This is a genomic window from Streptomyces sp. NPDC006326 (assembly GCF_040612915.1).
In the GTDB taxonomy this organism is placed as follows: domain Bacteria; phylum Actinomycetota; class Actinomycetes; order Streptomycetales; family Streptomycetaceae; genus Streptomyces.
This window is the reverse complement of the sequence record NZ_JBEXRC010000035.1, coordinates 1-82,372: the sequence shown is the minus strand read 5'-3', so window position 1 is coordinate 82,372 and position 82,372 is coordinate 1. Positions and strand designations below refer to the sequence as shown.

At 72.7% G+C, this 82,372-nt stretch carries 81 protein-coding genes; 43 read left to right on the top strand and 38 right to left on the bottom strand.

Going from position 1 to position 82,372, the window contains the following annotated elements:
- Positions 1 to 126 precede the first annotated feature (126 nt).
- The gene (locus ABZ128_RS24965; RefSeq protein WP_356851033.1) at positions 127 to 495 is read right to left on the bottom strand and encodes a hypothetical protein; all 369 of its coding nucleotides are present in this window, start codon (positions 493 to 495) and stop codon (positions 127 to 129) included.
- Positions 496 to 695: 200 nt separating this feature from the next.
- Between ABZ128_RS24965 and ABZ128_RS24960 the strand changes: the two genes are divergently transcribed.
- Positions 696 to 2,534: a glycoside hydrolase family 15 protein gene (locus ABZ128_RS24960; protein ID WP_356851032.1), complete on the top strand. Its 1,839-nt coding sequence runs from the start codon at positions 696 to 698 to the stop codon at positions 2,532 to 2,534.
- Positions 2,535 to 2,590: 56 nt separating this feature from the next.
- Here ABZ128_RS24960 and ABZ128_RS24955 read toward each other — a convergent pair whose 3' ends face one another.
- A complete protein-coding gene (locus ABZ128_RS24955) occupies positions 2,591 to 2,971 on the bottom strand; it encodes a hypothetical protein (RefSeq protein ID WP_356851031.1) in 381 nt (126 codons plus the stop codon).
- 40 nt (positions 2,972 to 3,011) lie between these two features.
- A complete protein-coding gene (locus tag ABZ128_RS24950) occupies positions 3,012 to 3,404 on the bottom strand; it encodes a hypothetical protein (RefSeq protein ID WP_356851030.1) in 393 nt (130 codons plus the stop codon).
- Between the two features lie 230 nt (positions 3,405 to 3,634).
- Between ABZ128_RS24950 and ABZ128_RS24945 the strand changes: the two genes are divergently transcribed.
- Positions 3,635 to 5,254, top strand: a complete 1,620-nt coding sequence (locus ABZ128_RS24945) for a serine/threonine-protein kinase (protein WP_356851029.1) — start codon at positions 3,635 to 3,637, stop codon at positions 5,252 to 5,254.
- 45 nt (positions 5,255 to 5,299) lie between these two features.
- Here the strand turns inward: ABZ128_RS24945 and ABZ128_RS24940 are convergent, their stop codons facing one another.
- On the bottom strand, positions 5,300 to 6,232 hold the full coding sequence (locus ABZ128_RS24940) for an aminoglycoside phosphotransferase family protein (protein ID WP_356851028.1): 933 nt from the start codon (positions 6,230 to 6,232) through the stop codon (positions 5,300 to 5,302).
- 178 nt (positions 6,233 to 6,410) lie between these two features.
- Between ABZ128_RS24940 and ABZ128_RS24935 the strand changes: the two genes are divergently transcribed.
- Positions 6,411 to 6,857 carry a 2'-5' RNA ligase family protein gene (locus ABZ128_RS24935; protein ID WP_356851027.1) on the top strand — a complete coding sequence of 149 codons (447 nt, stop codon included), beginning with the start codon at positions 6,411 to 6,413 and terminating at the stop codon, positions 6,855 to 6,857.
- A 47-nt stretch (positions 6,858 to 6,904) separates the two neighbouring features.
- Here ABZ128_RS24935 and ABZ128_RS24930 read toward each other — a convergent pair whose 3' ends face one another.
- Positions 6,905 to 7,801 (bottom strand): phenylalanine 4-monooxygenase, encoded by an 897-nt coding sequence (locus ABZ128_RS24930; RefSeq protein WP_356851026.1) that lies wholly within the window; start codon positions 7,799 to 7,801, stop codon positions 6,905 to 6,907.
- Between the two features lie 273 nt (positions 7,802 to 8,074).
- Between ABZ128_RS24930 and ABZ128_RS24925 the strand changes: the two genes are divergently transcribed.
- A complete protein-coding gene (locus ABZ128_RS24925; RefSeq protein WP_356851025.1) occupies positions 8,075 to 8,932 on the top strand; it encodes a helix-turn-helix domain-containing protein in 858 nt (285 codons plus the stop codon).
- 145 nt (positions 8,933 to 9,077) lie between these two features.
- A complete protein-coding gene (locus ABZ128_RS24920; RefSeq protein ID WP_356851024.1) occupies positions 9,078 to 9,455 on the top strand; it encodes a peptidoglycan-binding domain-containing protein in 378 nt (125 codons plus the stop codon).
- 411 nt (positions 9,456 to 9,866) lie between these two features.
- Here the strand turns inward: ABZ128_RS24920 and ABZ128_RS24915 are convergent, their stop codons facing one another.
- The gene (locus tag ABZ128_RS24915) at positions 9,867 to 10,052 is read right to left on the bottom strand and encodes a DUF1918 domain-containing protein (protein ID WP_356851023.1); all 186 of its coding nucleotides are present in this window, start codon (positions 10,050 to 10,052) and stop codon (positions 9,867 to 9,869) included.
- A 349-nt stretch (positions 10,053 to 10,401) separates the two neighbouring features.
- Between ABZ128_RS24915 and ABZ128_RS24910 the strand changes: the two genes are divergently transcribed.
- The 5 genes from ABZ128_RS24910 (at position 10,402) to ABZ128_RS24890 (ending at position 15,970) form a co-directional block, all read left to right on the top strand.
- On the top strand, positions 10,402 to 11,007 hold the full coding sequence (locus ABZ128_RS24910) for a DUF2867 domain-containing protein (RefSeq protein WP_356851022.1): 606 nt from the start codon (positions 10,402 to 10,404) through the stop codon (positions 11,005 to 11,007).
- Between the two features lie 118 nt (positions 11,008 to 11,125).
- The gene (locus ABZ128_RS24905) at positions 11,126 to 12,490 is read left to right on the top strand and encodes a ricin-type beta-trefoil lectin domain protein (protein WP_356851021.1); all 1,365 of its coding nucleotides are present in this window, start codon (positions 11,126 to 11,128) and stop codon (positions 12,488 to 12,490) included.
- Positions 12,491 to 12,699: 209 nt separating this feature from the next.
- Positions 12,700 to 12,903, top strand: a complete 204-nt coding sequence (locus ABZ128_RS24900; RefSeq protein WP_356851020.1) for a hypothetical protein — start codon at positions 12,700 to 12,702, stop codon at positions 12,901 to 12,903.
- Between the two features lie 72 nt (positions 12,904 to 12,975).
- A complete protein-coding gene (locus ABZ128_RS24895) occupies positions 12,976 to 14,568 on the top strand; it encodes a N,N-dimethylformamidase beta subunit family domain-containing protein (RefSeq protein ID WP_356851019.1) in 1,593 nt (530 codons plus the stop codon).
- A gap of 106 nt (positions 14,569 to 14,674) precedes the next feature.
- A complete protein-coding gene (locus ABZ128_RS24890) occupies positions 14,675 to 15,970 on the top strand; it encodes an LCP family protein (protein ID WP_356851018.1) in 1,296 nt (431 codons plus the stop codon).
- Here the strand turns inward: ABZ128_RS24890 and ABZ128_RS24885 are convergent.
- On the bottom strand, positions 15,860 to 16,807 hold the full coding sequence (locus ABZ128_RS24885; protein ID WP_356851017.1) for a DUF72 domain-containing protein: 948 nt from the start codon (positions 16,805 to 16,807) through the stop codon (positions 15,860 to 15,862). The two genes, ABZ128_RS24890 and ABZ128_RS24885, sit on opposite strands and share 111 nt — an antisense overlap.
- Before the next feature lie 126 nt (positions 16,808 to 16,933).
- Between ABZ128_RS24885 and ABZ128_RS24880 the strand changes: the two genes are divergently transcribed.
- On the top strand, positions 16,934 to 17,731 hold the full coding sequence (locus ABZ128_RS24880; RefSeq protein WP_356851016.1) for an N-formylglutamate amidohydrolase: 798 nt from the start codon (positions 16,934 to 16,936) through the stop codon (positions 17,729 to 17,731).
- 73 nt (positions 17,732 to 17,804) lie between these two features.
- On the opposite strand, the gene ABZ128_RS24875 is transcribed toward ABZ128_RS24880, so the two are convergent.
- Together ABZ128_RS24875 and ABZ128_RS24870 are read right to left on the bottom strand one after the other, a co-directional pair.
- A complete protein-coding gene (locus ABZ128_RS24875) occupies positions 17,805 to 19,526 on the bottom strand; it encodes an acyl-CoA dehydrogenase family protein (protein ID WP_356851015.1) in 1,722 nt (573 codons plus the stop codon).
- Between the two features lie 60 nt (positions 19,527 to 19,586).
- Positions 19,587 to 20,153: a PadR family transcriptional regulator gene (locus tag ABZ128_RS24870; protein WP_356851014.1), complete on the bottom strand. Its 567-nt coding sequence runs from the start codon at positions 20,151 to 20,153 to the stop codon at positions 19,587 to 19,589.
- Between the two features lie 210 nt (positions 20,154 to 20,363).
- Between ABZ128_RS24870 and ABZ128_RS24865 the strand changes: the two genes are divergently transcribed.
- Positions 20,364 to 21,020 (top strand): sortase, encoded by a 657-nt coding sequence (locus ABZ128_RS24865; RefSeq protein WP_356851013.1) that lies wholly within the window; start codon positions 20,364 to 20,366, stop codon positions 21,018 to 21,020.
- 268 nt (positions 21,021 to 21,288) lie between these two features.
- Entirely contained in the window at positions 21,289 to 23,148 is a 1,860-nt protein-coding gene (locus ABZ128_RS24860) for a M1 family aminopeptidase (protein ID WP_356851012.1), read from the top strand.
- Positions 23,149 to 23,316: 168 nt separating this feature from the next.
- Here the strand turns inward: ABZ128_RS24860 and ABZ128_RS24855 are convergent, their stop codons facing one another.
- Positions 23,317 to 23,736 (bottom strand): ATP-binding protein, encoded by a 420-nt coding sequence (locus ABZ128_RS24855; RefSeq protein ID WP_356851011.1) that lies wholly within the window; start codon positions 23,734 to 23,736, stop codon positions 23,317 to 23,319.
- A gap of 178 nt (positions 23,737 to 23,914) precedes the next feature.
- Between ABZ128_RS24855 and ABZ128_RS24850 the strand changes: the two genes are divergently transcribed.
- Positions 23,915 to 24,409, top strand: a complete 495-nt coding sequence (locus tag ABZ128_RS24850) for a hypothetical protein (RefSeq protein ID WP_356851010.1) — start codon at positions 23,915 to 23,917, stop codon at positions 24,407 to 24,409.
- A 17-nt stretch (positions 24,410 to 24,426) separates the two neighbouring features.
- Here ABZ128_RS24850 and ABZ128_RS24845 read toward each other — a convergent pair whose 3' ends face one another.
- Both ABZ128_RS24845 and ABZ128_RS24840 read right to left on the bottom strand, forming a co-directional pair.
- Complete coding sequence (locus ABZ128_RS24845; protein WP_356851009.1) at positions 24,427 to 24,696, bottom strand: DUF4190 domain-containing protein; 270 nt, start codon at positions 24,694 to 24,696, stop codon at positions 24,427 to 24,429.
- Positions 24,693 to 24,875, bottom strand: coding sequence for a hypothetical protein (locus ABZ128_RS24840; protein ID WP_356851008.1), 183 nt, complete (start codon positions 24,873 to 24,875; stop codon positions 24,693 to 24,695). The genes ABZ128_RS24845 and ABZ128_RS24840 overlap by 4 nt, the downstream gene beginning before the upstream one ends.
- 95 nt (positions 24,876 to 24,970) lie before the next feature.
- On the opposite strand from ABZ128_RS24840, the gene ABZ128_RS24835 reads away from it, so the two are divergent.
- Both ABZ128_RS24835 and ABZ128_RS24830 read left to right on the top strand, forming a co-directional pair.
- Positions 24,971 to 25,606 (top strand): TetR family transcriptional regulator, encoded by a 636-nt coding sequence (locus ABZ128_RS24835; protein ID WP_356851007.1) that lies wholly within the window; start codon positions 24,971 to 24,973, stop codon positions 25,604 to 25,606.
- A 76-nt stretch (positions 25,607 to 25,682) separates the two neighbouring features.
- A complete protein-coding gene (locus tag ABZ128_RS24830) occupies positions 25,683 to 25,901 on the top strand; it encodes a hypothetical protein (RefSeq protein ID WP_356851006.1) in 219 nt (72 codons plus the stop codon).
- An 87-nt stretch (positions 25,902 to 25,988) separates the two neighbouring features.
- Here ABZ128_RS24830 and ABZ128_RS24825 read toward each other — a convergent pair whose 3' ends face one another.
- Positions 25,989 to 27,482 (bottom strand): cellulose binding domain-containing protein, encoded by a 1,494-nt coding sequence (locus ABZ128_RS24825; RefSeq protein ID WP_356851005.1) that lies wholly within the window; start codon positions 27,480 to 27,482, stop codon positions 25,989 to 25,991.
- A gap of 591 nt (positions 27,483 to 28,073) precedes the next feature.
- Here ABZ128_RS24825 and ABZ128_RS24820 point away from each other — a divergent pair.
- The 10 genes from ABZ128_RS24820 to ABZ128_RS24775 all read left to right on the top strand — a co-directional run bounded on the left by ABZ128_RS24820 (position 28,074) and on the right by ABZ128_RS24775 (position 38,590).
- Entirely contained in the window at positions 28,074 to 28,871 is a 798-nt protein-coding gene (locus ABZ128_RS24820) for an alpha/beta hydrolase (protein ID WP_356851004.1), read from the top strand.
- A 140-nt stretch (positions 28,872 to 29,011) separates the two neighbouring features.
- A complete protein-coding gene (locus ABZ128_RS24815) occupies positions 29,012 to 29,611 on the top strand; it encodes an acyltransferase (protein WP_356851003.1) in 600 nt (199 codons plus the stop codon).
- 401 nt (positions 29,612 to 30,012) lie between these two features.
- A complete protein-coding gene (locus tag ABZ128_RS24810) occupies positions 30,013 to 31,191 on the top strand; it encodes a hypothetical protein (protein WP_356851002.1) in 1,179 nt (392 codons plus the stop codon).
- Entirely contained in the window at positions 31,188 to 31,979 is a 792-nt protein-coding gene (locus ABZ128_RS24805) for a WecB/TagA/CpsF family glycosyltransferase (protein ID WP_356851001.1), read from the top strand. The genes ABZ128_RS24810 and ABZ128_RS24805 overlap by 4 nt, the downstream gene beginning before the upstream one ends.
- Positions 31,979 to 33,235: a nucleotide sugar dehydrogenase gene (locus ABZ128_RS24800; protein WP_356851000.1), complete on the top strand. Its 1,257-nt coding sequence runs from the start codon at positions 31,979 to 31,981 to the stop codon at positions 33,233 to 33,235. Before ABZ128_RS24805 ends, ABZ128_RS24800 begins: the two co-directional genes overlap by 1 nt.
- A gap of 4 nt (positions 33,236 to 33,239) precedes the next feature.
- On the top strand, positions 33,240 to 34,379 hold the full coding sequence (wecB, locus tag ABZ128_RS24795; protein ID WP_356850999.1) for a UDP-N-acetylglucosamine 2-epimerase (non-hydrolyzing): 1,140 nt from the start codon (positions 33,240 to 33,242) through the stop codon (positions 34,377 to 34,379).
- 60 nt (positions 34,380 to 34,439) lie between these two features.
- Entirely contained in the window at positions 34,440 to 35,171 is a 732-nt protein-coding gene (locus ABZ128_RS24790) for a chain length determinant protein (protein ID WP_356850998.1), read from the top strand.
- On the top strand, positions 35,168 to 36,655 hold the full coding sequence (locus ABZ128_RS24785) for an oligosaccharide flippase family protein (protein ID WP_356850997.1): 1,488 nt from the start codon (positions 35,168 to 35,170) through the stop codon (positions 36,653 to 36,655). Before ABZ128_RS24790 ends, ABZ128_RS24785 begins: the two co-directional genes overlap by 4 nt.
- A 6-nt stretch (positions 36,656 to 36,661) precedes the next feature.
- Positions 36,662 to 37,753, top strand: a complete 1,092-nt coding sequence (locus ABZ128_RS24780; protein ID WP_356850996.1) for a hypothetical protein — start codon at positions 36,662 to 36,664, stop codon at positions 37,751 to 37,753.
- Between the two features lie 27 nt (positions 37,754 to 37,780).
- Positions 37,781 to 38,590: a glycosyltransferase family A protein gene (locus tag ABZ128_RS24775; protein WP_356850995.1), complete on the top strand. Its 810-nt coding sequence runs from the start codon at positions 37,781 to 37,783 to the stop codon at positions 38,588 to 38,590.
- Positions 38,591 to 38,627: 37 nt separating this feature from the next.
- On the opposite strand, the gene ABZ128_RS24770 is transcribed toward ABZ128_RS24775, so the two are convergent.
- A complete protein-coding gene (locus ABZ128_RS24770; protein WP_356850994.1) occupies positions 38,628 to 39,581 on the bottom strand; it encodes a glycosyltransferase family 2 protein in 954 nt (317 codons plus the stop codon).
- Positions 39,542 to 41,548, bottom strand: coding sequence for an O-antigen ligase family protein (locus tag ABZ128_RS24765; RefSeq protein WP_356850993.1), 2,007 nt, complete (start codon positions 41,546 to 41,548; stop codon positions 39,542 to 39,544). The genes ABZ128_RS24770 and ABZ128_RS24765 overlap by 40 nt, the downstream gene beginning before the upstream one ends.
- An 80-nt stretch (positions 41,549 to 41,628) precedes the next feature.
- Between ABZ128_RS24765 and ABZ128_RS24760 the strand changes: the two genes are divergently transcribed.
- Positions 41,629 to 42,318: a hypothetical protein gene (locus ABZ128_RS24760; protein WP_356850992.1), complete on the top strand. Its 690-nt coding sequence runs from the start codon at positions 41,629 to 41,631 to the stop codon at positions 42,316 to 42,318.
- A 17-nt stretch (positions 42,319 to 42,335) separates the two neighbouring features.
- Here the strand turns inward: ABZ128_RS24760 and ABZ128_RS24755 are convergent, their stop codons facing one another.
- Genes ABZ128_RS24755 through ABZ128_RS24725 form a run of 7 tightly spaced genes read right to left on the bottom strand, consistent with a single transcriptional unit; the run spans position 42,336 to position 51,890 of the window.
- Positions 42,336 to 43,382, bottom strand: a complete 1,047-nt coding sequence (locus ABZ128_RS24755; protein ID WP_356850991.1) for a glycosyltransferase — start codon at positions 43,380 to 43,382, stop codon at positions 42,336 to 42,338.
- Positions 43,379 to 46,687: a DUF4082 domain-containing protein gene (locus ABZ128_RS24750; protein WP_356850990.1), complete on the bottom strand. Its 3,309-nt coding sequence runs from the start codon at positions 46,685 to 46,687 to the stop codon at positions 43,379 to 43,381. Before ABZ128_RS24750 ends, ABZ128_RS24755 begins: the two co-directional genes overlap by 4 nt.
- Positions 46,688 to 46,718: 31 nt before the next feature.
- Positions 46,719 to 47,834: a DegT/DnrJ/EryC1/StrS family aminotransferase gene (locus ABZ128_RS24745; RefSeq protein ID WP_356850989.1), complete on the bottom strand. Its 1,116-nt coding sequence runs from the start codon at positions 47,832 to 47,834 to the stop codon at positions 46,719 to 46,721.
- Positions 47,831 to 48,598, bottom strand: a complete 768-nt coding sequence (locus ABZ128_RS24740; RefSeq protein WP_356850988.1) for a NeuD/PglB/VioB family sugar acetyltransferase — start codon at positions 48,596 to 48,598, stop codon at positions 47,831 to 47,833. Before ABZ128_RS24740 ends, ABZ128_RS24745 begins: the two co-directional genes overlap by 4 nt.
- Entirely contained in the window at positions 48,595 to 49,749 is a 1,155-nt protein-coding gene (locus ABZ128_RS24735; RefSeq protein ID WP_356850987.1) for a DegT/DnrJ/EryC1/StrS family aminotransferase, read from the bottom strand. The genes ABZ128_RS24740 and ABZ128_RS24735 overlap by 4 nt, the downstream gene beginning before the upstream one ends.
- Positions 49,746 to 50,801 carry an NAD-dependent epimerase/dehydratase family protein gene (locus tag ABZ128_RS24730; RefSeq protein ID WP_356850986.1) on the bottom strand — a complete coding sequence of 352 codons (1,056 nt, stop codon included), beginning with the start codon at positions 50,799 to 50,801 and terminating at the stop codon, positions 49,746 to 49,748. The genes ABZ128_RS24735 and ABZ128_RS24730 overlap by 4 nt, the downstream gene beginning before the upstream one ends.
- 45 nt (positions 50,802 to 50,846) lie before the next feature.
- The gene (locus tag ABZ128_RS24725) at positions 50,847 to 51,890 is read right to left on the bottom strand and encodes a Gfo/Idh/MocA family oxidoreductase (RefSeq protein ID WP_356850985.1); all 1,044 of its coding nucleotides are present in this window, start codon (positions 51,888 to 51,890) and stop codon (positions 50,847 to 50,849) included.
- Between the two features lie 494 nt (positions 51,891 to 52,384).
- Here ABZ128_RS24725 and ABZ128_RS24720 point away from each other — a divergent pair, with 494 nt between their 5' ends.
- From ABZ128_RS24720 to ABZ128_RS24700, 5 genes are all read left to right on the top strand, one after another.
- Positions 52,385 to 53,248, top strand: coding sequence for a glycosyltransferase family 2 protein (locus tag ABZ128_RS24720; RefSeq protein WP_356850984.1), 864 nt, complete (start codon positions 52,385 to 52,387; stop codon positions 53,246 to 53,248).
- A 124-nt stretch (positions 53,249 to 53,372) separates the two neighbouring features.
- The gene (locus tag ABZ128_RS24715; protein ID WP_356850983.1) at positions 53,373 to 54,665 is read left to right on the top strand and encodes an MFS transporter; all 1,293 of its coding nucleotides are present in this window, start codon (positions 53,373 to 53,375) and stop codon (positions 54,663 to 54,665) included.
- An 89-nt stretch (positions 54,666 to 54,754) separates the two neighbouring features.
- Positions 54,755 to 55,768 (top strand): TolB-like translocation protein, encoded by a 1,014-nt coding sequence (locus tag ABZ128_RS24710; protein ID WP_356850982.1) that lies wholly within the window; start codon positions 54,755 to 54,757, stop codon positions 55,766 to 55,768.
- A gap of 143 nt (positions 55,769 to 55,911) precedes the next feature.
- The gene (locus ABZ128_RS24705) at positions 55,912 to 56,073 is read left to right on the top strand and encodes a DUF6126 family protein (protein WP_356850981.1); all 162 of its coding nucleotides are present in this window, start codon (positions 55,912 to 55,914) and stop codon (positions 56,071 to 56,073) included.
- 149 nt (positions 56,074 to 56,222) lie between these two features.
- Positions 56,223 to 56,768, top strand: a complete 546-nt coding sequence (locus ABZ128_RS24700; protein ID WP_356850980.1) for a DoxX family membrane protein — start codon at positions 56,223 to 56,225, stop codon at positions 56,766 to 56,768.
- A gap of 12 nt (positions 56,769 to 56,780) precedes the next feature.
- Here ABZ128_RS24700 and ABZ128_RS24695 read toward each other — a convergent pair whose 3' ends face one another.
- Complete coding sequence (locus ABZ128_RS24695; RefSeq protein ID WP_356850979.1) at positions 56,781 to 57,284, bottom strand: HPP family protein; 504 nt, start codon at positions 57,282 to 57,284, stop codon at positions 56,781 to 56,783.
- A 271-nt stretch (positions 57,285 to 57,555) separates the two neighbouring features.
- Here ABZ128_RS24695 and ABZ128_RS24690 point away from each other — a divergent pair, with 271 nt between their 5' ends.
- Positions 57,556 to 58,047, top strand: coding sequence for a hypothetical protein (locus ABZ128_RS24690; protein ID WP_356850978.1), 492 nt, complete (start codon positions 57,556 to 57,558; stop codon positions 58,045 to 58,047).
- Positions 58,048 to 58,116: 69 nt separating this feature from the next.
- On the opposite strand, the gene ABZ128_RS24685 is transcribed toward ABZ128_RS24690, so the two are convergent.
- The 6 genes from ABZ128_RS24685 to ABZ128_RS24660 all read right to left on the bottom strand — a co-directional run bounded on the left by ABZ128_RS24685 (position 58,117) and on the right by ABZ128_RS24660 (position 62,135).
- Positions 58,117 to 58,734, bottom strand: coding sequence for a hypothetical protein (locus tag ABZ128_RS24685; RefSeq protein WP_356850977.1), 618 nt, complete (start codon positions 58,732 to 58,734; stop codon positions 58,117 to 58,119).
- Between the two features lie 103 nt (positions 58,735 to 58,837).
- Positions 58,838 to 59,686 carry a helix-turn-helix transcriptional regulator gene (locus tag ABZ128_RS24680; RefSeq protein WP_356850976.1) on the bottom strand — a complete coding sequence of 283 codons (849 nt, stop codon included), beginning with the start codon at positions 59,684 to 59,686 and terminating at the stop codon, positions 58,838 to 58,840.
- Positions 59,687 to 60,018: 332 nt separating this feature from the next.
- Complete coding sequence (locus ABZ128_RS24675; protein WP_356850975.1) at positions 60,019 to 60,312, bottom strand: hypothetical protein; 294 nt, start codon at positions 60,310 to 60,312, stop codon at positions 60,019 to 60,021.
- Positions 60,309 to 60,569, bottom strand: a complete 261-nt coding sequence (locus ABZ128_RS24670) for a hypothetical protein (RefSeq protein WP_356850974.1) — start codon at positions 60,567 to 60,569, stop codon at positions 60,309 to 60,311. Before ABZ128_RS24670 ends, ABZ128_RS24675 begins: the two co-directional genes overlap by 4 nt.
- Positions 60,570 to 60,988: 419 nt before the next feature.
- On the bottom strand, positions 60,989 to 61,915 hold the full coding sequence (locus ABZ128_RS24665) for a DUF2637 domain-containing protein (RefSeq protein WP_356850973.1): 927 nt from the start codon (positions 61,913 to 61,915) through the stop codon (positions 60,989 to 60,991).
- The gene (locus ABZ128_RS24660) at positions 61,908 to 62,135 is read right to left on the bottom strand and encodes a hypothetical protein (protein ID WP_356850972.1); all 228 of its coding nucleotides are present in this window, start codon (positions 62,133 to 62,135) and stop codon (positions 61,908 to 61,910) included. Before ABZ128_RS24660 ends, ABZ128_RS24665 begins: the two co-directional genes overlap by 8 nt.
- 989 nt (positions 62,136 to 63,124) lie before the next feature.
- Here ABZ128_RS24660 and ABZ128_RS24655 point away from each other — a divergent pair.
- The gene (locus ABZ128_RS24655) at positions 63,125 to 63,646 is read left to right on the top strand and encodes a metallophosphoesterase (protein ID WP_356850971.1); all 522 of its coding nucleotides are present in this window, start codon (positions 63,125 to 63,127) and stop codon (positions 63,644 to 63,646) included.
- Here the strand turns inward: ABZ128_RS24655 and ABZ128_RS24650 are convergent.
- On the bottom strand, positions 63,643 to 63,771 hold the full coding sequence (locus ABZ128_RS24650; RefSeq protein WP_356850970.1) for a hypothetical protein: 129 nt from the start codon (positions 63,769 to 63,771) through the stop codon (positions 63,643 to 63,645). The two genes, ABZ128_RS24655 and ABZ128_RS24650, sit on opposite strands and share 4 nt — an antisense overlap.
- Positions 63,772 to 63,886: 115 nt before the next feature.
- Here ABZ128_RS24650 and ABZ128_RS24645 point away from each other — a divergent pair, with 115 nt between their 5' ends.
- Together ABZ128_RS24645 and ABZ128_RS24640 are read left to right on the top strand one after the other, a co-directional pair.
- Positions 63,887 to 64,309, top strand: a complete 423-nt coding sequence (locus ABZ128_RS24645; RefSeq protein WP_356850969.1) for a YjbQ family protein — start codon at positions 63,887 to 63,889, stop codon at positions 64,307 to 64,309.
- Positions 64,310 to 64,408: 99 nt separating this feature from the next.
- Positions 64,409 to 65,884: an MFS transporter gene (locus ABZ128_RS24640; RefSeq protein WP_356850968.1), complete on the top strand. Its 1,476-nt coding sequence runs from the start codon at positions 64,409 to 64,411 to the stop codon at positions 65,882 to 65,884.
- A 16-nt stretch (positions 65,885 to 65,900) separates the two neighbouring features.
- Here ABZ128_RS24640 and ABZ128_RS24635 read toward each other — a convergent pair whose 3' ends face one another.
- The 3 genes from ABZ128_RS24635 to ABZ128_RS24625 form a co-directional block, all read right to left on the bottom strand.
- The gene (locus ABZ128_RS24635) at positions 65,901 to 68,252 is read right to left on the bottom strand and encodes a SpoIIE family protein phosphatase (RefSeq protein WP_356851034.1); all 2,352 of its coding nucleotides are present in this window, start codon (positions 68,250 to 68,252) and stop codon (positions 65,901 to 65,903) included.
- Positions 68,253 to 68,317: 65 nt separating this feature from the next.
- Positions 68,318 to 72,379 (bottom strand): HAMP domain-containing protein, encoded by a 4,062-nt coding sequence (locus ABZ128_RS24630; protein ID WP_356850967.1) that lies wholly within the window; start codon positions 72,377 to 72,379, stop codon positions 68,318 to 68,320.
- A gap of 67 nt (positions 72,380 to 72,446) precedes the next feature.
- Positions 72,447 to 72,791 (bottom strand): STAS domain-containing protein, encoded by a 345-nt coding sequence (locus tag ABZ128_RS24625; protein ID WP_356850966.1) that lies wholly within the window; start codon positions 72,789 to 72,791, stop codon positions 72,447 to 72,449.
- 191 nt (positions 72,792 to 72,982) lie between these two features.
- On the opposite strand from ABZ128_RS24625, the gene ABZ128_RS24620 reads away from it, so the two are divergent.
- The 4 genes from ABZ128_RS24620 (at position 72,983) to ABZ128_RS24605 (ending at position 75,815) form a co-directional block, all read left to right on the top strand.
- Entirely contained in the window at positions 72,983 to 73,906 is a 924-nt protein-coding gene (locus tag ABZ128_RS24620) for a SigB/SigF/SigG family RNA polymerase sigma factor (RefSeq protein ID WP_356850965.1), read from the top strand.
- A 5-nt stretch (positions 73,907 to 73,911) separates the two neighbouring features.
- Entirely contained in the window at positions 73,912 to 74,223 is a 312-nt protein-coding gene (locus tag ABZ128_RS24615) for an STAS domain-containing protein (protein ID WP_356850964.1), read from the top strand.
- A complete protein-coding gene (locus ABZ128_RS24610; RefSeq protein ID WP_356850963.1) occupies positions 74,220 to 75,170 on the top strand; it encodes a sensor histidine kinase in 951 nt (316 codons plus the stop codon). The genes ABZ128_RS24615 and ABZ128_RS24610 overlap by 4 nt, the downstream gene beginning before the upstream one ends.
- A gap of 180 nt (positions 75,171 to 75,350) precedes the next feature.
- Positions 75,351 to 75,815 carry an ATP-binding protein gene (locus tag ABZ128_RS24605; protein ID WP_356850962.1) on the top strand — a complete coding sequence of 155 codons (465 nt, stop codon included), beginning with the start codon at positions 75,351 to 75,353 and terminating at the stop codon, positions 75,813 to 75,815.
- A gap of 33 nt (positions 75,816 to 75,848) precedes the next feature.
- On the opposite strand, the gene ABZ128_RS24600 is transcribed toward ABZ128_RS24605, so the two are convergent.
- The 4 genes from ABZ128_RS24600 to ABZ128_RS24585 all read right to left on the bottom strand — a co-directional run bounded on the left by ABZ128_RS24600 (position 75,849) and on the right by ABZ128_RS24585 (position 78,975).
- Positions 75,849 to 77,579: a PP2C family protein-serine/threonine phosphatase gene (locus ABZ128_RS24600; RefSeq protein WP_356850961.1), complete on the bottom strand. Its 1,731-nt coding sequence runs from the start codon at positions 77,577 to 77,579 to the stop codon at positions 75,849 to 75,851.
- Positions 77,580 to 77,875: 296 nt separating this feature from the next.
- Positions 77,876 to 78,283 (bottom strand): VOC family protein, encoded by a 408-nt coding sequence (locus ABZ128_RS24595; protein WP_356850960.1) that lies wholly within the window; start codon positions 78,281 to 78,283, stop codon positions 77,876 to 77,878.
- 109 nt (positions 78,284 to 78,392) lie between these two features.
- Positions 78,393 to 78,584, bottom strand: a complete 192-nt coding sequence (locus ABZ128_RS24590; protein WP_356850959.1) for a hypothetical protein — start codon at positions 78,582 to 78,584, stop codon at positions 78,393 to 78,395.
- Between the two features lie 22 nt (positions 78,585 to 78,606).
- Positions 78,607 to 78,975: a PRC-barrel domain-containing protein gene (locus ABZ128_RS24585; RefSeq protein ID WP_356850958.1), complete on the bottom strand. Its 369-nt coding sequence runs from the start codon at positions 78,973 to 78,975 to the stop codon at positions 78,607 to 78,609.
- 177 nt (positions 78,976 to 79,152) lie between these two features.
- On the opposite strand from ABZ128_RS24585, the gene ABZ128_RS24580 reads away from it, so the two are divergent.
- Positions 79,153 to 79,620 carry a hypothetical protein gene (locus ABZ128_RS24580; RefSeq protein ID WP_356850957.1) on the top strand — a complete coding sequence of 156 codons (468 nt, stop codon included), beginning with the start codon at positions 79,153 to 79,155 and terminating at the stop codon, positions 79,618 to 79,620.
- Here ABZ128_RS24580 and ABZ128_RS24575 read toward each other — a convergent pair.
- The gene (locus ABZ128_RS24575) at positions 79,581 to 80,558 is read right to left on the bottom strand and encodes a helix-turn-helix domain-containing protein (RefSeq protein WP_356850956.1); all 978 of its coding nucleotides are present in this window, start codon (positions 80,556 to 80,558) and stop codon (positions 79,581 to 79,583) included. The genes ABZ128_RS24580 and ABZ128_RS24575 overlap by 40 nt on opposite strands.
- Positions 80,559 to 80,647: 89 nt before the next feature.
- Between ABZ128_RS24575 and ABZ128_RS24570 the strand changes: the two genes are divergently transcribed.
- On the top strand, positions 80,648 to 81,628 hold the full coding sequence (locus tag ABZ128_RS24570; protein WP_356850955.1) for a YhjD/YihY/BrkB family envelope integrity protein: 981 nt from the start codon (positions 80,648 to 80,650) through the stop codon (positions 81,626 to 81,628).
- Between the two features lie 32 nt (positions 81,629 to 81,660).
- Complete coding sequence (locus ABZ128_RS24565) at positions 81,661 to 82,326, top strand: NAD(P)H-dependent oxidoreductase (protein WP_356850954.1); 666 nt, start codon at positions 81,661 to 81,663, stop codon at positions 82,324 to 82,326.
- The last annotated feature ends 46 nt before the right edge of the window (positions 82,327 to 82,372 follow it).

The window sequence follows — 82,372 nt, the reverse complement described above, 5'->3', positions numbered from 1 at the left end:
ACCGAACGCGTCGGCCCCGCCCCCGCGGGGGCCGGGCAAGACGGCATGTGCGGCGGGGACCACTGCCCTCGCCGGGAGGCCGGCCTCCGGCGCTGTCCAGGCGGGGCCGGGCGCGGTCGGGCGGGGTCAGGCGCCTTCGTCGAAGAATCCCGCCTCCACCTGGAGGGCCAGGGTCTGGAGGACTTCGATCGAGGAGACGTCCGTCTGGCCGGCGTCGTGCGCCATGGCGAGACTGGTGAAGGCCAGGCTGAATCCGGCGGCCATGGTCTGCAGAGCGGGGCCGAGCGCGGCCGCGACCAGGCGGGCCACCTCCTGCGGGGCGGCATCGGCCGGCACGCTGATCGAGGGGAGCATCTCGTTCAGCAGCTGCGTCACCACCCGCGATTCCAGTTCGGGATGGTCCTCGTCCTCCTCCCCGGCTTCCACCGCTCGACGGATCTCCTGGGCCTCCGTGAGGATGCCGATGACTCGCTTCAGGATCTCAGCGCGTTCCATCCCGGGAGCGTAGCCCCCGCTCCGGTCCTCCTCCGAACGCCGGGAAAGCCGTCCCGCGGCATGCCGCTTGACCCGGACGGCGCAGCCCTGATGGACCTCTCCCCCGCCGTGGCCAAAGGTGAAGGAGGCCAGAGGAGAAGGAGAGGGGCCGTCCTCGCCGCTGCCCGGCCGGGCAGCCCCTGCACCGTCGTGGAGAAAGCATGCGCCGCTACCCGCCGATCGCCGAGCACGGCCTGATCGGGGATCTGCAGACCTGTGCGCTCGTTTCCTCCGAGGGCGTGCTCAACTGGTTCTGTTCACCGCGCTTCGACTCGCCCAGCGTCTTCGCGGGCCTGCTCGACCACGACCGGGGCGGATACTTCGCGATCACCGCCGATGCTCCCGGCCTGACCACCCGCCAGCTCTACCTGGCCGACACCGCCGTCCTGGTCACCCGTTTCCTCACCACCGAGGGCGTCGGCGAGGTCGTCGACTTCATGCCCGTCGACGACCCGCACACCGCCACCGACCGCCACCAGGTGGTGCGGATCCTGCGGGTGGTCCGCGGGACCGTGCGTTTCACCCTGGAGTGCCGCCCCCGCTTCGACTACGGCCGGGCGGGGCACGGCCTGGCGCTGGACGGGGCCACCGCCCGCTTCGACGGCCCTGGCCTCACCGCGTACCTGCAGTCCACCGGGGCCGTGCCGCTGGAGGCGGAGGGGACGGACGTACGCGCCGCCGTGGTCCTCGACGCCGGCGAGTACGCGGCCGTCGCGCTGACGGTCTGCGACAGCGCGAGCGGGCCCCCGCCGCCCGTGACCGCGGCGTACATGGCGGAGAAGTTCACCGCCGTGCGCCGCTTCTGGCACTCCTGGATCGGCCGCTGCACCTATCGCGGACGCTGGCAGCAGACGGTCAACCGCTCGGCCATCACGCTCAAGCTCCTGACCTACGCCCCCACCGGCGGCCCGATCGCCGCCGCCACCATGGGCCTGCCCGAGCAGGAGGGCGGCGAGCGCAACTGGGACTACCGCTACACCTGGATCCGCGACGCCTCGCTCTCCGTCCGCGCCATGCGCGACCTCGGCTTCACGGAGGAGGCGACCGCCTTCCGCAACTGGATCGGCAAGCGCCTCGCGGACGGCGGTGCCCCGGACCGTGAGCCCCTGCAGATCATGTACCGCATCGACGGCGACCCCCACCTGGACGAGGAGGTCCTCCCCCATCTGGAGGGCTGGCGCGCCTCGGCCCCGGTCCGTGCGGGCAACGGCGCCGCGGCGCAGCTCCAGCTGGACATCTACGGCGAGGCCGTCTACGCCCTCGCACAGGCCGGCCAGACCGGCGATGTCGTCGGCTACGACGCCTGGATGCGCTCCGCAGCCGTGCTGGACTGGCTCTGCGACCACTGGGACCGCCCCGACGAGGGCATCTGGGAGACCCGCGGCGGCCGGCAGGACTTCACGTACAGCCGCGTGATGTGCTGGGTCGCCGTCGACCGCGGGATCCGCCAGGCCACGGCCAACGCCCGGCCCGGCGACCTGACCCGCTGGACCGCCACGCGCGACGCCATCCTGCACCAGGTCATGACCCGCGGCTGGAGCGAGGAGCGCCGGGCCTTCGTCCAGCACTACGGCAGTACCGTCCTGGACGCCTCCCTGCTACTGATGCCCCTCGTCGGCTTCGTCCCTCCGAAGGACCCGCGCTGGCTCTCCACCCTGGACGCCCTCGACGCCGAGCTCGTCTCCGACAGCCTCGTCTACCGCTACGACCCCGCTGCCTCGCCCGACGGCCTCCGGGGCTCGGAGGGCACCTTCTCCTTCTGCAGCTTCCTGTACGTGTACGCCCTCGCCCGGGCGGGCCGGCTGGAGCAGGCGCGTTACGCCTTCGACAAGATGCTCACCTACGCCAACCACGTCGGCCTGTTCGCGGAGGAGATCGGCCCCACCGGCGAGCAGCTCGGCAACTTCCCCCAGGCCTTCACCCACCTCGCCCTCATAACGGCCGCCCTCGCCCTCGACGCCGAACTCGACGCCGAGCTCGACCGTGCCGGGAACCGCTGAGGCGCGTCCGGCGGCTCGGCACCGGTGGCGGGAACGACAGGCGCGGGCCGGACCGCCTACGTGTGGGGCTTGCAGACTTCGGTGACCCGTCCGCCGTGGTGGTGTTCGTAGTCGTTGTAGGTGATGCTCTTGCCGTCCCGGTTGAAGGTGAGCGTTCCGTCCTGCGCGTCGTCGACCGTCTGACCGCGCCGGAGGACCGCGTTGATGAAGTTGCCGCTGCCCGCGACCAGCACGGCCTGGTCGCGGTCGATGACCACGAAGCCGTAGCCGACGGGGCAGTACGGCATCCCGTCGATGCTGCCGGCGAGGACCGTCCCGACCTTGTACTCCGGGGAAGGCCTCGGGGTGGGGTCCGCGGCCGCGGTGACGGCCGATACGGCAGCCAGGACGGTGCCCAACAGGGCGGCGGCCGCCAGGCGCGGGGGCGATGTACGCATGACGATGACCCTCTTTTCGCAGTGACTGCTGTCCGCGCGGTCAGGAGTTCAGCTGGAATTCCTCGCTCCGGTCGTTCTGGTTGACGCAGGCGATGTACGGATTGGGGGAGCCTTCGCGGGTTTCGCACCGCCACGGCACGTCGTCGACGCGTACGGTCACGGGCTCCTCGGCCCTGCGGGGCGCCTGCTGCGACGCCCCGTGGAACGCCTGCGCCACCTGCAGGGCGGTGGGGCACAGGCGCCTGACCTGCGTATGGACCGCCAGGCCCCCGTACCACCCCGTACCGCAGTACTCCCACGGGCCGTCCGAGGAAGCGGCCCTGGCCCGGTGGGCGGGCGCCGGATCCCCGGTGTCGGCCCCCGCGGGGGCGGTCAGCGCCGCCAGAGCTGCGGCTGCGGCCACGGCTACGGCGGTCGTCCTGGTGAAGCCCATACCGTCCTCCCTCGTACAGGGGCCGCGCGGGCGCGCCACGGCACACGTCACACGTCCTTTCGACGGTAGGGCCACCCGGAAGGCCGAGCCTCCTCACGTAGGCCGAACGGGTGACAGCGGGCGGGGCGGGGGTCCGGGGGTGCGTCCCGGGGCTCGTCCTCTAAGGTGGCTCACCGGATGGACCCCCGCACCGTGTGGGTGGGCAACGGCCGTGAGGACCGGTGGAGTTCGTGGAGTCTCTGCAGCCCGTTGATCCGCGGGAGATCGGCGGGTACCGCCTGCTGGCGCGGCTCGGCGCGGGAGGCATGGGTGAGGTGTTCCTCGCCCGGACGGCCTCCGGCCGCCCGCTGGCCCTCAAGACCGTCCACCGGGAGCTGAGCCTGGAGCCGGACTTCGCCGCACGGTTCGCCCGGGAGATACGCACCAACGACCGCGTGCGCTCCCCGTGGACGGTCTCGGTGGTGGACTTCAGCCCGCCGGACGCGTCGCCGCAGTGGCTGGCGACGGAGTACGTCGCCGCGCCCTCGCTGGCCGACTGGGTGCGCGGGCAGGGGCCCCTGGCGGAGCCGGCCGTCCAGTGCCTGGCCCGGGAGCTGTCGGCCGCGCTCGTCGCCGTGCGGGCGGCAGGGGTGGTCCACCGCGACATCAAGCCGGCGAACGTGCTGCTGGGCAGGGAGCGGCCCTACCTCATCGATTTCGGGATCGCCCGCGCCGTACGGGACCCGCGCCGCACCCGGACGGGCGCCGTCATCGGTACGCCCGGCTATCTCGCGCCGGAGCAGGCGACCGGCTCCCTGGCCGAGGCGCCGGCCGACGTGTTCTCCCTCGCCGCCGTCCTCGTGTACGCGGCCACCGGCCGCAGCCCCTTCCTGGCGGGCGGTGAGGAGCTGAGTCTGCCGGCCCTCCTGTACCGGATCGTCCACGACGAGCCCGTGCTCGACGGCGTCCCGGAATCGCTCGTGCCGCTGGTGAAGGAGTGCCTCGCCAAGGATCCGGACCGGCGCCCGACCGCCGAGGAGGTGCGGGCGCGGCTCGGGGCCGCCGAGGAGGAGGGCTGGGGCGGGGTGGTGCCGGCGGCCCTGCTGGCGGAGGTCGGCCGCCGGGAGGCCGGGCTCGGGCGGCTCCTGGAGCCCTCACAACCGCCCGTATCCGCTGCTCCGGTGGGGGAGATCCCGGCCGCTTCCCGGCCGCCGGTGCCGGCGACGGCTCCGGCGTACCCGGCCACGGCTCCCGGCACTCCGCTCCCCCTCCCCGCCTCCTCCGGGCGCCCCGGTGGGCGGGTGTCCCGCCGTGCCCGGGCGATCGGGGCGGCGGCCGGCGCCGCGGTCCTTGCTGCGGTGGTCACGCTCCTGGTCCTGCTGCCCGACGGGGGCGAAGGCGACGGCGGCAAGGCCGCGTCCCCCAAGCCGTCACCGTCACCGTCACCGTCCGAACGGTCTTCCTCCTCGTCGTCGCTGCCCGCGGCGTGGGTCGGTACGTGGTCCGGCGTCGGGCCCGGCACACCGGACGCGGACGGCATCACACGGGCGAGGACGGGCGAGTTCTCCGTCACGGTCACCCTGCGCGCCGGGGCCGTGGGCGAACTCGTGGGCCGGCAGGTCAGCGAGGTCAAGGAGCTCTCCACCGGGCGGAACCTGGGATGCACCGAGGCGCTTGAGCTGCGGCAGGTCAGCGGGGCCGGCGTGGTCCTCGCGGCCGTGACCAGTCACCCCACCGACGGCGCGGCCACCTTCGACTGCCCCCGGAACAACCTCTACGTGGTGACGATGGCGGAGCCGGACCGCTTGACGCTGGAGTCCGAGGGAGCACAGTCGGCCGGTGCCCCTGCGGCCCTGACCCGCCACCGCTGACCCCGCAGGGCTTCGGAGCACGGCGAACCGCCCTGCCGGCCCCGCTCAGATGCGCTCCGTGAGCAGCCTCGCCAGGGCGTCTGCGTACGCGGTGAACCGGTCCCGTTGCGGCCCGCTGCGGGCGATGCGGTACCCGTGCCGACGGCCCCGGAACGCGGTCTGGACGGCGTGCAGTTGGGCCCAGCGCCCGACCCGTTCGCGATCGAGTCCGGCGGCCTCGGCGAAGACGTCGAGCGTGCGGTGCACCAGCGTGCGCGGGTCACCCCCTGCCAGGAACCGCAGCGCGTGGGACTTCAGCAGGGTGCCGCCGTCGTAGGCGGGGTCCCCCGCGTACCCCTTGGGGTCCACGGCCAGCCACGGCTCACGGTCGGCGCGCAGGATGTTCCCGGCATGGAGGTCGCCGTGGACGAGCGTGTCCGGCTGGACGCCGGCCAGCTCGCGGACGGTCGCCAGCGCGGCGTCCACCACGTACGGCGACAAGGTGTGCGTCAGCTCCCGGGCATCCTTGCGCAGCTCCGCTTCCCAGGCGCCGGCCCGGTCCCGCAGCCGGGGCAGACCGTCCGGCGCGGGTACGGCCAGTCGGCGGCTGATCCGCCCGGCGACCGTCGCGACCCGGTCGCCGTCCTCGACCTCCGCCAGGGTCGACGTCCGGGCCCGCTCCAGCAGCATCGCGAAGCAGGCGTCGTCGCGCTCGTGCATGCGCACCGCCCCGCGGCCGCCCCATGCCGCGAAGGCGTCCGGTTCGTGGACGTTCCCGGGGTGGGGGAAGGACACCTTCAGCACCGCGGGCCCGTGGCCCTCCCGGCGCACCGGGACGATGACGCCGACGCCACCGTGCAGCACCTCACCGTCCGGCGCGCACGTCCAGCGTCCCAGCAGTTCCTCCACGATCCCGGGCAGTTCGCCGAGCCACGCCGCTCCGGCCTCCCCCTCGCGCTCGATGGTGCTCCGCGAGAAGGCCTCTGGTGTCGCGATCATCCAGGCACCCTACGCACCACCTCGACGCTGCCGCCACGTTCCCGCCGATGCCGCGCCAACTGCCGGGAGGTGGCAGGATGCCGTGTCATGACGGTCGACGGCAGCACCACCTTTCGGGCGGGCCAGACGGGGCTCGTCATCAGGATTCCGGAGGCCGAGCCCGCTGTCCGAGCATGGCGTGAGCGGCGCGATCCCTCGGCCCGCGCGGGGGTGCCGGCGCACGTCCGTGCTGTTCCCGTTCCTCGACGACAGCCGGATGGATGGATCCGTCCAGGCGGACCTCGCGGACCTGATCGGCGGCCATCGTGCCTTTAACCTGCGATTCGCGAGATTCGGACGGTTTCCAGAGGTGCTGTATGCCGTTCCGGAACCGGACACGCAGGTGCGTCGGCTCACCGAGGCGATCGTCGAACGCTGGCCGGAGGCCCCTCCCTACGGCGGCAAATTCGCCGACGTACTGCCCCACCTGACCATCGCTCAAGGAGTCGACGAAGATGTGCTGGGCGAGATCGAGGCCGCTCTGCTCGGCTCGCTCCCCTTCACGTCTCGGGTCTCGTCGGTCGACCTCATGGTGTTCGACGGCACGAAGTGGCAAGAGGGAGCGTCGTTCAGGCTCCGGCCCTGAACGTCCCCGCGCGTTGAGAACGGCCGTCGCCCGGCGCCCGCCGGGCGTCATCTGTGGGGGCGGGCCATGAAGCCGCGTTCGTGCAGGGGCGGCAGGCCGATGCGGTCGCGGGTGGTCTCGTCGAACTCGTCGAGGAAGGTGTGAAGGATGTCGGCGAGGTGGGGCAGGGAGTCGGCGGCGAAGAGGATCGGCTGGTAGCCGGCCACCTGGTAGGGCAGGCGGACCATCTCGGCGAGGTCGAACGGGTGGATCCGGGCCCGGGCGAAGCGTCCCAGTTCTCCGTAGGAGGACAGCAGCGCCGCCCCGTACGCTCGCGGTTCCCCGGCCCGGAGGGTGACGCCGTATTCGAGGGTGAACCAGTAGACGCGGCTGACCAGGTCCAGGGCGTCGGCCGAGTGCACGCGGGCGGCGGCGCGGCCCACGGTGCGGTAGAGGTCGGCGAAGAAGGGGTCGGCGAGGTGGATGCCGTGCCCGAACACGTCGTGCAGGACGTCCGGTTCCGGGGTGTACAGGGGCATGGCGGGGTGCCGTACGTACTGCACGGCGTGGAAGTAGCCGTCGGCCATCGCTCCGAGGAAGCGCGCGTTGGGCACGATGCCGCCCGCGAGGGTGAAGCGGAAGCCGGTCAGGGCCTCCAGGGCGTCGGACACCTCCTGGTGCTGGGGCACGCCGTCGGCGGGGATCGGCGCGGTCGCCCGGGCCCGGAGGACCTCCGGGCAGGCCCAGGTGTCCTGGGCCTGCCACAGTGCGGCATGCACGCTGCGCCAGGTGGCGTGCTCGGCTTCGGTGTAGGCCACGGGTGGGGAGGGCTCGCCCACCCGGTGGCCTTCCGCCCGCGCCGCGATCGCGTTCCTGCGCTGCACGTAGGCCCCGTCCGCGAAACCGGGATGGTCGTCGGCCCTCCCGAGGTTCTCGCCGTAAGGGTCCAGCGGGGTCTGACCCATCCAATCGATCATGTACAGCATCCTGGACCGTGCCCCGCCCGCCCGGGCCGACCCTTGCCGGTGTGGCGGCGGACGGTCCCACGAGCGCACGCCCCTTCCGTGTCCCCGTCCGACCGATCGCAACGGTGACAGCTACCGCTCAGGAGCAGTTGGTGTCACCCGCCACGGCTTCCGTGCCCGGGTCGGCCGCGTGAAGACTTCCGGTGTCGCCGACGCGACCGACCGGTCCCGGCTCCCCCCTCTCCGTACGCCTCCCACCATCGAGGTTCCGGCATGCCCGCAGACCCAGCCGTTCTGTCCCCCCGCCCCCGCGCCCGCCCGGACGCGCCGGTGTACGGCAGCCCGTGCTCCGCACTGCGCGGGGCGGTGGTCGGATACCGGGGCTTCGCGTCCGCTCCGGACCGGTCCGTCCGGCGGATGCACATGCCGACGGGCCTCGTCTCCCTCGTCATCGGCTTCGGTTCGCCGCTCGTGGTGTACGACGCCGTCGCGCCGTCGCCGCCCGCGCTGCCGGTGTCGCTGGTCGCGGGGGTCCGTACGCGGACGGCCGTCACCGAGTGCGCCGGACGGACCGCCGGGATCGTGGTGGCGCTGACCCCGATGGCGGCGTACTCCCTCTTCGACGTGCCGATGCACGAACTCGCCGACCGGTACGCAGAACTGCCCGGCCCCGCCCTGCCCGGCGCGGCGCAGCTGGTCGGCATGCTGCGCCGACTCCCCTGTCACGAGGCGAGGTTCGCGGCGCTGGACCGGTTCTTGGCGGGGCGGATCGCGGCCGGACCGCAGGCCGCGCCCGGAGTTGCCCTGGCGGTCCGGGCCGTCCGGCGCAGTGCCGGCCGCCGCACCGTGGCCGAGATCGCCGCCGAGACCCGGCAGAGCCGCCGCCATCTGGAGCGGCTGTTCAAGGAGCAGGTGGGGGTGACGCCCAAGGCGTACGCCCAGATCGTCCGGTTCCGCCACGCCCTGCGCCTGCTGGACGCCGGTGTGCCGCCCGCCGGTGTCGCAGCCCGGGCCGGCTTCCACGACCAGGCCCATTTGAACCGGGACTTCAAGTCGATGACGGGCCGTACGCCGCGCCGATTCCTCGACTCGCACACGCGCGAATCGCGAGCAATCGACGCCGTCCGATAATCCGGGTCGCATTCTTACAATCCCCCGAATCGCATGGCCGACAGCATTGATTCCCGAGGGGCCGGACATCATCACCACCCCTCCACAGCATCCGTTTCCGGGGAATCGACACGGATTCGCCGGGGGAATCCGGAAGAGGAATCTCATGAACTTCAGCCAGAAGCTCGCCACCTCGGCGGCCGTCGCCGCCATCGCCACGGCACTCGCCGGCGGGGTGCTCGCCGCCCCGGCCAGTGCGGCCCCCGGGGTCTCCAACATCTCGGTCGGTTCCGGCAACACGCACGGCGTGTGGTGCGTCCAGCTGGCCGTGAACAACTGGGCCGAGCGCACCGGCCAGGGACGCCCGCTCGTCCAGGACGGCAAGTTCGGCACCAATACCAAGACCTGGGTGGTGAAGTTCCAGAAGGCTTCGGGCCTCGGGGCGGACGGAATCGTCGGGCCGAGCACCGGAAACAGCATTCTCGACAATGACGGCGGCTACCGCGCCTACTGCTACGACTACGTGCCCAGCACCCGCCACTGAGCCCGTCGCCTTCAACCCATCGGGCCCCCGCACCTGCGCGGGGGCCCTCGGCCCGTTTGAATGCGCAGGCTCGATCCGGTGTACATGGCCGGCGACGGCGGACGGCGCGTACGGGCCGTGCGAGGCCTGGTGCGCCCTGTTCGCCGGCTGGACCTGGCGCAAGGGCGGCGTGCACGTCAGCACCGCCTTCAGCGGCGCGTTCCCTGCCCGACGGGCGGGTGGTGAGCATCGAGGGCAACCACCGCGACCAGGTGGAGCGGGTCGGCCCCTATTCGCCCGCGGTCAGGGGGCGTACGCGATCGTCTCGCCCTGACCCGGGCCAGACACCTCGGCGCCGGGACAGGGACTGCCGGAGTCCGGGCGGACGGCGTACTCGCGCCGTGGCCGTCGGCGCAGGCGGCGCCCGGTCCTCTACTGGAAGTGCCGCACCACGGTGTCCGGGCCGGGGCTCATGAGGGTCTCGTGGCCGTCCTCGAAACGGACCCGGTAGGGCGGGCTGCCGTTCTCTCCGAGGACTTCGATGACCTCCGCGATCCGCTCGCGCTGTCCCACGATCCGCCCGTGCACCACGATCCGGTCGCCCACGCTCGCCTGCATGCCGCATCTCCGTTCCCCAGAGGTGGCGGCCCTCACCGCCGCACCCGGTCCGACCCTCCACCGCGTCCGGGCACGGACCCGGCCGCTGGGCCGTCTCCTCGCCCCCTGGCGACGTGACGGCTCAAGGGCGAGGAGACGGCCTGCCGGGACCACCGTCCAGCGGTCGCGACCCCGGGCACCCCATTCCACCCCGGCTCCCGCGCCGTTGGCCGCCTTCACACGGCTCGGCCGGGCATGTGCCACCCGATCGGCCCAGGCACGGGATCCGCGGCGGGCCCTTGATCACGCCACATGTGTACGCTACCGTACACATCGCATGTACGGTGCCGTATAGACGAGGGGTCGAACCGTGTCACGACTCGCAGAGACCGCACACACCGAGCAGCCATGGCGCATCCACGCGCTCACGCCCGACTTCACCGTCGAGGACGTGTGGTCGTTCCGCACTCCCGGGGCCGGCCCCGACGACTTCCCGGCGATGCTCGCGGCGATGCAGGCCGCCGGCGGACCGGCGAAGCAACCCTGGCCGGTGAGGGCCTTGTTCGCCATCCGGTGGAAGCTCGGGGCGCTCCTCGGCTGGGACAAGGCGTCGGCGGGCGTCGGCGAGCGGGTCGTCTCGCTCCGCGACCGCCTGCCCGCCGACCTGCGCGAGGCCCCGCGCGGCCCGGACAACGACGCCATGCCCCTGAAAGCGGTCTACGAACTCGACCGGGAGTCCGCGCGCGAGCTCGCGAACAAGACCGTGCACACCGTGATGCACCTCGGGTGGGTCCAGGGGGCCGACGGCGACCACGAGCTGCGGATGGCCGTCCTCGTCAAGCCCAACGGGCGGTTCGGGCGGCTCTACATGGCCGCCATCGCGCCCTTCCGGTACCTGATCGTCTACCCCTCCCTGACCCGTCAATGGGAACAGGCCTGGCGCGAGCGCGACCAGATGAGGGCGCAGGGACACTAACTGGCCTGCGTGCATGGGCTTTTGGCCACTGTCCTATCATCAGTTCGATTCCCCATCCGCCCGTGCCACCACCGCAGGGCCGGCGGGAAGTGATTCTTGACGAGAGGGCAACGAGCACGTGCGATTGACTGGCAAGCACCGGATATCCATCGTTGCCGCGGCGGCCGCCGCGGCCGTCGTGGGAAGTCTGCAGCTCTCCTGGAGCGCCTTCGGCACCGAGGACACCGGGAGCCCCGCACCGGAAGCAGCCCAGACGGCGCCGGCGACCGCGCAGGCACCGGAGTCCCACGCCGAGGACTCGGCCGTCTACGGCAGCGACGGCACGACCTTCAAGGGCGGCGTCCTGTCACTCGGCGCGGAAGCACCCCGGAGCGCGCCCCGGTCGGCCGTGGCTGCCGCCCCCGCAGCCACGCCCACGCCCACACCCACCTCCACTCCCACACCGCCGCAGGGCGAGGGGTGGAAGCTGAGCGGTGCGACGAAGTGGCTGCAGACCGGCTACACCATCAAGTTCTACGACCAGAAGTCCGCGGACTGGCTGGCCCCGTACGTGCAGGCCTCCGCCGCCGACCTGCGACGCATCACGAATCTGCCGGTCACCGTCGACACGAAGCCCGTCGGCTGGGACTACGTCAGGCCCAGGGGCGAGGTCGTCGTGGGCGTCCTGCACCGCCCGTGCGTTCCGCCGGCCGAGGGCGGCACCATGGGCAACACCGGCTGGAAGGTGGTCCGCGACGGGTCGGGCACCGCGAACCTCAGCTGCGGTTTCACCTCCTCCTCCCTGCCCGAGACGGTGACCAGCGGACACGCCTACATCGACGACTCGTTCTTCACCCCGGACGGCAAGCCCACCGCCGCCATGGGCGAGACGTACATGCGCAACCACATCAGCCACGAGCTCGGCCACACGCTGGGCCTGACGCACGCCAACCGCAGCATGAACAAGAGCGACTGCGTCAAGGGGAGCGACTCCGGCGAGTTCCCGGTGATGTGCTCGCCGGCGTACGCGTACCAGGACAAGCGCGCGGGCACCTACGTCCAGCAGTTCGACGTCCAGGGCCTGCGCCGTCTTGCCGCAGGTGCCGGGGCCGCGCTGTCCCCGCAGGGCAAGGTGAGCGGACTCGGCGGCAAGTGCCTGGACGTCAAGGGCGGCAAGGCGGCCAACGGCACGCAGATCCAGCTCTACGCCTGCAACGGCACCGCGGCGCAGTCGTGGATCCTGGGCAAGGACGGTACGTTCCGCGCGCTCGGCAAGTGCCTGGACAACGCGCACAACGCGAGCACCGACGGCAACAAGATCAGCCTCTACGACTGCAACGGCACCGCGGCGCAGCGCTGGTCCGTCAACGCCAAGGGGCAGATCGTCCACGTGGCCTCGGGCAAGGTCCTCGACGTGACCGGCGGCTCGACCGCCAACGGCACGGTGGTCCAGCTCCACACGGCGAACACGAACAAGCGCCAGGTCTGGGTGGCTCCGAAGTAGGAGCCCGGGCACCCGCCACCGGCAGCCCCTGCCCCCGCTCCTGCGCCGGAGCGGGGGCAGGGGCTGCTGCCGTCCGTGGGCGGCGGTCTGGGCCGGGAAGGCCATCCCGGTCACGCGTGCGAGTGGTCCGGCTGCACGCCGCCTTGTCCTGCCCGCCGCGGCGTGGCAGCGTCACACGCCCTTGATCCACCACAGAGGAGACGCGTCCCATGTCCGAGGACCTGGCGAACGACATCATCCGGAAGCTGGAAGACGTCGTGGCGTCGAAGGCGCTGCCCGACCACACCGTCGAGCTGCTCCGCGTGTCGCTCAGCCAGGCACAGACGGCAAAGGCGACGGGCCACGACCAGGAGGCGATCACCATCGCCAACCAGGCTCTCCAGACGGCGGAGAACGCCACCGGAGACCGGTGACACGTCGCGGCCGCCGATCGGTGCCGTTCGGGTGCCGTGCGGTGCGCCGCGGTACGAGGCGAGGAGGTGCCCATGGGAGCCGGTTCCGGAGCGGGTCCGGCGCGCAGGCAGGTGCTCGGGCTCGCCGCGGCCTTCGCGCTCCCCGCGCCGGGGTCCGCTGCCGCCTCCCCGCTCGCGCCGGCGGCGGTCGGCGAGGCGGCGCTCGGCCAGGCCCCTCTCGACGTCCGCGCCGAGAACCGCCGGCCCGGGGACCGGGACTGGCGGATCACCCGTGCCGGCCCGGCCCGGGCGATCGAGGGCTTCGCCGACCGCACCTCCGTACTGCCGGGTGAGGCCCTCGGGCTGCGGGTTTCGACGACGGCCGAGTGCTACACCGTGTCCGCGTACCGCATGGGCTGGTACGGCGGCAGGAGGGCCCGGCTGGTGTGGCGTTCGTGCCCGCTGCCCGGCGGGCTCCAGCCCGCGGCCCGGGTGGAGCCCGCCACCAGGCAGGTCGGCGCCCCGTGGCGGCGGACCTGCACCGTCGACACCACCGGCTGGCCCGAGGGCAGTTATCTGCTGCGGCTGGACACCGTAGGGGCGGCCGAGCGGGCGCAGCGGTACGTCCCGGTCACCGTGCGGTCCGCCTCCGCCGCCGGGCGGATGCTGTTCCTCAACGCGGTCGGGACCTGGCAGGCGTACAACCGCTGGGGCGGCGCGGACTTGTACAAGGGCACGACCGGCAAGAAGGGCTCGCGGTCGCTCGCGGTCACCTTCGACCGGCCGTACGCGAACGCGCACGGGGCGGGGCTGTTCCTGACCTACGAGGCTCCGCTGCTCGCGCTCGCGGAGCGGGCGGGCCTGCCCCTGGCCTACGCCACGGGGATCGACGTGGCCCGCGACCGGGAGCTGCTGTGCGGGGCCGTGGCCCTGGTCTCTCCCGGGCACGACGAGTACTGGAGTCCGGAGCAGCGCCGCCACGTCACCGAGGCCCGGGACGAGGGGATGAACCTGGCCGTGTTCGGGGCGAACTGCTGCTACCGGCGCGTCCGGTTCGAGGACTCCCCCATCGGCGCCGACCGGGTCGTCGTCTGCTACAAGGAGGACTACGCGCAGGATCCCGGCTTCCGGCGCGGACTGCCGCCCACCCACGATTTCCGGCGCCGGCCGGCCCAGGAGCCCGAGAGCGCCCTGCTGGGCGTCATCTACGACGGCTACCCGGTCGACGCACCGTACGTGGTGACCCACCCCGGCCACTGGCTGCTGGCGGGCACGGGGGCGGTCGCCGGGGAGTCCTTCGCCCATCTCGTGGGCGTGGAGTACGACCGGATCGACCTGAGGTACCCCACGCCGCGGCCGATCGAGGTCCTGGCGCACTCACCGGTGGTGTGCAAGAAGCGGCACACGTACGCGGACACGGCCTACGCCTCGCTGCCGTCGGGTGCCGGGATCTTCGCCGCGGGCACGATGCGCCGGGTGGAGGCCCTGGACGCCGGCGGCCCGGGCGGGGGCCGGGCGAACCACGGACTGGACGGTCGGGCCGGGGCGTTCACGCGCACGGTCACCGGGAACGTCCTGCGGGCCTTCGCCGCCGGTCCCGCCGGCCGGGCGCGGCCCGCCGTCGACAACGTGTCGCTCCATTACGGTGCCGGCGGTGCCCCGACAGGCCCAGCCTCCGGCGTGTAGCCGGGGCGCGGCCGGCCGGAGTCGCTAGCGTCGGCCTCCGATCCGCCGGCCGGCGACACGCGACGCGTCGGTCCGCCCGGCTTCACCGGCTTCCTTGGAGTAGGCGTTGATCCGTCTTGCCACAGCCCTGACCCTCCTCACCACGCTGGTCTCCGGGGTGGCGTGGGCGGGTCCGCCCGCCGGCCGAGGCGCCGCGGGTCACGGGACGAACATCCTGGTCGTCGGTGTCGACAGCCGGGCCGGTCTGTCGAAGGCGGAGAAGGAACGGCTGCACGTCGGAGGCAAGGGGTGCAACTGCACCGACGTGATGATGCTCGTGCACCTGTCGCAGGCCGGTGACCGCGCGAGCGTGGTCTCCATCCCCCGTGACTCCTACGTGGAGTACGCCGACGGCAGCGGGGTGCGCGGCAAGATCAACGGCGCGTACGCCCGCGGCGGCGGGGCCCTCACCGTCAAAACGGTGGAGAAGGTCACCGGTCTGCATGTCGACCACTACCTGGAAACCGGCTTCAAGGGCTTCGAACAGGCCGTCAACGGACTGGGCGGGGCGACCCTGTGCACCGACAAGGCCCTCCGGGACGAGAACTCGGGACTCGACCTGAGCCCGGGCGTCCACCACGCCGACGGCCGGGTCGCGCTGCGCTACGTCCGCGCCCGGCACATCGAGCGCCCGGGCGACCTCGGCCGGGTCCGGCGGCAGCAGCGGACGGTCTCCGACCTGCTGACCCGCCTCACCGTCGAGGGCGCCCTGGCCGATCCGGCGGCGGCGGCCGGTACCGCACGGACGCTGCTCAAGTCGGTGCGCACCGACAAGGGAACGGACCTCGCCGACCTGGTCCGCATCGGGACGGCGCTCGGACGGCTGCGCGCGGAGCGGACCGAGTTCGCCACGGTACCGATCAAGGATTTCGACCACCGCGTCACCGGCGTGGGATCCACCCTCGTCTGGCACGAGGGACGCTCCCGGGCCCTGTGGGAGGCGTTGGCCGCCGACCGGCGGATCACGGGTGACCGGCGCATCCAGCCCGTACCCGAGACGCCTGCGCCCACCAACCCGGCCGGCATCAAGGCCCGCGTGGACGACGCCTCTGTGGCCGCGGCCCTGCGCGCGGGCGGGTTCGTCGTCACCGACATCTCGGCGGCGGCCCCGAAGGTACGTCCGGCCGGACCCCCGTTGATCCGGTATGCGCCCGGGCGGGAGAGCGACGCGGCGACCCTGGCCGCGGCGCTGCCCGGGGCCAGGCGGCAGGTCGTCCCCGGCCATGACGCCCACCTCGACGTGGCCGTCGGCTCACGGCCGGTCAGCGTCAAGAAGGTCACCTACGACCGGAACGTCGCCGAGGGCGCCCCGACGACCGCCGACCGGCTGGGCTGCCTCGTCCGCCCCGCCCGGCGCCAGTAGCCGCTGCATGGTCCCCGCGGCGCGGACGGCGGCGTCGGCGCAGCAGTTGTTGAAGAGGACGTGGAGCTGCGCGACCCGGTCCGCCAGGGCGTGCAGACGGGGCAGCCACTCGCACAGCTCCCGTTCCGTGTAGGTGTGGCGGAAGCGGTCCTCCTTGCTGCCGGCCCCCCAGGCGGCGCTGCGGCCGTGGAAGCGGACCACGGCCAGTTCCGGGGAGGTGACGGGGGCGACCGGGGGCATGGAGGCGGGCAGGGACCGGGCGGTGTCCACCGCCACGGCGGTGGCGTCCAGGTCCTCCAACAGGGCGGCGGTCCGGGTCCGCCGGTCCTCCCGCCACCAGTCGGCGTGCCGGAACTCCACGGCCACCGGCCACCCTGCGGTGCGCTTCCTCATGCGGTGGAGGACGGTCTCCGCGCGCGCTCCGGGGGTGAACCACGGCGGGTACTGGAACAGCAGGGTGCCCAGCCGGCCGGTCTCCCGCAGCGGCAGCAGGGCGCTGCTGAAGCGGTGCCAGACCTCGTCGAGGACCCCCGGGTCGCCACGGTCGTGGTCGCGCAGATCGGCGGGCAGGGCGGCCGTGCGGGTCGGGTGGCCGGTGAGCAGGGAGAAGGCCTTGACGTCGAAGCGGAAGCCCTGCGGGGTGCGTTCGGCCCACAGCAGGCTGTTGCGCCTGCTGGGGAGCGCGTAGTAGGTGGCGTCGACCTCCACCACGGGGAACCGCTCGGCGTAGTGCCTCAGCCGCGCCTCGGCGTCGCGCCCCACGCCCGGCGGATACCACCCGCTCCGCACCAGTTCCTTGTCCGTCCAGGAACACGTACCGGTCAGAATTCCCGTCATTGCGCCGCTCCTTCCCATGCCGCCCCGTCTACCCGCTCCTCGCGAGGGCAGTTGCGGGCGGGCCGCAGGGGACCGGACACAATGTCGGGGACACTTCACCGGTACGCGAGGGCAGCGAGGAACCAGATGAGCGACATGTCCGCCTCCTTCCGGCTTCACCCGGGGGCTCCCGGCTCCCCCGTGATCCTGCACGTCCCGCACTCCTCCCGCGCCGTACCGGCGGACGTCCGGGCCGGGATCGTGCTGGACGACCGGGACCTCGAAAGGGAGTTGGACCACATCACCGACGCGCACACGGCGGAGATCGCGGCCGGGGCGGCCGCGAAGGCGCGCATCACGCCCTGGCGGTTCGTGAACCGGCTGTCGCGTCTCGTCGTGGACCCCGAGCGATTCCCCGACGAGCGCGAGGAGATGGCGGCGCGGGGCATGGGCGCGGTCTACACGCGGACCACGCACCGCGCCGAACTGCGCCCGGCCGGCTTCGACGGGAAGCCGCTGATCGAGCGCTATTTCCACCCCTACGCCGAGGCGATGACGGCCGCGGTGGAGGAGCGGCTCTCGGCGGTCGGGCGGGCCGTGGTCCTCGACGTCCACTCGTATCCGGCCGAGGCCCTGCCCTATGAACTCCACGGCGACGGGCCGCGCCCGCCGGTCTGCCTCGGCACGGACCCCTTCCACACGCCCGCCCCGCTGCTCGACGCGGCGCGGCAGGCGTTCGCTCCGTTCGGCGGCGTCGGACTGGACAGCCCGTTCGCGGGGACGTACGTGCCGCTGCGGTACTACGGGAAGGACCCGAGGGTCAGCGCACTGATGGTGGAGATCCGGCGCGACCTCTACATGAGCGAGCCGGGCGGGCCGGCGGGTCCCGGACTCGACGCGCTGGCGGGTGCGCTGGCCGCTCTGGTGGCCCGGGCCTGCGCATGACCTGAGCCGCGGGAGCGGTACGGCCCACCGCGCGCTGTCGCACGGTGGGCCGGGAGTTTCGGCGGCCGGGGGGTTACGGCGCCATCTCGTACGCCCCGGACAGCGCCTCCACGCGCTCCCAGACGCGGGCCGAGCGGGCCTCGTCGACGACCGGCCGGCGCACCGCGCCGAGCGCCCAGCTCTGCTGCTGCCCGGTGGCGGAGTCCTTTCCGTACAGCTCGACGGCGTGCGCGGAGAAGTCGCGTACGAGGACGGAGAACAGCTCGTCCAGCACGTCCTCGTCCAGGCCGGTCAGGCGCGCCTGCTCCAGGATCAGCTGGCCGTGCACGACGAGCGCGAACAGCTGGCCGACGGCCAGGAGGAGGTCGAGGTCGCGGCTCTGCTCCTCGTCGGGGGCGGCGGTGGCGACGAACTCGCACAGAGCGTCGGCCTGCTCGCGGAAGCGGCCGACGTTCGCCACCCCGGCGTACGTGTCGTACGCGGTGCGCCAGTCGTGGAAGCGTACGGAGCCGAGGCCGCGGGCCGGACCCTGGCGGAAGAGGAACGTGTCGTCGGCCGCGTCGAGACGGGTCGGGACGGGCGCGTACTCGGCGGGGTTGAGCAGGTGGTTGCGCATGAACTTGAGGATGAGCGCGAGGTTGACGTGGACCGTCCCCTCCAGCTTGGGCAGTCCGCGGATCTCGACGGCGGCCTCGGCGAAGTAGGTGTCCTTCTCGAAGCCCTTCGCGGCGATGACGTCCCACATCAGGTCGATGACCTTCTCGCCCTCCGTGGTCACCTTCATCTTCGTCATCGGGTTGAAGAGGAGGTAACGGCGGTCCTCGGGGCCGGCGGTGCGGAAGTAGTCGACGGCGCGGTCGCTGAACAGCTTCATCCCGACGAGGCGGACGTACGCGTCCGTCAGCTCGCGGCGCACGTGCGGGAAAGCGGTGACCGGGCGGCCGTAGAGGATGCGGTTCTGCGCGTGGGTGACGGCCTCGTACATCGCGTGCTCGCAGATGCCGATGGAGGCGGTGCACAGGTTGAACTTGCCGACGTTGACCGTGTTGAGGGCGGCGTCGAAGGCGGCCCGGCCGGTGTGCAGGACGTCTTCGGCGGCGACCGGGTAGTCCTCCAGGCGGAATTCGCTGACGTACTTGGAGGAGTCGACGACGTTCTTCACGAGCCGGTACGCGGGGTGGCGGCTGTCGGCGGTGAAGAAGACATAGCCGTCGGGGCCTTCCACGTCGGTGCGGCGGCCGAAGACGGAGACCATCGCGGCGGCGTTGCCGTTGCCGATGTAGTACTTGGAGCCGCTGGCCCGGAAGCCGCCGTCGCCGTCGGGCTCCAGCAGCATGTCGGTGGAGTAGATGTCGGCGCCGTGCGTCTTCTCGGACAGGCCGAAGGCGAACACCTCGCCCTGCGCGAGGAGTTCGGCCGCGCGGCTGCGGGCGGCGGCGTTGTCGCTCTGCCAGACGGGACCGAGACCGAGGATGGTCACCTGCCACGCGTACCAGTAGTCGAGCCCGTAGAAGCCGAAGATCTCGTTGAGGGCGGCGATCCGGGCGGTGTCCCAGCGCCGGTCCTCCTGCCCGGCGGCGGCGGAGGCGGGGGTGAGGAAGGTGGCGAACAGGCCTTCCTTGGCGGAGAAAGCGAGGAAGTCCGCGAGCCAGGCCCGGGAACGGTAGTCCTCGATCAGCCGGCGCTTGCCGCGCTCCTCGAACCAGTCCACGGTGGCGCGCAGCAGCCTGCGGGTCTCGGGGTCGAAGTGCGCCGGGTCGTAGGTGCGCGGGTTGAACAGCAGGGTGTCGGTCATGGAGGCTCGCCTTCCGGGGGTTGAGGGGTGGTGGGTCGGAGCAGGTGGGGGCGGGACGGCTCAGGCGGGCGGGCGGTCCGCGCCGAGCCGGTGGACGGTGGCGAGCACGTCGTCGAGCCAGGCGATCGTCATCCGCTCGTACGCGATGCCGCCCCGCAGTACGACGTGCTGGAGTTCCTGGCCGGCGTCGAGGGGCGCGGGGGCCTCGGGGCCGGTGAAATCGCGCAGCTCTCCGGCGAGGTAGTGGGCCAGCCGGTCGCCGTGCACCTGGCGGTGCCGCTCGACCTCGCGGACGAGTGCGGCCGGATCGTCGAAGGCCGCCCCGCGGATCTTCACGGCGAGGTCGTGGCGGAGGCTCTCGGGTTCGATCGGCTGGTGCAGCCACTCGGAGAGGGCGGCGCGGCCGGGGCCGGCGACGGAGTACTCCCTCTTGTCCGGCCGGCCCTGCTGCGGCACCTCGCGCACGGCGAGCAGCCCGTCGGTCTCCATGCGCTTGAGCACGCGGTAGATCTGCTGGTGGGTGGCGGTCCAGAAGTAGCCGATGGACCGGTCGAACCGCCGGGCGAGTTCATAACCGGAACCCGGTTTCTCCAGCAGGGAGACGAGGATCGCGTGTTCGAGCGCCATACCTCGATCTTTCTATGCAACTCGTTGCATAGACAAGCCGCTCCGCCACGGTGAGACGCGGCTCACTCGCCGTCGGCCGCCACGCGCGAGGAGCAGCCGGGAGAAATCACAGACAGGGCCCCTTATGGACTCCTTGCCCCGTATGCCAGTCTGACCGGGCGAACCGGGCATCCCCTGCCGAGCGACCCGGACGACCGATACGGGAAGCCCATGCCCCTGCCCCTCCCCTTCCGAGCCGCAGCCGCCCTGGCGGTCGGCGCCGTGACCGCCCTGGCTGCACCGGCGGCGTCCGCGCCGGCGCAGGACCGCTCCCCGGCCACCGCATCCGCCGGGGCTCCGGCCGGGGCCTTCACGCTGTCCATACCCTCCGCGGGCATAGCGGGGCTGCGCGTGATGCCGTACGAGGGCACGACCGACGACCGCCCGGGCACCCGCATCCAGGACCTCGGCGTGGCGGCCAGCCCGTACGGCGAACGGGGCGGCGTCGGCCCCGGCCGGGTGGGCAATCTCCTGATCACGGCGCACCGCCTGTCGGCGGGCGGCCCGCTGCACGACCTCCCCGCCGCGGACGAGGGCGACACGGTCCTCGTCACCGCGGGCGGCGTGGTCTACACGTACGAGATCGTCGCCACGCGCACCACGTCCTTCCGCTCGGCACGCTCGCTGAGCGAACAGCGCGCCGCCGTCCCCGGGGCGCCCGGGAAGGCCGCCACCCAGGCCATGATCACCATCTCCACCTGCGCCACACCGGAGGATCACGCCGCGGGCAACCACTGGAGCGACGCCCAGGGCAACCCCGAGCACCGCATCGACAAGATCGGCGTGCTGCGCAAGACCTCCAAGGCCTCCGCCCCGCAGGGCGGGTAGCGCACTTCGACGCCCGGGGCACAGCCCTCAGGGCCGGCAGTCACCACGGCGGCGAAAGGCGTACGCCTTTACCGGCTCCTGATGGCATGCTCCAGTCAAATCTGACAGGCTTTCGGCAGCCGTCACCCCGGTCCCCGGGACACGGCAGAACTCTCACCACAGCGGTCGCGCAAGCGATACGCGCTGCCCCGACCGCCCTCCGGCACACCCGAGCCGGAGGGCGGTCATCGAGCAGGCCGGCATCCCGGCCGTCTCAAAGGAGTTTTGCGTGAGACTTACCCCCCACAAGGCCCGCGCGGCGAGCGCATTAGCCCTCGCCGCGTTGACCGCCGCCTGTCTGTCCGTCACCCCCGCTGCCGCCGCCCCGGCCGAGGCACCGGCGGCCGACGCCTGCACCCCGGCCCAGGTGGTTTCCAACGGAGGCCTGGAGAGCGGCACTTCGCCGTGGAGCCAGTCGTCGACCAGCGTGATCACCAACCGGGCCGGCCAGAGCGCACACGGCGGCACCTACTTCGCGTGGCTGAACGGTGTCGGCAGGACGCACACCGACACCCTCTCCCAGAGCGTCACACTGCCGTCCGGCTGCAGCGCCGCCACGCTCAGCTTCTGGCTGCACGTCGACACCGCCGAGACGACCTCGTCCACGAAGTACGACAAGCTGACGGCGAAGATCGGCTCCACGACCCTGGCGACGTACTCGAACCTCGACAAGAACATCGGGTACGTGCAGAAGTCCTTCGACGTGTCCGCCTTCGCGGGCCAGACCGTGACCCTCTCCTTCACCGGAACCGAGGACTCCAGCCTCCAGACGAGCTTCGTCGTGGACGACGTCGCCCTCGACACCTCCGGCGGCACCACTCCGCCCGGCGATTCCACACGTACGCCGGCCGCCCCCTCGTACACCGTCAGCCTCAGCAGCAACACCAGTGGCACCGTCTGGACCGGTCACGAGAGCGCGAGCTTCACCAACGCCTCCTCCACCGCGCTCAGCGAGGTGTACCTGAGGCTGTGGGACAACTACCACGGCACCTGCTCGGCCATGCCGATCACCGTCACGAAGCTCACCGGCGGCACTTCGGGCGGCCTCTCGGCCGGCTGCACGGCCCTCAAGGTCGTGCTGCCGGCGCCACTGGCGCAGGGGCAGAGCGCCGCGATCGGCTTCGACCTGGGCATCACCGTACCCAGCGGCGCCGACCGGTTCGGCTACGACGGGGCGTTCAGCATGCTGGGCAACGCCCTTCCCGTCCTCGCGGTCAGGGACGCGGCGGGCTGGCACCTGGACCCGTACACCAACAACGGCGAGTCCTTCTACTCCCTGGCCTCCGACTTCCGGGTGAGCCTGGAACACCCGGACACCCTGCTCGTGCCCGCCACCGGCGCGTCCGTCGACACCCCCGGCTCCAGCGGCCGTACGGTCACCACCGCCACCGCCACCAAGGTCCGTGACTTCGCCTGGGCGGCCGGCCCGTTCAGCAAGATCTCCGGCACCTCGGCCGCCGGGACACCGATCAACATCTACTCCGTCTCGGGCATCAGCTCCTCGGACTCCCAGTCGATGCTCACCACCGCCAAGTCCGCGGTGGACGCCCACGCGGCCCGGTTCGGCGCGTACCCGTACGGCGAACTGGACGCAGTGATCGACAACAACTACTGGTTCGGCGGCATGGAATACCCCGGGTTCGTCCTCGACCTGGTCAGCACCACGGCGCTCACCCACGAGATCGGTCACCAGTGGTGGTACGGCATCGTCGGCGACGACGAGTACACCAGCCCCTGGCTCGACGAGGCCTTCACCGACTACGCCACCGACCTGGCGCTGAACAAGACCGGGACCAACTGCTGGTCCGGGGTGTCGTGGTCCTCGTCGGCGGAGAAGATCACCAACTCGATGGCCTACTGGGACGCCCACTCGTCCCGCTACTCCACCGTCGTCTACGGCTACGGCAAGTGCGCCCTGCACGACCTGCGGCGCGTCCTCGGTGACGGCGTGATGGCCAAGCTGCTGAAGGACTACGCCGCGTCGCACTGGTACGGCGTCTCGACGACCTCCGAGTTCAAGGCGGCCGCCCAGGCCGTCACGACCACGGACCTGACCGCGTTCTGGACCCAGCACCGCATCGACGGCTGACCGGGACACCGCTTCGCCGCGGTACCAGGATCGGGGCCCGGCATCCGTCGGGCCCCGCATCCGGTGGCAGTGGGGAGTCAGCGCCTGCGGTGTTCAGGCGCTCAGGGCCACAGCTCAGGAGCTCAGGGCTCAGGAGCTCAGGGCTCAGGAGCTCAGGGCTTCAGGAGCTCAGGGGCTCAGGACGTGGGGCCGGGGCAGCAGAGCCGTGATCGTCTTGCCGTCGCCGCGGAGGCGGACCTCCGTACGCTGGGCGAGGCGGTTCACGAGCAGCCAGCCGAAGCCTCCCGGCAGATCCACGGGCGTACCGGGAGCCACGGGCCGGTTCCGGGACCCGTCGGCGACCTCGACCACCACCGCGTCCCGGGTGCACCGGACGCCGAAGCCGACCACGCCGCCCGCATGGCGGCGGGCGTTGGACACCAGCTCCGTGACCACCGTGAGGACGTCGTCCAGCAGCCGGTCCACCACGCCGTGCGCCCCGAGGACGCCCCGGGTGATGTCCCGCGCCTCTTCACAGCTCAGAGCGATCGCTCCCCGATGTCGGACACCGAGCATCACGCCTCCCTCCACGTACGTCGTCTTCCCCACCGTCCCCACGGAAACCACCCGGCTGACTCTTTCCTGCGCCGCGGTGAAGCACCGACGGCTTCACGGCGGCGCCCCGGGGCCCGCGGTTGCCGGGCGGGCTGCGGGTGCAGGTCTGGGCCGGATGGGGGAAGCTGGGGAAGGCCCCAGCCGGCTACGCGAGGACGTACGAGGAGGTCTCGTGGACGCTTCAGGAGACGGCGGGTCTGCCCGCACGCCCCGTACCAGGCCCAGGACGGCCGCCCTGCTGTGCGCGGCGGCGGCCCTCGCCGCGGGTGCCGTACCGGCGTCCGCGCAGCACCGGGCCTCCGCGGCCGCGGCGCCGGATCCCTCGGACCCGGTCGTGGTCGTCGACTGCTCCTCCCAGGCGCAGGTGCGCCCCCGGGAGTACCTGCTCGCCTGCGGCGACGGCAACAACCGCCTGGTGCGACTGCGCTGGGAGTCCTGGGGGCCGGGGAGCGCGACGGCCACCGGCACCGACATGGTCAACGACTGCCGTCCGTACTGCGCGGCCGGCCGCTTCCACGCCTACCCGGTGAAGGTGACGCTGAGCCGCCCGGAGCCCTGGCCCGGCCATCCGGACCTGCGGCGTTTCACCGCGATCCGGCTCTTCTACACCGACACCGCACCGTACCCGGGCGGACCCACGGACGTGACGTACAAGCTCGTCTGGTGACGCGGCGCCGCGGGGCCTCAGCCCACGCTCCACGACCAGGTGTGGTCCGCGCTGACCAGGCAGGCCAGGACGACCAGGTCGGCGACGCCGAGCGCGAGGCCGAGGCGGGCGCGGGCGGGGCGACGGGTGCCGCGGCGCAGGGCCAGGACGGCGAAGGTGATCGCGGCCGGCCCGAGGACCAGGTTCATCGCGAGCAGGCCCACCAGGCCGAGTACGAACGAGACGACGGCCATGCCGTCGGCGTCACGGGTGTCGGTGCGCCGGAGAGCGGCGCTGCGGGTCGTCACGAGGACCCCTCCCCCCGGTGGAGGCGCCGGGAATGCCGTCCGGATCGCTCCCTGAGCGCGAACACCAGCAGCCAGCAGGCGATCGCGGCGGTGGCGAGCAGGGTGACGGGGACCGGTACGTGGGCCACCGCCCCCAGGACGATGCCCATGAGCATGAGGGCTGCCACGAGGAAGAGCATGTGCTTCCTCCCAAAATAGGAAACAGTTGTTCACTGACTACCCAGTCTAAATCCTGGCATGCGGGCTCGGGCGTCCGGGGGGTTAACTTTTGGACATGAGCCAGATCACCGGGGTCCGCCAGGCCCAACGCCACAGAACGCACCGCGCCTTGTTGGACGGAGCGCTGGGCCTGCTGGCGGAGCAGAGCCTGAGCAGCCTCGGCCTGCGGGAGGTGACGCGGGCCGCAGGGGTGACCCCGTCCGCCTTCTACCGGCATTTCCGGGACGTCGAGGAACTCGGCATCGCCCTCGTCGACGAGGCTCTGCAGAACCTGCACAGCACCGTCCGCTCGACGCTCGCCACCTCGGGTGATGCGGGGCAACGGATCGACGCCGCGGTGGAGTTGATCGCCGACCTGGTGCGCAGCTACCCCGCACACATCCGCTTCATCGTCAGGGAGCGGCACGGCGGAGTGCGCAGGGTGCGCGAAGCGGTGGCCGGCCAGCTCGACCTCTTCGCCGAGGAGGTGGCCGAGAGCCTCGGCTCCGATCCGCTCGGGGAGGGCTGGAGCCGCAGCGACCTGCTGATGCTGGCCCGGCTGTACGTGGACCACATGGTGATGACGGCGTCGGCCTATCTGGCCGCGGCGCTGGAGGACCAGGCCTGGGCCGCGGTCACCGCCACCGCCCGCCGCCAGCTGCGTCTGATCCACACCGGGCGCGTGCACTGGGCCGGCGCGGGCGGAGGATAGACCCGGGAGGCAGGCCTTCCGCCTGCGCCGCCCGAGGCGCCCTGCCGTGTCAGACCCCTCTTCTATGCTGCCGGGCATGAGCGACATGAAGATCATCGACTCGGCACTCGACGGGGTCTACGAGACCCTGCGCCTCTACCGGCACGGTGCCTTCGGTGTCCCCTGCCCCGACTGCTCCGCCGAGGCGGGAGCGCTGTGTCTGGCGCGCAGGAGCGTCCACCGCGGCCGTCGCCGTGCCTACCGGCGCCAGGTCGAGGCCTCGACGCTCGTTCCGCTGCTCTCCGCGGCCGTCTGAGCCGGCAAGCCCGGTCCCGTGAAGGCTACGCGGGAGGGCCGGGACCCCGATCACGAGGCCCCGGCGCCTGCGGGCGACAGTCGGCTCCTAGCGGCGGGCCGCGAAAGCCTTGGTGAAGGCCAGCGGTTCCTGCGCCACGGACGAGCAGGTCGCGTCGGCGGTGTTCTTCGGGCCGCCCGGGCACTGCTTGTCGCGGGCGCCGGACCACATCGCGAGCCGGCCGATCCCCTTCGTGCGGGCGAAGTCCGCGAGCTGCGTGGCGTCCTCCACCCGGAAGACCTCGCTGCTCACGTCGTTGACGCCGATCATCGGGGTCACGGCCACCGCCTTCCAGGCAGCCGCGTCGGAGAGGCCGAGCACGCCCTTGATCTGGGCCTGCGTCGCGGTGGCCGCCTGGATGGCGTATCCGCCCATGTCACCGCTGTAGGCGGGGCCGTAGTCCATCGCCATGATGTTGACGGCGTTGACCGCCACCCCGTTCTGCCGGGCGTTGGACAGCAGGTCGACGCCGGGCTGGGTGAGGCCCTCGGGCATGACCGGGAGCGTGAACGAGACGTCGAGCCCCGGGTGGGACTTCTGGAGTTGCGCGATCGCCTGCGCGCGGCGGGTGTTCGCCGCGGTGTCGGGCAGGGCGGCACCTTCGATGTCGAAGTCCACCTTGGTCAGCCCGTACGTGTCCACCACCTTGCCGTACGCGGCGGCAAGGGCGTTGGCGGAGCTGCACACGAGGCCCAGCTCCGAGCCGGCCGCGCCGCCGAACGACACCCTGACGTCACCGCCCTTGGCCCGCAGGGCGGTGACCTGCGAGGCGACCCGGTCGGCGCCGAGGGCCGTGACGCCGCCCCAGAGCGGCTCACAGCTGCCGCCGGATGTGATGAAGGCCAGGTTGAACTCCTTGACGCCGGTCTGGGCGACGGTGTCCAGCAGGTCGTACGCGGGGTAGAGCGAGGTGTCCACGTACGGGGCGAACCCGGCGGACGCGGTGGTGCCGCCGCCCGGCGGACGGGTCGGGACCGGCTGCGAGGTGGCCGTGGCGGTGGGGGTGGGGGCCGGCTCGGACGTCGGCGCGGTCGAGGGCTTCGGCGTCGGCGCGGCGGTGGGGGCCGTGGTCGGCCTGCCACTGGGCCGGGGCGCGGGACCGCTGCCCACGGAGCACTTCTCCTTGTTGATGAGGCAGCCCGTCGGGTCGCCCGCGCCCCCGCTCGCGGCGGTGACGAAGCCGACGGTGACGGAGGCGCCGGGCGCGAGTCCGGCCGAGTCCCAGCGCGGCGGCCTGACCGTCACGTGCTGTCCCTTGACGGTCTGCTCGCCGTTCCAGAGGGAGGAGAGGGTGGTGCCGGCGGGCAGGTCGAACTCAAGGGTCCAGTCCTTGAGCGCCGTCCCGCCCCGGTTGGTGATGACGTACTGCCCGGTGTAGCCGGTGGTCCAGCTGCTGGCCTTGGTGAAGGCAGCGCCGACCGATGCCGCCTGTGCGGTACCGGTCAGCGCGAGGGCGGTGCCGCCGACGACGGCCGCGACGGCCAGGGCCGCGGCGGCCTTCGCCTTGCCACTGGTCGTACGGCGATGGGAGTTTCCGGCCATGAGGACCTGCCTCTGCGAGGGGGATGAGGGGTGAGCAGCACGCTAGCGACCGGTAAACGGACAAACGTGCGGTTCGGGGCTGACCCCCGGGGTCTTGAGGCAGGCTTAAGGAACAGATCGGCGGCGGTTAATGGCGGAGCGCCCCCGCCCGCGTTGCGCGCCCGTCAGGGTCGGCTGTACCCCTCGCACGAACGGTGAAGGTGATCGGCGCGACCCCGTTGCACAGGGTGCTGCTGCTCCTGACGCCCAGTTCGTTGACGGCGGAGTCGTACGTGTAGAGGTACGTCCTGCCGCAGCCGCTGGCGCTGATGGCCCGGTGGGTCCCGTCGACACCGACGGACCGGTTCGCCCAGAGCAGGGTGGCCCACCAGCTCCTTCGACGTCACCTACGGAGCCACCTACACCCGCGTAGGCGGCGGCCCGCGCGCCGGCCCGGAAGGAGCGGGCGCGGGCGCCGGGGCGGCAGCCGGCCGGCGCCCGCCACAGACCGCATGTCCGCTCCGCGAGCGGGTGGGAGCGGCGGCGTACGCTGGGGACACCGGGGCCGGCGGCTGCCCCGCCGGACGCCGGCCGGGCGGAAGGGCGCGCACGATGGCAGAGGGACGACTGCGGCACCGCGGGGCCGAACTCGTCTACGACGACATCGGCACCGGTCCCCTGGCCGTCTACGCCCACGGCGGTTTCGTCAGCCAGGCGGTCGAGGACCGGATGGGCCTCTTCGGCTGGGAGCCGGTCCTCGCCGCGGGACGGCGCCTGGTCCGCTACGACGCGCGCGGCCACGGCCGGTCCACCGGGGAGCCCGTGGACGCCCATTACACCTACGCCGGCCTCGCGGACGACCTCCTGGCCCTGCTCGACCACCTCGACACCCCCGGGCCCGCCGACGGCATGGGCTCCTCGATGGGATGCGCCACCGTCCTGCACGCCGCGGTCCGGGCACCCCACCGGTTCTCCCGGCTGGTCCTGCTGATCCCGCCCACCGCCTGGACCACCCGGGCGGCCCACGCCCGGGCCAACCGGGCTTCCGCCGAGACGATCGAGCGCGCCGGAGCCCGCGCCTGGTCGGCCACCAGGGACGAAGGGCCGCCGCCGGCCGTCGTGGCCGATGTGCCCGCCTTCCCGCCCACACCCGCCGAGCGGGTGCTGCCCTCCGTACTGCGCGGCCTGGCCTTGTCCGATCTGCCTCCGCCGGCCACGCTCGCCGGGCTGCACCGGCCGGCCCTGGTCCTGGCCTGGACCGGTGACCCGGGGCACCCCCTGTCGACGGCGCAGGCGCTGGCCGCGGCCCTGCCGTCCGCACAACTGCACGTGTCCCGCTCGCGGGCCGACGTCCGCACGTGGGGGCAGCGGATCGCCGCGTTCCTGTCCCGCCCGCCGAATAAGAACTGACGGTCCGTCATATCGCGATCTCAACCGGTCCGTTGATCCCCCGGGTGGGCCGAGCGTGCGGCACATATGCTCCGTCCGGGCGTCCGTACAGGCGTACGCCGCGCATCCGCATACCTCGCGAACCGTAAGGGGACCGCCCGGTGAGTGTCCGCATCCAACCCTCCTCCCAGGTCGACGAGAGCGCCGAACTCGGGGACGGGACGACCGTCTGGGATCTGGCGCAGATACGGGAGGAGGCGCGGCTCGGCCGCGGCTGCATCGTCGGGCGCGGCGCGTACGTCGGGCCCGGGGTGCGGATCGGGGACCACGTGAAACTGCAGAACTACGCGCTGGTCTACGAACCCGCCGTCCTCGGCGACGGGGTGTTCATCGGCCCGGCCGCGGTGCTCACCAACGACTTCTACCCGCGGGCGGTCGACCCCGACGGCCGGCAGAAGCGCGGCGGCGACTGGGAGGCGGCCGGAGTCGTCGTCGCCGAGGGAGCCTCGCTCGGGGCGCGGTCGGTGTGCGTGGCCGGGGTGCGCGTCGGGCGGTGGGCGCTGGTGGCGGCCGGGGCGGTCGTCTCCCGGGACGTGCCGGACTTCGCACTGGTGGCCGGGGTGCCGGCGCGCCGGATCGGCTGGGTGGGCCGGGCCGGGGTGCGCCTGGTGGAACGCGGGGGCGAACCGGGCGTGTGGGAGTGCCCGCGCACGGGTGAGCTGTACGAGGAGAGGGACGCCGCCCTGGTCGAGCGGACCTGACGGGACGTCGACCATTTGGGTCACCGGCATTTCCTCAAAACCACAATCAGCGAACACCCTTGGGCATACCTTGTCCCTGTACACGGGTGCTGAGCAGGCAACAGGCCTTGTTCAGTGGGGGGTTGTACAAGACGAGGGCATCACGGACGAGGTGAGGGCCGGCGCGCGACCGCGCCTGCCCGACGCCGCAGTCCGCGCGTACTCCGGTCCGGGGCATCGCTGGGGGGTTCCAGTGGGCGGTCCCGGACGGTTCGTGCCATCGGGGGGATCACACCGCCGGCACGTGCGTCGTCATGCGCAGTCCCCTCCCAGGAGCGATCAGAGGGGGTAGGTGTGTTGGAGCGGTACGGCTCGGACATACGGGGTGCGCACAGCACAGCGGAGGCCGGGGTGGGGACCCGGTGAACGCCGCACGATTAGAAGGACTGGTCCACGAGGACCCCTCGCTGCACGCGCTCGCCGAGCGGCTGCTCGCGCTGGCCGAGGCGGGGCTTCCCGAGATGTACCTCCCGGGCGCCGAGACCTTCGTGTTCACGCGGGTGGGAACGGTCGCCCGGGACGGCACCCGCCGGGTGGAACGGCGCGGGACCAGCACCCGGTACGCGGCCATCACCGCACTGGGGGCGCGTTTCCTGCCGGAGGACCGGCAGCGGGCCGTCTTCGGCGGGCGCACCGCCGAGGAGTTCACGGGACTGCTGGTGGAGCGGCTGCCCGCGGTGACCAACCTCGGCGACGCGGCGCTGATCGCCTGGGCCGCCGCCGAGACCGGCCACCCCAAACTGGCCGACGCCGTGGCGCGGGTGGCCGCCCTGGACGTCCCGGACCGTCCCCAGTACACGGTCGAAGCGGCCTGGGTGCTCTCCGCCCTCGCCGCCGCCCGGAGCGCCGTGGACGTGGAGTACCGCCTGGCGGCGGCCCGCGACCGTCTGCTGGCGGCGCGGACCGGCGGCAGCCCGCTGTTCCCGCACGCCACCGGGCCGGGGCTGGTCCCGGGCTACCGCTTCCACGTGGCCTGCTTCGCCGACCAGACCTACCCGCTCCAGGCGCTGGCGCGGCTGCACGCCGGAGGCGCCGACCCGGAGGCCCTCGCGGCCGCCGACGCCTGCGCCGCCCGGATCTGCGCCCTCCAGGGGGACGGCGGACAGTGGTGGTGGCACTACGACGCCCGCACGGGCCGCGTGGTGGAGGGCTACCCCGTCTACAGCGTGCACCAGCACGCGATGGCCCCGACCGCCCTGTTCGACCTGGCCGAAGCGGGCGGCACCGACTTCGGCGCCGCCGTCCGCCGGGGCCTGCGCTGGATGACGGAGGTGCCCGAGATCAGCGGACCCGACGGCAGCCCGCGCGAGCCGATGATCCGCGAGGACTACGGCGTGACCTGGCGCAAGGTCTACCGCGGAGACCCCGCCAAGGCCGTCCGCGCCGCTCGCGGGCTCGGCACCCGGGTGGCCCCGGGGATCCGGCTGGCCCCGCTCGACCGGCTCTTCCGCCCCCTCGCGGTGGACCGCGAATGCCGGCCGTACGAGTTCGGCTGGTTCCTCCACGCCTGGCTCGGGGGGCTCGGGGGGTTGGAGAGATGACCCGACGACCATCCCGCCCGTCCCTCTTCGGCATCACCCTCGACGCCCTGACCATGGACGAGACCGTCCAGCGCTGCCTCGACGCGGTACGGCGCGGGGAGCAGATCGAGATCGGCATGGTCAACGCCGCCAAGCTGGTCAACATGCGGCGCGACCCCCGCCTCGCCGCGGCGGTCGCCGGCTGCGACCTCGTCCTGGCCGACGGCCAGGCGGTGGTGTGGGCCGGCCGCGTCCTCGGCGTCCGGCTGCCCGAACGGGTCGCCGGAATCGACCTGTTCATGCGGCTTCTGGCCGCCGCCGAGCGCGCCGACGTGCCCGTCTACCTGCTCGGCGCCCGGCAGGACGTACTGGAGCTGATGCTCCGCCGGATCGCCGCGCAGTTCCCTGCGCTGCGGGTGTCCGGCAGCCGCAACGGCTACTTCGACGACTCCGAGCAGCCGGCGGTCGCCGGGGCCGTGGCGGACAGCGGCGCCCGGCTGCTCTTCCTCGGCATGACCTCGCCCAAGAAGGAGATCTTCACCGCCGGCCACGGCAGGAGCACCGGCGCGAACGTGGTCCACGGCGTGGGCGGCTCCTTCGACATCCTGGCCGGTATCACCAAGCGGGCCCCGCTGCTGTGGCAGCGCATGGGGCTCGAATGGTTCTACCGGGCCCTCCAGGAACCGCGCCGCCTCGGCAAGCGCTACCTCACCACCAATGCAGCCTTCCTCCTCATGACGGCCCGCGAGCTCGTGCGCCCCACGAAGCCGCCGTCGCCGTCCACCGGTTCCGCGAACAGGAGTCACTGATGCGCGTCGTCGTCGTGGGACAGGGATACGTGGGCCTGCCGCTGGCCATCAGGGCCGCCGAGGTGGGCCACCAGGTGATCGGGTACGACGTGGACGCGCAGCGGGTCAAGAGCCTCGCCGCCGGCGAGTCGTACGTGGAGGACGTCTCCGCCGAACGGCTGAACCGGGCGCTGGAGCGCGGCACGTACCGGCCCAGCGAACTGGCCCGGGACTGCGGCGGATTCGACGTCGCGGTCGTCACGGTCCCCACCCCCTTACAGGACGGTGCTCCCGACCTGCGCTACATCGAGGAGTCCGCGCACACCCTGGCCCGCTTCCTGCGGCCGGGCGCGACCGTCGTCCTGGAGTCCACCACCTATCCGGGCACCACCGAGGAACTGTTCGCCCCGATCCTGGAGGACGGCTCCGGCCTGACCGCCGGGGCCGACTTCCACCTCGGCTACAGCCCCGAGCGGATCGACCCCGGCAACACCGTCTGGGGCTTCCAGCAGACCCCGAAGGTCGTCTCCGGTGTGGACGCGGCCTCCCTCAAGGCCGTGGAGGCGTTCTACGGAGAGCTCGTCGACAAGACGGTGCCGGTGCGCTCGCCCAAGGAGGCCGAGCTGGCCAAGCTGCTGGAGAACACCTTCCGGCACGTGAACATCGCCCTGGTCAACGAGATCGCCATGTTCGCCCGCCACCTCGACATCGACGTGTGGCAGTCCATCGAGGCGGCGTCCAGCAAACCGTTCGGCTTCATGAAGTTCACGCCGGGGCCGGGGGTCGGCGGCCACTGCCTGCCGATCGACCCCTCGTACCTGTCCTGGCGGGTGCAGCGCGAGCTCGGCCAGAGCTTCCGCTTCGTCGAGCTGGCCAACGACATCAACAGCCACATGCCCGAGTACGTCACGCGCCGCGTCATCGACGCGCTCAACGGGAGGCGCCGCTCCGTCAACGGCTCCCGGATCCTGCTCCTGGGGCTGGCGTACAAGAAGAACACCGGCGACGCCCGGGAGTCGCCGGCGGTCCGCATCTCGCAGCTGCTCCTCGACATGGGGGCCAAGGTGCGCGCGGCCGACCCCCACGTGGTGGAGAGCATCAAGGTCGACGCCCGTCTCGCGCGGGTCGAGCCGACCCGCAAGGAGCTGGCCGCCGCCGACGTGGTCGTCCTGCTCACCGACCACGACTCCTTCGACTACGCCCTGGTCACCGAGCACGCCTCCCTCGTGCTCGACTGCCGCAACCGGCTGTCGGGGCCCAGGGTGGAGGTGCTCTGAGGCCATGGCCAGGATCGTCTGCGTGGCCGGAGCACGGCCCAACTACATGAAGATCAAGCCGGTGATGGACGCACTGGAGCGCCAGGGTGCCGAAGTGGTCCTCGTCCACACCGGCCAGCACTACGACGAGTCCATGAACGACGTGTTCTTCCGCGACCTCGGCATCCGGTCCCCCGACCGGTACCTGGGCGCCGGCTCCGGCAGCCACGCCCAGCAGACCGGACGGGTGATGGCGGCCTTCGAGCCGCTGCTCGACGAACTGGCTCCGGACGCGGTCGTGGTCGTCGGCGACATCAACTCCACCCTGGCCTGCGCCCTGGTCACCGCGAAGGCCGGCCCGCTGCTGGCCCACGTCGAGGCCGGTCTGCGCAGCCGGGACTGGAGCATGCCGGAGGAGGTCAACCGGGTCGCCACCGACCGCGTCAGCGACTACCTGATGGCCCCGTCACCCGACGCGGCCGCGAACCTGCGGTCGGAGGGGTACCGGGAGGACCAGATCCACGTCGTCGGCAACGTCATGATCGACACCCTCCTCGCCAACCTGGACCGGGCCAGGGCCTCCGACGTCCTGGAGCGGTACGGGCTCACCCGGGGCGGGTACGGCCTGGTCACCCTGCACCGGCCGGCGAACGTGGACGACCCCGGGGCCCTGCGCGGGCTGCTGAAGGCCTTGGGCGAGGTCGCCGGACGGTGCCCGCTGCTGCTGCCGGTGCACCCGCGGGCCGCGGAACGGCTGACCGCGCTCGGGGTCCCCGGCGGCATCCGGCTGGTTCCGGCCGCGGGGTACCTGGACTTCATCGCCCTCCAGGACTCCGCGCGCCTGGTGCTCACCGACTCCGGGGGCGTCCAGGAGGAGACCACCGCCCTCGGTGTGCCCTGCGTGACCCTGCGGGACAACACCGAGCGCCCCATCACCGTCGAGGAGGGCACCAACGTCCTGGCGGGCACCGACCCGGACCGCATCACGGCCACCGTGGACCGCGTGCTCGACCATCCGCCCGCGCCCCGCTGCCCCGCGCTCTGGGACGGCCGCGCGAGCGAACGCATCGCCCGGGTCCTGCTGGAGGGCGGGACCGCGCGGACCCGGCCGCGACCCACCGCCCTCGCCCCGGGCGGGACGGCCGCGGCACCGCACCGACCGTAACCACCACCATGAGAGGGCGGCGGCGCGTGGGGACACGGCGCCGCCGCGAGGGGGAAGACCATGGATCTCGCGGAGATCTGGCGGGTCATGCGCAGGCGCTGGTACGTGCTGCTGCCCGGACTGCTGCTCACGGCCGCGCTCACCGCAGGGGTCTACGTGCTCGTGCCGGTGGAGTACCGGTCCCAGAGCACGGTGACGCTCCTGAACTCGCAGAAGGCCACGGTGGCCTTCGACGGGAACCCCTTCCTGAGCACGCAGGCCTCGCTGACCGGAATGGCCGACGGGCTGGCGCGCAACCTCAACTCCGACGACTCCCGGGCCGCGCTGAAGGCCCAGGGGGTCACCGGCGCGTACGAGGCGAAGATCGCCGACAACGCGCAGGGGCCCTTCATGTGGCTGAGCGTCACCGGAACCGACCCGGCCGCCGTCCTGAAGTCGGACCAGATCTTCACCGCGTACGCGGAGAAGCGCCTGCAGGAGTTCCAGACCCAGCAGTCGGTGACCCCGGAGGCCATGATCCGTATGGCGACGATCGTCGCGCCGCAGAAGCCGCAGGCTCAGACCAAGACCCGGATCCAGTACCTCGTGATGGCGGGGGCGCTGGGCTTCGTCCTGAGCCTGGTGGCCACCTTCTTCGTGGAGGCCCGGCGCCGCCGGCCGGCGGGGGCGGGCAGGCACCGGCCGGCCGGGGCCGTTCCAGCCGAGGACCCGCCCGGCGACGGGGACCCCGGGGCGGGCGACCCGGGTGCGGGCCGGCCGTCCGCCGCGTACCACTCCGCCGGATCGCCGTGACGGGCCCCGCAACGGGCGCCCGGGCGGCCCCGGTCCCGGCGCCTTCCCTGGGCCGCAAGGTCGGCTCCGCCGCGCGGTGGAGCCTGGTCAACACCGTGGTCATGCGCCTCGGCAACTTCGCCACCGGCATCGTCCTCGCCCGCTTCTTCCTCGGCCCGGAGGCCTGGGGCGTGTACGGGGTCGCCCAGACGGTCCTGCTGGTCCTGCTCTCCGCGAACGAGCTCGGCGTCTCGCTGGCGATCGTGCGCTGGGAGGGGGACCCGCGCCGCTTCGCCCCGACCGTCCTCACGCTGAGCGCCGCCTCCAGCTGCCTGCTGTACGCGGTGCTGTTCGCGGCGGCGCCCGCGGTGGCCCGGGTGCTCGGCTCGCCCGAGGCCTCCGGTGTGCTGCGGGTGATGTGCGTGTGCGTGGTCCTCGACGGCCTCTCCCAGGTACCCGCCGGCTTCCTCACCCGGGAGTTCGCGCAGGGCCGGCGCATGGCCGTCGACGCCGTCAACTTCCTGCTCAGCACCGCGGTGACCCTGCTGCTGGCCGTCCAGGGCCAGGGAGCGATCAGCTTCGCCTGGGGTTCCGTCGCCGGGAACGCGGCCGCCCTCCTCGGATGCTGCCTCGCCGCGCCCGGCACCCTGCGGTTCGGCTGGGACCGGGCCCAGGCACGGGCCCTGCTCCGCTTCGGACTCCCGCTCGCCGGGGCCAGCATGCTCGCCCTCGGCGTCGTCAACGTGGACACGATGGTGGTGGGCTCCGCCCTCGACCAACTGGCCCTGGGCTTCTACGTGCTGGCCTTCAACATCTCCGGCTGGCCCGTACGGGTCGTCTCCGAGGCGGCCCGCCGCGTGTCCTTCGCCGGATTCTCCCGGCTGGCCGATGCGCCGCAGGCGCTGGCCACCGGGTTCGGCCGCGCGCTGGGCGTCCTGATGGCGGGCACCGTCCCGCTCTGCGTCCTGCTGGCCGCCCTCAGCGCACCGGTCGTCGAGCTGGTCTACGGCGAGCGCTGGCTGCCCGCGGCGGCCGCGCTGCCCTGGCTGATGGCGCTCGGCCTGGTCCGGATCGGCTGCGAACTCGCCTACGACTGCCTGGTGGCCATCGGCCGGCGCCGCTCCCTGATCGGGGTCCAGGCCCTGTGGCTCGTGGTCCTGGTCCCCGCCCTGGTGGTCGGCGCCCGCGCCGACGGGATCGTGGGCGTGGCGCAGGGGCATGTCCTCGTGGCGGGGGCCGTCGTGGTGCCGGTCTTCCTGACCGCCCTGCACCGGGGCGGCATCGGCCTGGGCACCGTGGCGCGGGCCTGTGCCCGGCCGTTCCTCGGCGGCGCCGTGATGGCCGCGGTGGTCCTCGGCCTGGAGCGTCTCCTCGGCGACGGCCTCCTCGCGCTCCTGGCGACCGGGGCCGCGGGCACAGTGGCGTACGTCCTGTGCGTCCTGCCCGCCGTCGGCTTCCTGCGCGGCTCCGCGCCCGCGGGCCCGGCCGCGCCGGCCGGGGGGTAGCGGCCCGTGGCGCGCGACCGGAAGCGGATCGGGGCCTGGCTGGTGGCCGGACTCCTGCTGGCCGTCGTACTGGTCCTGTACCGGGCGGAGCGGACCGGCGTGAGCGAGCACCCGGCCGTGCCGTGCCCGGACAGCGCCCCGGCCTGCCCGGGCAGCGCCCCCGCTTCCGCCTCCCCGTCCGCGGGCCCGCCCGGCACGGGGACGCCGAGCCCCTCCGCCACCTCCGCGCCGCCCTCCCCCACTCCCCCGCCCGCGACCGGCGCACCGACCACCGCCGCCTGCACCTCGCCCGGTGCCTGCGGGTTCCCCGACGCGCACTCCACGGGCCCGCGGACCGCGCTGGAGCGGCACGACACCGGGAACATGTCCGTCAGGACCGACGGCACGGTCATCAGGGGCTGGGACATCCGCGGTTCCCTGGACGTCTACGCCAACGACGTCACCGTCATCGACAGCAGGATCACCTCGGCCAACTGGTGGGGGATCAACCTGCGCCCCGGCTTCAGCGGCCTGCGGGTCCTGCACACCACGATCACCGCCGTTCCGGGCAAGGGACCCGACAACGGGGGCGTCGACTACGCCGTCTCCAACATGGGCGGCAGTTCGATCGAGGTCGGCTGGTGCGACGTCTCCGTCTTCGGCAACGCCCTGTCCATGGGCCAGGGCGATCTGCACGACAACTACGTCCACGACCTCGCCGCCTTCCGCAACCAGGGCGGCGAATGGCAGCACACCGACGCCGTCATCAGCGGTGGGGGCAACAAGGGCCGGCTGACCGTCCGCCACAACACCCTGCTCAACCCCGTCGCGGTGGACCGGGGGGCTTCCGCCGCCCTCGGGCTCTTCGCCGACACCGGGGCGGTCTCCTCGGTGGTCGTCGACGGCAACTGGCTGGCCGGCGGGGCGTACGCCCTCTACGGCGGCGGCCCGGGAGCCACGGGCATCCAGGTCACGGACAACGTGTTCTCCACCCAGTACCACCCCGCCTCCGGGGCCTACGGCCCGGTCGCCGCCTGGAACGCGCAGGGCGCCGGGAACGTGTGGCGCGGGAACCGGATGAGCGACGGCCGGCCCGTGGTCCCCGAACCCGCCCCCTGACTGGTTCGACCCGACGACCGAGAGGACATGATGCGCCGTATCGCCCGGGCCCCCTGGGAGCTGCTCAAGCGGGCCTTCGGCTGGCTGGTGCTCTTCGAGGCCAGGAACAAGGTGCTGCTCGCGCCCTCCGCCGTACGGCTGCGCCGTTTCGAGGACGCCGAGACCAGGCGGCTCGCCGCTCTCCTGGGCCGGCCGCCGACCGCCCTCGTGGCCACGGTGATCGCCACCCACCGGCGCCCGGAGGCGCTGCGCGCGGCGGTCGCCTCGGCCCTGGCGCAGAGCGTGGCGGACCAGGTGGTGATCGTCGTCGACGACGGCGCGGGCCTGGCCGAACTGCCTTGCGATCCCCGGCTGTTCGCGGTCTCACTGGCCCGCAACACGGGCACGGCCGGAGTCGTGCGCAACGTGGGGATCCGGTTGACCCGGTCCCGGTACGTGGCCTTCCTGGACGACGACAACCTGTGGGAGCCCGACCACCTGGAGCAGGCGCTGGCCGTACTGGAGGCGCCCGGCGGGCCGGACGGGGTGTACACCGCCTTGCGCCGGGTGCTGCCGGGCGGAGCGGAGCGGGACGTGCTGTCGGTCCCCTTCGACCGCCGGCGCGCCGCCCGTGAGGCCTTCCTCGACACCAACGCCTTCGTGGCCCGCCGCAGCCGGTCCCTGTACTTCAGCCGGCTGCGGCGCACTCCCGAGGTGCTGCCCCGCGAGGACTGGGAGCTCGTACGCCGCTTCGCCCGCCGCCACGAGGTCCGCCACCTGCCCCGGCCCACCGTCCGGTACCTCGTCAACCCGGAGAGCTTCTACACCGCCTGGGACGGCCGGACGCCCTCCGGATGAGCCCGCCGGGGCCACCCCGGTCCGGCCGCCGGCCCGGTCAGGGTCCCGGCGTGACCCGCAGAGCGGAGGGGCTGGCCAGGGCCCGCGCCGCCGCACGGCTCGCGGGGCGGCCGAGCAGGGCCCGCGAGCCTTCCCTCAGCAGGACGGCGCCGCGGAAGGCGGCCGTGGCCAGCCGGCCGTGCCGGCGGCCGTAGAGCCGTACGCGGTTGAGGGTGAGCAGCGTCCACAGGCGCGGCGACACCTGCGAGTCCCCGCCGAGGTGGGTGGCCGAGGCCTCGGGCCGGAGCCGGGTGACGAAACCCCGGTCGCGGGCGCGCAGGCAGTATTCGGTCTCCTCCGAGTACAGGAAGAACGATTCGTCCCAGGGGCCGCAGGCGTCCAGGCAGGCCCGGGAGAGTGCCATCAGGGCGCCGGTCGCCCAGTCGGCGACCGTCGGCCGCCGGTACGCGGACGGGTCGGTGACCAGTTCGCTCCACCGCGGGAAGCGCCCCGCGCGGCGGTTGCCCACCACCGCCTCGCCGAGCGCGCGCGTGACGCGGGACTCGCGGCGCAGCGAGTGGTGCAGTGTCCCGTCCTCCTCGTACAGCAGGGGGACGCTGATGCCCACGGTGCGGCCGCCGGAGAGGGGGGCGTCGAGTGCGTCGACGAGCAGCCGGGCGGTGCCCCGTCGCATCCGGATGTCGGCGTTGCACACGAGAGCGGCACGGAAGCCGCCCTCCCACCCGGCGGCGGCCTCCAGGGCGGCGTTCACCCCGGCCGCGTACCCGGCGTTGCGGCCGGTCTGGACGACCGTCGCGTCCGGGGCCAGGGAACGGACCACGTCGACGGTGCCGTCGGCGGAGTCGTTGTCGGCGACGACCAGGCGCCAGTCCAGTCCGGCCATGCCGTCCGGCAGGGAGGCGAGGAACCCGGGCAGGACCCGGGCGCTGTTCCAGGTGACGACGAGGACGGCTACGGGACCGGTACCCGCGGCGGGGTGAGGGGAGGGCATGGGGACTCCACGGTCGGGGGCTTCGGCGCCGCGCGCCGCAGGAAGCCGAGGTGACTGCCGCCGGCGGCGATCGTCAGGAAGAACAGCCCGGCGAACATCGGGAAACTGAGGGCGTCGAAGGTGGCGCTGCTGACCAGGGCGACGAGGGCGGAGGCGAAGTAGGCCTGCCCCAGCTCCCGGTCGGACTCGCTCGCGGCGAGGCGGCGGATGGCCCCGCCCTGGTGGATCCCCGTGAGGAACAGGGCCAGGAGCGCGACGAGGCCGAGCAGTCCCATCTCCGCGAGGGTCAGCATGTACTGGTTGTCGGTGAAGAAGTAGAGGTCCGGGGTGAAGGTGCCCAGGCCCCGCCCGAACAGGGGGTGCTCTTCGAGGTAGGGCACGATCGCGCTGTACTTGACGGTACGGGCCTGGGTACTGCTGTCGGAGTTCGACAGGAAGGACCCGAAGAGGGTGGTGATGGTGCCGATCAGCCCGGGAACGAGGACCTTGAAGCAGGCGACGGAACCCAGGAGCAGGCCGATCGCGGTCCACCGCCGCTGCGGCTTCCACCGAGGCACCATCACCAGCACCACGATCAGCGCCCCGATGATGGAGGTCCGCGACACCGTCAGCGGCAGGGCGCCGCCCATCAGGGCCACCGCCCCCCAGCGGCGCAGGCCGCTCAGGTGCCGGCGGACCGGGTCGAAGGCCTGCTGCACGGCGAACGGCAGCAGCAGGGCGAGCATGCCGCCGAACTCCAGGGGCTGGGCGGTGGTGGAGCGCGGCCGGGTGAACGCCCCGCGGTCCATGGCGGTGATCTGCGCGACGCTCGACCGGAGCCCCGGGATGCTGATGCGCTCGGCGATGTTGGTCGCGGTGAAGAAGTCGTAGTAGCCGATGGCGGCGACCACGGCGGCCATCACCACGGCCCGCCGCAGCAGCACGTCGAGGCGGGCCCGGTCCTGGATGCCGGCCGTGACCAGCACGACCAGGGACACCCAGACGAGCAGCCCGATCAGCCCCCGGTCCGCCCCGAGCACCTCCTTGTGCGAGCTGCCCCGGGAGGCGTTCGCCAGGTAGGAGGCGAGCACCGAGACGGCCAGCAGCCACACCACGACCCGGGGCAGCCGTGTGCCCGCGGGCGGCCGGATGCGGCCGGTCATCCAGGTGGCCAGGTACCAGAACAGCCCGAGCAGCGCCCATACGTTGGCCGGGGTTCCCACCCCGCCCAGTCCCGGCAGGGTCAGGTTCGAGGGGATGAAGAAGGCCAGAACGAGGTAGCCGGTGAGGATCGCGGTGGCGTCGAGCTCCCGGATCCGGGCCCTGCGCCGTCCGCGCGTCCGCGCCGCCCCGGTCGGGGCGGAGGCCTCACGCCTGCGGCGCAGGGCCGCGACCACGCTCTCGGTGACGAAGGAGAGGGTGAACCCGGCGGTGACACCGGCGATGACCACCGCCAGCACCTGCTGGTAGCGGCTCTTGAGCTGGGGCCTCGGGGTCTGCGGCAGCACCACCGGGGCCGTCTGCACGAAGTAGGCGGGCTCCACCTTGGCGGCCGCCTGGAGGGCGCCCAGCTGTTCTCCGGCGAAGACGGTGAGGGTGTTCGTCTCCTGAAGCACCTTGGCCCGGTCGGTGCCGGTGACGGTCAGGGTCAGCAGCGGCCCCGAGGTGTTCGCCGCGAAGCCGACCGTGTAAGGGTCGGTGACGCCGAGGCCGTGCAGGTCCCGGGCCGCGTCGGCTCCCGACAGGGTCCTGATCAGCACGTCGGCGGTCACGACCAGCGAACCGCCCGCGTTCGCGATGGGGTTGCCGAAGGCCGGGGCCAGTTCGGCGACCGCCGTGGAGTCGAGCAGGGCCACCGAGCTCTGGGACTGGTAGGACACCGGCACGGACCGGTACAGGTGCAGCCCGGCGAGGAGTCCGATCAGCGTCAGGGGCACCATCACGTACCAGCGGCGCCGCAGGACCGCGCCGATCTCACCGATGTTCACGAGCGCCTCCGGCGAGCTGCCGGAACCGATGGCGGGCCGCCCGGCGTCCTGGAAAGATCGATCGCGACGGAAGGAATCCTGTGTCGCCCGGAGAGTTGTTCCGCACGCTGCGCCGCCGCTGGTACGTCCTGCTCCTGGCGGCGGTCCTCGCGGCCGTCGGAGCCCTGCAGGTGCTCCACCCGGCCGTCACCCACGTGAGTTCGGCGATCGTCGTGCTGAAGCCCCCGGCGACCGGGACCCATCCGAACCAGCTCGCCAACCTCCAGCCGCCGCTCGCCGCCGTCTCCTATGCGGCGGTGCAGCAGCTGGACTCCCCCGCCGGGGCGGTCGAGCTGCGCGCCGCGGGCGTGCAGGGCACGTACCGGCTGATCCCGCGCAACAGCGGCACCAGCGTCACCCCGCGCTATCTGATCCCCTCCCTGCAGGTACAGGCGGAGCACGCCGATCCGGCCGTGGCCGACCGGACCGTGCGGAAGGTGATCGAGGTCTACACCGGGCACCTGACGGCCCTGCAGGACGAGCAGCAGATCCCGGCCGCGGCGCGGATGAGCGTGACCCTGCTGGTGCCGCCGACCTCGGTCGCGCAGACCGGGACCAAGAGCCGCGGGCTGGCCGGGACGGCACTGCTGGCCGCGCTCTGCGCCGTGGCGGGCGCGCTGTGGACCGAGCGGCTGTCGGCGGGCCGCAGCCGGCGCCGGCGCGAGCGCGCCGACGCCGGTCCGGATCGGGCCGCCGAGAGCCGGGTTCCCGCGGCCGCGGCAGCCGGCTGAGCCGTGCTGGGCGTGCATCAGATCCCCCGGCGTTTCCACGACTGCCACCACAGCCATTCGCGGCCCCGGTCGGCGACGGCCGAGAGCACCAGCGGCTGGAGGTACGGCATCACCCGGGCCCCGATCCTCCGGCGTCTGAGCAGCGCCCGGTACTCGGCGAGCCCGGTGTACTCGGGCAGGCATGCGGCGGCGAAGGCCTCCAGCTCCTCCACCGGCACCACCCCGGTACGTCCGCGGTCGTAGGCGCGGTAGGCCCGCCGCAGCGCGTACCGGGCGAGCCGGGTGCGGGCCGCCGTGGACAGGCGGTCCGCCTCGGGCAGCAGGCCGGCGCACTTCTCCAGGACCGAGTCGAAGGCGACGAGCCGCTGGCGCAGGTCGTCGAGCTGGCCGCCGAAGTCCGTGGTGGACATGTTGTTGCCGTGGACGCGGTAGAAGGCCTGGTCGGCCCCGCGGACGTAGCCGACGTCGGCGTGCGCCGCGAGCCGCATCCACATCTCGATGTCCCCGGCGTGCGGGAGTTCGGGGTCGTAGCCCCCGACCTTGCGCTGGAGGCTGCTGCGGACGACCACCTCGGGCGAGGTGATGCAGCCCGTGCCCTCCCGGAAGCGCCGTTCCAGCCACCACCGTCCCGGGTAGACCACCGAGCCGGTGCTGCGGGTGCGGGCCGCGGGGAGCGGCCCGCCGTGGCGGAACTTCAGCGGTCTGCCGTAGCAGAAGCCGGCTTCGGGGTGTGCGTCGAGCAGGGCGGCGGCGCGCACCAGGGCCCCGGGCACCAGCCGGTCGTCGGCCGAGAGCAGGGCGGTGTAGTCCCCGTCGGCCCACTCCAGGAGGCCCTCGTTGTAGGTGGCGATATGACCCTGGTTGCGCTCGTGGACCCGGACCTCGATCCGGGGGTCCGAGGCGGCCAGGGCGCGGGCGACGTCCGCGGAGTCGTCGGGAGAGGCGTCGTCGATGATCAGTACCCGTACGTCGACGCCGTCCTGTTCGTCGAGGACGCTCTTGACGCAGTCGGCCAGGAAGTGGCCGTACTTGTAGCAGGGGATCACCACGCTGACGGTGCTCACCGGCCGGACACCTCCGTCGAACCGTTCGAGCCGTCGGCGGCGAGGGCGGCCGGCGGCGTGGTGGTGAAGACGGGGCCGACCCAGTAGTTCACCGAGCCGAAGGTGTGGGTGGGGAAGGCGGTCGCCGTCCCGTACGTGTAGAGACCGTTGGCGCCTCCGCTGCCGTCGGCGGGGGCGACCAGCGGGTAGGAGCGGTGCGCTGCCGTGAAGTAGCCGCCGTCGACCGCGTACTTGCCGTTCGGCGCGTGGTAGGAGGCCACGTAGGAGGTGCCTGCGGTGACCGGCACCGGGGTGGCGAAGTGGAGCTGCTGCCAGCCGGAGAGGGTCTCGCTGCCGAAGGTTCCGGTGGCCAGGAGCGTGCCGTCGGCGGACCAGAGGCTGCCGGTGTGGGTGCCGGTGTTGCCCGGGCCCTTGTAGAAGGTGATGCCGGTGACGTAGCCGTTCACGGCGGACTGGAAGCGGGTGCCCAGCTCGACGGAGTTCGTGTCGTCCCCGACGGCGGCGGTGGTCGGCTGGGTGGCCGGACTCCACAGGGTGCAGGGGCAGTTCACCGTCGGTGGGCTCGCGCTGGTGGTGAAGGTCCAGGTCACGGGAGCGGCCATGGTGTTGCCCCACAGGTCGGCGCTCTGCACGGACGCCGTGTAGGTGCTGTTCAGCCCCAGCTCGGTGGAGGGGGTAAAGGTGGCGCTGTTGGAGGCGTCGAGGACCTTGCTGCCCGGGACGGTGGCGCCGCCCGCGTCCTTCAGGGTGAACACCAGCGTGTCCGCGTCGACGGCCTCGTTGAAGGTGGCCTTCACCGCCGTGGTGATCGCGGTGCCCGTCGCGGCGGACTGGGGTGTGGTGGAGGTGACGGTGGGCGGCGTCGTGCTGGCGGTGGAGGTGTCCAGGACGGCGTCCACCCAGTAGTTGCTGCCGGAGGAGGCCGTGGAGGGGAATCCGCCGGTGGCGCTGTAGCGGTAGACGCCGTTCCCGCCGTCGGTGCCGCTGCGCAGTGCGGTCAGCGGGGCCAGGCCCGCGTCGGACGAGGCGAAGGTGGTGTCGTGGGAGTACCCGCCGTGCGGGGCGAAGTAGGAGGCGATGTAGGTGGTGTTGGCCTTCACCGGGACCGGCGAGGAGAAGTTCAGCTGCTGCCAGCCGGAGGCCGTCTCGTTGGTGAAGGTGCCCGTGGCCAGGCGCTGGCCCGTGCTGCTCCACAGGCTGCCGGTGTGGGTGCCGGTGTTGGCGGGTGACTTGTAGAAGCGTACGCCGGTGATGGAACCGGGCGCGGTGGTACGGATCTTCACGCCGAGTTCGACGGCGCTGCCGTCGCCGGCGTTGACGGTGCCCGGTACGGCCGCGGCCGGCCAGACGGTGCAGGGGCACTGCTGGGGGCCGACGGTCAGCGGCACGGTGGTGGTGGCGCCGATGTTGACGCTGTCGTCGACGGCGCGGACCTTGATCTGGGCGGTTCCGGGCGCGGTGGGGGTCCACTTGTAGCTCCACGAACCGATGCCCGTGGTCGCCTTCCAGGTGGTCCCGCCGTCGGTGGAGACCTCCACCCGGGCCACCACGCCGCCGCCGCTGTCGGCGGCGGTGCCCGTGATGGTCACCGGGCGCAGGGCGGGCACCGTGGCGTTCGCCGCCGGGCTGGTCACCGTGACGGCGGGGCCCGTGGCGTCCGTGGACGCGGTCGCCCGGACGAGGTCGGTCTGCAGGGAGCCCGGCTGGACGCCCATGTCGGCGAAGACGTTCACCGTGGCCTGCTGCATCCGCTTGTCCTCGGTGACCACCGCGTCGTCGGGGTTGCCCGTGGGCATGTTGGTCAGGCCCCAGGACCACTGGACGGTGCCGGTGCCGAAGACGAGCGCGTGGGAGGTCTGGTCACGGAAGGCGAGCAGGCTGTGGGTCGCGGTGCCGTTCCCGTACGTGTTCCCGTAGTCGAGCCGCAGCTTCCCGTCGTTGATGTCCACCGTCGTGGACGAGAGCTGGATCTGTCCGGGCGGGCGGGCCGCGTCCTCCACGTCGCTGTCCCACTCGTAGCCGAGGGTGCCGACGGGGAAGGTGGCGGTCTGGGAGGGGGTCAGGCTCGCGACGGTGGTGTTCCGCCACAGCCGCATCCTGGCGAACGAGCCCGGGACGGTGATCGCGTCACTGCGGTAGCCGTTGACGCTGAACAGGGAGCCGGTCAGCTGGTTCTGCGGCTGGTAGGGCCGCCCGTTCGCGGCGCTGGCCGGGTCCATGAAGGTGCCCGTCCAGATGCCGCTGGGGTCGGGGACGCCGTTGGGCTGGGGGAAGGAGAGCTTGGTCTCCTTGTAGCAGACCAGTGTCCGGTTCGCCGTGGCGGCGCCGTCGATGCTCGGGGCGAGGCGGGTCTTCCAGAAGACTTCGTTGCCGCTGAAGTAGGTCTGGTGGACTCCGGCGCGGCGCGCGCCCAGGGCGTTGGTGAACTGCTCCTGAGTCCAGTACTCGTCGTGTCCGGAGGACATGAAGACCTTGTGGTTGCGCAGCTGCGTCGCGCCGCGGGTCGACATGTCGATCCCGGACATGTAGCTCACGTCGTACCCGTTGCGCTCCAGCCAGGCGATCATCTGGAACTCGGACCCGTAGATCCCGTTCTCCCCGCCGATGTCCATCGGCCGGTTGTAGCTGACCTCGTACGCCCGGCCGTCGGGGGCGGGTCCGCCGCCGTCGTAGAGGTCCTGGCCGCCGTAGTTGTTGTAGGCCTGCCAGGTCTGGTCACTGGTCTGGACGACGATGTCGGAGTGGGAGGCGTCGTTGCGGACGACGAAGGGATAGGGCATGACCCCGTTGCCGTCCGCCTGGTCGAGGTTGGCGATGTACACGCCCGAGACGGCATCGGCCGGTACGGTCCAGGTCGCGGTGACGGGCCAGTTGCCGCAGTCGACCAGGCCGGTGGCGGCCTTGGTGGTGCAGCTGCGCGGGTTGCCGCCGGCCAGCACGTTCGCCGGGTAGGTCTGGGCCGCCTGGGCCTCGGTCGACTGCAGGCGGGCGCCGTTGCCCCCGTAGTGGCCCAGCCGGTAGACCGAGATCCGGTACGGGGACGGCGACTGGACCTTGAACTGCACGGTTTCGCCCGGCTGGACGCTCGTCTGGGCGCTGAAGCCCTTGATGTCACCGTAGGCGCTGGGCGCGAACCAGTCGGACATCGGCGTGCCCGGCTTGGAGTTCTCGCACACGATCGCGTTCGTGCCGGGACCGCAGGGGTCCGCCGCACCCGCCACCGCGGAGGGAGGGAGGACCGCGCCCAACAGGGCCGCGATCACGGTGAAGAGGCCGTACCGGAGCAGCCTTGTCCGTCTGTTCATCTGTACCTCTTTTTTACGTCAGCACGGTGCGTCAGCGCAGGGCGCCGGTGAGTGCGTCCACGACCCGCTCCTGTTGGGCGGCGGTGATCTGCGGGAAGAGCGGGAGGGAGAGCATCCGGTCCGCGGCCCGCTCCGCGTGCGGGAAGTCCCCGCGTCCGTGGCCGAGGTGGGCGAAGGCCGGGGTGAGGTGCACCGGGGCCGGGTAGTGCACGCCCGCGCCGATCCCCTCGGCGTTGAGCTTGCCGACGACGGCGTCACGGTCGGCGCCGTGGACACGGACGACGTAGAGGTGCCACACGTGGACGTTGCCCTCGGCGGTGACCGGCAGGGTCAGGCGTCCGGCAGCGGCCTGCTCGCCCAGCAGCGCGTCGTAGCGGGCGGCGGCCGCGCGGCGGGCGGCGTTTCCCTCGGCGAGCCGGGCCAGTTTCGCCCGCAGCACCACGGCCTGGAGTCCGTCCAGCCGGCTGTTGAACCCGGCGACGTCGTGGCGATACTTGGCGGTGCCGCCGTGGTTGGCGAGCGCCCGCACCAGCTCGGCCGTCTCCGCGTCGTCGGTCACCACCGCGCCGGCGTCTCCGTACGCGCCCAGGTTCTTGCCCGGGTAGAAGCTGGTCGCGGCGATCCCCCCACTTCCGGGGGTACGGCCGTCCCGGCTCGCGCCCTGGCTCTGCGCGGCGTCTTCCACGACCTTGACGTGCGCGGGCAGCCGCGCGGCCAGCTCCGCTGCGGCGGCGCACTGCCCGTACAGGTGGACCGGGACCACGGCCCGCGTGGCCTTGCCGACCGCGTCCAGTGCGGCCTGCGGGTCCATCAGCAGGGTGTCGGGGAGGCAGTCCACGAGGACCGGCCGGGCGCCGATCCGGGCGACGGCTCCGGCGGTGGCGATGAACGTGTTGGCGGGCAGCACCACCTCGTCCCCGACGCCCACCCCGCTCGCCCGCAGGGCCAGTTCCAGCGCGTCGGTGCCGTTGGCGACGCCGACGCAGTGCCCGACCCCGGAGAAGGCGGCGTACTCGCGCTCGAAGGCGCGGACCTCCTCGCCGCCGATGAAGGCGGTGTCGGCGAGCACCCGGTCGAAGCCGGCGCGTAACTCCCCGGCGACCTCGGCGTGCGCGGCCTTCAGGTCGACGAGCGGTATCTGGTTCATCCGGTTGTGCTCCCCATCCGTGTCCGCGGCCTGCGGCCGCTGCTCTCCTTGCCCTCGGCCCGCAGCTCGTCGAGCGCCGGGCCGTCCGCCTCGCGCAGCCGGCGGGCGGGACTTCCGGCCCACACCTCGCCGGGCGGTACATCGGCCAGGACCGTGCTGCCCATGCCCGTCAGCGACCAGGCGCCGATCGTGGTGTACTCCCGGACCAGCGCACCCGCGCCCACGTACGCCCCCCGCCCCAGCCGCACCCCGCCGCCGAGGCGGACCCCCGAGGCGAGCGTCGCGAAGTCCCCGACGGTGTCGTCGTGGGTGAGGACCGTGTGCGGCATGACCGCCACGTGGGCCCCGACCCGGACGGCCGCGGTCAGCACGCAGTGGGCGAGCAGCACGGAGCCCGCGCCGAGCACCGAGGACACCGAGACCGCCGCCGTGGGATGGACCACCGTCGCGTACCGCGCCTCGGGCAGGGCCAGGCGGCGTACCAGGCGGGCCCGTACCGCGTAGTCGCGCGGGCTGCCGACGCAGACCACCACCCGGGCGGCCGGCAACTCGTGGACCAGGCCGCAGGCGCCCAGCACGGGCACGCCGTCGACGTCACGGCCGTGCAGGGCCGGGTCGTCGTCGAGGTGCCCGGCGAGGCGCCACCGCGGGGCGCGGCCGTGCGCGAGGTCGTCGGCGGCCGTGTCCCGTACGGCCTGGGCGGTCTCTCGGGCGAAGCCGCCCGCGCCCACGACGAGCAGGTCGTCGGTGGCCGGGCCGGTCATCCGGCGGCCTGTTCGCGGAGCACCGCCACCACCCGGTCCTGCTGGTCCTGCGTCATCGTGTGGAACAGGGGCAGGATCAGCGAATCCCGGCTGATCCGCTCGGTCACCGGCAGCGCCGCCGCCCCGTGTCCGGCGTACGCCGGTTCCAGGTGCGAGGCCATGATCCCGCGCCGGGCCGAGATCCCGGCCCCGGCGAGCACCGCGAGCAGATCGTCCCGGCGCAGGGGGAAGTCCTCGGTCAGCAGGACCCAGTACGACTGGAAGTTGCCCTCGCCGTGAGCGGGGTCGCGGACCGGGCGCAGGCCCGGAACGGGGGCGAGCAGCTGCGCGTACCGGTCGGCGAGCGCGCGCCGGCGGGCCACGATCTCGTCCAGCCTGCCCAGTTGCACCAGGCCCACCGCGGCCTGGATGTCGGTCATCCGGTAGTTGTAGCCGACCTCCAGGTAGCTTTCGGCGATCGGCTTGCTGCTCGCGTGCCGCTCGGCCGCGGACACGCTCATGCCGTGCTCGCGCAGCCGGCGCAGGCGCTGCGCGCACTGGGCGTCGTCCGTGGTGACCATGCCGCCCTCGCCGGTGGTGATCACCTTGCGGGGGTGGAAGGACCAGGCGGCGAGCAGGGCGCCGTGGCCGACGGACTTGCCGCCCACGGTCGCGCCGATGCCGCAGGCGGCGTCCTCGACCAGGGCGACGCCCCAGTCGGCGCAGGCCGCACGCAGGGCGTGCACGTCCGCCGGCACCCCGCCCTGGTGGACGGCGAGCACCGCCTTCGTCCGCGGGGTGCGCACCGCGGCCACGGTGGCCGGGGTCAGGTTCCCGGTGGCTTCCTCGACGTCGGCGAAGACCGGGTGCGCGCCCACGTAGCGCACGGCGTTGGCCGTGGCGATGAACGACAGGGAGGGGACGACCACCTCGTCGCCCGGGCCGAGGTCCAGGGCGATCAGCGCCAGGTGCAGGGCGGTGGTGCACGAGCTCACCGCGATGCCGTGCTCGGCGCCGACCCGTTCGGCGAAGGCCCGCTCGAACTCCGCGACGCGGGGGCCCTGGGCGACCCAGCCGGAGAGGACCGCGTCGGCGGCGGCGCGTGCCTCCTCCTCGCCGAGCCACGGGACCATCACCGGGATGCGGGCGGGTGTGGGGCTGCCGGTGCTCATCGCCCCGCCTCCCCGGGCGCGCCGGTGCCGGCGGCGGGGTTGCTTGCGGCGATGGCGGAGCCGGTGACGGTGCCGGCGGTCGCGTCGGCCGCGCGTTCGGCCCGCCACCAGTCCACCAGGTCCCGCAGACCGCCGCGCAGGTCGATCCCGGCCGTGAAGCCGAGGCGCGCCGCGGCCTGCGAGGTGTCCGCGAGCCGGCGGGTCACCCCGTTCACGGCGCGCGCGGGGCCGTGCTCGGGCACCAGGCCGTCCGCGCCCATGGCCTCCAGCAGGGCCAGCGCCAGTTCGAGGAGGCTCGTCTCCGTGCCGCTCGCGACGTTGAACACCTCGTCGGTCAGGTCCGATTCGGCGGCCAGCAGGTTGGCCCGCGCGATGTCCCTGACGTGGACGAAGTCCATGGTCTGGGTGCCGTCGCCGAGGATCAGCGGGGGCTCGCCCGCGGCGATCCGCTCCATCCACCGGATCAGCACCTCGGTGTAGAGGCCGTGGATGTCCATCCGGGGCCCGTACACGTTGAAGTAGCGCAGTGCGACGTAGTCCAGGCCGTACATGGAGTGGAAGCTGCGCAGCATGCCCTCGTTGAAGGCCTTCGCCGCCCCGTAGAAGGTGTCGTTGTTGTACGGGTGGTGGCGCTCGGTGGTGGGGAAGGCCTCCGCCAGCCCGTAGACCGAGGCCGAGGACGAGGCGATCACCTTGCCCACCCCGACGGCCGCCGCGGCCTCCAGTACGTTGAAGGTGCCGTCGACCATCACCTCGTTCGCGAGCCGCGGTTCCTCGGCGCACTGGGTGATCCGGATGGCGGCCAGGTGGAACACCAGGTCGGCGCCCTCGGTCGCCTTGCGCACGGCGGCCGTGTCGCGGATGTCGCCCTCGACGACGTCCACGACGCCGCTGGGCAGGGCGCGGGCCAGGTTGGCGCTCCGCCCCCGCACGAAGTTGTCGAGCACCACGATCTCGCGGGCCCCGTGGTCCACCAGCAGGTCCACCACGTGCGAGCCGATCGTGCCCGCTCCGCCGGTGACCAGAATCCTCTTGCCTCGTACGCTGCTCAACGCCTCGCCCCTACTGAGTCGGTCATGGTGTGTCGTGCCGAAGGGTCAGCGACCGGTGCGCAGTCCGACGACCGCGCCGCGGAACTCAAGGCTCCGGGAGGCTGCTTCGAGGATGTCGAGGACCTGCAGGCCCGCCCGGCCGTCGGTCTGCGCCGGCCGGCGCGTCCGGATCGCGGCGGCGAACTCCTCGACCATGGTGCGCAGGGCTTCCTTCTCGACGAGCGCGGGCGCCACCATGTCGCCGCTCCGGTAGGAGACGAGCATGTCGCGGCGCTCGTCCGCGCCGATCTCCTGGGGGGCGGTGAGGTCCACTCCGCGGTCGTACACCGCCACGCGCTGGGTGGGGTTGAGGTCGTCCCACACCAGGGTGCGCTTGGAGCCTCCGACCATGGTCGTGCGGACCTTCACCGGGGACAGCCAGTTGACGTGGACGTGCGCGATGGCGCCGGTGTTGAGCTGGAGCGTCAGATAGGCCACGCAGGACTGGCCGGCGCCGATCGGGTCGGCACCGGTCGCGGCGACGGCGACCGGCCGGACGTGGTCCGGGAGGATGAAGTCGAGGACCGAGAGGTCGTGGGGGGCCAGGTCCCACAGGACGTCCACGTCCTTCTGGACGAGCCCGAGGTTGATCCGGACGGAGTCGACGAACTGGATGTCGCCGAGTTCACCGGAGCGGACCATCTCCCGGATGCGGGCCACGGCCGGGGTGTAGCAGTAGGTGTGGTCGCACATGAGGGTGAGACCGCGTTCCTCGGCCTCGGTCACCAGCCTCAGGCCGTCCTCGTACGTGGCGGCGAGGGGCTTCTCGACGAGCACGTGCTTGCCGGCGCGCAGGGCGGCCAGGGCGACGTCGAGGTGGGTGCCGGCCGGGGTGGCCACGGCCACGGCGTCGACGGCCGGGTCGGCGAGGACCGCCGCGTAGTCCGCGGTCGCCTGGACCGTCGAGTACCCGCCGAGGACCCTGCGGGCCCGGTCCACGTCCAGATCGCACAGCCAGCGGAGCCGGAACTCCGCACTGGACTGGAAGTTGCGGACGAGATTGGGCCCCCAGTAGCCCGCGCCGACGACGGCGACGCCTAACGGCTCCACCGGTCCCGGGGCCGGGGCCCCGGCCCCGGCGTCACGCCCCGCGTTCCTCGCGGTGTCCTTCACAGCGTTCCCCTTCCTGCGCACACGCCGGCCGGCGTGTCGACAACCCATGGCCGGGACGCATGTGAAGGAAGGACGCGACGGACGCGTGCGAAGGAAGGGGGTGCCGTCGACGAAGGCCCGGGTGCCTGCGCGACCCGTGCCTGACCCTCCCGACGGTGATGGCCCCCCACAACCGCTGCCCGCGTGTTCCGCGTACTTCCGCCCCCCGGCCGTCCGGCACCCCTCGCGCCGGTCCGGCCCCGGGCAGGCGGCCTGTTTCCCCCACGCCGCCGAACCCGTACTTGCCCAACTGCCCTGCTCCGGCTGGATCGCAGCGTCGCCGAAGCACGCCGAATCCGGTCGGCTGCGTTCAATCTAGACCACCCGACCTACCCCCGGGGGGAGTTGACGGAAACGGGGGGCGCGGGCGTTCGAGCGTGCATACTTCCGGGGTGACCAGCATCGTGATCCCGGCCCACAACGAGGGCCGGGTCCTCGGCCGGCTCCTCGATGCGCTCCTGGCGGACGGCCCGGAACCGGGGCCCGACATCGTCGTGGTGTGCAACGGCTGTACGGACGACACCGCCGCGGTGGCGGCCGCGCGGGGGCCGCGAGTACGGGTCGTGGAAATCCCGGTCCCTTCCAAGCACACGGCGCTCCGGGTGGGCGACGAGCACGCGCGGGGCTTCCCCCGGCTGTACGTGGACGCCGACGTCGTGCTCGGGGCGCGGGACGTACGGGCCCTGGCCGGCGCCCTCGCCGCCCGTCCGGAGCTGCTCGCCGCGGCCCCCGGGCGGGACATCCCGCTGGCGGGCTGCGCCTGGGCGGTCCGGGCGTACTACCGGGTGTGGGAGCGGCTCCCGGCCGTCCGCGAGGGGCTGTTCGGGCGCGGGGTCATCGCGGTGTCCGGGCCGGGGCACGCCCGGATCGCCGCCCTGCCGCCCCTGATGGCCGACGACCTGGCCGCCTCGCTCGCCTTCGGGCCGCACGAGCGGTGCGTGGTCGAGGAGGCCCGGGTGGTGGTGCACCCTCCGCGCACCTGGGCCGATCTGATCAAGCGGCGGATCCGAGCGGCGACTTCCTCCGCCGAGCTTGAGCGCCACCAGGCGTCGGCGGCCCCGGAGGCGGGCGTCCCCTCGGCGCGCACCAGTGCGGGTGACCTGCGGGCCCTGCTGCGGGAGCGGCCCGGTCTGCTGCCCGGGGTGGCGGTGTTCGCCGTGGCGGCCCTCGCCGCCCGCCGGGGCGCCCGCAAGGCCGTCCGGGCCGGCGACTTCTCCACGTGGCTGCGCGACGAGAGCAGCCGGCGGCAGGGCTGACGTCCCCTTGCCGAATCAGGCCGTATGCCGGGCAGTCGAGCCGCCGCCGCACTAGGGTTCACCCACACGTACGAGTGATCCAGACACGAGTGATCGAGACCGCCGGCACCGGGAGCCCCAGAGCATGTACCTCGCGGACCGCTCCGCGCCCGGCGGCCCCGGGGGCGCACGGGAGAGGGCGCCCGGCCGGGGTCCCCGCGTCGCCGCTGCCGTCCTCGCACTGGGCACGGTCAGCCTGATCACCGACGTCTCCTCGGAGATGGTCACCGCGGTCCTGCCCCTGTACCTGGTCGCCGGGCTGGGCCTGAGTCCGCTCGGCTTCGGCGCGCTCGACGGCGTCTACAACGGCGTCGGCGCCCTGGTCCAGCTGGCCGGCGGGCACCTCGCCGACCGGGTCCGGAACCACAAGCTGGTCGCCGGCCTCGGCTACGGCCTGTCCGCCCTGTGCAAACCGCTGCTGCTGCTCGCCCACGGCCTCGGCCCGCTCGGCGCGGTCCTCGCCCTGGAGCGCACCGGGAAGGGCCTGCGCACCGCCCCGCGCGACGCACTGATCTCCCTTTCCACTCCCGCCGCGTTACAGGGCCGCGCCTTCGGCGTGCACCGTGCCATGGACACCACCGGGGCCCTGCTGGGTCCCCTCGCCGCCTTCCTCATCCTGGGGCTGACGCTCGACGGGTACGACGCCGTCTTCGGTGTCAGCGCCTGCGTGGCCGTGCTCGGGGTGGTGGTGCTGGTGCTGTTCGTCCCGTCGGGGGCGCAGCCCGGCCCGGGCCTCGCGGGAGCCGGCGCCCCGGCGGAGCCGGGCGGGGTGGACCTGCGGGAGGCGCTGGCCCTGCTGCGCCTGCCCCGGCTGCGCGCGCTGGCGGGGTGCGCGGCCCTGCTGGGCCTGACCACCGTCAGCGACTCCTTCCTCTACCTCCTGCTCCAGGACCGCGCCGGTGTGGGCGAGCGCTGGTTCCCGCTGCTGCCGCTGGGGACGGCCGCCGTCTTCCTGCTGCTGGCCGTACCGGCGGGCGCCCTCGCCGACCGGATCGGGCGCCGCAGCGTCTTCCTCGGCGGGCACGCGCTCCTGCTGGCCGGATACGGGCTGCTGCTGTGGGCCCCCGGCCTGCCCGCCCTCCCGTACGTGGTCCTCGCGCTGCACGGCCTGTTCTACGCCGCCACCGACGGGGTCCTGCCCGCCGCGGTCGGCGCGACCGTCCCCGCGCGGCTGCGGGCCACCGGCCTCGCCCTCGTCGGCACCGGCCAGGCGCTGGCCCGCTTCGGCTGTTCCCTCGCCTTCGGCGCCGTCTGGACCCTCTGGGGCGCGGGTCCGGCGCTCGCCTCCGCCGCGGCCGGCCTGTGCTGCTGCGCGGTGGTGGCCGGCCGCGTACTGCGCCCGTCGGCCCGGGGCGGAGCTCCCGGGCCCGCCGGATGACCGACGGCCGGACCCGACGGCCCGACCCCGACCGTCCCAAGGCCCCGACGCCCCGACGCCCCGACGCCCCGACGCCCCGAGGATCCCCGATGACGCGCTCCCGCCGACTGCTCGTACTCGCGCTGGCCGTTCTGCTCCTCGGGGGGCTCGGCACCACGCTGGTGCTGCGCTCCGCCGCCCGCGCCGGACAGACCCGCGAGGGCGACCCGGCGGTCGCGGAGGGCCGGGTCACGCTCGGCCGGCCGGCCGGGCTGGCCTTCCTCAACGCCGCCCCCGGCCCGCACCGCGGAGCCCTCGTCTCGGTCCCGGCCCGGACACCGCAGGCGGAGCGGACCGCCTCCGCCCTCACCTGCCGGCGCTTCCACGCGGCCGCCGGGACCGGCGTCTGCCTGAATTCGACGCCGGGCGCGCTCGCCCAGGACAACCAGGCCCTGATCGTCGATTCCGAGCTGCACACGGTGCACGCCTTCCCGCTCGCGGGCACTCCGTCCCGGGCCCGGGTCTCCCCGAGCGGCCACTTCGCCGCCTGGACGGTCTTCGTCTCCGGGGAGTCCTACGGGGCCGCGTTCTTCTCCACCCGCACCGCGATCGTGGACACCCGTACCTGGGCGCTCGAACCGGACCTGGAGAAGTTCTCGGTCCTGCGGGACGGGCGGCCCTACACCTCCTCGGACGTGAACGTCTGGGGCGTCACCTTCGCCGAGGACGACGACACCTTCTACGCCACCCTCGGCACCGCCGGCCAGACCTACCTGGTGAAGGGCTCGATCGCGCGGCGCAGCCTCACCACCCTCGCCCCGAACGTCGAGTGCCCGTCGCTGTCCCCGGACGGGACACGGGTCGTCTACAAGAAGCGGGTGGCGCGCGGCGCCTCCTTGTGGCGCGAGCACGTGATGGACCTGCGGACGCTGCGGGAGCAGCCTCTCGCGGAGAAGCGCAGTGTGGACGACCAGGCCTTCTGGCTGGACGACCGCACCGTGGCCTACGCCCTGCCGGCCGAGGGCTCGGTGGACACCACCGACCTCTGGACGGTCCCGGCGGACGGCACGGGCGCCCCCCGCCTCCTGACCCCGTCGGCCTCTTCCCCGACGCACCTCGGCTGACGGTGCCCGCGCGGGCGGGGCGCCCGGGGCGCGGGAGCGCTCCGGGGCCGGGGGAAGAGCACCGCTAGGATTGCGGGGCCGTGGAGTGCAACGACCAGCTCTTGATGCGGCGCCGTGTCAGGCAACCGCCGGGGAGAGGCCACGTGAGCGAGAACACGCCCGAGGACGCGACCGCGGCGGCGGACCACGAGAAGTGGAAGGAGAAGGGGGTCGCCCTGCGCGCCTTCTTCTACATCTTCGGCACTCACGTGTTCGCGGGCTTCGTGTGGCTGCTGTTCTATCTGGGGCAGCACGCCCAGAAGTAGACGCCGCGCCACCGGCGGTGCGCGGCCATCCGGCGGGGATTCGGTGTGTGGCGTGGGCGGCGGGGGAACGGATACCGGCGATTGCCTACGCCGATAGGCCGCTACGCCGCCGATACCGGCGGTGCCGACGACAGAGAGGCCCGACCTCCATGCCCTTCATGCACCGCAAAGACCTCGGGCTGCTCGCCCTGCGCCTCGGAGCGGGTGGTGTGCTCATCGCGCACGGCACGCAGAAACTCTTCGGCTGGTTCGGCGGAGGCGGCATCGAGGGCACGGCGAAGGCCATGGAGCACATGGGCTTCACCCCGGGCCGGCAGAGCGCGATCGCGGCCGGCCTCGGCGAGGCGGGCGGCGGGGCGCTGCTCGCGCTGGGGCTGGCGACCCCGGCTGCGGGCGCGGCCGCCGCGGGCGCCATGGCGGGGGCCGTCTCGGTACACGCCCCGGCGGGGTTCTTCGCCCAGGGAGGCGGCTTCGAGTACCCGGCGTTCCTCGGCTTCGTCGCGGCAGCCCTGGGGCTCGCGGGGCCGGGCTGCTACTCGCTGGACCACGTCGCCGGGCACCGGCTGAACCGCCCGGGCGCCGTGATCCTGGCCTTCACCCTGAGCGCGGCGGCGGCCACGGTCGTGGTGAACCGCCGGGTCGCCGCGCTCGCGTCGGCGCAAGCGGCGGAGGCCGGCGCGGAGGTCCCGGCCTGAGAGGCCCCGCGGTCACCACCAGTAGGCGGGGTACCTCGGGGCCTTGGGGCGGACGCGGGAGGCCGCGTAGCCGGTCAGGACCAGCAGGACCGTCGAGCCGAACAGCAGCGGGATGAACCGTGCGGGGGCCGGGGTCTGGAGGACGACGACCACGGAGCTGGCGACCGCCGGCGAATGCGGGGTACGGGCGAGCGTGTTCAGCGCGAGGGTGGCACCGGCCGCCACGGCCGCCGCCCAGGCGCTGCTGCCGGCCACCGAGAGGACGGCGTAGCCGGCGGCCGCCCCCATCAGGTGCCCGATGATCACGCTGCGCGGCTGGGCCAGCGGCAGGGTGGGGGCACTGTGCACCAGCGCCGCCGTCGCGGCCAGCGGCGGGATGAGCACCGGCTCGTGGATCATGGCGCCGATCGCGACGAGGCCCAGCAGGACGGCGGTCACCGCGCTGATGCTGTGCAGGGCGGCTGCCGCCGTGGGCCGGGCCGGAGCACGGCCCCGGCCCGTCGGCCGGTTCGGCACGGGCGCAGGCAGGACCACAGGGGCGGAGGCGGGTGCGGGCACTGGTGTGCGCTGTGGGCACAGCGCAGCGTCGGGGCTCATGGGGTGGGGCGCATTTCCGGTCGGGCGGCCGGCGGGCCGGGCAGGTCAGATCAGGCCAGTGCGGTGGCGATCCGCCCCACTTTATCCGCCGGGTGTTCGATCACCGCGGGCGGGTATGACGTCGGGAGCGCAGCCGAGGGCCGCGCGGACCTCCGGAGCACCGGATCCGGCGCCGGGAAGGACGAGCACGATGACGACGAGCCCCTCACACCCCGGCGAGGTGCTGACCGACCTCGACGCGGTGACCGCCGCAGCGGCGCCCGAGGCGAGCGACGCCCCGGGGCGGCTGACCGGGAGCAGGAGCGGACTGGACTCCCGCCTCATCCGCCTGGGCCCCGGCGCGTCCCGGACGGAAGGCTTCGAGGCCGGCCCGGACGTCCTGATCGTCGTCCTGCAGGGCGCCGGGACCCTGGACACCCGGGACGGCCCGAGGCAGCTGCAGGCGCATACGGCGGCCTGGCTGCCGCAGGCCCCCCCCCGTGCGCTGACGGCCGGGCCGGACGGGATGACCTACCTGTCGACGCACCCCCGCCCCGGCACCGGCCACCCCGAGGGGACCGCCTCGCCCGAGGGCGGCGAGAGCGCCTGCCTCCTCCACCGGGTCTGCCCCGACTGCGGCCGTCTCGCCACCGAGCCCGGCGCCCGCCACTGCTCCCGCTGCGGCAGCCCCCTCCCCGACTGACCGTCCCGGTCAGCCGTCCTGCCGTCGTCCGAGCCTGCTTCCCCTGGAGTGGCTGGGGCCGATCGGGCATTACTCCTGGGGTGGGCCGATGACGGACTGACCGATCTGCTCTGCCAGCCAGGAGGCGTGCCGTTCCTCGGACCCGTCGCCATTCCTGCGCCGCACGTGGACGAGCACAGTGTGGTCATCGGAGCGCTGGTCGAGGCCTTGGGCTCGGCAGTTGAACAGCAAAGAGACCCGGGCGTTGTTGGCTTCGCCGTGGATGTCACGGTCCGGTACGTCGGGCCAGATCAAGCTGGACCACCAGATCTCGCCGATGTTCCGGCCCACCAAGGCAGCGAAGTCTTCCTCGACGCTGCCCACAGGCCGGTATTCCATCGACGCCCAGAGCGGCAGGTGTGAGGAGAGGAAGTCCGAATCCATGGAAAGCTCGCGCGCGTGCACTCCGCCGTGCAAACCCGTCGGGTCGGAAGGATCCCGCCCCCAGTCCTCGACATCCTCTTTCCGGAACCAGGCATCCGGCAGCGCCTCGCGTATCCGCAACACCTCCGGGACGGTGCACAGCTCGACGTCCACTGACACCTCCGCGTACTGCCGGTCGCCCACTGCCACGAGCTGACGCGCCACGTGCAGCGCCAGTACCGGGTCGGTTGTGCGGAAGATCGGGTACGCGATGGGGTTGGACATGCGAGCACCTTGCCACAGCCGACAGCGGACGAAGATCCATTTCCTGTGGGGCCCACTCAGGATCACTCTCACCGAACTGTCACGTGATCACCCGGGACAGGTCCTAGTACAGCTTGATGACGTCGTTGATGAAGTGCCGGGTGTCGTCCGGGTTGAGGGCTTGCGCCTGGAGGTGGTCGTACATGATGTGGTACGGGTACCGGTCGGTGTATTTCTCCAGGTAGAGATCGCTGGTGAAGCGTTCCAGGTAGACGACTCCCGCATCGGCGTCGGGAAACGCGAGGATCGAGAACTGTCCCAGGACCCCGGGATGGGCTCCGGCGGAGTGGGGCAGGACCTGCACGGTGATGTGCGGTTGTGCGCCGAGCGTGTTCAGGTGTTCCAGTTGTTCGCGCATGACGTCGCGGTCGCCGACGGTGCGGTGCAGTACGGATTCGTCCAGGACCGTCCATAAGCGGAAGGGCCGGGCGGGGTGGTGGGCGCGATGCTGGCGCCGCAGCCGCACGTCGAGGCTGACGGCGGCCTGTTCGGCCGTGTGGCAGGGGACCGATTCCGCGATGACCGCGGCCGCGTAGGCGCGGGTCTGCAACAGGCCGGGGACGACCAGCGGCTCGTAGGTGTGGATGGAGGCGGCGCCCGTCTCCAGCCCGATGTAGACGCCGTACGGGACGTCGCCGCAGGAAACCCACCAGCCCTGCCGACCCGATTCCCTCGCCATCCGCATCAGCGAGTCGACGACGTCCTGGTCGGCGACTCCGTAGAGGCGGCACAGATCGCGCACGTCACGCGGGTTGATGGGGCGGCGGCCGGTCTCGATGAGGCTGATCTTGGACTGCGACACCAGCAGATGCCGTGCCACCTGCGGGGACGACAGACCGGCGGCCTTGCGAAGCTGCCGGAGCTCTGCGCCCAGGCGGCGCCTCCTGACCGTGGGTTGTCCGTTCGCCGCCATGGGCGGTGTACCTCCAGCTCCAGAACTCACGCAGGCCACACACCCCACGGGCCGACATCGGCAAAACGCATTGTGCATACGCAGCCGAACAGACCGGGAACCCGCATGGCGAGCACCACCTGTTCGGCCCAATGCGGTGTTGACGGAGCGTCCGCTCGGGGCCGTACCGGCCGGTCAGGCCGTCGGCGGTGGTGTGGTCGTAGCGCTCGTTCGTGCCGTGGTGCCGGAACCGGGCCCCTCGCCCCCCGCCAACCCCCGTTCGCGGTTCTCCCGTTGCCCTGCGGTCCACGGGCGCTTCGGCGCCGGTCCTGCCAGGCCGTGTCACGGCTCGCTCAGTGCGTGCCGGTGATCCAGCGGCGGATGGCCGCGTAGGTGGTGTCGTCGACCGTGGAGAGCGCTTCGATGGCGTGGAGGTCTCCGGCGCGTGGTGGGACGCCGGCGGTGGTCAGGCAAGCGTGCAGGTCAAGGCGTCGGCGGTCTGCGGGAGCCAGGCCGCCCGGAGGACGGCCCCATCCGGGGAGGGGACCGGACAGGGGGCTCGGGGGGCTCAGGGTGCTCGCTTCCTCGCCCTCCGGTAAGCCCCGCATCCCGGGGAACCGGTAGGGGTCGGCCTGCCACGCCTTCACAGCCGCTGGCCTTGGAGGGCGTGGGCGCCCGCGGCGATGACCTCGGCGAGCCGGTTGGCGAGGGCCACGCTGCACCCTCCGAGCCGGACGAATCCCCGGCAGCCCACCGGTCCGTCGTTGCACAGCGAGGGAAGGGACAGATCGGCGAGCGCGAGTGCGGCCTTGAGATTGGTGACGGCTTCCTCACCGGCCTGGTACGCGGCGTCCTGATGCCGCTTGTACCGGATGCGCTCGGCGTGGGTGAGCTCGTGGGTCATGGTGTTGCCCTCTCGATCCAGGCGGGGTGATGAGGCGCGCCGCCGACCGGTTGGTCCGGGGGACCGCTGACGGAGGTGCGGGCCCCGGCGACCAGGTCGCGGCTGGTCAGCGCGCGAGACTCGTAGGACTGAGACTGTGCACAGCCCGTGACTTATGAGAGTCGATCTTCGTTCCTGAAATGCAAGTGATCACGTTCCTTGACATCGGGGAAGGACCGAGGTGTCCGAGAAGTTAGCGACGCTCGACCGCATCGCGTCGAGTGCCGGAGGGCGGCGCCGCCCTCCGCGGAGCCGTCGCTCCGGACTCCTTCGACACCGCCTCCCTCAAGGCGTGCACCGGTCCACCGCAGGACCCCTTGCGGGGACGGCGGGGACGAACGTGCCCGGCCCGGTACTCCCCGGGCAGGACCGCACGAGCCTCATGCGCCGTAACGGAATCTGTATCCGGTGGAGGCACGGACGGGGTCCCTTTGGTCCATCGCCGAGTAGTCGGGGAGGGCCGCGCCCGGGCTGCCCGTTGCGGCCGACGGCCGCAGCGGGGAGGTACGGCGGCTGCGGTGCCGGGGGGCGAGTTGGCGGGGCGGGCGCGTGAGGGTGATCTGTCGGACGAGCTGCTGGAAGCAGGCCAGCGCGGCGATGGGGGGAAGGGTGGCCGCCGCCTGCGCGGCGAACGTCCTGGGCGCCTGGGCCACGCAGAGCAGTGTGGCCAGGGTGGAGAACAACAGGACGATCGACCAGGAATGCACTGCTCGGCGCTGGTGTAGGGCGGCCCGCAGGATGGACAGGGAGGCGACCATCCAGGGTCCGTAGATCAGCAGGGGCCACCAACTGGCCACGTCGTGCGCGGTGCGCGGCCCGGCGCTGTGGCGCAGGGCCTCGCAGATGGCCAGACCGCTGAAAATGCTGACCACGGCGGCGATGACGGCGACCAGCAAGGCGGTGAAGAGGCTGCCGGTACGCAGGAGGGTCACCACCGACGTCTTCGCCGGGCTCCCCCTGCGGTGCCCGCCCGGGGCCTGTGTACGCGGCCCTTGGCCGGTTCCCCGTGACAGTCCGGTGCCCAGGCCGGCGGAGAGCCCGGTGGCGAGGCCGGCGCCGCTGACCGTCTCGCCGGTTTCCTCGAAGGCGACCCGGTCGACCGGCTCTGACCGGATCGGTCCCATGGCCTCCTGGAAGAGGTAGGCCAGTTCCTCCGACGGATCCCAGGTGCCGTTCAGCTCGCCCAGCCCGAGGAGTGGCTGCGCGTGCGCGGCGTGCTGCTCCTGGTCCGGCTCCGGCCAGAACGAGGAGGGCTCCGGCTGGGTGTGGGAGCCGTTCCTGGCGTGACGACCGTACGGCTCATACACGGGACATCTGCCCGGAGCAGTCGCCGACAGGTGTCGTGAACGGTGCGACCTCTTGAGACCTCAGGTTGAACTCGTTCTGGATCCTGCACATCGCCTCCAGGAAGTCCTCGAAGATCGAGGACGAGTAGTGGAGACCGACCTCCTGCCCCTCGTGCTGAAGCGTCGCGCTCGTGTCAGGGGCCCAGCCCGTCGAACCGGGCGTGTACGTCCATTTGCCCACCCTTGCGGCTCCGGTGTGACCGCCCCGCCCGTCGCTTTCTGCGCTCTGCGGGAACATTGCTGAGTGCTTTGCTGTTGTCATAGTCCACCCAACGCTCCGGATGCCGGGGAGGGTGTGCTCCGTCCAGGTGATGATGGCGAAGTAAAGGAGTGTTGACCAGTGTCTTTTATCGGTTCTGCGCTCATCGACGACCCATCCGGACCGTACTTCGCACCTGGTTGCGCGGCAATCCTTCCAGCTCTGGGCAGGGAAGACGGAGCCCGATCGGTGACGCGTCCACGGCAGGCACTTTCCCGCTGCGATCGCATCATCGGACAGCCGGCCGACGGCGCGCACTGAGCCGCGTCACGGCGCTCACGCACGGCCGCGCGCCCCTGGCCGGGTATGTCCGTATGGTCGTCCGGCTCGCCGTCGGGGCGCGGTGGCGTCGACTGCGCCACCCTGCCCATCGGCGGGGGCACACGTCCGGGCGCGCCCGGGGAGAGACCGGAATTCGGCTTGTGGCAGCGGCAACTCGCGCCGGCCGACCGGAAGCTGCGCATGAGTGCAAACGGCTGACAAGGCGCAACTCCGCATATGCCGCTGCGTTATGTCGAGGTGTCGCCGGGGGCCGAAGCAGCTCCCCTGATCACCGTCACCGGAGAGGACCCGCAGTGACAGACTCCCTCGTGTGGTTCGCGCTGATCTGCTCCGTACTGGGCACAGGCGTAACTGCCTGGACCTCGTCGGGCGTTGGCCGTATGCATCATTTGGACGTCCGCGAACTGCGGCGCCAACAACGTTTCAGGCATGTTCTGTCGCGACATGTGGAGGCGACGAAACCTCCCCGGAAAGGCTCACCCGTGGCCGCCTCGGAAGCGGTCGACATTTCAGCCTGCGCCGAATGCGGCACTTCGTTCGTTCGACTCTGAGTTCGCCGCCGGCCGCCCTCATAAAGCCTTTTTTTGCAAATCTTGGGCATGGCGGCCCGACGTATTTAATGTGGATGTATGCGCCTCCTGCTGACCTCCGACACCCATCTGCCGACCCGCGCGAAACGCCTCCCGGCCGAGCTCGTCCGCGCCATCGAACAGGCGGACGTCGTGATCCACGCCGGCGACTGGATCGACGAGGATGCCTACGCGCTCGTCCGCGGACACGCCCGTGAGCTCGTCGGCGTCCACGGCAACAACGACACCCCCGCCCTGTCCGCGCTGCTGCCGGAGGTGGCACGAGTGAGCCTCGGAGGCGTCCGCATCGGCGTGGTGCACGAGACGGGTCCGGCGCGGGGGCGTGAGGGCCGCTGCGCCGAGCGGTTTCCCGACCTGGACGTCCTCGTCTTCGGACACAGCCACATCCCCTGGGACACCACCGCCCCGGGCGGACTGCGGCTGCTGAACCCCGGCTCCCCCACCGACCGGCGGCGCCAGCCCTTCTGCACGTACATGACGGCAGCGGTCGCGGACGGCAGGCTCGACGAGCTCCGGCTCCACCGCCTGCCGCTCCACGGCACGGGGCCTGAGACGGCCTAGGCCCCCGGCTTCCTGACGGGCCTGGGGCGCGGGGCCTCCACGGGCTTCTTCTGCGGCGGGGGCGTCCTGGGCGGGTACGAGGGCGGCACCTTCGGGCCGCCTGCCGCGGCCGGCGTCGTCGTCATGGCGGCCACGCTACGCGCCCGGACGGGCCGCGCGGAAGCCCGTGGGACCGCGGGGCCCGGCCGCGGCCGCCGCGCGCCTGTCGGCGGGCCGCAAGCGCCGCGCGAGGATGGAGGGATGACAGACACCTTCACCACGCGGACCATCGACGTCACCACGGGCTCCGAGGAGACCGTCCACGATCTGACCGCCGCCTGCGCCGGCTTCCTCCGGGACGTCGCCCCGGGACGCGACGGGCTCCTCAACGTGTTCACCCCGCACGCGACGGCCGGGCTGGCGGTGATCGAGACGGGCGCGGGCAGCGACGAGGACCTGCTGGACGCCCTGCGCACCCTGCTGCCCGCCGACGACCGCTGGCGGCACCGGCACGGCTCCCCGGGCCACGGCCGCGACCACGTGCTGCCGGCCCTGGTGCCACCGCACGCCACGCTGCCGGTCGTCGGGGGCGAACTCGCCCTGGGCACCTGGCAGTCGGTCGTCCTCGTGGACACCAACCAGGACAATCCGCGGCGCACCGTACGGCTGTCCTTCCTCGGCTGAAACCCGCGTTCCCGCGCGGCCGGATCCGGCCCGGGCGGCCCCTGGTCCGTACGGCCCAGTGGTGGTTTGGGGGGTCCGGCGGCGGGCAACAGCGCGTGCATGACTGAGCTCAGGGACCGCTCCGGGAGTCGGAACACGGGGACCGTCACCACGAAGGTGCCGGCGCGGCTGGACCGGTTGCCCTGGTCCCGGTGGCACTGGATGATCGTGGTCGGGCTGGGCACCGTGTGGATCCTCGACGGGCTCGAAGTCACCATCGTCGGCAACATCGCCGGGCGCCTGTCCGAGGACGGCAGCGGACTGTCCATCACCGACGCCCAGGTCACCGGCGTCGCCGCCGCGCTCTACGTGGCCGGTGCGTGTGCGGGGGCGCTGTTCTTCGGCCGGCTGACCGACCTCTTCGGCCGCAAGAAGCTCTTCCTCGTCACCCTCGGCCTGTACCTCGCCGCAACCGCCCTGACCGCCGTGTCGTTCTCCTCCTGGTGGTTCTTCCTCTTCCGCTTCCTCACCGGTTTCGGCATCGGCGGCGAGTACGCGGCCATCAACTCCGCGATCGACGAACTGATCCCGAGCAAGTACCGGGGGCGGGTCGACCTGATCATCAACGGCAGCTTCTGGCTGGGGGCCGTCGCGGGCGCGCTGCTGTCCGTGGTCGCGCTGGACACGGACGTGTTCCCGGCCTGGCTGGGCTGGCGGCTGACCTTCGCCCTCGGCGTGGTCCTGGGCCTGGTGATCCTGCTCGTGCGCCGGCACGTGCCCGAAAGCCCCCGCTGGATGTTCCTCCACGGCAAGGACCGTGAGGCCGAGGAGCTGGTCACCGACGTCGAACGGCAGGTGGAGGCGGAGAAGGGGGTGCGGCTGCCCGAGCCCGACGAGGCGATCACCGTCGCCCGGCACCACAGCATCGGCTTCGGCCTGATCGCCCGGACCGTCTTCCGCTCCTACCCCCGCCGTGCCGTGCTCGGCCTGGCTCTCTTCATCGGACAGGCCTTCCTCTACAACGCCATCACCTTCGGCTTCGGCACCATCCTGATCCGGTTCTTCGACGTCCCCAGCGGTGTCACCGGCTACTACTTCGCCGTCATCGCCTTCGGCAACTTCCTCGGCCCGCTCCTGCTGGGCCGGTTCTTCGACACCGTCGGCCGCCGCCCGATGATCGCGGGCACGTACGTCCTGTCCGGCCTGCTGCTCTTCGGCACGGCCTGGCTGTTCGGCGCGGGCAGGCTCACCGCCGTCACCATGACCGCCTGCTGGTGCGTGGTGCTCTTCTTCGCCTCGGCCGGGGCGAGTTCGGCCTACCTGACGGTCAGCGAGATCTTCCCGATGGAGACCCGGGCGATGGCGATCGCCTTCTTCTACGCGATCGGCACCGCGGCCGGCGGCATCTCCGGGCCGCTGATCTTCGCCGACCTCACCTCCAGTGGCGTCCGCGCCGACACCGTCCTCGCCTTCTGCACCGGGGCCTCGCTGATGGTCGCCGCCGGGCTGGTCGCCGCCTTCTTCGCGGTGGCCGCCGAGGGGCGCTCGCTGGAACGGATCGCCGCCCCGCTCTCCGTACGGTCCGACACCGCCTGAGTGCGCGGGGCCGGCTTCAGTCGACCTGGACGCCGATGACGCAGGTGTCGTCGTCGGTGTCCGACCAGCTCTCGGTGAGCAGGCCGTCGAGCTGGCCGTCCAGCTCGCCGGCACCCGAGGCCGCCGTCTGCAGCAGGTGGGCCAGGGAGTCCTGCACCGAGGCGTCCCTCCGCTCGACCAGTCCGTCCGTGAACATCAGCAGGGTGTCCTTCGATTCGAGCCGCACTTCCTGCTCGGCGTACGTGACGTCGGGCAGCGCACCGAGCAGCAGGCCGTCGATCAGCGGGAAGGCCCTGGCCTCGCCCTTCCTGACGAGTACGGGCGGCAGGTGCCCGGCGCGCGCCCAGCGCATGACGCGGGTGCGGGGGTCGTAGAGGCCGCAGACGGCGGTCGCCGTGACCTGCTTGGTCAGGTGGTGCGTGACGGTGTTGAGCCAGGACAGGAGTTGGGCGGGGCCGGCGCCGGTGACCGCGAGGCCGCGCAGGGCGTTGCGGAGCACCACCATGCCGGTGGCCGCCTCGATGCCGTGGCCGGCGACGTCGCCCACCGACAGCATGATCAGCCCCGAGGGCAGGACCAGGGTGTCGTACCAGTCGCCGCCGACGAGGGACTCCGTCTCCGCCGGCCGGTAGCGGACGGCGACGCGCAGCCCCGGCGCCTCGATGTGGTGGTGCGGGGGCATGATGGCGTGCTGGAGCTGGAGGGCGAGCCGGTTGCGTTCGGCCGATTCGGCTTCGGTGAGGGCGAGCTGGTCGCGGGTGGCGGCCAGGGCCACCTCGGTCCAGTGCTGGGCGGAGATGTCCTGGTAGGCGCCGCGGACGGCGTGCAGCCGCTGGGCCGCGTCGAGGACGGGCTCGGCGACGACCCGGATGTGGCGGGTGATGCCGTCGGACCGCTGGAGACGGAGGTTGACGGAAGCGGGACGGCGGTAGCGCAGCACGGCGCGCAGGAAGCGGCCGAGCGCGGCGGAGTCGTCCGGGTGGGCGTAGTCGGGCAGTTCCCGCAGCGGTACGGGGGACGCGGTGCCCGGCAGCCCGTGGAGGGCGTAGAGCTCGCTGTTCCAGGTGATCTCGCCGGTGGCGAGGTTCTCCTCGAAGCCGCCGATCCGGCCGAGGCGCTGGGCGTGCTGGAGCAGGTTCGCCAGTCGGGCCGTCTCGTCCTCGATCCGCCAGATCAGCAGGATGGCGGCGCCGTGCCGGCTGACGCTGAGGTCCGCGACCGAGGTCAGCGGGATCTGGTCGACCAGGGTGGTCAGGCTGACGCGCTCCGCCCGGAACGGCTCGCCCGTGGCGTGCACCCGCTCGACGGTGTCGAAGAGGCCGCTCTCGCCCGCGGCCATCGGGTAGGCCTCCAGCAGGAGCGCGCCGTTGACGTCGCCGCGCGGTCGGCCCACGGGGTCGACGAAGCGGCTGTTCACGTGGCGGATGCGGAAGTCGGTCAGCCGGCCGTCCGGGTCGAGGACGGGGGTGAGGACGATGGTGGGGTCGTGCAGACCCTCGGCGAGGTCGATCAGCTCCGAGACGTCGGGGAGCTGGGCCTCCGGTACCGCGGCGTCGGACGGTGCGGCGGTGTCCATGGTGTGGGCGCAGAGCTCGGCCAGGGCCTCGACCTGGCGCTGGATCTGCGGCGGCTGCGGCGGCAGGGGGTGCGGCCAGCAGACTTCGAGGACGCCGTGGATGCGTCCGCCGGTCCCGGCGGGGACGGCCATCCGTCCGCCGTCGGGCCATTGGATGCGGCCGATGGAGGGGATGCCCTCGCGCCCCAGGTCGGTGAGGGTCACCGGGGCGCGTTCGCGCAGGGCGAGACGTGAGACGGTCGCGACACCCGGGGGTACGTGGCGCCAGCGCGAGGCTTCCTCGGAGGGGAAGCCCGCGTGGCCGGCGAGGGCCAGTGAGCCGTCGGGCGCCGCGGACCACACGGCGACGGCCACCGCGCCGAGCGGGGTCAGGGCGTTGGCCAGCAGTGACTCCGCCACAGCCTGGGTGTCGGCGGCGGCGGCGAGGACACCGCTCTCGGCGGTGCGCAGGCGTACCCCGACGGTGGAGGGCCTCGGTGACGGCTGCGCCGCCTGGATCCGCTCGACGAACTCGGCCGCGATCTCGCTGACGTGGTCGCGGGCCGCCTGGTTGACGATGTCGGCGGCGAGTTCGAGGGCGGAGAGCCCCGAATCACGGCAGAGCTCGTCGAGCTGGTGGGCGGCGGCGGCCGGGGTGCAGTTCAGCCGCCCCATCAGGATTCCCTTGGCCAGTTCGACCAGGGCCCGGCCGTCGGCGGCGGCGTGTGCCTCCCGTACCTCCCGGCGCAGGCGTTCCACCGTGGCGACGAGCCGCCCCAGCGGGGTGGGCGCCTGCTGCGGCAGGGTGGGCAGGGGCCGTTCGCCGGACGCCGCACCGCCTGCTCCGTGCTCGGGGGGCTGGGAGGTTTCGGAGAGGGTCACCGTACAGCCGATCCCTTGTCGAGGCGGCCGGGTGCCGTCAGCCAGTGGCGGACGCGGCCGATGAGGTCGTCTGCGTCCACGGGCTTGGTGACGTAGTCGCTGGCGCCGGAGGCGAGGCTCTTCTCCCGGTCGCCGGGCATCGCCTTGGCCGTGACCGCGATGATGGGCAGGTCGGTGTAAGCGGGCATGCGGCGGATCTCCGCGGTGGCGGCGTAGCCGTCGAGTTCGGGCATCATCACGTCCATCAGGATGAGGTCGACGCCGGGGTGCCGGGTGAGCGTCTCGATGCCCTTGCGGCCGTCCTCGGCGTGGAGCACGTGCATGCCGTGCAGTTCGAGGATGCCGCTGAGGGCGAAGAGGTTGCGTGCGTCGTCGTCGACGACGAGGACGGTGCGTCCGGCGAGGTCGCCGTGGCGCACGGGGGGCGTCTGCTCGTCCTCCGCCGCTCCGTGCACGAGCGGCAGCACCTCCCCCGGCTGTTCGGCCGACAGGTGCAGGACGATGCGTTCGCGGAGCTCGTCCAGGCTGCTCAGCAGTTCCAGGCGCCGTGACGCGGCCCGTTCCCGCAGGGCCTGCTCCTGGCCGTTCTCCAGGCGGGGATTGTTGTGCGCGAGGACCGGCAGCGAGCTGAGCGCCGGGTCTCCGTCGAGCGCGTCGAGGAAGCGCAGGGCCTCGCCGTCGGGCATGTCGAGTTCCAGGACGACGCAGTGGAACGGCTCGGAGGCCAGCACCGCGGCGGCCTCCCGCGAGCTGGTGGCGCTGACCACCTGGATGCCCGCCTGCTCGCCGCTCCTCGCGTGGCTCGGTACGAGATCGCGCTCGGCGCTCTCGGCGACGAGGGAGAGCAGTCCGCCCAGGCGTTCCTCGATCACGAGGAGGCGGCGGCCCTGCCGCTGCCGCACCCCGGTGCTCTCGCCGCCGCCTTCGCGCCGCGGGTCGGGGAGCTCGTACGCGGTCCGGACGGCCGGTGCGGGGGCCTCGGGGAGGGCCGCCGGCTGCTGTTCGAAGTCCGCGTGGCTGGCGGGGAGGTAGAGGGTGAAGGTGCTGCCCTGCCCGGGGGTGCTCTCCGCCGTCACGGCCCCGCCCAGCAGTTGGGCGATCTCGCGGGTGATGGAGAGTCCGAGGCCGGTGCCCCCGTATCTGCGGCTCGTGGTGCCGTCGGCCTGCTGGAAGGCGCCGAACACGGATTCCAGCTGCTGTTCCGGGATGCCGATGCCGGTGTCCCGTACGCGGAAGGCCAGCATGGTGCCCCGCAGGGGCAGCCCGGCGGGGATCTCGGCGTCGGATGCCCGTTCGATGCGCAGCTCGACGGCGCCGCGTTCGGTGAACTTGACCGCGTTGGACAGCAGGTTGCGCAGGATCTGGCGCAGCCGGGAGTCGTCGGTGAGCAGGTCCGCAGGGGTGTCGGGGGCGGTGGTGACGGTGAAGTCGAGGCTCTTCTGCGTGGTCATCGGCCGGAAGGTGGCCTCGACGTACTCCAGCAGCTGCGGCAGGTGGACCCGCTCGGGGTTGATGTCCATCTTGCCCGCCTCGACCTTGGAGAGGTCGAGGATGTCGTTGATCAGCTGGAGCAGGTCGGAGCCGGCCGAGTGGATGATGCCCGCGTACTCGACCTGCTTCGGGGTGAGGTTGCGGGTGGGGTTCTGGGCCAGGAGCTGCGCGAGGATGAGCAGGCTGTTGAGCGGGGTGCGCAGTTCGTGGCTCATGTTCGCCAGGAACTCCGACTTGTACTTGGAGGCCAGCGACAACTGCTGGGCGCGGTCCTCCAGTTCCTGCCGGGCCTGTTCGATCTGGAGGTTCTTGGCCTCGATGTCGCGGTTCTGGGTGGCCAGCAGGGCGGCCTTCTCCTCCAGTTCCGCGTTCGAGCGCTGCAACTCCTCCTGCTGGTCCTGGAGTTCCGCCGAGCGGGCCTGGAGTTCGGCGGTCAGGCGCTGGGACTCGCCGAGGAGCTCGTCGGTGCGCGCGTTGGCGACGATGGTGTTGACGTTGACGCCGATGGTCTCCATCAGCTGGCTGAGGAAGTCGCGGTGCACGGGGGTGAACGCCGAGAAGGAGGCCAGTTCGATCACGCCGAGGACCTGGTCGTCGACGACGATCGGCAGGATCATCAGGCTGCCCGGTGTGGTGTGGCCGAGCCCGGAGGAGATGACGTAGTCGGCGGGGACCTGGTCGGTGGCGATGGTCCGGTGGCTGCGGGCCGCCTGGCCGACGAGGGAGTCGCCGAGGGCGAAACGGGTGGCCACTCCGTCGGAAGCGGAGCGCCCGTACGAGCCGACGAGGGTGAGCACCGTGCCCTCGGGGGTGTCCTCGGCAAGGTAGAAGGCGCCGTACTGGGCGGCGACCAGCGGGGTCAGTTCGTCCATGACGAGCTCGGCGACGACGGCGAGGTCGCGGTGGCCCTGCATCAGGCCGGAGATCCGCGCCAGGTTGGACTTGAGCCAGTCCTGCTCCTGGTTGGCGCGCGTGGTCTCGCGCAGGGAGCCGACCATGGAGTTGATGTTGTCCTTGAGTTCGGCGACCTCGCCGGAGGCGTCGACCGTGATGGAGCGGGTCAGGTCGCCCTCGGCGACCGCGCTCGCGACCTCTGCGATGGCCCGTACCTGGCGGGTCAGGTTTCCGGCGAGTTCGTTGACGTTCTCGGTGAGCCGCTTCCAGGTGCCGGAGACGCCCTCGACCTCGGCCTGGCCGCCGAGCCGGCCCTCGCTGCCGACCTCGCGGGCGACGCGGGTGACCTCGGCGGCGAAGGAGGAGAGCTGGTCGACCATCGTGTTGATGGTGGTCTTCAGCTCCAGGATCTCCCCGCGCGCGTCCACGTCGATCTTCTTCGACAGGTCACCGTTGGCCACGGCCGTCGTGACGAGGGCGATGTTGCGGACCTGGCCCGTGAGGTTGTTCGCCATGGAGTTGACGTTGTCGGTGAGGTCCTTCCAGGTGCCCGCGACATTGGGCACGCGGGCCTGGCCGCCGAGCCGGCCCTCGGTACCGACTTCGCGGGCCACCCGCGTGACCTCGTCGGCGAACGCGGACAGCGTGTCGACCATCGTGTTGATGACCCCGGCCAGCGCGGCGACCTCGCCCTTCGCCTCCACCGTGATCTTCTGCGACAGGTCGCCGCGGGCGACGGCGGTGGCCACCTGGGCGATGGAGCGCACCTGGCCCGTCAGGTTGGACGCCATGACGTTGACGTTGTCGGTGAGGTCCTTCCAGGTCCCGGACACGCCCCGGACCGTGGCCTGACCGCCGAGGTTGCCCTCGGTGCCGACTTCGCGGGCCACGCGCGTCACCTCGTCGGCGAACGCGGACAGTTGGTCGACCATCGTGTTGATGGTGGTCTTCAGCTCCAGGATCTCGCCGCGCGCGGTGACGGTGATCTTCTGGGAGAGGTCGCCCTGGGCCACGGCCGTCGCGACCTGGGCGATGGAGCGTACCTGGGCCGTGAGGTTCCCGGCCATGAAATTGACCGAGTCGGTGAGGTCCCGCCAGGTGCCGGAGACGCCCTTGACGTCCGCCTGGCCGCCCAGGAGCCCTTCGGTGCCGACCTCGCGCGCCATGCGGGTGACCTCGCCGGCGAAGGAGGAGAGCTGGTCCACCATCGTGTTGATGGTGTTCTTCAGCTCAAGGATCTCGCCCCGGGCGTCCACGGTGATCTTCTGCGAGAGGTCTCCCTGCGCCACCGCGGTGGTCACCTGGGCGATGTTGCGGACCTGGTCGGTCAGGTTTCCGGCCATGAAATTGACCGAATCCGTGAGATCCAACCAGGCGCCGCCGACGCCCGGGACCTCCGCCTGGCCGCCCAGCGTTCCCTCGGTGCCGACTTCGCGCGCCACCCGCGTCACCTCGGAGGTGAACAGCGACAGTTGGTTGACCATCCCGTTGAAAACGGTGGCGATCTCCCCGAGGAGGCCCTCGGCCGCGTCGGGCAGCCGGGTACGGAAGTCCCCGTCGCGTACGGCCGTCAGCCCTGCCAGCAGCAGGCGCAGCTCCGACTCGGTGATCCCGCCTTCGCCAGGAACCACTGGCGCCCCATCCGGTGACACTGCGCCAGTCCGCTCAGCCATCGCCAACCTCACTCTCGCCGTACCTGACCGGTGAAGGCTAACCCCCTCCCGAGGGAGCCTGCGGGCATCAGGACCCGAGGGCGTCCTCGACGCTGGGATAGAGGGAGAGGACCGTATCGGCCCCGGTCAGGGCGAAAAGGCGGCGCAGTTGCTCCCCCGGGGCGGCGATGCGCAGCGCGGTGAGGCGGTGCAGTCGCAGCAGCAGATTGAGGAAGGAGGAGTCGCCGAACGTGATGGAGGTCGCATCCAGGATCACCAGCCGGTGCCGGTCCGCGGCGGAGTTCAGGGCCTCCTCCAGGGAGGCCAGTGTGTCCTGGTCCAGCTCCCCGCGCGCCGCGACGACCCAGCCGGGCCCTGCGGCGTAGCTGTCCTCGACCACGCCGTCGCCGTGCACGTCCTCTGCTCCGGTCATGTCCGCCTCCCCGGATCTCACCTGTACGGGTTCCGGAAGGGAGTATGCATGGTCGATCACCCGAGGACGACGCCACCGCCGCGCAGCACCTCCGGGGGTGACGGGCGTCACGTTCCGGGAGGTGTAAGAACCGGAACTCGGGGCAAGAGCGCCACCGGCAGCCATCGACAACCAGGGAGGGAACGGCCACCATGCCTCGTTCGGCCGCAGTCGTAAGCCCCGATCGTGCGACGGACCACCAGGACCCGGCCTGCGCACCGCTCGCGGGACGAGAGCCGTCGGCGGACGCCGTGCTGCCCCGAGTGGAGCAGGCCCGGGAGATCGCGCCCACGGATGCCCGTGAGCTGTCGAGGCTGTTCTTCGGCAGGCTGCGCGCACTGGAGGAGGGCACGCGCGAGTACCAGTACGCCCGCAACACCCTGATCGAGATGAACCTCTCCCTCGTGCAGTTCGCCGCACGCCGCTTCCGGGCCCGCGCCGCGGGCGGCGGGCTGGACATGGACGACATCATCCAGGTCGGCACCATCGGCCTGATCAAGGCCATCGACCGGTACGACCCCGAGCGCGAGGTGGAGTTCTCCACCCTCGCGCTCCCCTACATCACCGGCGAGATCAAGCGGTACTTCCGCGACACCACCTGGGCCGTCCACGTCCCCCGCCGCCTCCAGGAACTGCGCTCCGAACTCGCCAAGGCCCAGGAGTCGCTCACCGACACGCTGGGCCGCGCCCCGACGGTCAAGGAGCTGGCCGGGCACCTCGAACTGTCCGAGGACGAGGTCCTCGACGGCCTGGTCGCCGCCAACGGCTACACCAGCGGCTCCCTCGACACCGCCTCCGAGGCGGACGAGACCCAGGGAACGGGCCGCCCCACACGCCCCCTGGCGGAGAAGCTCGGCGAGCCGGACCCCGCCATGGAGCTGTTCGAGGACTTCCACACCCTCGCCCCCCTGCTGCGCGAGCTGGATCCCCGGGACCGGCTGATCCTCAGCATGCGGTTCGGCCAGGAGAAGACCCAGGCGGAGATCGGCGCCGAACTCGGCATCTCCCAGATGCAGGTCTCCCGGCTCCTCTCCCGTACCCTGGGCCGACTGCGCGCCGGAATGCTCACCTCGTAGGAGTCATGGTGGCCCTGACAGCCGTACCGCTGGGAGACCGTGCGGGCGCGCGCCTCAGCGGCAGCGGGGACCTCGACACCCGGCAGGCGCTGCGCTCGGCGCTGGCCGCCGTGAGCCGGATCCCCGGTCCGGTCGTGCACCTCGACCTGTCGGCCGTGACCTTTCTCGACACGGCTGCCGTGGCCGCCCTGGTGCAGGCATCGGCCGCTTTCCGGGCGCAGGGCCGGTGCCTGCTGCTCCACAACCCGCCATACTCGCTCCGCAAGGTAGTGGAGATGTTCCCGGACGAATGTGCCGCGCTGGAGGTCGCAGCATGATCACAGTTCCTGCGGCCAACGGCCCCGGGGCCTTCGTCCATCCCGCGCTCTTCTACCAGGGGCTCGACGAGTACCTGGCCGGGGTGGGTGGCTTCGTGCGCAGCGCCCTCGGGGCGGACGAGCCGGTCCTGGTCGCCGTGCCCGGGCCGAAACTGGGTCCGCTGCGAGACAGCCTCGGCAGCGGCGGGGCGGGCGTCGAATACGTGGACATGACGAAGCTGGGCCGCAATCCCGGCCGTATCCTCGCCGCGCTGCAGGGTTTCGCCGAACGGCACGGGGGCCGGGCCGCCCGTATCGTCGGCGAGCCGATCTGGCCGGGCCGCTCGGCCGCCGAGGTACTGGAGGCCACGCGCCACGAGGCCCTCATCAACACCGCCTTCGCCGGGCGCGAGGCCACCATCCTGTGCCCGTACGACGTGTTCGCGCTCTCCGGGGACGTGGTGGCCGACGCCCGGCGAACGCACCCCACGATCATCGAGAAGGGGCACGAGCTGACGAGCCCGGCCTACACCGACGCCTCGGTCGTCTCCGCCGACTGCGACCTCCCGCTCCCGGAGCCCGGTCCCGGAGCGGTCAGCCTCGCGTACGAGAGCGGGGAGCTGGCCCGGGTACGGGAGTTCGCGGACGCCTGGGCCCGCGGGACCTCCCTCGCCCCGGCGCGGCGGGGAGACCTCATCCTCGCCGTCAGCGAGGCCGCGGCCAACTCCCTCGCCCACGGGGGCGGCCGCGGCACCCTGCGGCTGTGGACCAGCGCGGGCCAGGGCGTCGTGGCCGAGGTGCGCGACGCAGGGCACCTGGCCGACCCGCTGGCCGGCCGCCACCGGCCCGCCCTGGCCTCGACCGACGGCGGCCGCGGCCTCTGGATGATCCACCAGCTCTGCGACCTGGTCGAGATCCGAGCCCGGCACTCCGGCCTCACCCTGAGACTGCACGTGGCCGACATCTGAGCAGCCGGCCCCCTTAAACTGTCCCGGCACGCGCAGTCGCCGTCAGACGTCGGATGTGCCCGCCGGGTGTTCCCGGCCGGCACGGGGGCATACGTACCGTCTGGAAACGACGGCAACAGGCCGGGACCCGAGCGGTCGCCACGAGAAGAGAGCCGTGTCAACGGTGGGGGTGAGACCACAGTGAACAGCAGCGGATCGCAGACCGACCATCTTCTGCGCCCGCGGCCCGCGGCAGCGGGCCAGCGCCGCCGCCTGGCACTGGCCGGTGCCCGCGGCCAGGTGGCGAAGGGCCGCGACTTCGCGCGCCAGGCTCTGCGGGACTGGGGCTGGGACGGGACCGAGACCTCCGAGGACACCCTGCTCGTCGTCTCGGAGCTGCTGACCAATGCCGGTCTGCACGCGGACGGCTGCCTCCAGCTGGTGCTCGCCAGCGGCGAGGTCCTGCGCATCGAGGTGTTCGACGGCTCCACCGCGCTGCCCCGCCGCCAGCCGTCCCCCCGGCGCGGCATCCCCGGCGGCCACGGGCTCTACATCATCGAGCGCCTCTGCGACCGCTGGGGCGCCGAGGTCCATCCGCACGGCAAGGTGGTCTGGGCGGAGATCGACGCCTCCCGGCTGGTGTCCGGCAGCACCGTACGGCGCTGAGCCGGCCGTACGCTGCCGAGCCGGCCCGGCGGCTCAGCGCACCTCGATGACCACCAGACAGGTGTCGTCCGCGAAGTCCTCCCGCCCGTACAGCTCCATCAGCGTGTCCAGGACGCGCCGGGCCCCGAGCCCGGAGCAGGTCGCCAGGCGCCGCCGGAGCGCGGCGATGCTGTCCCCCAGGTCCTCGTGGCGGCGCTCGACGAGGCCGTCGGTGTAGAGCAGCAGGACGTCCCCCGGATGCAGGTCGACCGTGGCCGTGGCGTACCGCTCCCCCGGCAGCAGGCCCAGCAGGGGCCCGCGGTGCGCGGAGTCCAGGGTCGTCGCGTCCTGGCCGCGCAGCAGCAGGGGCGGTGGGTGGCCCGCGCAGGCCCAGGTCAGGCGGCGCCCGGTGTCGATGTGCCCGATGACGGCGGTGGCCGTCTCGGCGGAGGGGTCGGCGCAGATCAACTCGTTCAGCCAGGTGGTGAGGTCTCCCGCGTCGGTGCCGGGTGCGTGGGCGAGGCCGGCCAGCGCGTGCCGCTGCTGGGCCATCCGGGCGACCGTGCCGAGTCCGTGCCCGCAGGCGTCGCCGACCGCGAGCAGGATCCGGCCGTCCGGCAGGACCCGGCACTTGTACCAGTCGCCGCCGACGGCGGCATCCGGCTCGGCCGGCAGGTACGCCGCCGCCACGGCGTATCCCAGCTCGGCGATCTCCGAGGAGTGGGTGGGCAGGAGTGCCTCGCGCAGCGCCGCGGCGACCCGCCGCTCGGCCGCGGCCTCCTCGCGCAGCCTTTCGGTCTGTCGGCGGCTGGCCGCGAGCCGCTGCCTGCTGCGGACCTGCGGGGTCAGGTCGCGCGCGATCAGGTACAGCGCCCAGGGCAGGCCGTGGGTGTCGATCACCGGGCGGCCCACCACGTGCAGGGTGCGGACGTCGCCGTGGATGCTGAAGCGGATGTCGGTGCCGGGCGGCTCCTCGCCGTCGAACAGCTCCCTGAGCAGCCGGCCGAACCGGCCCACGTCCTCGACCAGCACCGCGTCGCACAGGTCCGTCAGCGTCATCCGGCCCTCCGGTCCGGTACGGAAGATCGCGCCCAGGCCGTCGGACCAGGTGCAGGCTCCGGAGAGCAGGTCGAAGTGGGCCCATCCCATGGAGGCGATGTACTGGGCTTCCAGGGACATCAGCTCGGTGTGCGCGTGCGCCGGCCGCCAGGTCGCCAGCACCTGTCCGTCGCAGGACGCCGCGTCGTAGAGCAGCGTCGTGCGGTGCAGCCGGCCCGTCCGCCATTCGGTGTAGTCCACCGGGTGCCCCTTGAGGGCCCGGCCCGTACGCAGGACGCCCGTCAGCGCGGCGAGCAGGCCGCCTGCCTCGGCGCCGGGTCGCGCGGCGAGGAGCCTCTGGCCCACCTGCCGGTCGGGCGCGTCGAGCCACTCCGCGGACCGGACGTGGTTGCCCGCCCGGACGACGAAGTCGACGGTACGGCCGTTGTCGTCCTCGACGGGGGCGAGCAGCGCGGCCGACACCGGGATGGCGGGCAGGGTGGCGCACACACAGCCCCAGGGGTCGTGGCCCTCGGCGGCGTCGCCGCAGGAGTGGCCGCGCTCCTGGCTGCCGCCGCAGGGACATGCCTGCGGGGCGGGCTCCCCGGTGGCGGGAGGCGGTGCGGCCGGGGCGGGATCCTCGTGCCGGACACCGGCGCTGCGGCCCGCCGCGGCCCGCAGCGCGGCCACCTCGCGCGCGATGAGCAGTTTGAGTCCCTCGGGGTCGTCTGGAACGGCCGGACTCATCAGGGGCCTGCCTTCCGGCTGGATCGTCCGGACGGCGCTGGGCTGCCTGATCGTCCGGTGGGGGCACAGGGCCCATGCTGCAAGCAGGCCTCCGCGCGCGCACCTCGGGGCCGGCCGCCGGGCCCGCGGTGCGGGGGTTTGGAATCCCGGCGACGGGACACACGCGCAGTGTCGGCGCGTTGCCCCTTTGAGCGGTGTGGCAACCCCCGAGCAGTGGCCGCACGCCGTCCTCCTTCCCCCCGGAGCGGCGTGCGGCCACCGACGTCTGCCCGGTCCGCGGACCCTTCGGGGTCGGCTCAGCCGACGGGTTCGCCCAGGGCCGCGAGGACGAAGGCGTGACCCGCCGGGTCGGCGTAGCGGCGCTGTGTCGTCCTGCTGCCGGGGCGGGTGTCGTCCCCTTCCGCCGCCACGGGCCGCGCGCCGAGGGCGACGGCCTCGCGCTCCGCCTCGTCGAGGGACTCCGGTGTCACGAGGATCCGGAGGTGGACCTGCTGGGAGTCCTCGGGCAGGGGCCAGCTGGGCGGTACGCGGCCGGGGTCGCGGCGCACCCCGAGCAGGACACCCGTGGGGCCGGAGACGAGGATCAGGTCGGCGTCCCCCTCGGCCGGACCCACCGCGGCATCCAGGAGGGAGCCGTAGAAGCGGGCCAGCGGCTCGGGCTCGGCACAGTCCAGTACGAGAACGCTTGTCTTGGGTACGGTCATGCACCGCGTGTGCCCTGCGCCGCCGCCCGCACACGCCGGGTGACGCGGTCAGGAGACGGGTGCGGCTCCCCGACGCCTCGGGAGCGTCGGGGAGCCGCGGCCGGACCCGTCAGTGCCGGCGGTCCCGGCGGGCCGTACGCCGCTGGGCGTCGGTGCTGGGGCTCAACGCGTCCCCGGCCTCGCCGTCCTGGCTGCCCGGGATGACGGCTTCCTCGGCCTCCTTGCGGGCCTCGCGGTCGCCGCTCTCCCCCGGCGCCTTCGAGGGCGGGGTCGTCACCTGGTGCTTCTTGTGCTCGCTCATCTCTCGTGCTCCTCGCCGCAGTTCAGAGAGGACGGCCGCCGAAGGCGTCACCGGACCGGTAGTAGTCGGCCAGCTCGTCGTGGTAGCCGGTGTCCCCGAGGTGCTTCTCGCGGTGGAACTCGGGGGCGTTCTTGATCTGCTCCTTCGTCCGGTCGACGTAGATCTTCTGCTCCTCCGCGTCGATCCGGGAGACGGTGCCGGCCGGCAGGAGGACCTCCTTGCCGAAGATCCACGGACCGGTGTCGACCACGATGTAGGCGGAGCCCGCCTCGTCCGAGTGCTTGTCGACCTTGCCGATGGCGCCGTCGAGGGCCTCGACCTTGTATCCGCTCAGGTCCACGCCCTGCAGACGGCCGGAGGTCTCGCGGTAGCCCCACACGTTCTCGGTCATGAAGAGTGGTCCTTTCTGCTTGGCTGGGTCGTGCTGCCTTGCGTGACAGCCCGCCTGCCCCGCCCGTCCGCTCGTACACGGGCGCATCGGACGCATGCTTCGTTTTCCGGCCCGCCGGGGGCGGATCTTTTCGCGCAGCGGCTTTCGCCGGCGCCGCCGGATCGCTGAAGTAGGCACATGCCACCCACACCGGCCGCATCGACGGCCGAGCCCCCCGAGGACGCGACCCCCGACGCGTGCGCGCGGGTGCGGCTCATCCTGACGCGGGCCGGTTTCGACACGACGTCCGAGGGGGACGGCCTGCGCGTGTGGGCCGCCCCGGAGGGCGTCATGGTGGGGTGGACCGCCCGTGAGGTGCTCCGGCCGACCGTCCAGGTCCACGGGCACGAGGAGGACCTCTCCCGGTTCACGTCCCTGGCGGGTCTGCACAAGGCGCTCCAGACCGCTCTTGCGGTGATCCTGCGCGAGGCGGGCCTCGACGTCGCCGCGCGCGGGGACCATCTGCTGGCCGTCTGGCCCGGGACGGTACCGGGGGGCGGCGGGGCGGGGACACGGGATGGCCGGCCTGGCCGGCGACCGCCGACCGGCGACCACGGTGGTCCGTCTCAGGGACCGGCCAGCGTGTGCCGGGGAGGGGCTCCGTAGGCGGCACGGTAGGCGGCGGAGAAACGTCCCTGGTGGTGGAAGCCCCACCGGTTGGCGATGGCCGTGACCGTGTCGCGCGAGGGATCCGCCGCGACCAGGTCCGCGTGGGCCAGTGCCAGACGTACCCGGCGCAGGTAGGCCGTGGGGGTCGTGCCCAGGTGGCGCCGGAAGGCGTACTGGAGCGCCCGGGGGGTGACACCGGCGGCTTCGGCCATTTCGCCCAGGCCGATTCCGGCATCCGGTGCCGACTCGATGAACGCGATCGCCCGGCGGGCGGTCTCCGACGTGGCGTCCCGGGTGTCCGCGGGCACGGGGTCGGGGCGGGCATTGCTGGGGAAGGCGGCGAGGACGGTCGCCGCGAGCATCCTGGCGGCGGCGTCGACCACCAGTGGCTCGCTGCCCGCCGGCAGGGCCAGGACGCTCTCCTCGACGTAGTCGACGGTCCGCTTCCACTGGCCGGCCATGGCCTCGGAGCGGGGAGTGAAGCGGGTGAAGCGCAGGGGGCGGGCGGTCCTGCCGGGCAGGCGTCCCGCGAGCTGTTCCAGCAGGGCGAGCGGCACGGTCACGGCGCGCAGTTCGGCCGCGTACACCCGGCCCGCGTAGGGGAGGTGGGGCTGGGAGATCGCCAGGACGTCGCCGGGACCGGCTTCGGTGACGTCGTCCGCGCACTCCCGGGCCATGCGTCCGCTGACGACGTGTGTGATGGCCACCGCCCCGAGGGCATCGGTGGCGTAGGAGTAGTCCGCCGGCAGGGACAGGGTGCTGAGCGACACGGGACCGGCGGTGCTGCGGCTGTAGCGGAAGGAGCTGTGCGGGGCGGGTGTCTTCATGCGCAGGCTCGTTCCGTACGCCGCCTTCAGCCAGTCGGAGGCGACGTCCACATCGCTGGTCCGGAAGCTCTGCCCGCCCGGAGGGTCCGCGTGCGACTGGTGGGGCATGGCGATGGGCGTCCTCTTCGGCCGGGCGCGGCACGGAGAGCAGCGCGGACCCCAGCGTACGTCGGGAGGCAGATGCGCAGGGAACGTACGTGACGTACGAGATGTACGGGACATACGAGCAGTACGGACGAGGCAGGCCGACGGGCAGCGCGGTGGGCGGCAGCGCGGAGCGGCGCATGTGCACGGGCCGTGTCGGGCACGAGCGCTCCGTGACCTCCATCTCCCGCACCCACGCGCCCCGGGGCGGGCATGCCGCCGCTGCGCTGCGCGGTACCGCGATCCGCCTCTGGACCGACAACGTCGCCGACTCCGCGGCCGCGCTCACCTATTACGCCCTGCTGGCCCTGCTGCCGGCCCTCGTCATCGCCGTGTCCCTGGTCGGGCTGCTGGGTGATGCGGCCCGCGACCGGCTGACCGGGGCCCTCACCTCGTACGCGCCGCCGCAATCGGCGCAGGTGCTGCGGGAGGCCCTCGACGGCCTCGCCGGCGCCGGAGCCGGACAGGCCTCCATGTGGGTGCTGTTGTGCAGCGGTGTGCTGAGCGCGCTCTGGTCGGCGTGCAGTTATCTCGCGGTGTTCCGGCGGGCCCTGCACTCCATGCACCGGGTGCCCGACACGCGGCCGCCCCTCCGGGCGGCCCACACGCTGGTCATCACCGCTGCCCTGCTGCTGGTCCTCCTGGTGGCCGGAGCCGTGGGACTGGTGCTGAGCGGGCCCCTGGCCCGGCGGGTCGCCCACGTCGCCGGGGCCGACGGCGCGGGAAGCATCGTCCTGCTGCGCTGGCCGGCCCTGCTGTCGGTCGTGACCCTGCTGGTGCTGATCCTCTTCCGTACCGGTCCGGCCCAGGCGCGGGGGGCGCGGCGGGGTCTGCCGGGCGGGGTGCTCGCGGCGGCGCTGTGGCTGGCGGCCTCCGGACTCTTCACCCTGTACACCGAGTTGGGCACCTACGGACGGCTCTACGGTTCGCTGGCCGGCATCGTCGTCTTCGTGGTCTGGCTGTGGCTCGCCAACCTGGCCCTGCTGACGGGGGCCCAGTTCAACGCGGAGCTGGCCGGGCGGAACGCAGGCTGATGCCCCGCGGTGTCCGGGGCAGGAGAGCGAGCATGGAAACGACACCGGCCCAGAGCCCGTCCCCAGCCGTCCCGTCTGCGACGTCCTGCGCCACCCCGCTCCGCGCGGTGGCCCTGGTGTGCACCCTGTCCCCCTCCCCCGCCCCCTCCAGCTCCCAGCTGCTGGCCGAGCAGACCATGGCCGCGCTCGCCGAGCACGGCGTGACGGGCAAGGTCATCCGGGTCGTGGACCACGACGTCAAACCCGGGGTGCAGACCGACATGGGGGACGGGGACGCCTGGCCCGAGATCCGGGCCACCGTCCTCGGCGCCGACATCCTGGTCCTCTCGACGCCGATCTGGCTCGGCCATCCCTCCAGCGTCGCCCAGCGGGTCCTGGAACGGCTGGACGCGGAACTGTCCGAGACCGACGAGGAGGGCCGGCTGCTCACCTACGGCAAGGTCGCCGCCGTGTGCGTCGTAGGCAACGAGGACGGTGCCCACAAGGTCGGCGCGGACCTCTTCCAGGGCCTGAACGACGTCGGTTTCAGCCTCGCCCCCGGAGCGGTCACCTACTGGGTCGGCGAAGCCATGCAGGGCACCGACTACCAGGACCTCGACAAGACCCCGGACACCACGGCGGGCACCACCGCCGCCCTCGCCGCCAACACCGCACACCTCGCCCGCCGGCTGAAGGGCGCCCCGTACCCGCCTTCCTGAGACGGCGGGGTACGGGCCGGGGGGGGGGGGGGGCGCCGCCGCCGCC

What these genes read in the sequence shown, in the direction of transcription:
- ABZ128_RS24915 (WP_356851023.1), bottom strand. Translation starts at nt 10,052, where the DNA reads ATGCAGGCGAGCGTGGGCGACCGGATCGTGGTGCACGGGCGGATCGTG.
- ABZ128_RS24740 (WP_356850988.1), bottom strand. Translation starts at nt 48,598, where the DNA reads ATGACCGGCCCGGCCACCGACGACCTGCTCGTCGTGGGCGCGGGCGGC.
- ABZ128_RS24600 (WP_356850961.1), bottom strand. Translation starts at nt 77,579, where the DNA reads ATGAGTCCGGCCGTTCCAGACGACCCCGAGGGACTCAAACTGCTCATC.
- ABZ128_RS24690 (WP_356850978.1), top strand. Translation starts at nt 57,556, where the DNA reads ATGACGACGAGCCCCTCACACCCCGGCGAGGTGCTGACCGACCTCGAC.
- ABZ128_RS24805 (WP_356851001.1), top strand. Translation starts at nt 31,188, where the DNA reads ATGACCCGACGACCATCCCGCCCGTCCCTCTTCGGCATCACCCTCGAC.
- ABZ128_RS24670 (WP_356850974.1), bottom strand. Translation starts at nt 60,569, where the DNA reads ATGACCCACGAGCTCACCCACGCCGAGCGCATCCGGTACAAGCGGCAT.
- ABZ128_RS24655 (WP_356850971.1), top strand. Translation starts at nt 63,125, where the DNA reads ATGCGCCTCCTGCTGACCTCCGACACCCATCTGCCGACCCGCGCGAAA.
- ABZ128_RS24825 (WP_356851005.1), bottom strand. Translation starts at nt 27,482, where the DNA reads ATGGCCGGAAACTCCCATCGCCGTACGACCAGTGGCAAGGCGAAGGCC.
- ABZ128_RS24680 (WP_356850976.1), bottom strand. Translation starts at nt 59,686, where the DNA reads ATGGCGGCGAACGGACAACCCACGGTCAGGAGGCGCCGCCTGGGCGCA.
- ABZ128_RS24745 (WP_356850989.1), bottom strand. Translation starts at nt 47,834, where the DNA reads ATGAACCAGATACCGCTCGTCGACCTGAAGGCCGCGCACGCCGAGGTC.
- ABZ128_RS24830 (WP_356851006.1), top strand. Translation starts at nt 25,683, where the DNA reads ATGAGCGACATGAAGATCATCGACTCGGCACTCGACGGGGTCTACGAG.
- ABZ128_RS24930 (WP_356851026.1), bottom strand. Translation starts at nt 7,801, where the DNA reads ATGGGTCAGACCCCGCTGGACCCTTACGGCGAGAACCTCGGGAGGGCC.
- ABZ128_RS24565 (WP_356850954.1), top strand. Translation starts at nt 81,661, where the DNA reads ATGGAAACGACACCGGCCCAGAGCCCGTCCCCAGCCGTCCCGTCTGCG.
- ABZ128_RS24580 (WP_356850957.1), top strand. Translation starts at nt 79,153, where the DNA reads ATGCCACCCACACCGGCCGCATCGACGGCCGAGCCCCCCGAGGACGCG.
- ABZ128_RS24640 (WP_356850968.1), top strand. Translation starts at nt 64,409, where the DNA reads ATGACTGAGCTCAGGGACCGCTCCGGGAGTCGGAACACGGGGACCGTC.
- ABZ128_RS24650 (WP_356850970.1), bottom strand. Translation starts at nt 63,771, where the DNA reads ATGACGACGACGCCGGCCGCGGCAGGCGGCCCGAAGGTGCCGCCCTCG.
- ABZ128_RS24925 (WP_356851025.1), top strand. Translation starts at nt 8,075, where the DNA reads ATGCCCGCAGACCCAGCCGTTCTGTCCCCCCGCCCCCGCGCCCGCCCG.
- ABZ128_RS24770 (WP_356850994.1), bottom strand. Translation starts at nt 39,581, where the DNA reads ATGCCCTCCCCTCACCCCGCCGCGGGTACCGGTCCCGTAGCCGTCCTC.
- ABZ128_RS24625 (WP_356850966.1), bottom strand. Translation starts at nt 72,791, where the DNA reads ATGACCGGAGCAGAGGACGTGCACGGCGACGGCGTGGTCGAGGACAGC.
- ABZ128_RS24700 (WP_356850980.1), top strand. Translation starts at nt 56,223, where the DNA reads ATGCCCTTCATGCACCGCAAAGACCTCGGGCTGCTCGCCCTGCGCCTC.
- ABZ128_RS24950 (WP_356851030.1), bottom strand. Translation starts at nt 3,404, where the DNA reads ATGGGCTTCACCAGGACGACCGCCGTAGCCGTGGCCGCAGCCGCAGCT.
- ABZ128_RS24955 (WP_356851031.1), bottom strand. Translation starts at nt 2,971, where the DNA reads ATGCGTACATCGCCCCCGCGCCTGGCGGCCGCCGCCCTGTTGGGCACC.
- ABZ128_RS24840 (WP_356851008.1), bottom strand. Translation starts at nt 24,875, where the DNA reads ATGCTCTTCCTCGTGGCAGCCCTCATGCTCATGGGCATCGTCCTGGGG.
- ABZ128_RS24585 (WP_356850958.1), bottom strand. Translation starts at nt 78,975, where the DNA reads ATGACCGAGAACGTGTGGGGCTACCGCGAGACCTCCGGCCGTCTGCAG.
- ABZ128_RS24960 (WP_356851032.1), top strand. Translation starts at nt 696, where the DNA reads ATGCGCCGCTACCCGCCGATCGCCGAGCACGGCCTGATCGGGGATCTG.
- ABZ128_RS24620 (WP_356850965.1), top strand. Translation starts at nt 72,983, where the DNA reads ATGCCTCGTTCGGCCGCAGTCGTAAGCCCCGATCGTGCGACGGACCAC.
- ABZ128_RS24835 (WP_356851007.1), top strand. Translation starts at nt 24,971, where the DNA reads ATGAGCCAGATCACCGGGGTCCGCCAGGCCCAACGCCACAGAACGCAC.
- ABZ128_RS24790 (WP_356850998.1), top strand. Translation starts at nt 34,440, where the DNA reads ATGGATCTCGCGGAGATCTGGCGGGTCATGCGCAGGCGCTGGTACGTG.
- ABZ128_RS24875 (WP_356851015.1), bottom strand. Translation starts at nt 19,526, where the DNA reads ATGACCGACACCCTGCTGTTCAACCCGCGCACCTACGACCCGGCGCAC.
- ABZ128_RS24895 (WP_356851019.1), top strand. Translation starts at nt 12,976, where the DNA reads ATGGGAGCCGGTTCCGGAGCGGGTCCGGCGCGCAGGCAGGTGCTCGGG.
- ABZ128_RS24940 (WP_356851028.1), bottom strand. Translation starts at nt 6,232, where the DNA reads ATGATCGCGACACCAGAGGCCTTCTCGCGGAGCACCATCGAGCGCGAG.
- ABZ128_RS24900 (WP_356851020.1), top strand. Translation starts at nt 12,700, where the DNA reads ATGTCCGAGGACCTGGCGAACGACATCATCCGGAAGCTGGAAGACGTC.
- ABZ128_RS24575 (WP_356850956.1), bottom strand. Translation starts at nt 80,558, where the DNA reads ATGCCCCACCAGTCGCACGCGGACCCTCCGGGCGGGCAGAGCTTCCGG.
- ABZ128_RS24595 (WP_356850960.1), bottom strand. Translation starts at nt 78,283, where the DNA reads ATGACCGTACCCAAGACAAGCGTTCTCGTACTGGACTGTGCCGAGCCC.
- ABZ128_RS24610 (WP_356850963.1), top strand. Translation starts at nt 74,220, where the DNA reads ATGATCACAGTTCCTGCGGCCAACGGCCCCGGGGCCTTCGTCCATCCC.
- ABZ128_RS24800 (WP_356851000.1), top strand. Translation starts at nt 31,979, where the DNA reads ATGCGCGTCGTCGTCGTGGGACAGGGATACGTGGGCCTGCCGCTGGCC.
- ABZ128_RS24645 (WP_356850969.1), top strand. Translation starts at nt 63,887, where the DNA reads ATGACAGACACCTTCACCACGCGGACCATCGACGTCACCACGGGCTCC.
- ABZ128_RS24885 (WP_356851017.1), bottom strand. Translation starts at nt 16,807, where the DNA reads ATGACGGGAATTCTGACCGGTACGTGTTCCTGGACGGACAAGGAACTG.
- ABZ128_RS24870 (WP_356851014.1), bottom strand. Translation starts at nt 20,153, where the DNA reads ATGGCGCTCGAACACGCGATCCTCGTCTCCCTGCTGGAGAAACCGGGT.
- ABZ128_RS24880 (WP_356851016.1), top strand. Translation starts at nt 16,934, where the DNA reads ATGAGCGACATGTCCGCCTCCTTCCGGCTTCACCCGGGGGCTCCCGGC.
- ABZ128_RS24715 (WP_356850983.1), top strand. Translation starts at nt 53,373, where the DNA reads ATGTACCTCGCGGACCGCTCCGCGCCCGGCGGCCCCGGGGGCGCACGG.
- ABZ128_RS24920 (WP_356851024.1), top strand. Translation starts at nt 9,078, where the DNA reads ATGAACTTCAGCCAGAAGCTCGCCACCTCGGCGGCCGTCGCCGCCATC.
- ABZ128_RS24735 (WP_356850987.1), bottom strand. Translation starts at nt 49,749, where the DNA reads ATGAGCACCGGCAGCCCCACACCCGCCCGCATCCCGGTGATGGTCCCG.
- ABZ128_RS24590 (WP_356850959.1), bottom strand. Translation starts at nt 78,584, where the DNA reads ATGAGCGAGCACAAGAAGCACCAGGTGACGACCCCGCCCTCGAAGGCG.
- ABZ128_RS24685 (WP_356850977.1), bottom strand. Translation starts at nt 58,734, where the DNA reads ATGTCCAACCCCATCGCGTACCCGATCTTCCGCACAACCGACCCGGTA.
- ABZ128_RS24630 (WP_356850967.1), bottom strand. Translation starts at nt 72,379, where the DNA reads ATGGCTGAGCGGACTGGCGCAGTGTCACCGGATGGGGCGCCAGTGGTT.
- ABZ128_RS24820 (WP_356851004.1), top strand. Translation starts at nt 28,074, where the DNA reads ATGGCAGAGGGACGACTGCGGCACCGCGGGGCCGAACTCGTCTACGAC.
- wecB (WP_356850999.1), top strand. Translation starts at nt 33,240, where the DNA reads ATGGCCAGGATCGTCTGCGTGGCCGGAGCACGGCCCAACTACATGAAG.
- ABZ128_RS24615 (WP_356850964.1), top strand. Translation starts at nt 73,912, where the DNA reads ATGGTGGCCCTGACAGCCGTACCGCTGGGAGACCGTGCGGGCGCGCGC.
- ABZ128_RS24965 (WP_356851033.1), bottom strand. Translation starts at nt 495, where the DNA reads ATGGAACGCGCTGAGATCCTGAAGCGAGTCATCGGCATCCTCACGGAG.
- ABZ128_RS24865 (WP_356851013.1), top strand. Translation starts at nt 20,364, where the DNA reads ATGCCCCTGCCCCTCCCCTTCCGAGCCGCAGCCGCCCTGGCGGTCGGC.
- ABZ128_RS24710 (WP_356850982.1), top strand. Translation starts at nt 54,755, where the DNA reads ATGACGCGCTCCCGCCGACTGCTCGTACTCGCGCTGGCCGTTCTGCTC.
- ABZ128_RS24750 (WP_356850990.1), bottom strand. Translation starts at nt 46,687, where the DNA reads ATGAACAGACGGACAAGGCTGCTCCGGTACGGCCTCTTCACCGTGATC.
- ABZ128_RS24775 (WP_356850995.1), top strand. Translation starts at nt 37,781, where the DNA reads ATGATGCGCCGTATCGCCCGGGCCCCCTGGGAGCTGCTCAAGCGGGCC.